This window comes from Microbulbifer sp. ARAS458-1 (genome assembly GCF_045348205.1).
Lineage (GTDB): Bacteria > Pseudomonadota > Gammaproteobacteria > Pseudomonadales > Cellvibrionaceae > Microbulbifer.
This window is the reverse complement of record NZ_CP155838.1, coordinates 2130401-2245743: the sequence shown is the minus strand read 5'-3', so window position 1 is coordinate 2245743 and position 115343 is coordinate 2130401. Positions and strand designations below refer to the sequence as shown.

Annotated in this window: 97 protein-coding genes and 9 tRNA genes (2 of these 106 running past the window's edge); 27 read left to right on the top strand and 79 right to left on the bottom strand. The window is 57.2% G+C overall.

Going from position 1 to position 115343, the window contains the following annotated elements; genetic code table 11:
- From AAFH99_RS09195 to AAFH99_RS09165, 7 genes are all read right to left on the bottom strand, one after another.
- A protein-coding gene (locus AAFH99_RS09195; RefSeq protein WP_406827561.1) for a class II fumarate hydratase crosses the window boundary here: on the bottom strand, positions 1–116 show its 5' end (the start). It extends 1306 nt beyond the left edge of the window; 116 of the gene's 1422 nt are visible here — the first part of the coding sequence; the start codon lies at positions 114–116; its stop codon lies beyond the left edge, outside the window.
- Positions 117–249: 133 nt separating this feature from the next.
- Complete coding sequence (locus tag AAFH99_RS09190) at positions 250–684, bottom strand: hypothetical protein (RefSeq protein ID WP_043316823.1); 435 nt, start codon at positions 682–684, stop codon at positions 250–252.
- A 150-nt stretch (positions 685–834) separates the two neighbouring features.
- Positions 835–2871: an NAD-dependent DNA ligase LigA gene (gene ligA, locus AAFH99_RS09185; protein WP_406827560.1), complete on the bottom strand. Its 2037-nt coding sequence runs from the start codon at positions 2869–2871 to the stop codon at positions 835–837.
- Between the two features lie 138 nt (positions 2872–3009).
- Positions 3010–4389 (bottom strand): cell division protein ZipA, encoded by a 1380-nt coding sequence (zipA, locus tag AAFH99_RS09180; RefSeq protein ID WP_051686952.1) that lies wholly within the window; start codon positions 4387–4389, stop codon positions 3010–3012.
- Positions 4390–4414: 25 nt separating this feature from the next.
- The gene (gene smc / locus AAFH99_RS09175; RefSeq protein ID WP_406827558.1) at positions 4415–7918 is read right to left on the bottom strand and encodes a chromosome segregation protein SMC; all 3504 of its coding nucleotides are present in this window, start codon (positions 7916–7918) and stop codon (positions 4415–4417) included.
- A 297-nt stretch (positions 7919–8215) separates the two neighbouring features.
- Positions 8216–9466, bottom strand: a complete 1251-nt coding sequence (gene ccmI, locus AAFH99_RS09170) for a c-type cytochrome biogenesis protein CcmI (protein ID WP_043316826.1) — start codon at positions 9464–9466, stop codon at positions 8216–8218.
- Entirely contained in the window at positions 9459–10022 is a 564-nt protein-coding gene (locus AAFH99_RS09165) for a cytochrome c-type biogenesis protein (protein ID WP_051687067.1), read from the bottom strand. Before AAFH99_RS09165 ends, ccmI begins: the two co-directional genes overlap by 8 nt.
- 197 nt (positions 10023–10219) lie before the next feature.
- Between AAFH99_RS09165 and AAFH99_RS09160 the strand changes: the two genes are divergently transcribed.
- Positions 10220–10295 (top strand) — tRNA-Val (locus tag AAFH99_RS09160).
- A gap of 50 nt (positions 10296–10345) precedes the next feature.
- Positions 10346–10422 (top strand) — tRNA-Asp (locus tag AAFH99_RS09155).
- Positions 10423–10635: 213 nt separating this feature from the next.
- Here the strand turns inward: AAFH99_RS09155 and AAFH99_RS09150 are convergent.
- From AAFH99_RS09150 to AAFH99_RS09090, 13 genes are all read right to left on the bottom strand, one after another.
- Entirely contained in the window at positions 10636–12273 is a 1638-nt protein-coding gene (locus tag AAFH99_RS09150) for a chitinase (RefSeq protein WP_156035133.1), read from the bottom strand.
- A gap of 86 nt (positions 12274–12359) precedes the next feature.
- Entirely contained in the window at positions 12360–14846 is a 2487-nt protein-coding gene (locus tag AAFH99_RS09145; RefSeq protein WP_406827557.1) for a glycosyl hydrolase family 18 protein, read from the bottom strand.
- A gap of 312 nt (positions 14847–15158) precedes the next feature.
- The gene (locus AAFH99_RS09140) at positions 15159–15761 is read right to left on the bottom strand and encodes a YigZ family protein (RefSeq protein ID WP_043316827.1); all 603 of its coding nucleotides are present in this window, start codon (positions 15759–15761) and stop codon (positions 15159–15161) included.
- Positions 15724–16305, bottom strand: a complete 582-nt coding sequence (locus tag AAFH99_RS09135; RefSeq protein ID WP_043316829.1) for a DsbE family thiol:disulfide interchange protein — start codon at positions 16303–16305, stop codon at positions 15724–15726. The genes AAFH99_RS09140 and AAFH99_RS09135 overlap by 38 nt, the downstream gene beginning before the upstream one ends.
- A 42-nt stretch (positions 16306–16347) precedes the next feature.
- Positions 16348–18348, bottom strand: coding sequence for a heme lyase CcmF/NrfE family subunit (locus tag AAFH99_RS09130; protein ID WP_406827556.1), 2001 nt, complete (start codon positions 18346–18348; stop codon positions 16348–16350).
- Entirely contained in the window at positions 18345–18794 is a 450-nt protein-coding gene (locus AAFH99_RS09125) for a cytochrome c maturation protein CcmE (protein ID WP_043318170.1), read from the bottom strand. The genes AAFH99_RS09130 and AAFH99_RS09125 overlap by 4 nt, the downstream gene beginning before the upstream one ends.
- 74 nt (positions 18795–18868) lie before the next feature.
- Complete coding sequence (ccmD, locus tag AAFH99_RS09120; RefSeq protein WP_231491541.1) at positions 18869–19108, bottom strand: heme exporter protein CcmD; 240 nt, start codon at positions 19106–19108, stop codon at positions 18869–18871.
- Between the two features lie 19 nt (positions 19109–19127).
- Complete coding sequence (locus AAFH99_RS09115) at positions 19128–19883, bottom strand: heme ABC transporter permease (protein WP_043316832.1); 756 nt, start codon at positions 19881–19883, stop codon at positions 19128–19130.
- Between the two features lie 65 nt (positions 19884–19948).
- The gene (gene ccmB, locus AAFH99_RS09110; protein WP_081847932.1) at positions 19949–20728 is read right to left on the bottom strand and encodes a heme exporter protein CcmB; all 780 of its coding nucleotides are present in this window, start codon (positions 20726–20728) and stop codon (positions 19949–19951) included.
- Positions 20721–21449 carry a cytochrome c biogenesis heme-transporting ATPase CcmA gene (gene ccmA, locus AAFH99_RS09105; protein ID WP_081847933.1) on the bottom strand — a complete coding sequence of 243 codons (729 nt, stop codon included), beginning with the start codon at positions 21447–21449 and terminating at the stop codon, positions 20721–20723. The genes ccmB and ccmA overlap by 8 nt, the downstream gene beginning before the upstream one ends.
- A 32-nt stretch (positions 21450–21481) precedes the next feature.
- On the bottom strand, positions 21482–23284 hold the full coding sequence (locus AAFH99_RS09100; RefSeq protein ID WP_406827555.1) for a SpoIIE family protein phosphatase: 1803 nt from the start codon (positions 23282–23284) through the stop codon (positions 21482–21484).
- A 16-nt stretch (positions 23285–23300) separates the two neighbouring features.
- A complete protein-coding gene (locus tag AAFH99_RS09095) occupies positions 23301–23645 on the bottom strand; it encodes an STAS domain-containing protein (RefSeq protein ID WP_043316834.1) in 345 nt (114 codons plus the stop codon).
- A 233-nt stretch (positions 23646–23878) separates the two neighbouring features.
- Complete coding sequence (locus tag AAFH99_RS09090; protein WP_197023761.1) at positions 23879–24052, bottom strand: PA3496 family putative envelope integrity protein; 174 nt, start codon at positions 24050–24052, stop codon at positions 23879–23881.
- A gap of 496 nt (positions 24053–24548) precedes the next feature.
- On the opposite strand from AAFH99_RS09090, the gene AAFH99_RS09085 reads away from it, so the two are divergent.
- A tRNA-Arg gene (locus AAFH99_RS09085) sits at positions 24549–24624 on the top strand.
- Positions 24625–24634: 10 nt separating this feature from the next.
- On the opposite strand, the gene AAFH99_RS09080 is transcribed toward AAFH99_RS09085, so the two are convergent.
- The 6 genes from AAFH99_RS09080 to AAFH99_RS09055 all read right to left on the bottom strand — a co-directional run bounded on the left by AAFH99_RS09080 (position 24635) and on the right by AAFH99_RS09055 (position 30294).
- A complete protein-coding gene (locus AAFH99_RS09080) occupies positions 24635–25675 on the bottom strand; it encodes an isoaspartyl peptidase/L-asparaginase family protein (RefSeq protein ID WP_043316839.1) in 1041 nt (346 codons plus the stop codon).
- Between the two features lie 8 nt (positions 25676–25683).
- Positions 25684–26595 (bottom strand): dienelactone hydrolase family protein, encoded by a 912-nt coding sequence (locus tag AAFH99_RS09075; protein ID WP_043316841.1) that lies wholly within the window; start codon positions 26593–26595, stop codon positions 25684–25686.
- A 49-nt stretch (positions 26596–26644) separates the two neighbouring features.
- The gene (locus tag AAFH99_RS09070; RefSeq protein ID WP_051686957.1) at positions 26645–28210 is read right to left on the bottom strand and encodes an NADPH cytochrome P450 oxidoreductase family protein; all 1566 of its coding nucleotides are present in this window, start codon (positions 28208–28210) and stop codon (positions 26645–26647) included.
- Between the two features lie 23 nt (positions 28211–28233).
- The gene (locus AAFH99_RS09065; RefSeq protein WP_406827554.1) at positions 28234–29064 is read right to left on the bottom strand and encodes a DUF4198 domain-containing protein; all 831 of its coding nucleotides are present in this window, start codon (positions 29062–29064) and stop codon (positions 28234–28236) included.
- Between the two features lie 68 nt (positions 29065–29132).
- A complete protein-coding gene (locus AAFH99_RS09060) occupies positions 29133–29666 on the bottom strand; it encodes a DUF2271 domain-containing protein (RefSeq protein ID WP_406827553.1) in 534 nt (177 codons plus the stop codon).
- A gap of 19 nt (positions 29667–29685) precedes the next feature.
- A complete protein-coding gene (locus AAFH99_RS09055; RefSeq protein ID WP_043316842.1) occupies positions 29686–30294 on the bottom strand; it encodes a PepSY-associated TM helix domain-containing protein in 609 nt (202 codons plus the stop codon).
- Between the two features lie 346 nt (positions 30295–30640).
- Between AAFH99_RS09055 and AAFH99_RS09050 the strand changes: the two genes are divergently transcribed.
- A complete protein-coding gene (locus AAFH99_RS09050; RefSeq protein ID WP_081847935.1) occupies positions 30641–32026 on the top strand; it encodes a Na+/H+ antiporter NhaC family protein in 1386 nt (461 codons plus the stop codon).
- 4 nt (positions 32027–32030) lie between these two features.
- On the opposite strand, the gene AAFH99_RS09045 is transcribed toward AAFH99_RS09050, so the two are convergent.
- From AAFH99_RS09045 to AAFH99_RS09005, 9 genes are all read right to left on the bottom strand, one after another.
- The gene (locus AAFH99_RS09045; protein ID WP_197023762.1) at positions 32031–32726 is read right to left on the bottom strand and encodes an alpha/beta fold hydrolase; all 696 of its coding nucleotides are present in this window, start codon (positions 32724–32726) and stop codon (positions 32031–32033) included.
- 112 nt (positions 32727–32838) lie between these two features.
- Positions 32839–34071, bottom strand: a complete 1233-nt coding sequence (locus tag AAFH99_RS09040; protein ID WP_406827552.1) for an MFS transporter — start codon at positions 34069–34071, stop codon at positions 32839–32841.
- Between the two features lie 66 nt (positions 34072–34137).
- Entirely contained in the window at positions 34138–37269 is a 3132-nt protein-coding gene (locus AAFH99_RS09035) for an efflux RND transporter permease subunit (protein WP_043316850.1), read from the bottom strand.
- A 4-nt stretch (positions 37270–37273) separates the two neighbouring features.
- On the bottom strand, positions 37274–38248 hold the full coding sequence (locus AAFH99_RS09030; RefSeq protein WP_043316852.1) for an efflux RND transporter periplasmic adaptor subunit: 975 nt from the start codon (positions 38246–38248) through the stop codon (positions 37274–37276).
- Positions 38249–38526: 278 nt separating this feature from the next.
- Entirely contained in the window at positions 38527–39747 is a 1221-nt protein-coding gene (locus AAFH99_RS09025) for an ABC transporter permease (RefSeq protein ID WP_406827551.1), read from the bottom strand.
- On the bottom strand, positions 39734–40465 hold the full coding sequence (locus AAFH99_RS09020) for an ABC transporter ATP-binding protein (protein ID WP_043316861.1): 732 nt from the start codon (positions 40463–40465) through the stop codon (positions 39734–39736). Before AAFH99_RS09020 ends, AAFH99_RS09025 begins: the two co-directional genes overlap by 14 nt.
- Entirely contained in the window at positions 40462–41931 is a 1470-nt protein-coding gene (locus tag AAFH99_RS09015) for an efflux RND transporter periplasmic adaptor subunit (protein WP_406827550.1), read from the bottom strand. The genes AAFH99_RS09020 and AAFH99_RS09015 overlap by 4 nt, the downstream gene beginning before the upstream one ends.
- Positions 41932–41961: 30 nt before the next feature.
- Positions 41962–43284: an efflux transporter outer membrane subunit gene (locus AAFH99_RS09010; protein WP_406827549.1), complete on the bottom strand. Its 1323-nt coding sequence runs from the start codon at positions 43282–43284 to the stop codon at positions 41962–41964.
- A gap of 285 nt (positions 43285–43569) precedes the next feature.
- Complete coding sequence (locus AAFH99_RS09005) at positions 43570–45978, bottom strand: TonB-dependent receptor domain-containing protein (protein ID WP_406827548.1); 2409 nt, start codon at positions 45976–45978, stop codon at positions 43570–43572.
- Positions 45979–46243: 265 nt separating this feature from the next.
- Between AAFH99_RS09005 and AAFH99_RS09000 the strand changes: the two genes are divergently transcribed.
- Both AAFH99_RS09000 and AAFH99_RS08995 read left to right on the top strand, forming a co-directional pair.
- Positions 46244–47419, top strand: coding sequence for an efflux RND transporter periplasmic adaptor subunit (locus AAFH99_RS09000; RefSeq protein WP_043316872.1), 1176 nt, complete (start codon positions 46244–46246; stop codon positions 47417–47419).
- A 10-nt stretch (positions 47420–47429) separates the two neighbouring features.
- Positions 47430–50594, top strand: coding sequence for an efflux RND transporter permease subunit (locus AAFH99_RS08995; RefSeq protein WP_406827547.1), 3165 nt, complete (start codon positions 47430–47432; stop codon positions 50592–50594).
- Between the two features lie 82 nt (positions 50595–50676).
- On the opposite strand, the gene AAFH99_RS08990 is transcribed toward AAFH99_RS08995, so the two are convergent.
- From AAFH99_RS08990 to AAFH99_RS08980, 3 genes are all read right to left on the bottom strand, one after another.
- On the bottom strand, positions 50677–51954 hold the full coding sequence (locus AAFH99_RS08990) for an amidohydrolase family protein (RefSeq protein WP_406827546.1): 1278 nt from the start codon (positions 51952–51954) through the stop codon (positions 50677–50679).
- A gap of 658 nt (positions 51955–52612) precedes the next feature.
- Positions 52613–52700, bottom strand: a tRNA-Ser gene (locus AAFH99_RS08985).
- A 245-nt stretch (positions 52701–52945) separates the two neighbouring features.
- Entirely contained in the window at positions 52946–53506 is a 561-nt protein-coding gene (locus tag AAFH99_RS08980; RefSeq protein ID WP_043316879.1) for a nitroreductase family protein, read from the bottom strand.
- A 375-nt stretch (positions 53507–53881) separates the two neighbouring features.
- Between AAFH99_RS08980 and AAFH99_RS08975 the strand changes: the two genes are divergently transcribed.
- Positions 53882–55276, top strand: coding sequence for an adenylate/guanylate cyclase domain-containing protein (locus AAFH99_RS08975; RefSeq protein WP_406827545.1), 1395 nt, complete (start codon positions 53882–53884; stop codon positions 55274–55276).
- Positions 55277–55305: 29 nt separating this feature from the next.
- Here the strand turns inward: AAFH99_RS08975 and queF are convergent, their stop codons facing one another.
- The 9 genes from queF to msrB form a co-directional block, all read right to left on the bottom strand.
- Positions 55306–56136, bottom strand: coding sequence for an NADPH-dependent 7-cyano-7-deazaguanine reductase QueF (gene queF, locus AAFH99_RS08970; RefSeq protein WP_406827544.1), 831 nt, complete (start codon positions 56134–56136; stop codon positions 55306–55308).
- 21 nt (positions 56137–56157) lie between these two features.
- Positions 56158–56931 carry an ABC transporter permease gene (locus AAFH99_RS08965; protein WP_406827543.1) on the bottom strand — a complete coding sequence of 258 codons (774 nt, stop codon included), beginning with the start codon at positions 56929–56931 and terminating at the stop codon, positions 56158–56160.
- A complete protein-coding gene (locus AAFH99_RS08960; RefSeq protein WP_043316890.1) occupies positions 56931–57875 on the bottom strand; it encodes an ABC transporter ATP-binding protein in 945 nt (314 codons plus the stop codon). Before AAFH99_RS08960 ends, AAFH99_RS08965 begins: the two co-directional genes overlap by 1 nt.
- Before the next feature lie 148 nt (positions 57876–58023).
- Positions 58024–58099: transfer RNA gene (locus AAFH99_RS08955), tRNA-Gly, on the bottom strand.
- Positions 58100–58137: 38 nt separating this feature from the next.
- Positions 58138–58213, bottom strand: a tRNA-Glu gene (locus tag AAFH99_RS08950).
- Positions 58214–58319: 106 nt separating this feature from the next.
- Positions 58320–58395 (bottom strand) — tRNA-Gly (locus tag AAFH99_RS08945).
- A 1-nt stretch (position 58396) separates the two neighbouring features.
- Positions 58397–58472, bottom strand: a tRNA-Glu gene (locus AAFH99_RS08940).
- A gap of 198 nt (positions 58473–58670) precedes the next feature.
- Positions 58671–59516, bottom strand: coding sequence for a DUF1499 domain-containing protein (locus AAFH99_RS08935; protein ID WP_043316893.1), 846 nt, complete (start codon positions 59514–59516; stop codon positions 58671–58673).
- A 33-nt stretch (positions 59517–59549) separates the two neighbouring features.
- On the bottom strand, positions 59550–59951 hold the full coding sequence (gene msrB / locus AAFH99_RS08930) for a peptide-methionine (R)-S-oxide reductase MsrB (protein ID WP_043316895.1): 402 nt from the start codon (positions 59949–59951) through the stop codon (positions 59550–59552).
- 262 nt (positions 59952–60213) lie between these two features.
- Here msrB and AAFH99_RS08925 point away from each other — a divergent pair, with 262 nt between their 5' ends.
- Positions 60214–61428, top strand: coding sequence for a pyridoxal phosphate-dependent aminotransferase (locus tag AAFH99_RS08925; RefSeq protein ID WP_043316898.1), 1215 nt, complete (start codon positions 60214–60216; stop codon positions 61426–61428).
- 19 nt (positions 61429–61447) lie between these two features.
- Positions 61448–61837, top strand: a complete 390-nt coding sequence (locus AAFH99_RS08920) for a hypothetical protein (RefSeq protein WP_043316899.1) — start codon at positions 61448–61450, stop codon at positions 61835–61837.
- A 106-nt stretch (positions 61838–61943) separates the two neighbouring features.
- Here AAFH99_RS08920 and AAFH99_RS08915 read toward each other — a convergent pair whose 3' ends face one another.
- Genes AAFH99_RS08915 through AAFH99_RS08895 form a run of 5 tightly spaced genes read right to left on the bottom strand, consistent with a single transcriptional unit; the run spans position 61944 to position 66701 of the window.
- Positions 61944–62900, bottom strand: a complete 957-nt coding sequence (locus tag AAFH99_RS08915; protein ID WP_406827542.1) for a class I SAM-dependent methyltransferase — start codon at positions 62898–62900, stop codon at positions 61944–61946.
- Positions 62893–64086 carry an ATP-NAD kinase family protein gene (locus AAFH99_RS08910; RefSeq protein WP_406827541.1) on the bottom strand — a complete coding sequence of 398 codons (1194 nt, stop codon included), beginning with the start codon at positions 64084–64086 and terminating at the stop codon, positions 62893–62895. The genes AAFH99_RS08915 and AAFH99_RS08910 overlap by 8 nt, the downstream gene beginning before the upstream one ends.
- Entirely contained in the window at positions 64083–65225 is a 1143-nt protein-coding gene (locus AAFH99_RS08905; RefSeq protein ID WP_406827540.1) for a 4-phosphoerythronate dehydrogenase, read from the bottom strand. Before AAFH99_RS08905 ends, AAFH99_RS08910 begins: the two co-directional genes overlap by 4 nt.
- 37 nt (positions 65226–65262) lie before the next feature.
- Positions 65263–66168 carry a 5'-3' exonuclease H3TH domain-containing protein gene (locus tag AAFH99_RS08900; protein WP_043316901.1) on the bottom strand — a complete coding sequence of 302 codons (906 nt, stop codon included), beginning with the start codon at positions 66166–66168 and terminating at the stop codon, positions 65263–65265.
- The gene (locus tag AAFH99_RS08895; protein WP_043316904.1) at positions 66165–66701 is read right to left on the bottom strand and encodes an elongation factor P hydroxylase; all 537 of its coding nucleotides are present in this window, start codon (positions 66699–66701) and stop codon (positions 66165–66167) included. Before AAFH99_RS08895 ends, AAFH99_RS08900 begins: the two co-directional genes overlap by 4 nt.
- A 552-nt stretch (positions 66702–67253) precedes the next feature.
- Between AAFH99_RS08895 and AAFH99_RS08890 the strand changes: the two genes are divergently transcribed.
- Entirely contained in the window at positions 67254–67940 is a 687-nt protein-coding gene (locus AAFH99_RS08890; protein ID WP_043316907.1) for a hypothetical protein, read from the top strand.
- Positions 67941–68216: 276 nt separating this feature from the next.
- On the opposite strand, the gene tusA is transcribed toward AAFH99_RS08890, so the two are convergent.
- Positions 68217–68447 (bottom strand): sulfurtransferase TusA, encoded by a 231-nt coding sequence (gene tusA, locus AAFH99_RS08885; protein ID WP_043316909.1) that lies wholly within the window; start codon positions 68445–68447, stop codon positions 68217–68219.
- 161 nt (positions 68448–68608) lie between these two features.
- Between tusA and AAFH99_RS08880 the strand changes: the two genes are divergently transcribed.
- Positions 68609–68941, top strand: a complete 333-nt coding sequence (locus AAFH99_RS08880; protein ID WP_043316911.1) for an antibiotic biosynthesis monooxygenase — start codon at positions 68609–68611, stop codon at positions 68939–68941.
- Here the strand turns inward: AAFH99_RS08880 and AAFH99_RS08875 are convergent.
- The 3 genes from AAFH99_RS08875 to AAFH99_RS08865 all read right to left on the bottom strand — a co-directional run bounded on the left by AAFH99_RS08875 (position 68871) and on the right by AAFH99_RS08865 (position 70714).
- Positions 68871–69527 (bottom strand): alpha/beta fold hydrolase, encoded by a 657-nt coding sequence (locus AAFH99_RS08875; protein WP_406827539.1) that lies wholly within the window; start codon positions 69525–69527, stop codon positions 68871–68873. The two genes, AAFH99_RS08880 and AAFH99_RS08875, sit on opposite strands and share 71 nt — an antisense overlap.
- On the bottom strand, positions 69527–69757 hold the full coding sequence (locus AAFH99_RS08870) for a YheU family protein (protein WP_043316915.1): 231 nt from the start codon (positions 69755–69757) through the stop codon (positions 69527–69529). The genes AAFH99_RS08875 and AAFH99_RS08870 overlap by 1 nt, the downstream gene beginning before the upstream one ends.
- Before the next feature lie 150 nt (positions 69758–69907).
- The gene (locus AAFH99_RS08865) at positions 69908–70714 is read right to left on the bottom strand and encodes a class I SAM-dependent methyltransferase (RefSeq protein ID WP_406827538.1); all 807 of its coding nucleotides are present in this window, start codon (positions 70712–70714) and stop codon (positions 69908–69910) included.
- A gap of 194 nt (positions 70715–70908) precedes the next feature.
- Between AAFH99_RS08865 and AAFH99_RS08860 the strand changes: the two genes are divergently transcribed.
- The 4 genes from AAFH99_RS08860 (at position 70909) to mnmC (ending at position 74785) form a co-directional block, all read left to right on the top strand.
- Complete coding sequence (locus tag AAFH99_RS08860) at positions 70909–71439, top strand: glycine cleavage system protein R (protein ID WP_043316917.1); 531 nt, start codon at positions 70909–70911, stop codon at positions 71437–71439.
- Between the two features lie 244 nt (positions 71440–71683).
- Positions 71684–72148: a tRNA (uridine(34)/cytosine(34)/5-carboxymethylaminomethyluridine(34)-2'-O)-methyltransferase TrmL gene (trmL, locus tag AAFH99_RS08855; protein ID WP_043316919.1), complete on the top strand. Its 465-nt coding sequence runs from the start codon at positions 71684–71686 to the stop codon at positions 72146–72148.
- A gap of 3 nt (positions 72149–72151) precedes the next feature.
- Positions 72152–72730: a flavodoxin FldB gene (gene fldB, locus AAFH99_RS08850; protein ID WP_406827537.1), complete on the top strand. Its 579-nt coding sequence runs from the start codon at positions 72152–72154 to the stop codon at positions 72728–72730.
- A gap of 15 nt (positions 72731–72745) precedes the next feature.
- Entirely contained in the window at positions 72746–74785 is a 2040-nt protein-coding gene (mnmC, locus tag AAFH99_RS08845) for a bifunctional tRNA (5-methylaminomethyl-2-thiouridine)(34)-methyltransferase MnmD/FAD-dependent 5-carboxymethylaminomethyl-2-thiouridine(34) oxidoreductase MnmC (RefSeq protein WP_406827535.1), read from the top strand.
- Between the two features lie 6 nt (positions 74786–74791).
- Here the strand turns inward: mnmC and AAFH99_RS08840 are convergent, their stop codons facing one another.
- Positions 74792–75421 carry a DUF502 domain-containing protein gene (locus AAFH99_RS08840; RefSeq protein ID WP_043316925.1) on the bottom strand — a complete coding sequence of 210 codons (630 nt, stop codon included), beginning with the start codon at positions 75419–75421 and terminating at the stop codon, positions 74792–74794.
- Between the two features lie 78 nt (positions 75422–75499).
- Between AAFH99_RS08840 and AAFH99_RS08835 the strand changes: the two genes are divergently transcribed.
- Complete coding sequence (locus tag AAFH99_RS08835) at positions 75500–76303, top strand: glutaminyl-peptide cyclotransferase (protein WP_043316928.1); 804 nt, start codon at positions 75500–75502, stop codon at positions 76301–76303.
- A 27-nt stretch (positions 76304–76330) separates the two neighbouring features.
- Here AAFH99_RS08835 and AAFH99_RS08830 read toward each other — a convergent pair whose 3' ends face one another.
- Positions 76331–76795: a hypothetical protein gene (locus AAFH99_RS08830; protein ID WP_156035137.1), complete on the bottom strand. Its 465-nt coding sequence runs from the start codon at positions 76793–76795 to the stop codon at positions 76331–76333.
- A gap of 164 nt (positions 76796–76959) precedes the next feature.
- On the opposite strand from AAFH99_RS08830, the gene recQ reads away from it, so the two are divergent.
- The 3 genes from recQ (at position 76960) to AAFH99_RS08815 (ending at position 81493) form a co-directional block, all read left to right on the top strand.
- Complete coding sequence (recQ, locus tag AAFH99_RS08825) at positions 76960–78813, top strand: DNA helicase RecQ (protein WP_406827534.1); 1854 nt, start codon at positions 76960–76962, stop codon at positions 78811–78813.
- 101 nt (positions 78814–78914) lie between these two features.
- Complete coding sequence (locus AAFH99_RS08820; RefSeq protein WP_406827533.1) at positions 78915–80267, top strand: serine hydrolase domain-containing protein; 1353 nt, start codon at positions 78915–78917, stop codon at positions 80265–80267.
- A gap of 236 nt (positions 80268–80503) precedes the next feature.
- Positions 80504–81493: a calcium/sodium antiporter gene (locus AAFH99_RS08815; RefSeq protein WP_406827532.1), complete on the top strand. Its 990-nt coding sequence runs from the start codon at positions 80504–80506 to the stop codon at positions 81491–81493.
- 15 nt (positions 81494–81508) lie between these two features.
- Here AAFH99_RS08815 and AAFH99_RS08810 read toward each other — a convergent pair whose 3' ends face one another.
- From AAFH99_RS08810 to AAFH99_RS08800, 3 genes are all read right to left on the bottom strand, one after another.
- Entirely contained in the window at positions 81509–81826 is a 318-nt protein-coding gene (locus AAFH99_RS08810; protein WP_406827531.1) for a chaperone modulator CbpM, read from the bottom strand.
- A 2-nt stretch (positions 81827–81828) separates the two neighbouring features.
- On the bottom strand, positions 81829–82806 hold the full coding sequence (locus AAFH99_RS08805; RefSeq protein WP_406827530.1) for a DnaJ C-terminal domain-containing protein: 978 nt from the start codon (positions 82804–82806) through the stop codon (positions 81829–81831).
- Positions 82807–82911: 105 nt separating this feature from the next.
- Positions 82912–83673 (bottom strand): OmpW family protein, encoded by a 762-nt coding sequence (locus AAFH99_RS08800; protein ID WP_043316940.1) that lies wholly within the window; start codon positions 83671–83673, stop codon positions 82912–82914.
- A 73-nt stretch (positions 83674–83746) separates the two neighbouring features.
- Here AAFH99_RS08800 and AAFH99_RS08795 point away from each other — a divergent pair, with 73 nt between their 5' ends.
- Positions 83747–83986, top strand: a complete 240-nt coding sequence (locus AAFH99_RS08795; RefSeq protein WP_156035139.1) for a hypothetical protein — start codon at positions 83747–83749, stop codon at positions 83984–83986.
- A 101-nt stretch (positions 83987–84087) separates the two neighbouring features.
- Here AAFH99_RS08795 and AAFH99_RS08790 read toward each other — a convergent pair whose 3' ends face one another.
- The 5 genes from AAFH99_RS08790 to AAFH99_RS08770 form a co-directional block, all read right to left on the bottom strand.
- Positions 84088–84393: a BolA family transcriptional regulator gene (locus AAFH99_RS08790; protein ID WP_043316942.1), complete on the bottom strand. Its 306-nt coding sequence runs from the start codon at positions 84391–84393 to the stop codon at positions 84088–84090.
- 43 nt (positions 84394–84436) lie between these two features.
- Entirely contained in the window at positions 84437–85228 is a 792-nt protein-coding gene (gene djlA / locus AAFH99_RS08785) for a co-chaperone DjlA (RefSeq protein WP_043316944.1), read from the bottom strand.
- A 170-nt stretch (positions 85229–85398) separates the two neighbouring features.
- Complete coding sequence (locus AAFH99_RS08780; RefSeq protein WP_043316947.1) at positions 85399–86712, bottom strand: sodium ion-translocating decarboxylase subunit beta; 1314 nt, start codon at positions 86710–86712, stop codon at positions 85399–85401.
- Between the two features lie 11 nt (positions 86713–86723).
- Entirely contained in the window at positions 86724–88544 is a 1821-nt protein-coding gene (oadA, locus tag AAFH99_RS08775; protein WP_406827528.1) for a sodium-extruding oxaloacetate decarboxylase subunit alpha, read from the bottom strand.
- A gap of 125 nt (positions 88545–88669) precedes the next feature.
- Complete coding sequence (locus AAFH99_RS08770) at positions 88670–88918, bottom strand: OadG family protein (protein WP_043316951.1); 249 nt, start codon at positions 88916–88918, stop codon at positions 88670–88672.
- Between the two features lie 410 nt (positions 88919–89328).
- On the opposite strand from AAFH99_RS08770, the gene AAFH99_RS08765 reads away from it, so the two are divergent.
- From AAFH99_RS08765 to ppnN, 3 genes are all read left to right on the top strand, one after another.
- Positions 89329–90345, top strand: a complete 1017-nt coding sequence (locus AAFH99_RS08765; RefSeq protein WP_406827527.1) for a tRNA dihydrouridine synthase — start codon at positions 89329–89331, stop codon at positions 90343–90345.
- A 194-nt stretch (positions 90346–90539) separates the two neighbouring features.
- Positions 90540–90616 (top strand) — tRNA-Arg (locus AAFH99_RS08760).
- Positions 90617–90818: 202 nt separating this feature from the next.
- Positions 90819–92201: a nucleotide 5'-monophosphate nucleosidase PpnN gene (gene ppnN, locus AAFH99_RS08755; protein WP_043316956.1), complete on the top strand. Its 1383-nt coding sequence runs from the start codon at positions 90819–90821 to the stop codon at positions 92199–92201.
- A 30-nt stretch (positions 92202–92231) separates the two neighbouring features.
- Here ppnN and AAFH99_RS08750 read toward each other — a convergent pair whose 3' ends face one another.
- Positions 92232–94082: a sodium:proton antiporter gene (locus AAFH99_RS08750; protein ID WP_043316958.1), complete on the bottom strand. Its 1851-nt coding sequence runs from the start codon at positions 94080–94082 to the stop codon at positions 92232–92234.
- A 75-nt stretch (positions 94083–94157) separates the two neighbouring features.
- A complete protein-coding gene (locus AAFH99_RS08745; protein ID WP_406827525.1) occupies positions 94158–95219 on the bottom strand; it encodes a zinc-binding alcohol dehydrogenase family protein in 1062 nt (353 codons plus the stop codon).
- Positions 95220–95345: 126 nt separating this feature from the next.
- Here AAFH99_RS08745 and AAFH99_RS08740 point away from each other — a divergent pair, with 126 nt between their 5' ends.
- Complete coding sequence (locus tag AAFH99_RS08740) at positions 95346–96254, top strand: LysR family transcriptional regulator (protein WP_406827524.1); 909 nt, start codon at positions 95346–95348, stop codon at positions 96252–96254.
- A gap of 39 nt (positions 96255–96293) precedes the next feature.
- On the opposite strand, the gene AAFH99_RS08735 is transcribed toward AAFH99_RS08740, so the two are convergent.
- Complete coding sequence (locus AAFH99_RS08735) at positions 96294–97193, bottom strand: 2-dehydro-3-deoxygalactonokinase (protein WP_081847940.1); 900 nt, start codon at positions 97191–97193, stop codon at positions 96294–96296.
- 403 nt (positions 97194–97596) lie between these two features.
- On the opposite strand from AAFH99_RS08735, the gene AAFH99_RS08730 reads away from it, so the two are divergent.
- Positions 97597–98205: a GntR family transcriptional regulator gene (locus AAFH99_RS08730; RefSeq protein ID WP_043316962.1), complete on the top strand. Its 609-nt coding sequence runs from the start codon at positions 97597–97599 to the stop codon at positions 98203–98205.
- Positions 98206–98547: 342 nt separating this feature from the next.
- On the opposite strand, the gene aldA is transcribed toward AAFH99_RS08730, so the two are convergent.
- From aldA to AAFH99_RS08685, 9 genes are all read right to left on the bottom strand, one after another.
- Positions 98548–100002 carry an aldehyde dehydrogenase gene (aldA, locus tag AAFH99_RS08725; RefSeq protein WP_406827523.1) on the bottom strand — a complete coding sequence of 485 codons (1455 nt, stop codon included), beginning with the start codon at positions 100000–100002 and terminating at the stop codon, positions 98548–98550.
- 3 nt (positions 100003–100005) lie between these two features.
- A complete protein-coding gene (locus tag AAFH99_RS08720) occupies positions 100006–100770 on the bottom strand; it encodes an SDR family NAD(P)-dependent oxidoreductase (RefSeq protein ID WP_043316967.1) in 765 nt (254 codons plus the stop codon).
- A 39-nt stretch (positions 100771–100809) separates the two neighbouring features.
- The gene (locus AAFH99_RS08715; protein WP_197023765.1) at positions 100810–101841 is read right to left on the bottom strand and encodes a zinc-binding dehydrogenase; all 1032 of its coding nucleotides are present in this window, start codon (positions 101839–101841) and stop codon (positions 100810–100812) included.
- Between the two features lie 12 nt (positions 101842–101853).
- Positions 101854–102993 (bottom strand): mandelate racemase/muconate lactonizing enzyme family protein, encoded by a 1140-nt coding sequence (locus tag AAFH99_RS08710; RefSeq protein ID WP_406827522.1) that lies wholly within the window; start codon positions 102991–102993, stop codon positions 101854–101856.
- 102 nt (positions 102994–103095) lie between these two features.
- A complete protein-coding gene (locus AAFH99_RS08705; RefSeq protein ID WP_406827520.1) occupies positions 103096–105372 on the bottom strand; it encodes an agarase in 2277 nt (758 codons plus the stop codon).
- A gap of 395 nt (positions 105373–105767) precedes the next feature.
- On the bottom strand, positions 105768–108191 hold the full coding sequence (locus tag AAFH99_RS08700) for a beta-galactosidase (RefSeq protein ID WP_406827519.1): 2424 nt from the start codon (positions 108189–108191) through the stop codon (positions 105768–105770).
- 54 nt (positions 108192–108245) lie between these two features.
- Complete coding sequence (locus AAFH99_RS08695) at positions 108246–109400, bottom strand: mandelate racemase/muconate lactonizing enzyme family protein (RefSeq protein WP_043316974.1); 1155 nt, start codon at positions 109398–109400, stop codon at positions 108246–108248.
- Between the two features lie 13 nt (positions 109401–109413).
- Positions 109414–110187 (bottom strand): SDR family oxidoreductase, encoded by a 774-nt coding sequence (locus AAFH99_RS08690; protein WP_043316976.1) that lies wholly within the window; start codon positions 110185–110187, stop codon positions 109414–109416.
- A 42-nt stretch (positions 110188–110229) separates the two neighbouring features.
- On the bottom strand, positions 110230–111780 hold the full coding sequence (locus AAFH99_RS08685) for an MFS transporter (RefSeq protein ID WP_231491551.1): 1551 nt from the start codon (positions 111778–111780) through the stop codon (positions 110230–110232).
- A 294-nt stretch (positions 111781–112074) separates the two neighbouring features.
- On the opposite strand from AAFH99_RS08685, the gene AAFH99_RS08680 reads away from it, so the two are divergent.
- Entirely contained in the window at positions 112075–112734 is a 660-nt protein-coding gene (locus tag AAFH99_RS08680; RefSeq protein ID WP_051686967.1) for a 2-dehydro-3-deoxy-6-phosphogalactonate aldolase, read from the top strand.
- Between the two features lie 434 nt (positions 112735–113168).
- On the opposite strand, the gene AAFH99_RS08675 is transcribed toward AAFH99_RS08680, so the two are convergent.
- Positions 113169–113993: an IclR family transcriptional regulator gene (locus AAFH99_RS08675; protein WP_231491553.1), complete on the bottom strand. Its 825-nt coding sequence runs from the start codon at positions 113991–113993 to the stop codon at positions 113169–113171.
- Positions 113994–114200: 207 nt separating this feature from the next.
- On the opposite strand from AAFH99_RS08675, the gene AAFH99_RS08670 reads away from it, so the two are divergent.
- Positions 114201–115343, top strand: partial view of an ABC transporter substrate-binding protein gene (locus AAFH99_RS08670; protein WP_406827518.1) — the 5' portion only. 63 nt of this gene lie beyond the right edge of the window; 1143 of the gene's 1206 nt are visible here — the first part of the coding sequence; it begins with the start codon at positions 114201–114203; its stop codon lies beyond the right edge, outside the window.

Below are 115343 nucleotides of genomic sequence, written 5' to 3'. Positions count from 1 at the left end.
TGAGTCTGCGCCCCGTACAAAGCATCTTCTGGAACGCGAATTTCACCGAGACTGTCTTTTTCGACCCGAAAAGCTCCGGCGCTCTCGGTTGGATTGTCGAGGGGCGGCTTGCGCACGGCGCAGGACCTCCTGGAAAACACAGGTAAAAAGAAAGAGGAACCGGTGCAGGCACCGGGAGAGATCAGTTACAGGGTAATGTGTGGTGGTGGGACTTGGCAATCAGCTGGAAGGTGGCACAGGCCCGTACGGTCACACGCTGACTCGCCCTTCCTGGGTCCATTCACAACGCACCTGCATATCGCCGCTGCCGGGCTCATGAAACAGACCTGCCGCCTCCCAGTTAAACGAGTGGGTGCCGGAGAGCTCTGTTTCCAGGTGGACCGTGGCAGAAACCCAGTACATGCTGCGCAACAGCTCTTCGAACTTCTGGATCCAGTGATTCCATTCATACTCGACGGCACGATAGGAGGCACCGAAATGGATGACGTCTGTCTGATACTGGGATTGTTTGACCTTGATCGTAGGGATCGAAAACATATCGCGGCACAGGAACGGCCACTCGTCCGCGCTGGGCAGCGCCAGCACGGCTTCGCGGTTGACCCGGCGGCGATCGCTGCTGCCTGCCAGGCTGTTGCTGTCTTTGATACAGCCGTAAACGATTGATTCCTGATCGCCCTGAATCACGCTGCGCTAACCCCTACGCTTCCCCCGCAGCACAGATGTGTTGTCGGGCCAATTCAATTAATGCTCCGCCAACTGTAACGGCGTGACCGGGATAATTCTACTGCCAGATGCGGGCAAATTTTCGACCCGATCGCATTTCACGCAGTTCGTTTAAATTTCGATACCCTGCGTTCGCAACATCGACATCAACCCCTCCTCGTCCAGCACCGGCAACCCCAGATCCCGCGCCTTGTTCAGCTTGGAACCCGCGCCCGGTCCGGCAACAACCGTGTGGGTATTGGCGGATACACTACCAGCCACCTTGGCCCCCAGCCGCTGCAGGTAATCCTTCGCCTCACTGCGAGACAGGGTCTCCAGCTTGCCGGTCAGCACCCAGGTCTGCCCGGCGAGCGGCTCGCTGCCGGACTCCCGAATCTCGGCCGCCCAGTGCACTCCCGCCTGCTGCAACGCAGCTATCTCCTCAAGATTGTGGGGCTGCTCAAAAAACTCAGCGACATAGTGAGCCACAATCGGGCCAACATCTTCCACCTGCTGCAGCGCTTCCGTATCCGCCTGCATTATTTGATCCAGATCACCAAAGTGCCGCGCCAGGTTGCGCGCAGTGGCCTCCCCCACCTCGCGAATACCGAGGGCATAAAGGAATTTCGGTAGCGTGGTATCTTTGCTGCGCTCCAGCGCATCCAGAAGGTTCTGTGCGGACTTTTCCCCCATCCTCTCCAGCGCCACGAGGGGCTCTAGTGAAAGATGGTACAGACCGGACACTGAGTTCAGCAGCCCCTCATCCACCATCTGCTCCACAAGCTTGTCACCAAGGCCATCAATGTCCATGGCTTTGCGCGATGCGAAATGCTTGATTGCCTGTTTGCGCTGGGCACTGCAGATAAGCCCCCCGCTACAGCGGGCGACAGCTTCACCGGGAGTGGCTTCCACCGGCGAATCACATACCGGGCAATGACTGGGGAACTCGATGTCCCGTGCGCCTTTGGGGCGACGACTTTCCACCACCGACACCACCTGTGGAATTACGTCGCCGGCACGGCGAACGATTACCGTATCGCCGATTTTCACTCCCAGACGCTCAATTTCATCGCGGTTATGCAGGGTTGCGTTGGATACGGTAACACCGCCAACAAACACCGGCTCAAGACGTGCCACTGGGGTGACCGCGCCCGTGCGTCCCACCTGAAACTCCACATCCAACAACCTTGTCATCTCTTCCTGTGCGGGGAACTTGTAAGCCGTAGCCCAGCGCGGGGCGCGGGCCACAAAACCCAGTCGTCTCTGCAGGGGAATGCTGTTGACCTTGAACACGATACCGTCGATGTCGTATGGCAGTTGCGCGCGCTTCTCACCAAGCCTGCGGTGGTACTCGATACATTCCTGGATATTCTTCGCCACCGTCATTTCACCATTGATGCGAAACCCCCAGCGATTCAACTGCTGGAGGATTTCCGAGTGCGCCTCGGGTAATTCGCCGCCCTCCACCACGCCCACGCTATAGGCACACAGCTCCAGCGGGCGCTGGGCGGTAATCCGGGGGTCCAACTGGCGCAGGCTGCCGGCAGCGGCATTGCGCGGGTTTACAAAGGTTTTGTCACCGGTGGCGAGGGCCTTTTCATTGAGAGCCTCGAAACCGGCCTTGGGCATGTAAATTTCACCGCGAACTTCCAGTACGTCCGGCACGTCTTCGGCCAACAGTTTCAGCGGCACAGAATAAATGGTGCGTACATTCTGGGTAATGTCTTCACCCACTGTGCCATCACCACGGGTCGCAGCGCGCTCCAGTAATCCGTTGCGGTACAGCAGGCTCACCGCGATCCCATCCAGTTTCGGTTCGCAGGCATATTCCACCGGCGCACTATAATTCAGCCGCTCGCGAATTCTGCGGTCGAAGTCCTCCATTTCCTCATCACTGAACGCATTATCCAGTGACAGCATGGGCATTTCGTGGCGGATCTGTGTGAAAGCCGCCAGTGGTTCCGCCCCTACTCGCTGGGTGGGAGAGTCACTGGTAACCAGCTGCGGATACTGTTCTTCCAACCCCTGCAGTTCGCGCAGACACCGGTCGTACTCAACATCGGGTAATTCCGGTGCATCCAGGACGTAGTACTGGTAATTGGCGCGGTTGAGGATTTCGTGCAGTTCAATGGCACGGGACTGGGATTCCGGGGGGATTTTTTTTGTCATTGTTGTTCCGCAAAAATGGGGGATTCTTGCCGATGAAGTTGAAAGTGATTTTTGCAGGAGCCCGGCCTGCAGACGAACACTCAACTCTCATCACGAGGTTTGTTCGCCAGCAGGGCAGACTCCTACAACAAAAAAAGATCAGGCTTGGGCGCGGGCCAGGGCTTTGCGGCGCTGAAATTCCATTACCCGCTGCCGGTAGTGTTCGGCAGTCTGCGCGGTAAAAACGCTGCGGTTTTCATCTTTGAGCTCGCCGCCCAACTGCTCGGCAATATAGCGTGCGGTGGACAGTAGCGTATCAAAGGCTTTCAACGCCTCCACTTCTGCGGGCAGCGCCAGGAACAGGCTTACACCAGGGGTGGTGAAGTCTTCCATCTCAGACATATCAAAGGTACCGGGCACCACGATATTCGCAAGACTAAACAGAGCCGGTCCTTCCCCCGCCTCCCCGCAATGGTAATGGAAAATGTTCATCTCACCGAAGCGAAGACCACTGGAGAGCAGCACGCGCAGCAGGTCGTTGCCTTCAAAGCAGTCACCGGCGGGCGCCATGATATTCAGGATCAACACTTCCTGCACATCCCGCTCTTTCAGCGCACTTTGCCCGCGCTTGCCACGCTTTTTGTTGTTCTCAACCGGCGCCACACTACGTTCATCGTGGGAAGGCGCTTTTTTCAGGTCCTGCCCTTTTTTAAGGTCCGGAAAACGGATTTCTGGCAATTTGAGATCCGCCGGAGACCAACCGGGTTTTCTCACCGGTTCGCCCGGCTCTTCCATCGGTGCCTCGTCAGGTACCGACTGCAGAGATTCGAGGCTGACAGACTCATCCAGCGAGGGCTCACGGCGGTCGCTTGCCGGCTCTTCAGACTCGGCAGACAAACCGGCCATGGGCGCCAGCTCGCCCTGGTATTGCAGATCGTCTTCGATCGTGGACACGGACTCCCCCGGTGCAGGGCTGGGGGCGATTTCCGGCTCAACCGAATCCATCAGCATTGGCACCTGCTCTTCCAGGTTCAGCGAGGCCTGCTCCGGCACCTTGGCCGCGCGCGTGGTCGTTGAAGGCTCCGCGGGGATTTCATGACGGTCTTCGCCGCGCTCTGCCACACGCTCGGGCTTGCTTCCGGCCAGCGGCTTGCGGGAAGACTGGAAATTCTGCTGCACCTGGCGATTCACCTGGCTGGCATCTTCCGGCTTGCGGCGCTGTACAACGCGCACCGTTCCCGGTAACTCGGCCGAAATCTGGCGGCGCTTCTCCGCCTCTTCCGGGTCAATGTACTCGAGCTCGGACTCGCTGATCGGATTGGATCTTTCCGGCACAACCACCGGATCCACGGCGTCCTTGAGCGTGCGCGGCGTAGAAAGGATGTCTTCGTTAACGTCATCCATCTCCTGGCGCAGGCTGCGGGACAGGTTGCGGGAGACTTTCACCGAGTCTTTATGCTTGAGATAGGCACGGCGGGCACCATCGAGCACTACGCCCAGCAGCACCAGCGCCAGCAAATTGATCAGCCAGTTGTCCATAATTACATCCCTCTCCCTGTAGCCATCACGCCGATGCCAACTCCGCGGCTTCTTCCACGTCCACCGATACCAGACGGGAAACACCCGGTTCGTGCATGGTAACCCCCAGCAGCTGATCGGCCATCTCCATGGCAATCTTATTATGGGTAATGTAGATGAACTGAACGTGCTCTGACATTTCTTTTACCATCCGTGCGTAACGACCCACGTTGGCATCATCCAGCGGTGCGTCCACTTCGTCCAACATACAGAAGGGCGCCGGGTTGAGGCGGAAGATGGAAAATACCAGGGCGATTGCCGTCAGCGCTTTCTCACCACCGGACAGCAGGTGGATTGTACTGTTTCGCTTGCCTGGCGGCCGCGCCATGATCGCGATACCGGTATCCAGCAGATCTTCGCCGGTCAGTTCCAGATACGCATGACCACCACCGAATACCTTCGGGAACAGTTCCTGCAGACCGCTATTGACCTGATCGAAGGTCTCCTTGAAGCGGGTGCGGGTTTCCTTATCGATACGGCGAATGGCGTTCTCCAGGGTTTCCAGAGCGTCGGTGAGATCACCGTACTGGGTATCCAGGTAATTTTTGCGCTCTGACTCCTGCTTGTACTCGTCGATGGCCGCTAGGTTAATCGGACCAAGACGGGAGATACGTGCGGCCACCAATTCGATATCCTGCTGTACAGCTTCGATGGTCAACTCTTCCGGGAGTTCCTCCAGCAGGCCTTTCAACTCATGACCAGCCTCCGCCAGCTGCTCTACCAGGCCGTTGCGCTGGGTTTCCAGGGTCTGTGCAGCCAGACGTTGCTGCTCCAGCTGAGCGCGCACGCCCTGCAGGGCGGACTCTACCTTGTGGCGCTCCTGCTCGTGGTTGCGGAGGGTAGACTCCACCTCTTCCATTTTCTTGCGCGCTTCGGACAGCTCGGTTTCCACATCGATGCGCTGAGCGAGCTTTTCTTCCAGTTCCGCCTGGAAATCCTGGGACGGATCCTGTGCATCTTCCATCTGACGCAATAGTTGCTCGCGGCGCTCCTGCAGGCGCTCCACCTGCTCGCGCAGCACTTGTAGGGTGCGCTCAAGGGATACCTTCTGCGTGCGCACGGACTGCTCGCGCATAGCCAGTTCGTGAGCGCGATCTTTGTCTTCGCGAGCCCGCTGGCGAGCGGCGTCCAGCGCTTCGCGCAGTTCTTCGCGGCGCGCCAACAGAGTTTCGCGGCGATCAGTATCGTCGCTCATCGCCTCCAGAGCCTCCTGCAGCACGATGCGCGCCTCGGAAATGGACTCGGCTTCCAGTTCCTGCTGCTCTTTGACTTCAGCGATTTCCGCCTCGATACGACGGCGGCGCTCGTCCATCTGCTCCTGGCGTGCGCGCTGGGCAGACAGCTGGCTGCGCAGATCACCTGCGCGACGGTTCAGCTGCTCTGCATTGTTGCGAGCCTGCTCAATACCGGATTCCAGCTCCCCGGCGCGGCTGCGCAGCTGTTCGCGTTGTTCAGCCAGATCTTCAATACGCGCTTCGCAGGCCTCCAGCTCCGCATCGAGATTTTCCAGCTCCTGCTTGCGCGCAAGCACGCCGGACTCAGCGTCGCCACCACGGCTGACTTTCAGCCAGTTGGGGCCTACCCACAGACCGTCGCGAGTAACAATAGATTCGTTGGCTTTCAGCTGATCGCGCTGGGACAGCGCAGCATTCAGATCTTCGGCGGTGTAGATACCATCCACCAGGCCACTCAGGGACGCCGGGCCTTCGACCACATCCGCCAGTTTCGGCAGATTGCCGGCAGAAGCTGTGGGCGCGTGACGACCATCGACAAACACAGCCTGACCACCGTCAAAACTGGTGAGACTGCTCTGCAAGGCTTCTATCTGATCGACACATACCGCCTGCAGCTGGGCGCCGAGGACAGTTTCCACGGCGGTTTCCCAACCCCCGCGGGCGCTGATCTGCTCGGCCAGACGCGGACGGTCCTGAAGGTTGTTCTGTTCGAGCCAGCTGGCGACACTCTTGCCCTGCCCCATGGCCGCCTGCTGCAGTGCCTCCAGGGAGGCCTGGCGGCCGCGGCTGGTCTGTAATTGCAGACGCTCCTGATCCAGCTCCGCACCCAGCTCGGTTTCCCGGCGGCGCAGATCCGAGAGCTGTTCTACCTGTTCGGCAATGGATTCGCGCAGTTCTGCCAGCTGTAGCTCCAACTCCGCCAGCTCTTCGTTTTGCTGCTCCAGTTCCGCATCGTCACCGGATCCGGACAGGGATTCGCGCTCGGTCTGCAGCTTGGTAATGCGGTCCTGCAGGCGCTGGCTGGAGGTTTCCAGGTGCTGGATTCGGGACTGCTGTACTTCCGCCCGCTGGCGGGACCCGGAGGCTCCCTGGTTGAATTGATCCCATTCATTCTGCCAGTCACGCATCTGATCTTCGGCGGTCAGCAGGGCCTGGGCAGACTCTTCTTCCGCCGCCTGTACCATTTCCAGATCGGGAATGATGATTTCCAGTTCGGCGTCAAACTCAACCGCCTTCTCCTGGTCTGCCGCCAACAGTGACTGGGACTCGTTGTATTCCTGCTCGGTGCGGGCGAAGTCCGCCTGCAACTGCGTATTGCGCTCACGGGCGTGGGAAATACTCTGCTCCAGGCGCGCAATATCCGCACCGACCGCATAGAAACGCCCCTGAACTTCGTTGAACGCATCGGACAGATCGTGATAAGCCACGCGCTGCTCTTCAATACCCGTATCAAAGCCCACCTGACGGGTCACCAGCTCTTCCACGGTGAGCTCCAGCTCGCCGATCTGCTGTTGTTTGGCATGGGCCTGATCGTCCAGGTCCTTGTACTTGAGGGCCTGCAGGTGCGCCTTGTGAGTACGCTCCTCCTCTTTGAAGCGGCTGTATTTCTCGGCAGCCGCGGACTGGCGCTCCAGGCGCGACAGCTGACGGTCCAGCTCGTCACGGATATCGGTGAGGCGCTCCAGGTTTTCCTTGGTGCGGCGCATGCGGTTTTCAGTATCCCGGCGGCGCTCCTTGTATTTGGAGATACCGGCGGCCTCCTCGATAAACACCCGCAGCTCTTCGGGCTTGGCCTCAATCAATTTCGAGATCATGCCCTGCTCGATGATCGCGTAGCTGCGCGGGCCAAGACCGGTGCCCAGAAACAGGTCCGTCACGTCGCGGCGGCGGCACTTCTCGCCGTTAAGGTAATAAATGTTCTGCCCGTCGCGGGTCACCTTGCGCTTGATGGAAATCTCGCTGAAGGCGGCGTATTCACCGGTAAGCTTGCCCGCGGAATTATCGAAAACCAGCTCGATGGAAGCCTGCCCCACGGGCTTACGACCACTGGAACCGTTAAAGATAACGTCGGTCATGGAATCGCCGCGCAGGTTTTTCGCGGAGGACTCACCCATTACCCAGCGCACGGCGTCGATGGTGTTGGACTTGCCACAGCCGTTGGGGCCGACCACGGCGCTGAGATTGGAGGGGAAGTAAACGGTGGTCGGGTCAACGAACGACTTGAATCCGGCCAGCTTGATGCACTTCAAACGCATGGTCTTAAAACTCGGTAATGCCCGGCGCCCGTGCGGTCACTATTCCGCCGCCGAACGCTCTTCGTTGTACTTTCTGGGGGATTTGCGAAGGGGGTCTGACTGGCCAGTACCCGCAAATCGCCGTTTTGTCTTTGCAAACCGCCGATTGTACATGGCTGCGGGCCGGGTTTCAGCGCTATTTTCACAGCAACACGGCTACCACGGCCACGCCTTACAGCGAAGCCGGACAATATGTTTCGCGGGGTGCCTGAATGAATTGACCCGGTAAATCAGACCGACTCATCGGGCACTTTACCGTCAGATCTGCTCGTCGATCAGAATGCTCACCGGCTTGGACCAGTCGGCCCGAGGCAATTTCTTGATCTCGCCCTGCCAGTCTCCGGGCGCCGGGCGGGCATTGCCGCCGACGGCTAGGCGGGCAACAACCTGCACCTGGTCTACCGTTTTCAGACTGCGCCCGGGCATCATCGCACGGGACTCATCCAGCACCACCCGTGCGGGCAGATCCGCCGCAGTGAGGCGAACAATCGCCAGCGGCATCGGACTTTCCGCAGTACGCGCATAAATAAACACCGGCGTGTCCGGGGTGTACGTTACAGATTCTGACAATGACACTGACACCGCAATGGCGTTTTCGGCAGAGGCCCCCGAGTCACTGATGGCCGACGGCTTCTCTACCGTACTGCCAGACCCACTGCTGCCAGCCTGTGCCATTGCTGCTTCTGCTCGCTGCACACCAGCGGCCAGAGCCTGAGCCGCGCCAGACCCCGGGGCCATCTGCGCCAACGCCTGCTGCCAATGGGTTTTCGCTGCGGCATAGTTCTTTTGCTCGAAGGCCGCAATCCCTGCCAGACCGAGCGCGGTTGTATTGTTCGGCTGGGTGGACAGAACCTGATCCACTTCGCGAATCACCTCCGCACTCATCTGTGACCCGTTGGCAAAAAACAGCGCCTGAGCAAGCTCAGCACGGATGTTGGCCGCTTGGGGTTCGTGGGCCACGATATAACGGTACTGTGACACCGCGCCCTGGACATCATTACTTACCAGCAACCGCTGCGCCAAAACGTACCGGCTGTTGAGGTCCTCAGGATGGCTGAGCGCACGCTCACGCAACTGCTGAGTAATCCGCGCTTCCGCTACCATATCCGTATCACCGGACTGACTGGCGGCCATATCCCGGTACAGAGAAAGGTCGTCGTGTGCCCCCCAGTAGACATACAGGCCGACGGCTGCAACGGGCACTACAAGCGCCAGCCCCAACAGCAGGCCGCGACCACCAGACTGGTGCTGCGACAGACGATAGGCCGCGCCCGACTCCTCAGCCAGCAACTTGCGGCCAAGCTCCGCTTTCAGGGATTCATATTGCGAAGTATCGATAGACCCACTGTCGTGCGCACTTTCGATCTCCGCCAGATGTTCCCGGTAGAGCACTGCTTGCGAATCCAGACTCTGGGCTACCGGTCTTGGCTGCTTGCGCAACAGTGGCCAGGCAATCACTGCCGCGAGGGGGAAAAGCAGCAGCGCCAGCACTATCCAAAGATCAATCATCGTTTTTACTACCGCTTTTCTGCCGGGTTACCGGGTTGGGTTCACCGGGTTGTTCTCTGCTGTCGAGCAACTGTGCCAGCCGCTGGGCTTCCTCCGCGCTCAGGGTCCCGTCGCCATCCCCTTGATCGCCACCGCGCCCGCTACGAGAGCGCGCCACAATCACAATCAGGGACAACATTCCGAGTGCGGCAAATACACCCGGCGCCACCCACAGCAACATCGTGTTGCGCTGCAGCGGGGGGCGATACAGAACGAAGTCGCCATAGCGGGCCACCATATACTCATTGATCTCTTTGTCGCTGAACCCCTCTTCCAACAGCCGGCGAACCTCGCGCCGCAGATCTGTCGCCACCATGGAGTCCGACCCGGCCAGATTCTGGTTCTGACACTTGGGGCAGCGCATCTCTTCGATTAAAACCTGGTAGCGCGCCTGCAGTTCGGGCGTGGACAGGGGCTCCACTTCTACCGACGCAAAGCTGGTAGACAAAGGTGCGACCATGGCGGTTAGCAGGGTCAGGATGGCAGCAAGTGGAGCTGCGAAGATTTTTTTCTGCACTGGCATTCTCCGGCGGAAATTCTGCCGATTATATCAGCGCCAGCGCCTACGAACACGCCCGGAAAGAAACCGTGCCGATACCGTGCGCACAAAACAGAATCCCGCTAGCGTTCCGTTAACCCATTGAATTGAAAAAAAATTTTCAAAAACCGTTGACGCCCCAAAAAATATCATTACTATACGCAGCTCCTGACGCGGGGTGGTTAGCTCAGTTGGTAGAGCGGCGCCCTTACAAGGCGTAGGTCACAGGTTCGACCCCTGTACCACCCACCACTTTCCTTTACATCTGCACGGCAGATCGCGCAAAGGAATGTCAGGAATGCGGACCGGTAGTTCAGTTGGTTAGAATGCCGGCCTGTCACGCCGGAGGTCGCGGGTTCGAGTCCCGTCCGGTCCGCCACATACAGAAAAGGCTCTCACGAAAGTGAGGGCCTTTTTTGTATGTGGTTGATCGGCGTGCGAGAACCCTCGTTCGATCAAATTGTGCAGCAATTTAAGACGCCGAAGGCGCCCGAAGGGTGAGCGGCGCAGCCGCGAATCAGTCCCGGCCGCACCGCACGCTACCTACACATCTCTCTATTTCAATTTTCCCTTTCGTTTCCACGAACCGAATTTACAGCGCATCCAAAAATTCCCGATGCTCGGTAGAAAACTCGAAGTTATTAAACTTGTCCCAGTTAATTGACCAGGTCATCAAACCACCGAGCCCGGTCCACCCTGTACTAGTATGTGGCGTGTAAGTAGTACACCCCTCGAGCTTCACCAGGCAATTCAGTGCGGCATGCACTTCACTGACGGAAGTAAACCCGCCACCGGCATTTACATTTGCCGGCAAGCCGATTAACACCTGATCCTGACGCAGCGGAGGGAAGAAATAATCGGGATTACCACCGACATTAAAGCCCGTTAATACCATGTCAGCCATGGCGATATGAAAATCCGCAACGCCCATGCTGTGATACTGATCGTCCAGCCCGATAATGGAACCGGAGTTGTAATGCTGCACTTGCAACCAGTTCAGCTGGTCGCGCATTGCATGAATGACTGGAAGGTAAGCGCCAGCACGGCGATCACAGCCGGAGCAGGAACCACCGTAAAAGCTGTAACCCAACTGCACGAAGAACGTCTCAGGTGCCATAGTAAGCATGAAGTCGTCACCATAATGGGACGTCAGAGCCTGCAGCGCCTCAATCAGATAAACGATCACCGGCGTTGTCGGATTGCGGAAATCCACATCCCCCGCATTCAACTCCAGCGAGTGCCCCTCGAAGTCCACATCCAATCCATCAAATCCGTAGCGATCGATAATCTCGATCATCGATGCGATAAAATTATCGCGGGCGGCAGCGCTTTCAAGACGAACCTGGCCATTGGCCCCACCGATACTGATAATAATTTTTTTACCGGCTGCCTGCTTGGCCTGAATACCGGTAATAAAATCCTGCTCATCAAACAGCGGGTCCAATACAAATCCAATTTCACCCGGCGCCGCCCCCGTGGGCTCCGCAAAGGAAACATTGATCGCATCAAATGCATCGGAGACTTCGGCAATGGGAATCACCCCAGAACCATTGTCGAAATTGTGCCAGTAACCGGAAATCAGCCGGGCACTATTGCCACCACTGGAACCACCCGACGAACTGCTGGACGAGCTGGAAGTCGATCCGCCGGACGAGGAGCTGGAGGACGAACTGGAAGATGTGCCACAACTGGCGACATAGGTCCATGCGTGATCCCAATAGGTCCCCTCCCCTGGCGCATACGCCCAGGCAGATTCAGATGAACACCAACCGGCAATATCGCATATGTATTCATCACCCAGGTTCTGCACCCGCTGACCTACCGCATAGCTGGTTCCCGCAACATACTGCACAGAGCTACAGCTACCACCGCCAGAGGAAGAACCCGAAGACGAACTGGATGATGAGCTGGACGAGGAGGAGCTGGATGAAGATGAACTCGATGATGACGAGCTCGACGAAGAACTCGAGGAGTTCCCGCCGTCACACTGGCCGATGATCGACCACTCCTGCCACTGGCCCGAGTTCTGTGCGGGATCTGCGCCCTGGCTCCACCAATTGGCCTGATACGCCGTCTCGATATGCTGCACCTGTGCTCCGCCGCTGTATGCATCACTGCTATTCCAGACTGCAAGACCAGAACAATCCACGGCATAAGTGGAGCCAGTGCCAACCAATCCGATGATACACAACAGCCAGCGTGTTGCGGTCGAAACCAATTTCGTTTTCATAAGTTCACCTTTATTTTTATTGAGTAATTTGTGGCCCGCCCATGCCGCAACCAGTAACACGGGGGACCACCATTCACGACGCGCCTCTAGCGCAGGGGGACAATCAGTGACTCACATTCCGCAACAGTAATATTGCGCCCACAGACAGGGATCTGGTCTGCGGGATCACCGTCGGACTGATCGACCGTCAGGCTATTCCCTAAAACATGGTTCACCGTATTGAGGTTGTAACCATTGTCCTGCTCCGCCATCCAGAAAAAGATTCCGGCCAGCCCATTGTCTTTGGCGTACTGCGCCTTCAAGGCCACCGTTCGCGGAGTTTCTACCGAGATAAATGCTCCGATTCCGTCGTTGTACAGGTAATCTGCATTGGACTCCTTGTCGGTGTACAGCCAGAACCCGTTACGTGGCTGCATGTTGCTGTCGAGGTAATTCTGGTAAAGGTCGTAACCCTCTATGACACCAGCCTCCCAAGAGCCGAGCCCGGCAATACCGAGAATCAAATCCGCCCCACTCCAGCTGGCATCACCGTAGCCCGTGTTTCCGGTAACCCCGTAAGTAAACTCGGAAATGTCGCCAGGGTTGGTCGCTTTCGACCGATGATAGTTGGCGCCGCCGATCATCAATTTATTTGCCGGTACACCAAGACTCTGAAGATAGGCAAGCGTCCAGTTAGCGGACGTCCCCGCCGAAGATCCCGTCGCCATCGGATTAATATAGAGAGGTGTGTGATGCGAGAGCTCCCGCTCCCAGGCACCGGTGAGGTCGTAGGTCATCGCGTACAGGCGATCCATATAGGGATGAACCTGAGACCAGTCGATTTTTTCAAGACGACCCAGCCCCGCAGGAATCGCGGAGGATAACCGGTATGGCTTACCGGTTTTTTCACTCAGCCAATCCATCCCTGCTCGCAGTTCGCGAATCAGTGTGGCGTAGTTTTCGCCATCGTCTTCCCGCGCCATTCCAACCACAGCACCATCACTTCCGGGATACTCCCAGTCGATGTCCACACCATCAAAGTCATAGCGTTCGAGAAAATGCACAACGGAATCAACGAAAACTTTGCGCCTTTCCGGATCATGCGCCATCCACGGGAACCCTTCCGACAAGGTCCAGCCCCCAATGGAAAGGTCGAGCTTTAATTGCGGATTTTGTTCACGGAGCTGGTACAGAACACCGAACACACCCCCGACATTATCTTTATCGAGTGCGTACATACTCTCAGTACCCACCACGCCTTTCGGCGCGACACCCACGTCACGTACGAAGGCAGCTTCAAAATCCGCCACCGCCATGGCACCATCGGGAAGCGCACTCTGACTACAGGTTCGCATCACCGCGGCCGGAGCGGATGTGGGAAAACCCCCGTCCTGTTCATTCTTTGCATCGGGGTAACAGACTCCGGCAAAGCCATAGACAATGCGGTGCAAGTTGGCCGCCGGCAACTGCGTGAAATTGTACTGGCGGCCGTAAATTGCCCAGTCGCCAATATACGTAACGATTTCCGTTCCCGAGCTCAGGCTATAGGTGTTGTGCTGCAATGGAAGGTTTCCGGGTACCAGCTTGGTACCGCGGGCTCCGTTGTCCACATCCAGTCCGCCGTGATCACCACCATTATCTGACGCCGGATTGGCACCCCCCTGATAACCGGTAATCGGCGACTGGGTATCGGCAATCCGTGCGGGCGCAATTGCACCGGTGGGGTTGACCACCCCTGCACTCAGGTTTCCATCAACAGGCTGCGGCTCTCCGTAATCAATGTTATTGGGAATGGGTACTGGACAGAGGGCATCGTCGGGGTAGCCGGCCGCCTCCCACTGCCCCGGATATGCAGTGTTGTCCGGTGCGATGGAGTGGGTATCCACCAACGCGCGATAGGCAACTCCCTGATAGGCTACCACCGTACCTTGCGTGTACAGAGTGCCGGTTTGCCACTCGACCGCACAAAAAAATTCATCCGGCACGCTGCCACCACCGCCACCACTGCTACTGCCACCACCGGAACAGGCCGCTTCGCTGCTACCGGTCCAGGCATTTTCCCAGGCCCAGCCGATGCCCGGCTCGTAAGCAGAATTACCGGAAGAACACCAACCGGCTACGGAACAGGCGTAGAAACCGCCCGCATTTGTCACAACATCTCCGGCTGTGTAGCTGCTGCCGGAAACATAGGCGGGGCAGCCACCGCCATTGCCCGAAGATCCTCCTGAGCCAGAACTGGAGCTACTGCTCCCACCGCCGGAGCTACTGCTGGAGCTGGAACTACTACTGGAGCTGGAGCTACCTGAGCCCGAACTGCTGGAACCGGGGGCATCACAGATACCGAGCACGGTCCAGGCGTGCTCCCAGGCCCAGCCACTGCCCGGAGCGTACGCCCCTCCCTGGCTACACCAACCGCCAACATCGCAACGGTACGCATCGCCCGCGCTTTGCACAGTGGCACCGGTGGTATAACTGCCACCGTCGATAAATTCCGGCGCACTAGAACAATCGTACGCCGCCGCACTTGTCACAGCCCAAAGGCCGATCAATGCAGCGCCGGTTTTCAACATCCTTTTTATTGTTGTTGTTTTCATGTTTTCTTCTTCTCCTGATCGAAGAGTCGGTAATTGTCTGGCAGAAGATTCCGCCCGCTTGAATGGATCTGTACCGCAAGGAAAGAAAACGCTAGAGGAAAGAACCCCCCTCTTGTGAACGGGGGTTTAGAAAGGAAGCCACCACCGGCCTTTAGCCGACAGCGCTGTCAACTAGCGGGGATCAAGCTAGGGGGTAGTGACAACGGTGTCAAACAATTGGAAGGGTAAGGCGCCACTTAATACAAAGATTGCCAAGTAACCCCGCAAGCGGCATCTCACAGGACAGGATCAGGTCGCGCTAGACAGAAGCGCTCAGGGCGCTGATAAAGAGAACGAAAAGCCTTCTGGCACAAGGGTTTGTTTCAAGGAGGACCACTGGTCTCGCGGCAGCTGTACGGCAATCTGCACACGGTCACTGTACTCTACGACACCGCACAGGCCACGGTGCTGTGCGACCAGAAAGCGCACACGGGACTCTCCGGCAAAGTCACATGTAATCCGCACATCAATCAGCGGCACGTGGATTTCGAGTTCCGCCAACTGCAACGCCGCACCCACCGCACCCCGGTACGCTCGCATCAAACCACCGACACCCAGCTTGGTGCCGCCAAAGTAGCGCGTGACGATAGCCCCGACATTTCCCACTTCCTGCTTCAACAGCAGTTCCAGCATGGGTCTGCCGGCACTGCCTCCGGGCTCGCCGTCATCGTCACTTTGCATAACCTCAGGGTTCGCCGGGTTGCCAATCACCAGCGCAGTGCAGTGATGGGAAGCATCTGGATAGCGCCCCCGCATGGCTTCCAGCGCATGGGAAAAAGCCGCTTTATCGGTCACCGGTCCCAACCAGCAGATAAAGCGGCTCTTTTTTTCTTCTGTCTCAGCGACAACGGGCGAGCAGGGAATCTGATAACTCACCAGAAAATTCGTCCCAATCCTGATTCTGTAACCGCTGATACAGGGGCTGCAATTTGGTTTGCCAGACCTTGTCGTCTACCACACCGACATGCTTGCAACGTATGGTGCCACCCGCGTCTACCAGAAAGGTTTCCGGTGCACCAAACACACCCAGATCCAGAGACAGGCGACCCTCAACATCGGATACGGAGAAAACATAGGGGTTCTGGAATTTTTCCAGCCATTTCTGCGCCGCTTCGTTGTCGTCTTTCAGGTTGATGCCGACAATCGGCACCCCCTGCTCTGCCAGCTCATTCAGATAGGGGTGCTCCACCCGGCACGAGATACACCAGGTCGCCCAGACATTCAGCAATAATGGACGGCGGGGCAAGTCGGCTTTTTTCAGCTCGCGATTGGACTCCACATCCAGCAGCGCAAATTCCGGGACCGGCTTATTCACCAGAGCCGAAGGCATCTCTTGCGGGTCCAGTGACAGACCCCGCCAGAAAAGTGCGGCCAGCGCCGCAAAAACAATCAATGGAAGGAAGAGCTTGAGTCTCGCCATGTAATCCGCAAATCCATATATCGTTTATTGTTCGAAGACCAATCAGGCCCCGGCTAGGGAACCACCCGCAGCTTCTGTGCGGGTCTCACCGGCCCGCGCTGCGCGCACCTTGCGGTAACGCTTATCGGCAACAGCGATTGCTCCACCCAGCGCCATCAGTGCCGACCCCAACCAGATCCAGACAACAAATGCCTTGTATTGCAGGCGTACTGCCCAGTCGCCACCGAGATTGTCTTTGTCCATGGGGTCGCCCAACGCGACGTAGAGATCCCGGAACAGACTGGTGTCGATGGCAGCCTCGGTCATGATATTGCCACCGGAGAAATAGCTGCGTTTCTGCGGCAATAACTCAGCGACCTGACGACCATTCTCACGCACCAGCACCACACCTTCCGATGCCCGATAATTTGGTCCGCGAACCTGTCGCACGCCCTCAAAGATAAACTCGTAACCCGACATCACAGCGCTTTGCCCCGGCGACATGCGCAAGTCTTTTTCCACACTGTACACAGTGGTCAAGGCCACCCCCAGCACAGACACCGCCAGGCCGATGTGGCCGAGATGCATCCCGTAATAGCTCGCACGCTGGCGCTTAAGCCCTGCGACCAGGCTATCCGCATTGCGCGATTTGGACAGAATATCCGCGACACTCGCAGCGATCACCCAGAGGCCGGCAAATAACCCCAGTGCCGCCCCCCAGTGGAAATCACCCGCCAACAGCGTCAGTAGCGGCGCGCCTATCGCCGCCGCGAGTGCCGGCACACTCCAGGACTGCAGTAATCTTCTGGTCTTGCTGTCTTTCCAGTTGGCGTGAATGCCCATACCCAGAAGCACGCACAGTACCAACATCAAGGGCACAAAAAACATATTGAAGAACGGAGGTCCCACACTGATCTTGCCCCAATTCAAGGCGTCCGCCAGTAGTGGATACAAGGTGCCCGTCAACACCACCGCCATGATCAGAATCAATAGAATGTTGTTACCCAACAAGAAAGTCTCGCGGGAGCGGAAAGAAAATACACTGCCCGCACTCACCGTAGGGGCGCGCAAAGCGAACAACAACAGGGAAGCTCCGACGACCACCGCCAGAAAAGCGAGAATAAACCCACCCCGCAGCGGATCCGTGGCGAACGCATGTACTGAGGTCAACACACCGGAGCGCACCAGAAAGGTTCCCAACAGGCTAAGGCTGAACGCGAAAATGGAAAGCAAAATGGTCCAGCTACGAAAGAGGCCGCGTTTTTCGGTTACCGCCAGTGAATGCAGCAGCGCAGTGCCGACAAGCCATGGCATAAACGATGCGTTTTCCACCGGATCCCAGAACCACCAACCACCCCAGCCGAGTTCGTAGTAGGCCCACCAGCTACCCAGAGCGATCCCCAGGGTCAGAAACGCCCAGGCCACAGCGGTCCACGGCCGCGCCCAACGCGCCCAGGCGCTGTCCAGCCGCCCCTCCAGCAGAGCGGCAATAGCGAAGGCAAATGCCACCGCAAAGCCCACGTACCCCATATACAACAGTGGTGGGTGGATAATCATCCCCGGGTCCTGCAGCAGAGGGTTCAGGTCGCTGCCATCACTCGGCGGGAACGGCAGGAGGCGATCGAAAGGGTTTGAAGTCAGCAGAATAAACAGAAAAAAGCCGATCAACAGCATGCCCATAACGGACAGCACCCGCGCCACAAGCACTTCTGGCAGTTGCTTGCTGAAGACGGCAACTGCCGCTGTCCAGCCGGCCAACATCAACAGCCACAAGAGGATAGACCCCTCGTGCCCACCCCACACAGCCGTTACCTTGTACATCATGGGCAGAATACTGTTTGAGTTCTGCGCCACGTAGGCCACGGAAAAATCGCTGTTCACAAAGGCGACAGTGAGGCACACATAGGACAACGCGGTAAACGCGAGCACTCCCAGCGAAAGTGGGCGTGCGGTATTTACCCACAGAACACGCCCGGTATAGGTACCCAGCATTGGTACCAGTGACAGAGCGACAGACAGCAGCAGGCCGACAATCAGGGCAAAATGGCCCAGTTCAGGACTCATATCTTCGCATCTCCCTGGCAGCTCGCCTGGTTTACCATGGTCTCCGCCACTTCCGGCGGTGTATAGGATTCATCGTGTTTGGCAAGTACCTGGTCAGCACGGACATATCCACCCTGCTGAAGCTTACCGGTAACGACCGCAGCCTCCCCTTCGGCAAACAGGTCCGGCAAAATCTTATCAAACACGACTTCCAGCTCTGCCTCGCCATCGGTGATCGCAAAGCGCACATCAAGAGACGCCTCGTCTCGCACAATACTACCAGGCACGACGCAACCGCCGGCGCGGATACGTTTTTCAAAAGGCACTTCGCCTGCGGCAAAAGCACTGGGCGCATAGAAAAAGTCCATGTTTTCACGCATGGCGTAGGTGACAAACCCCACCGCGACACTCGAGAGCGCCACCAGTAGAACCACCAGTATCAGTCGCTGTTTACGGGCTGGGTGCATGGTAATCCTGTTCTCATTCGCAATTCGTTGTACATTTTGCCTGCCGCCACCAGCGGTCGGCGACGCGGACATAATCAGTCAGCCAGTTCCGGCGCGGTGTGTGTTGCGCGCGCCCCTTGCGCGGCTCGACGACGCGCCTCTTCCTGTCGCACCCGGCGGGCGATCTCGGCCCGCAACGCCTTTTGCCGCAGCGTCGGCACTAGCACCAGCGCCGCCATAGCCAGGAGCGCCACTCCGTAAGCAGCCCACACGTATGGTCCGTGGCCATTCATGGCCAAAAAGCCGGCCAGGCTGTCAAATTGGAATTCCATCATTCAGATCCTCGCTGGCCGCTCAACCTCTGGCTGCGGATGAAGTGCCCATCAATTCCCGCACCCATTGGGTGCGCCACTCCCGCTGCAAAATCAGTGCGCGGGTATGCAGGGTCAGTACCCAAGCATAAAACAGGTAGAAACCCGCAATCATGGTGATCAGCGGGTAGAACATACTCGGGTCGATGGTACTCGCCTCGGTCAACTTGAGGGTGGCGGGCTGATGCAGGGTGAACCACCAGTCCACCGACTTATAGATGATCGGGATATTGACGGTGCCCACCAGGGCCAACAGGGCGCTGGCCTTATCGCCGGACTGTTCGCGACTGAACGCACCGGACAGCGCCATTACGCCCAGGTACAAAAAAAACAGAATCAGCATGGAGGTGATACGGGCATCCCATACCCAGTAGGTACCCCAGGTAGGCTTGCCCCACACGGCACCGGTAAACAGGGCAACAAAGGTGAGCACAGCGCCGATAGGAGCCGCAGCACGCATTACCACAAAGGACAGTTTCATCTTCCAGATCAGGCCGATGGCACCGGAAATGGCCATGATGTAATAACCCGCCAGGGCGAGAAAGGCCGCGGGCACATGGATATAAATGATGCGGTAACTGTTACCCTGCTTGGCATCTTCCGGAGCAAAACCCAGGCCCCAGACAATACCGACAGTAAGCAACAACAGTGCTGCCGCTCCGAGCCAGGGCAGCCAGGCGCTGGACTTTTGATAGAACCAGCGGGGCGAGCCCAATCGATGAAACCATTGCCAGGACAAATTACATACTCCTATGCCCTTTTCTCAGCCCATGCCCGTGCCGCTTATGGGAATGCAGGAAAAGGTCAGTTTTCGAGACTGATACGGATGGCACCCGCAGACGCCAGGGGTGCAAGCGCGGCCGCCGTGGCCAGAATGGCACCGAGGATCGCCAACTGGGGTCCAAAGCTGTAGCCGTCCAGTGCCGCCTGCACTGTTCCGGTGCCGAAGATTAACACGGGCACATACAGCGGCATAATAATCAACGCCAACAGCAGGCCCGGGCGCCGCAGGGCCACGGTCAAAGCCGCTCCCACCCCACCAATCAGGCTGAGACTGGCGGTGCCCAGTACAAGGGATACAAACAAAGGCCAATAGCCCGCCGCTCCCAAATTGAGCATCATTCCCAATAGCGGTGATAGCAGCGCCAGCGGTAGCCCGGTTACCAGCCAGTGCACTAGTACCTTCGCCAGAACCGGGAAGTACAGTGGCTGCGACTGCAGCGCCAGTTGCTCCAGGGAGCCATCCTCGTAGTCATTGCGAAACAGCGATTCCTGTGACAACAAGGTCGCCAGCAGCGCCATCACCCAGATCAGGCCGGGCGCCATACGGGCCAGCATCTCCGGTTCAGGCCCGATGCCCAGTGGCATCATGGCCAGCACGGTGACAAAAAACAGCAGCGGATTGACAATGTCGGCCCGTCGCCGAGCCGCGAGGATGAATTCTGTGCGAAGCAGAGTAAGGAAGCCCGGCAGCCTGGAAAAGCGGACCGCACGCCGGGCACCGCCCTGGCCTGGCACTGCCTGAGGATCCTGAGGGATTGGCGCAGAGGGCTCCCGTGCTGATGACACTGAGGGATCAACCATGCCGAACCTCGCGATCCACCGAGGAGGCAGCCAGCGGAAAGTCCCTGGCATCGTCCAATGTGCCACCCCACGGAGGTTGGAAATCCGCAAGATCGACCTGGGCCAGCGGCTGAATATGGACAGGTTGGTGAGAGGTCACCAGCAGACTCCCCCCACTACTCAGGTGCGCCTCCATGCGGGCTTCCAGGCTTTGCACGCCCGCCACATCCAGCGCAGCCAGAGGCTCATCCAGCACCCACAGCGGTGCGGGATCAGGCAGGTACAGGCGCGCAAGTGCCACGCGGCGGTTCTGGCCAGCGGAAAGCTGCTGGCACAGCAGGTCTTCAAACCCAAACAGCCCGACCGCCTCCAGCGCTTCGCAGGCCTCCCGCTCGGAAGCACCGTACCAGGCCAGGTTTTCCAACGGTGTGAGACCACGTCGTACACCGGCGTTGTGCCCGATATACAGCAACTCTGCACGCATCGACCGCACCCCCCGGGGAAATGCCCTGCCGCGCCAGGAAATATCACCATGGAAATCTGAGACGCTACCGATAAGCGTGCGGATCAGAGTACTCTTGCCCGCGCCATTGGCACCCACCACCTGAATCGCAGTCCCAGGATTCAAGCAAAACGTCAGCCCAGCGAACAGCTGCCGCCCATCGCGCTCGCAGCACAACCCCTGTACCGACAGGAGCGGACTGCCTGCGGCAGTATTGGATTCTGGGGTGAAGGAGGACATTGAGCACCGGACTGATGAAAAACTGAGCGCGATTATACCGGTACTGGCGGGGTTTGCATGGTACCGTGTTGTGATTCGGGACCATTTTCCGGTCTCGGATCCCGATTCTCCCCCCAGACCAGCGTCGCCTCAACGCGGCTGCTTCCCGTGCTAAAACACACCTCAGTGCACACAGTGTCCAGCAACGCCAGACCTCGGCCTGCGTAGATTGAGCCAGTTTCACGCACTGCGGGAAAGCCCTGACCACTGTCTTCCACCACCAGAGTCAGACGGCCACCATTCTCCCCCTCACGGCAGCACAGGGAGATACTGACCCAACCATCAGACAGACGGTTTCGTCGCTCTGCCATCAGGTCGTAATAGCGGACAAAACCATCATCGGTGCCCTTTATCGAGGAATCCAGTTCCAGCACACCGTGTTCCAGGGCATTGCGAAACAGCTCTCCCAGCGCAATGGCGAGATCCTCCTGAAAACGCGCCGCGCCGGGCATTTGTCCGAGCACACTCAAAAGATGGGGCAGTGGGTCTGACTCGCGCAGTTCAATCTCTGTCAGACGGAAATTGATTGACCAGTCACCAATTCGACCACCCTTGCGATCCCCGGTCGTTTCCAGTTCAGGACATCCACTGCGGCGCAGACCAGGGTCTGACAGGTCCAGCTCCACCAGCGACAGATCATCGTGCTGTTCCGCCGCATGCGCACTGACGGCCAGCAGTATCCGGTCGAACACCAGAGTGTCCGGGTCCAGTGCTGCCGACGTATCAGCTGTCTGCCGCAACAGGGCCAACAGCCGCGACTCTCCGAAATGTTCGCCCTTGCTGTTGCGCGCTTCATGAATCCCATCACTCCAAAGGAACAGTCGGTCGCCGGGCAACACCCGAATATTCACGATGGCGGAGCTTATCTGGTCGGATGACAGCACCCCGAGCGGTAAATGTCTGGACTCCAGCAACTTCAGTGCACCATCGGCCCGCTTGAGGCAAGGGCTCGGCATTCCCGCGTTCAGCAGGCGCAAATGTCGGCGTCGGGGGTCGTACTCCAGCATTGCCAGACAGCAAAACATTTGACGCGGCAATATGTCGTACAGTTTGCGATTGATCTCCCGGGCCACACGGGCAAAGGAAAAACCGCGCGGAATCATCGAATAGAAAATGGAAGTGAGGGGTACCGCTCCTACCGCGGCGGCGAGACCATGTCCCGCGAAGTCACCCAACATCAGCACCAGCTTGCCGTCCGGCGTATAGGTAGCGGCCAGTAAATCCCCGTTCAACACTGCACGGGGAGACAGGTGATAGCGAATGGCCGGAGTATCATCGAGACAACTTTCGTTTCCGAGGTTGCCAAAAATTTCCCGGGCGTTGGCCTGCTCCTGCAGGAAGTCCGCGTGATGGCGCCGAAGCCGGTCACGTTGCGCCATCAGGGATCGGCTGAACTCGCAAAAGCGCCGAATCGATGCCAGTTTTAGCTGTACCAGGCGTGGACTGTACGGCTTGGTAAGGATGTCATCGCACGCCGCGAGACTCAGCGTGTCGGCACCCATACCCCGCAGCTCTTGCACCGCAAGAATCGGCACCGGCTCCACCCCCATACACTGGCGCAATTGCCCTACCGCTTCACCGGACGTCGCCAGTGCCGCATTTGGGCCAAAGATCAGAAGATTGGGAATAAACTCATCATAGGCGCGCAGCGCCGCCTCGGCATCTGCGACGCACAACATCGACGCCGGTAGCACACAGCCGGCAGAACTCCGGTACTCCCATTTGGCGATTAGTTGGCGCAATGCCTCCGTTTCCTGCTGGTCACTTTCAATGATGAGAATACGGAAGGCGGGCATGACAATAATGCGCTACTCAGCGAATGCTGAATATACGGTCAAAATTTGACACGGTGAGGATGTGGGCAACGTGCGCGTTTGCATTCATTAATTCCACGGTAGGCTGTTGGCGCTCGCGGCCAATTTCGACGCAATAGTCACGCAGAAGCAGCAGCATGCCCAGCGCCGCGCTATCCAGGTGATCCGTGGCTGCAAGGTCTACCAGAAATACCTTGGGGACCGGATTCGCATTGCGGTAGGCCCGCTGAAAGTCCCGGTGAATGTTGAAGTCGAAGTTACCGGTGACATGTATCACCAGCTCCTCGCCATCCTCGGAAACTTCCGAGCGCACGCGGCTCTCGAACCTTTCGGAAATCACCATTAGAACATCCTATATCCTGCTGCATCCTGACTGTTGCAGAACCTGAGCCTCCAATATACACCCCACTGCAAGGTGTGGAAACTGGCTGGGCTTGTCCCCCAGAAATGCGAAAGGGTGCCGATGGCACCCTTTGGCGATCACTGCTCACTTAATGCACAATACATTGAGGCAGGAAAAATTTATATTCCGGGCTGATCCCGGTGCGAGGTTTTGGCCTGAGATTCCAATCCCGGTCAGAAGTCGTACTGGTAATCCATCAACTCCCGCCGCAAGCGCATCTCTTCCAACCGGTCTTCAACCAGCCGACGTGCGTCGCGAGGGCTCTCTGGGGTATAGAGCAGACTCTCTTCAAGAGAGGAATCAGTTCCATCAAAATCCATGTCATTTTCGATAACGTTGCCGCTCATAGAAAACTCCACAATCTCGATCTGCCAGGGCAGAAACTCTTTGTCTGTTTTTGTTGTGCAATCGCAGATTAGCCAGCTCCGGCTTTTCCGGTCAAGCAACTTTTTCGCTACGCAGTAAGGTTTTTCCTGGGGTTACACCTGTCACCTGGATAGCACCTTCAGCACCGGGGAGACTGATCCTCACCCCCCACCTGCTGGCGCCAAAATAACGACAAATTGTTACCAATTTGCGAAATTTTTCCGCAGTTTTCCCGGTGTCTGAAAACGCCCCGAAAGAGAGCAAACCGGTAACCGATTTGAGCCGAAGCGTTACCCTAGGTGACAGTGTGAAAGCGGAGTGAAATTTGATCCGAGATTTGCAGAAACGCCCAACGCGGCAGCGTATTCAGAAAGGTCGATAGGGTCGGGCGCCATGACAGATACGACATCAGCCGCTAGAATGGCCCCCGCCCGGCCGACCACTCCCTGTGGCGCACAGGCTGGCGACCTACAAAACGCCCCCGTCGGTTAACAGGATAAACCACGGACCTCCTAAGTCCGCACTGCAGGTTCGAGTCCTGCCGGGGGCGCCAAATCTTGTGGTCAGTCTTTTTCGAATATTCCGATGACTGGCTTCTGACCTGCCACCCGACTCGCCCGATACATACCCTTGGTATTGAAGGTCAGCGCGATGTTGCCTTCCCCGTCCAGAACAATCACCCCGCCGGTACCGCCTACCGGTAACAGGATATCGTTGATCACCTCGCCCGCAGCCTGGGCCACGGACTTGCTTTGGTACTCTACCCGGCTACAGATATCTGCGGCGACGTTGTAGCGGATGAAGTATTCCCCGTGGCCGGTGGCGGAGACTGCGCAGGATTTGTTGTCGGCAAAGGTGCCGGCACCGATCACCGGGGAGTCGCCAATGCGGCCGTAGCGTTTGGCGGTCATACCACCGGTAGAGGTGCCTGCTGCGAGGTTGCCCTCATTATCCAGGGCGACTGCGCCTACGGTGCCCATGCGGAAAGGTTCCGGCAGAGCTTCGACCGCGGCCCGGTAATCCTTGTCCTGCTTGTTTTCCTTATCCAGCTTTTCTTTGACCCTTTCCAGCTGCTGGCGGCGCTGTTCGGTGTCGAAGGTTTTATTGTCGACCATGGGCACGCCGCGGCTCTTGGCAAAGTCCTCCGCACCCTGCCCGGCCAACATCACAAAGGGAGAATCTTCCATCACCATCCGCGCCAGGTTGATCGGGTTGGCAATATGCTTCACCCCGGCTACGGCGCCGGCCTGACGATCGCGGCCATCCATGATGGAGGCGTCCAGTTCGTGGGTGCCGTCGTAGGTGTAGACAGCACCCTTACCAGCGTTAAAGAGGGGAGAATCCTCAAGAATATTGATGGCGGCGACCACCGCATCCAGGCTGGACCCGCCCTGCTCCAACACCCCGTAACCGGCATTCACGGCTTCTTCGAGCTTGGTGCGGTAAGCACGCTCTTTTTCCGGAGTCATGGACGCCTTCTCGATGGTGCCGGCACCCCCGTGAATGGCGATAGCAAATGGGGGAGCATCAGACGTTTCCGCCGTGGCCACAGTCCCCATCAGGCAGGAGCTGACCAAAAAACACTTAGCGAGCTGCAGCATCATTCTGACCTCTAGCGGTTTTCCAAGCGGGCAAATAGGTTCAGCATTTCCTGCCAGGCACGCTCTGCCTGAGCCGGGTTATACGCCATGGAATCCGGCGGGCACCAGCCGTGCATGGCGCCATCGTAGACTTCCACGGTGGCATCCACGCCCGCGGCCTTGAAGGCGTTACGCAGTTCGTCTTTCGCTTCGGGCTGACGCTCGTCGTCGTTTTCAGCAATGGCTACCAGGAAATTGGCTTTGATTTCCGGGATCAGGCGATGCGGACTGTCGGCAGCATCCGTCACCAGGCCGCCACCGTGGAAGGAGGCCCCAGCGCCAAAGCGGTCCGGCATGGCGGCGGCCAGGCGGAAGGTGTAGGAGCCGGTCATGCAGTAACCGGCGGTGCCGGCTTTTTTCTGGGGATCCACCGACGGCTGCTGATCCAGCCAGGCAATGAACGCCTTGCCGTCAGTAACACAGGTCGCAGGAGAAAGCGTGCCGGCGAGCTCGCGGCCTTTGGGGAATACCTCTTTGCGCAACTCCGGACCGATGATTTTTGCATCATCCGGTACTAATTGGCCTTTCATGGTGCGGTAGTAGGGGTTTACCACCAGGACCGAATAACCGGACTGCGCCAGGCGCTTGCCCATTTCACGGAATGCCGGGCGCATACCGAAAATATCCGGCCACAGTATTACCGCCGGGTGACGGCCTTCTGTCGGGTGTACGAAATAGCAGTCAGCCTCACCATCCGGTGTGGGTACCATGACCTTGCGCTCGACAACCTTGGCTCCATTCTGTGCGGATACGGACCAAGGCAGCAAGGCCAACAGTCCGGCACCAATCCCAAGGCGCCCAAACCCTCGGCGGCTTACCCCTTTACCAGACCCATGCTGCAAAAAATAGGATTCGGCATCTTTGCTATTCAGCTCGTCACACATAACCCACTCCTTTTATTGAATGAGCATGACCCTACTGGAAAAGCCGAATTCAGTACAGATCCCTTCGGTAATGGCCATGATCAAGAAGTGAATCCACTTCCGCGTCCCCCAGCACTTGCCGCAGAGTGCGGTCCACGCCCGCGCCCATTCCCTCCCGATTCCCACATACATAAATGTCTGCACCGCGGGAAACGAAACCGTAAAGGTCCTGGGAATGGCGGGCGAGAAAATCCTGCACATATCCGGGTTCGCCGGACTCGCTCCGGGAGAAAACACGATCACAGCGGGAGAGCGTGCCCTGTGTCATCCAGGTATCAACTTCCTCCATCAGTGGGCGATCCGTTTTGGCACAACGCTCACCAAACACCATCCAGACGGGCCCGGCACTGCCCGGAGAAGCGGCCTGAGCGCTCCGCTCCGCTATTTGCGCGCGCAGGCCGGCGAGGCCGCTGCCGGCACCAATCAACAATAAGGGACGACTGTGGTCCGGGGTGTGGCAACGGCTGTTTTCCCGCAAGCGACCGGCAAACAGCTCTCCGACCTCACAGAATTCAGTCAGCCAACCGGACCCCAGCCCCAGATTTCCCTGGCCATCGGACTGCTGTCGCACGATCAGCTTGAGCACTTTTTCAGAGTGGCTGGAAGCCACCGAGTACTCGCGCACCGGTAACCGTGGAAACTCGGAGAAATCACCGCTCAGCAATTTTTCCCGATTGAAGCCACCACGCGGAAGCCAGCGCTCGCGCAACCATGCCTGCAAGGTCTGGCCGCGCTTACCAACAACTATCCACTCGTTGGCATCCAGCTGATGTTGTGCCAGCCACTCCGCAACCAATGCGCGGGGTTGGCGAGGCTGTAACTCAAAAATATCGCCGGCACGCCACTTTGGCCAGTCGCTGACCGCTCGCAGGGTAAGCTCGAAAAGTGGTTCGCCTGGGCTTCCGGAGTTCAACAGGGTACGCGCGGCCAGGCGCCACCAGACGCGCCGCTGCAGAGCCTCTTCCTTACCGGGGGAAACCGCCGCTGGCACCGGACGGAACCATTGGGGCATTGCACGGACAACACTGCTGGGATCCCCCAGCGCACTATCGACTTTATGCAAGGGCTCCAGAGCCTTGGCACCCAGCTGTGCCATACCATCAAACATACGTTGTCCGAAGGCACAAAAGCGCTCGTAAGTACTGTCCCCCAGAGCAATTACGGAATAGGAAAGATGTGAGAGGTCCAGTGCCCCCACGCCAGCGCCGCTACGACTGGGATTCGCCAAGAATTTCCTGGCAAATCGCTGACCGTTATCTGGCGCTTCACCCTCACCATAAGTCGCCACGACAAACAACGCCTTGCGCGCGACCCGCAGCGTCTCCGAAGAAACCTGGCTGAGAGGCAATAGGGTAACCGCTCGTGATGCCCCGAGGTGATCTGCACTCTGACGCGCCAGTGTTGCGGCAGTTCCACTCTGGCTCGCATAGGCGATAAGAACATGCCCCTCTACCGGGTCTTGCTGACGGTGGGCGCGGGGTATTGCCCGGCGGTGGCGCAGGTACAGGTACGCCACCCATAGAAGCCAGAGCAGCGTGCAGCCCAAGGCAAGAGCAATGCGCTGATTCTCGGTCACTGGTTGGCTCCGTGGCTTTGGCTTTACAGGGGCAGCACTTCAAAAGTTGCAGAGTAGGAACCACTGCGCACAGTCGCCGGCGCCCTGGCTTTATCATCCTCGTATTCCGCTTCCATAAAGTACTGGCCAGCGCTCGGCCAGGTCACATTGAAACGACCTTCCGCGTCAGCCTTGACCTTGATTTCGTTTTGCGAATCGCGGTACCGGGAACCGCCGGGAATCAATACGATTTCGGCGCCTTTTGCCGGTTCGCCATCGATCAGCATCTCAAAGCTGGCTTCCTCACCGGCGTAGAGATCGTTGGGGTGAGTAACCGGCACCAGTTCCAGGCCAACCCCTTCAGGCTTCAAGACATCGTTGGTCGGCGCGCCCGCGGTCACAAAAGTTTCAACCCGACGGGAGCTTTGGGTCACACGGAGATCCTTGGCATCCTTTGGCACCGCGGTCTCAAACTCGGCATCGTTGGCTTGCTGGCCACGCCCTGGCCACATCTTGCGTTTGCCCTCTGCATCTTTCCAGAAAGCGCGCAAACCGGAAGATGCAAGGCCAATTTTATAAGTACCTTCTTCTTTCAGCTGCACGTCGAAGGTAGAGCGATATTTACCACGGGACGCATTTTCCAGGGCTACGGTTTTGCCGTTGGGTGCCGTTGCGGTGACGGCGTCAACGCCCATCGCCACGTGATCCGGAAAGAAAATGGTATTGGAAACGGCTGCATCGAAGGTGACATAGGGGTCATCGCCAGACAGCACGGTGCTGCTCGGTAGAATCCATACGCGGTGCGCCTCGGCCTGCATGGCAACACCAGCCGCCAACAGTCCAGCAACCAGTACACTTGCGAAATTCGATTTCATGGGTGTGTCCTTATCAGTATCGGTCATTTCAGATTCAGGTCAGATTTCGTCAGTCAGGGATGCCAGGATCAGGGCTGCAGTGCGATGCGCACCTGGCCCAGCTCTTCACTCCCTTTGACCGACAGCGGCAAGCTGGATTTTTCCAGTGGCCATGTCAGTGGAATTTCCACCAGCTCGCGACCACCAACTTCCCGAGCTGCCTCGACCCGCAGCCGGTATTTTCCCGGTGCCAGATCAGCCAGGTCACTGCCGTTGATGGATACTTCGAATGTATGCTCACCCGGACCGTAGGTAGCGGAAGTAATGCCATCTACCGGAACATCCAGAGAACGACCACCCCGACGCCACCACTGGCGCAGGTCTTTCAGCCATTTCTCGCCTTCGTTATTGCGCATTTCCACGTCGTACCACACGGCAATCTGGGTGGCACTGCGGGACTCGTCTTCCAGCCATACCGCCACATATGGCTTGTGGTATTCGGCCACGTTCAATCGTGGGATTTCGATACTTACCTGCAGGTTCTCCGCCTGGGCGCCCATTGTCAGAAAAAGAGCACCCATGGCGGCCATGCCCGGGAGACTTTTGAACAGCTTTCTTTCCATGCTTATTCCAGTTTAATAATCAGTGAATAAAAACAAGCGCGATGACCAGGGGAATCAGAACCCCCAGGGCAGTAATTGGCCAGGTAGAGACCCGCCGGGAGGACTGCTGCCATAACAGCCAAAACCCGGTAAGGCAAAACACGATGCAGGCGACTGCAAAGAGATCCAGATACCAACGCCAGGCCGTACCGGTGTCTCGCCCCTTATGTAAGTCGTTAAAGTACGCGATCCAGCCGCGGTCGGTACTTTCGTAGATAAACTCCCCACTCTCAGTGTCCAGAGAAAACCAGGCGTCGCCGCCAGGGCGCGGCAGGGCCAGATAGAATTCTCCACCGTCCCACTCCCCGCGGCGCGCGCGCGGGATATGTATCTGATACTCCGCGGCAAGCCACTTCTTCAACACACCCGGGAGAATCCGCTGCTCCCTTCCATCGCTGGCAAGGTTGCGTACCGCCTCGATCAGAGCATCTGGCACCTGCCCTTCATGGCTGACAATTTCTGGCGTCGACGGAATTTCAGCGGCGTGATTCAACGTGACCCCGGTGACGGCAAACAACAACATCCCCACAAGACAGACAGCAGAACTAATCCAGTGCCACTGTCGCACCGACCCAAGAGAAAAAGCCACGTTGGTTCCGCCCCCGAAACTACTTATTCTGTACCTGAAAGTTTTGCGCCACGCCAGAGGTTCTTCTGAGAAGCGCTGGTTATAGCGTTTGCGGCAATCTAGCCGAAACACGGGTGAGCAAACCAGGAATGATAATGTATCTCATTAACAACATCAAAGACTTCCACGGCTGCGAAAGGTAAAAATCTGTAAAGAAACGGGCGCACAACGTCCCACCGTCATGCGATATAACGAGACTGAACCGCGAAACGCCCGCAAGTTCTTAGCCGGAGCTGCGATTACTGTTTAAAATTCGCGCCCTTTGATTCCTACACCAACGTCAAACCCAACGGTCAAAGCGGTATCAATGACTCAAAATTCAGTGCAACAGGCACATCCCACCTCCTCGCCCACACCCAAACCAACGGTACTTGCACTACTACCCCTATTACTATTCCTTGCATTGTTCGTTGGTGCTGGCCTCTGGTATCAGTGCCAGGGCGTTGAGATGGCCTTCTATCAGGTATCCGCACCAGTGGCGATTCTGCCGGCCATTGCCCTGGCGATCCTGCTCGCCCAGGGTTCCCTAAGCCGACGTATCGATACCTTTATCCAGGGTGTTGGTGACCCGACCATTATCACCATGGTGCTGATCTACCTGCTCGCCGGCGCCTTTGCCAGTGTGGCCAAGGCCGTTGGCGGTGTGGATGCCACGGTGAATTTTGGCTTGAGCGTTATTCCACCCACGCTGGTGCTGCCTGGGCTGTTTCTGATCACTGCCTTCGTGGCGACTGCCATGGGCACCTCCATGGGCACCATCGCCGCCATCGCGCCCATCGCGGTAGGCCTCAGCGATGCGACGGAGTTGCCGATGCTGCTCGCCATCGGCACCGTGGTGGGCGGGGCCATGTTCGGTGACAACCTGTCGATTATTTCCGACACCACCATCGCCGCCACCCGCACTCAAGGGGTAAAGATGCGGGATAAATTCCGCATGAACCTGCTGATCGCCCTGCCCGCCGCGGTGGTCGCATTGATCTGGCTGTACTTCTCCGGCACAACCGCGCAGGTAACGGCGCCGGGGGACTACGAACTGATTCGGGTGCTGCCCTATATCGTGGTGCTGGTACTGGCGGTCAGTGGCGTGAACGTACTGCTGGTACTGTTTATCGGGATTCTGCTGGCGGGCGCCATTGGAGCGGGATTGCAGCCGGACTATTCCATTGCGGCTCTGTCCAAGGATATTTACGCGGGCTATACCGGTATGCAGGAGATTCTGATTCTGTCGCTGATGATCGGCGGACTCGGCGCCCTGATGCACGCCGGTGGTGGACTGGCCTGGCTGGGCCGAGAGATCGACAGAATCAGCCAGCTTTGCAGCCGCGGTAAGCCCGGGCGCAAAACCGGCGAGCTGGGTATCAGCACCGCGGTGGCGCTGACCAATGTCTGTACCGCCAATAATACCGTGGCTATCTTGCTGACTGGGCAGCTCGCCAAAGATATGGCCAACCGCTACGGCGTGGATCCCCGTCGCAGCGCCAGCCTGCTGGATATTTATTCCTGCACCGTGCAGGGATTGCTACCGTACGGTGCACAGATACTGCTGGCATCGTCTTTGGCAAAAGTCTCGCCGCTGGCATTGGCGGGCAGTATTCACTACTGCTGGCTGCTGGGGATCAGTGCGTTGATTTCCATTTTGACCGGGCTGTTCAGCAGCCGGTCTACAAAAAAGTCGGCCGCAGACAAAAACTAATTCGTTATCTTTGCTGACCAAACCAGCGCTGAATGGATTCAGCAAGCGCCTGCGGCTGCTCCAGCGGAATCATATGGCCGCATCCTTCGATCAGCTGAAGCTCGGCATTGGGAATTGCCACCGCCAGTTCTTCTGCTTCTTCCAGTGAGCGCAGGGCATCGTTTGCGCTGGCGATCACCAGTGTCGGGCAATCAATTGCTGGCGCCGGAACCTGAGAGCGATCCAGCGCCGATTGCGTTGCCAGTGCCCGGTAGCCCAAGCGGCGACTCATTTCCTTGATCCTCGCAACCAGAGCCTTGTCTGCGACATTATCCGGGTGCAGCGAATGGGCAATGGTGCTGTTGCTCAGTCCCCGGAATCGCTCCGGGGTTAGCGCCTGCACCGCCTGCATTTTCGTTTTCCTCTGCTGTGTGGTGTCGTCACGCAGCGAGCTGGCAACAAGCACCAACGCTTCCACCCGCTCCGGATAATCCGCAGCCAGCTGCCTGGCGATATAGCCACCGAGAGAGAATCCGATCAGGACAAATCGTTGCGGCAGGCGGTCGGCAATGTCGGTCGCCATATCGCGAATGGTTGGACCGTCGCCGAGAGAAGCGGTATGAACACTCCAATCTCGGGGCAGATAATCCCGAAAGTCATCCCACAGTGTTTCATCCAGCATAAAACCGGGAATAAGGGCAATTGAGGCGGCGGTACTCACGGGATTCTCCATTCAAAAAATTCAGTGTTTAGCAGGCTGCCGAAACACCCCTGGCGTGGTCTGAAGCGTGCAGCTGTTGTGTCTTGTCTCGACGGGCAGGTGGCCCCTAGAGTCAAGGCGCATCAGATGTGTGTTTCAGGCCGCGCCCTCCCAGTGGGAAAAAGCGGCTGCGCCACATTACGCCAATACAGATCAACGTACACAACACGCCACTGATTATCGCCACCGCCGGGAGTCCGGTTACCTGCGCCAGAGCACCGAGGATCGACGCTCCCAGTGCCGGGCCGGCCACGGTGATCATCCCCCAGATACTGACCACACGACCGCGAAATGCGCTGTCGAGATCCGCCTGAAGTGCCGCCTGCATGCCAATACTGGCAAGGGTCGACATGGCGGCGATGCCAAAGATACTGAGTGCGGCCAGTAAAAACAGGCTGGAGAAACCAAGCAGCGCCACAAACAGTCCCTGCAGTGCACAGCCCACCGAAATGAAAGTCACCAGGGTGCTGCGCCTGGTCGTTCCGGACAGCAGTACCCCCGCCACAATGCCGCCGGCACCGGCTACCGCCATCAGGGTGGCGAGCCCGCTGCTGCCGCGCTCGAAGACGCCACCGGCAAACGCCGGTAACAATTCCAGCACACCGCGGCCGAAGGCGGCAATGGCCACCGAGAGCACAAACAGCTCAAGAAATTTCGGCACGCTGTTGATATAACGCAGCCCTTCCAATAGCTGGAAGAAGACACCGCCGCCCTTGCTGCTGCGGGCCGTCGGGCGGATATACACCACCAGAAGGGAAAACAGCGTACCGAGAAAAGTTAGGGTATTGATCAGAGAGGTGCCGCCAACGCCGATGGTACTGATGGAAATACCACCCATTGCCGGCCCCACCACACGGGTGACATTGAACACCACGGCATTGAGGCTAATAGCCTGGGTCAGGTATTCCCGCGGGGCAATATCGTGAATCAGTGTCAGCCGGATCGGCTGATAGGCGGCGTTGCCAATACCCAGCAATACGCAACAGGCGAGCAGCGCGTGAATATTGAGGAAACCCATCGCGTGGGTAACAAAGAGTCCGGTATTAAGCAGGATCTGCACCAGCAGGCAGACGATGGCATAGCGCCGGCGATCCATGCGATCGATCAGCACGCCGAACAGCGGCGCGATAAATACCAGAGGCAGGTACTGGGCGAGCACGATAAGGCCCACCCAGCTTGAGGATTCCGTCAGCTCCCACGACAGCCAGCCGATGGCCGTGCGCTGCATCCAGGTACCAATCCAGGAGACGGTATTCCCGCCCAGGTACAGCGCGTAGTTGCGGTCTTTCAGTACCTCAAAGGCCATGATGCGACTTCAGTTTCTGATAGAAATTGAAGCATAACGAATTTTCGCACTCGACAAGACCGAACTTCACCCCTTCAGCGCATCTTCCAACTCTGTATCCAACAAACTGCTTTCCACCGAGCGCGGCTTGTGGAATCGACCGAGGCCGAGGTACACCACCGGTGTGAGATACAGGGTAAACAGCGCGGCAAGCCCCAGGCCACCAAACATTACCCAGCCAATGGCGGAGCGCGCTTCCGCGCCGGGGCCGCTACTTAAAATCAACGGCAAACCACCCAGCACGGTGGACAGCATGGTCATGGCGATGGGACGCAGGCGCACCCGCGCCGCTTCAGTCACGGCGTCATAGACACTGTGGCCTTTGTCCCGCAACTGATCGGCAAATTCCACCAGCAGAATCCCGTTCTTGGCCATCAACCCGATCAACATCACCAGTCCGATCTGCGAGAAAATATTGATGGTGGTGCCGGTAAAAAACAGTGCGTACACCGCCGCAGCCAAACCGAAGGGTACGGTAACCATCACAATCACCGCACTGCTGACACCTTCAAACTGCGCGCACAGCACCAGGAATACCACCAGTGCGGCAATGGCGTAGGTCATGGCCACTTCACGGGAGCTTTCTTCCAGGGAATCTGCCTCACCGAGAAACGCGAGGCCGATATCTTCCGGCAAAATTTCGTCTGCCAGTTTCTGAATATCTTCCACCGCACTTGCCAGGGGATAACCCGGCTCCAGGCCCGCGTCGATCTCGATAGCGCGGCGCTGACCCTGGCGGTCCAGTTCGGCGGCGACACTTTCTTCGCGCAGTTTCACCATACTGGACAGTGGCAGCAGGTCACCGCGCTCACTTTTCACATAGAGATTCACTAGGTCTTCCGGCGAGGAGACGGTGGTGTTGGACGTTTCCAGCATGATGGGCACCGCCTGGTCACCCACATTCAGGTCCACTACATCGAGGCCATCCACGACGGTGCGCAAAGTCGTCGCGATACTGTCCAGGGGCACACCGAGATCCGCTGCGCGGCGGCGATCAATTTCGATAGAGAGTTGTGGCTGCGTGGGCCTGTAGCTGATTTCCGGGCGACCGAAGTGCGGCAGCCGATCTTCCATGGCACGGGCCAGATCTCTGGAGGCCTGATAAATACGTCCGTAATCGTTCCCCAGCAGTGCCACCTCAATACCACCACCGCCGCCACGTAACGACAGGCTATTGGGGCTGCCTACGCGGATACGGGCACCGGGGATTGCCTCCAGTGGGCCCTGGATTTCCCGCTTGATATCCTGCTGCGAAACCGTGCGATCATCCCAGTCCGCCAGTGGCAAGGTAATCTGTGCGCGGTTGGGATCCCACTGACCAATCTTGGTCATGATATCGGTGATATCACCGCGCTCTACCAGTGGCCGCACTACATCCTCGATATGTTCCGCCTGACGGGCGATATAGTTCTGCCCTACCCCGTCGGGTCCGGTGGCATTCACGTAGAGAATGCCGCGGTCTTCCGATGGCAACAGCTCTTTGCCGATCACCGTGTACAGGGCACCGGCGCCCACCGCGAGCAACATGGCCACCGCAAAACTGATCCAGCCGCGGCGCAGGCAGGCTTCCAGACTGCGCTGATAAATGTTCGCGAGACGTTCGCCCAGTGCCGCAATCCGCTGGTAGATTTTATTGCCGCCTTGGGACTGCTCGTTGCGGGTGACCCGCGCGGTGAGCATCGGCACCAGCGTCAGCGCCACAATGGAAGACAGTGCCACGGCGGTCGCCAGTACCATGCCGAATTCACGGAACATACGCCCGGCGGTACTGGGCAACAAAGCGATGGGAATAAATACGCTCACCAGCACCGCAGTGGTAGCCAGCACCGCAAAAATGACCTGGCGCGTACCGAGCACTGCTGCCGCCCGCGCGCCCATGCCCATTCCACGCAGGCGCTGAATATTTTCCAGCACCACGATCGCATCATCCACCACCAGGCCGGTGGCCAGCACAATGGCCAGCAGGGTCAGGATGTTGATGGAGAAACCCATCATCCAGATGCCCGCCAGCGTGCCGATCAGTGCGATCGGAATAGCGGTACTGGGAACCAGGGTGGTGCGGATATTGCCGAAAAACAGCCAGATGGCGGCGATCACAATCAGCACCGTGTAGAACAGGCTGGTGACCACTTCCTTCACCGACCCCTTGATAAACACGGCGCGGTCTTCGGTGACGGTGATAGAAAGATTGTTGAAGCGCTTGTTCAGGGACGCAACTTTGCGATGCACCGCATCGCTGATTTCGATGGTATTACTCTGTGCCTGGCGCACCACCCCCAGACCAATCACCGGGCGATCATTCAAGTACACCAGGGACTGCACATCTTCCGGTCCGAAGGACACGTGGGCCACATCGCCGATACGGATATCGCCGCGGACAGTGGTTTCACGCACCTGCTCTTCGGTCACCGTGGACGCGTCGGTGCGCACCAGTAACTGCTGATCCACGGAATTGAAACTGCCGGAGGGCACATCCAGCGGCGCGTTGCGCAGTACGTCGGCCACGTCGCTCACCGAAAGGCCAAAGCTTGTCAGGCGCAATGGATCCAGCACTACCCGCAGTACTCGCTGGCGCTGCCCGGAGATGGGCACGTCCGCCACGCCGTTGATGGAAATCAGCTCGGGGACTATGTCTTTTTCGATGATGTAGGTAAGCGCTTCATCACGCAGGGTGTCGCTGGTGACCGCCAGTTGCACCACCGGCTCCGGCTGATCCGCGGCCTTGACGACCGTCAGCTGCTCCACATCACTGGGCAGGTTGCGCTCCGCCTGGCTGACCGCTTCGCGCACGTCGGCGGCGGCGGTATCCAGATCCACATTGGAATTGAATTCGATATGGATGCGGAAGCTGTTTTCCTCACTGGAAGATTCAATCTGGCGAATGCCGGAAACCCGCGCCACCGCGCCTTCCACAATACTGGTGACTTCGGAATCCAGGGTTTCCGGCGAGGCGCCGGGCAAGGTGCCGCGTACAGAAACGATGGGCACATCCACATCCGGCAACTCACGCACTTCCACCGCGCTGAACGCAGCGATACCGGCAATGGCAATCAGCAGGTTCAGCACCAGTACCAGCACCGGACGCCGGATGGCCAGAGAGGCGAGATCCTGTTTCGCGCTATTCGCGCTTACCTCAGCGGGTTTATTCTGATCGCGCATGGTATTAAAGCCCCGCGATATTGGTAACACGCAGGCCTTCGCGCATGCGTTGGGTACCTTCGGTAACCACCTGCATACCTTCAGGCAGATCGGACTCCACCAGAATGGCCCCGGGTACCCGCTGCACGATGGTGGCGGGAATCCGCGTGACTTTTTCGTCGTTCACACCCCACACAAACGCACCATCATTACCCCACTGCAGGGCCACTTCCGGAATCAGCGGATAGCGCCCGGCTTCCAGATTCAGCGTCACGCGGAAACTCATCCCCGGGCGCAGCAGATCGCGGTCATTTACCACCAGGGCGCGGGCCGCAAAGGTACGAGTCTCTGGATTGACGCGGCTGTCGATCTCTACCAGTTGACCGGTGTGATCCGCGCTGCCATTGGACCAGGTGGCGACGGCGATCTCCTGCCCCTGCTGAATCTGCCCAAGAAACAGTTCCGGCACCTGAAAGGTCACCAGTAATTTGCTTCGGTCATCGATGGTGGTAATCGCGGTGGTGGTATCTACGCGGGAACCGGGGTCGATATTGCTGATGCCCAGGTAACCGTCAAAAGGCGCCTCGATACTGCGATAGTCCAGCGCAACTTTCGCCCGATCGAGATTGAGTCGCGCGCGCTCGACCGCGCTCTGCGCATCGTCCAGCACGCTTTCGGTCACGGTGCCGGAACCGCGGGTACGCTGGTAGCGGTTGTGCAGGCGCTTGGCATCTTCCAGTTCCACACTGGCGATTTGTACCGCGAGACGCTGGTCGCGATCATCCAGGCGCACAATGGTCTGCCCGGCCTTTACCCTGTCTCCCGCCGCAAAGGTCACTTCCACAACCTCGCCGCTGACTTCCGGATGTACGGTGACGCTTTTCAGTGCTCTGGACGTGCCTACGGCTTCAATCCGCACATTGCGCGGCTGCCACTCCACTACCTCGGTCACTACCGGTTGAGCGGCCGGTGCCCGCTCGCCGTCAGCGGGCGCCTCCACATCTCGACTGCAACCCGAGAGAGTCAGGCAGATCGCAACCCCAGCAGTTAAAGCCCGGTAAGTTGAGAAGAAGTGAGCGGACAAGGGTGAGCTTGGCATTGAGAAATCACCAGGTTGGAAATCAGCTTTAATAACAGGTTAATAGCGGCCATTTATTCCGCTGATTAAAAATATTTATTCGATTGGCACTCCGGTACCGGCTGCCAAGACTACCTGCTCTCTATGACCGTTTCCATTTTCTGGGCGGTTTTCAAGTACGACCTATATGACCAATTTCATTACTCGTGCCGCAAAGCATCAATCGGGTCCAGCTGTGCCGCCCGACGGGCGGGCATATAGCCGAACAACACGCCAATTCCCGCAGAGAACACAAAAGAAATCAGGTTGATCGCCACGTCAAACCGGTATGGAAGCCCCATTAATAGTGACAACCCCACCGATGCGACGGTCGCAAGAATAATACCCATCAATCCACCCAGCGCGGCCAACACTACCGCTTCAATCAGAAACTGAAGAAGTACCTCCCGCTCCAGCGCACCAATGGCAAGACGAATGCCGATCTCCCGGGTCCGCTCGGTCACGGACACCAACATGATGTTCATGATCCCGATACCACCCACCAGCAGACTTACAGAAGCCACCGCAGCCAGCAGCCCGGTAAGTACCTGCGTAGTACCGGAGAGTGCGTCAGCGATCTGTCGGGTGTCGAGCACATTGAAATCGTCCTCTTCATTTTCCGACAGCCGGCGGCGTTCACGCATCAACTGGGTAACTTCCGCCTTCACCTGGTCAATCTGTTCCGCACTGACAACGGATACAAGAATGGTGTCGATATTGCGCCGGCTGCCCGCCAGGCGCCGTTGTACGGCACCGAGGGGCATAATTACCTTATCGTCCTGATCACCCATGGGCGCTTGCCCTTTGGATTTCAGCACGCCGATAATTTCACAGGAAAAATTTTTCACCCGCAGGATATCGCCCACAGGTGTAGCAGACTCGCCGAATAATTCGTCGCGAATGGTAGACCCGATCACACACACGGTAGACCCCATCTGCGCCTCTTCCTCACTGAAAAAGCGCCCGGCCTCCAGTTCCCAATTGGCGGCGGTGAAGTATTCCGTATTGCTGCCGACAACTTCCGTAGACCAGTTGTTGGAATAGGCCACGACAGTGGTACTCACTTCCAGCTCTGGCGCCACCGCGGCCACGCCAGGAATGTAGGAGCGAATCGCATCGGCGTCATCCAGCTTGAACGGCGGCGGACCAGAAGAGCCGGCACTGCCCGGCGGCCCGCGGCGGAATCGGCTCTGGCGGAGCATCAGCAGATTACTACCGAGTTTTTCCACCTGTTCGCGTACGGATTCCGTAGCGCCGTTGCCCAGGGTCACCATGGTGATAACCGCCGAAACTCCGATCACAATACCGAGCACGGTGAGGAAAGAGCGCAGGATATTGCGGCGCACTTCGCGCACCGCCAGCAGCAGACTACTCCACAACATTGGCGTACTCCCCCGTTTCTCGCACGCGCGATTCTTGCGTTTCGTCCCGGGCAACACGGCCATCGACAAAGTGCACCATGCGGCGTGCGTAGGCTGCCATTTCCTCTTCGTGAGTCACCATCAATACGGTGATGCCAATATCGCGGTTCAGAGAGACCAGCAGCTCCATGATTTCGTGACTACGAGATGTATCGAGGTTACCGGTGGGTTCGTCTGCGAGCAGCAGAGTGGGGCTGGTGACGATGGCCCGGGCGATGGCCACACGCTGTTGCTGGCCACCGGAAAGTTCCGCCGGGGTGTGGTGCTCCCACCCCGCAAGCCCGACCTGAGCCAGCGCACGCTTTGCGGCCGCGGCGCGTACATCGGCCGGTTCGCCGCGATACAGTAACGGCAATTCGACATTTTCCTGAGCCGAGGTGCGGGCCAGCAGGTTGAACCCCTGAAAAACAAAGCCGAGAAAATGCCGGCGCAACAGAGCGCGCTCATTGCGGGACAGCGATTCCACCTGTACATCGCGAAAGCGATAGCCACCGGTGGTGGGAATATCCAGGCAGCCGATAATGTTCATCACGGTGGATTTACCGGACCCACTGGGGCCCATCACCGCGACAAAATCGCCCTCTTCCACTATGAGATCGACACCGCGCAGCGCCTGAAATGCGGCACTGCCCTGGCCATAACTTTTGGTGACTCCGGAAAATTCCAGCAGTGCACTCATCCGCGCGCTCCTGTCATTCCGGTAATCACCTCAGCACCCTCTTCCAGGCGGCCGCCGATGATTTCTGTATAACGTCCATCGCTGATGCCGGTACGCACACGCACGGGTTTCAATTCGCCGTTTTCCATCACCCACACACGTTGTGGCCCGCGGTTGGACATAACCGAAGAAGTGCGCCTCTGATTGCGGTCACGTGAGCCACGGAATCCACGAGGAGGACCGGAAATCAGCTGGGAGAACACGCCACCGGGTTGATTATTCCCACTGCGCTGCCGCTCACCGTCTCCCCTGGTTCTCGCCCCCATACCTTCACGGCGAGGACGCTCACCATTTTCTCCGCGACGGCCACCGGCACCTTCACCGCCTTGCTCTCCACGGGGGGACATATCCGGCATCAACTCCGCTGGCGGGGTGAAACGCAGCGCGACGTTAGGTACAAGCAGAACATTTTCACGAGATTCCGTGGTAATCGTGGCTGTTGCGGTCATCCCCGGGCGCAGGGTCTGATCCGGATTATCTACGGACAGCAGCGTGGAATAGGACACCACGTTATCGACAATACTGGAGCCAAGACTCACACGGGTGACCGTGGCGGGATACTCCCGGCCAGGCCAGGCATCAACGGAAAATGTCGCATTCAACCCTTTGGACATCTTGCCGATATCCGCCTCGTCCACGCTGACCTCCAACTCCATTTTCGACAGGTCTTCAGCAAGGGTGAACAACACCGGGGCGGAAAGTGACGCGGCCACGGTCTGGCCAGGCTCCACCACGCGCGAGAGCACCACGCCATCCACCGGTGAAACGATAATCGCCTTGGCAAGATTGGTTTCTGCCGACGCCAGATCCGCAGAGGCGGATTCCACGTTGGCTTCGGCGACGGCAACGTCGGCCCGGGCACGTCTGTCCGCCGCCTCTGCGGCCTCCAGTTCAGCGCGCGATGGCAAACGACCATCGGTGGCCTCTCTCAAATCCAGTAAACGCTTTACGTTTTGTGCGGCTTCAATCTGCGAGGCCTCGGCCTGCTGCAGACTTGCCTTGGAAGACGCCAATGCCGCGGAACTTTTGCGCACCTGATCCTGCCACTGCACAGTAACCAGGCGGGCCAGCTCCTGACCTTTTTTTACCTGATCGTTGTAGTCCACGGAAACCGTTTCCACCGTGCCGGATACTTCGGTACCGATATCCACCTGATTGACCGGCTGCAGATTGCCGGTCGCGGTTACCGAGACCTCGAGATTACCACGACCGATGGTTGCGGTGCTGAACTGTGGCGTGCCGCCCGCGCTAAAGAAACTGCTCCATCCCCAGTAGGCCACTGCGGCCGCACCGACGACACCCAGTCCGATTTTATTGCGACGGGTAATGCTCGCACTCTTCCATCTCGATTTCAGCCCGGTAAAAAAACCGTGTCTATTGCCAGACTGCGCCAGCATTTCCTGAACCGACTGGTGGCGATCACTCATCGATTGATTCTCCATGTCTTTATTCTCGAATTACCAGCTGCCGGCAAGCGCGCGGTACAGATTGATTGCGGCCAGGGAATTGGCTACCCGGGCATGCAGCAGCGCTTCCTCCGCGCTTAACACCTGACGCTGGCTGTCGAGCACCGTCTGAAAGTTCACCGCACCAGCCTGGTAACGGGTAAAGGCCAGATCCAGGGTATCCCGCGCCATCACCAGATTCTCTGTCAATTGGGGAATTCGCTGTTCGCTGCTGACCATATCCACCTGGGCGTCCGCCACTTCACCGAGCGCGGTAAGCAGTGTTTTCCGATATTGATTTACCGCCTGCTCATGCTGCGCATCGCGCACGTTTACCTGCTCTTTCAGACGACCGCCATTAAACAGAGGTACGCTAATGGAGCCGAGCAGTGATCGGACAAGATTTGCGGAATCAAACAGATCCGCGGCATCCAGGCTGCTGAAGTTCAACGCGCCACCGAGTCGAAAGCTCGGATAGCGATCTGCTTCTGCCGCATCCCGGCGGAAAGCGGCCGCGGCCACCGCGTGCTCCGCCGCACGGAGGTCCGGGCGGCGACGCACCAGCTCGGCGTCAATTGACGGATTCCCGTGCAGGTGCGCCATATAGGGTACGCCGGTAACGGTGCGCAATTGCGCGATCAATGCGTCCGGCTCTTCACCAACAAGGAGCGCGAGGCTATGCATGGATTGGCTGACCACTTTTTCCTGTTCCGGTAACTGCGCCAGCAATTGCCCGACACTTAACCTGGCCTGAGTGAATTCCAATTCACTGTCGAGCCCGACTCTGTAGCGGGCTTCTATCAACTCTGCGGTTTCCCGCTGCGCAGCGAGATTGCGGACGAGAATATCTGCCTGTGCCTGGCCCTGACGTAGAGTGATGTAATTGGTGGCCACTTCGGCGGCCAGAGAAATCTGTATGTCCTGCAGACCGGCAGTCGTTGCCGCCAGGTCAGCTTCGGCGGCGCGAAGGCTATCGCGGTTACCGCCGAATATATCCAGCTCCCACCCGGCATCCACGCCTGCACCGTAGCTGCTGCGACCATCACTCTGGGATGCGGAAGTACTGCCATCCAGCTCGGGCTTCAAGGTGGCACCGGTGATCGCCGCCTGAGATGTGGCTGCCCGCACCGCAGCCTGGGCACTGTGCAGATCAGGATTGGCAGCAATGGCACGGTCGATCAGGTCAACCATCAGGGGATCGTCGAACTGCTGCCACCAGTCGGCCGTTACAACAGCGGTCTGCTCCGCCGATTCAATACTCGCCAGCGTCTGGGCGTCAGAGAATTCAGGCTCGGTGGACTCCGGAGCGGCATACAGTGGCGCTGGAGCGGCCATTGCGAACAGCAGGATTAACGTCGTCCGTTGACGGTAGGATAGTTGGCGCACGGTGAATAACAGGTTCTTGAAAAAGGGATCTACATGATGGCCGAGTTATCCGTAAAGAAGGGTTAACCCGATGTAAATTACGTTAAAAATACCGGGAATAGACCTGTCGATTTACCAAAAAAAAACCGGCGGTTATCCATAACCACCGGTATTTTTTGGCCGATACCCACTGCCACTGAGGCAGGTATCGCAATTGGTCGAGCAATACACCAAATGGTGCTTCACCCGGCCCGATCAGAAGGACACGTTAACGCCCACCCAGAAGCTTCGTGCTTTGTCCTTCACGTTGTAATCATCGGTAAAGACCACTTCGCTGACTGCACCACGGCCCGACGCATAGGTGTAAACACCATCGCCGTTGAGATCGGTATAGGAGGTACTGTACGAAGTGAAATCCTCATCCAGCAGGTTATTGATGCGGCCGTTCACAGAGACGTACTCGTTGATCTGCAGCTGTGCACCCAGATTCAATACCTCGTAGTTTTCAAAGTACAGGGGCTTGTCGAGCACGTTATCCCAGCTGCGGTAGCGGTCGGAGCGCAATTCGGCCTGCAGATACACAGAGAGATCGCCCGTCGCCTGCCAGTCCAGCGTGGCATTGGCCATGTGCTCTGCGGTGTTGGTAAGCGGCTGCCCTTCTTCCGGACCACTTAATTGCTCACTGTCAGTCCAGGTATAGTTGGCGCGCAAAGACCAGTCTGCCGCCAGAGATACCTGCCCAGCCAGTTCCAGACCACGGATTTCCACCTCATCCACATTGATTTTCTGGCTATAGGACTCGTACCCCAGAGAGTCATATTCACCCAGGTTCACACAGGGGCGAACACCACCGGTGCGCTCACAGCTGAAGATTGTGTCGCCACTGGCAATCTTGTCTTCGAAATCTGTCTGGAACAGGGTAGCGTTGAAGTTGTGCGCCCCTGATGGCGCACTCCAGTAGACTGCAATTTCACTGTTTACGCTGGTTTCCGGCTTCAGTTCCGGGTTACCTGCGAACGGCGACGTGCCCTGGCCACCAAACCCGGTAATCCCGTCGTAGAGATCAGTGGTTTGCGGGGTCTTGTAACCGGTGCTGACGCCACCTTTTACGGTCCAGCTATCGGTCAGCGAATACACGCTGTAAAGGCGCGGCGAGACCTGGCTTCCGAAAGTGTCGTGGTTGTCGTAACGCACACCGGCGGTAAGGGTCATGTCGCCAACCGGCGTCCAGTTGTCCTCAACAAACAGCGAGTACATTTTCTGTTCCTGAACACCCCCGGCCGCGTTGTCTTCAATACCGAAAACATCGTCTTCCAGCTCACCATCAATCACCTGGCCACCAATCACCAGCATATGCTCTCCCAGCATATTGCTCAGGGGGACATCCAGGCGCGCATCCAGAGTGTACTGGTTGCTGGCCAGGGTACGCTGCGGGCGCGGCAGAAAAGTGGCTTCTGCCAATGCTTTGCGCGCGTCTTCATCCATGCCGGCGTATTCACCGGTGCCGTCATACATTTCCTGAAGTTCAAGACGTTCGGCTACGGTAAACGGAAGGGTACGGCCTTCATTGTTGGTATCAACAAAGCTCAGAGAGACGCTGCTGGTGGCGAAGCCCCAATCCCCTTCGTGGCTCAGGGACCACCAGTCGCGGGTAAACATCTGATCGGCCGCGTAACCAGTGCGCGGCTGAACCTGGCCGCCACTGTCGCGCCAGACAGACTCGATATTGTCTTTGGTACCCAGTGGATAAGTAATTTCACCGGTATTGATATCAAAGGTGGGAGTGTTGTCGTAAGACTGCTCAGAGGTGTCGTAGTTGAAGCGCACAAACTGGTTATCGCTGGCGCTCCAAGACAGGCTGAAGCCGAACTGTTCGGCAGTGCTGTCCACAGTGCGACCTCCACTGCCGAAACCCATTGAGCGCACGTGTATTCCGCCACTCGGATCAACCGCGGGCTGGAATTCCGGACTTGAGGCCATCTGCTCGTACACACTGCCATGCAGGCCGAGGGTCAGCACACCGGGAACAATCGGCCCGACCACATTGAAATCCGTGGTGATATCATCACCAAAATCGTCATTGGTCTGCAGACTGCGGCCGTACGTCATACCGCCGCCCCACTCTTCGGTGTGGCGCTTGGTGATCACGTTGATGACACCACCCAGTGCATCCGCGCCATAAAGGGTGGACGCGGGGCCGCGAATCACTTCGATACGCTCGATGGTGTCCTGGGGGGGAATATGGTTGAACTGATTTCCACCAAAGTTATTCGGATAAATATCGCCATGATTGTTCTGACGGATACCATCAATCAGAACCAGCGTGTATTCACCGGTGAGGCCGCGCATACTGATGGAGCCCTGACCGGTCTTATCCCGGGTACTGCCGATATCGACGCCTTCCTGGTATTTCACCGCATCCAATAAATTGGTGAACTGACGTGTCTTCAGATCATCGGCACTGATCACCGAGATACTGGCAGGCGCGTCGGTTATTTTCTGCTCAAAGCCGGTCGCGGTTACCACCACGGTTTCCATACTCGCGTCGGAGGCAGATTCCGTGGCAGCGGCGTCATCAGCCTGCGCTACTGCCGCCACCTGACTCGCCACAACAGCGGCCGCCAATAAATTCCATTTAAAACCCTGGCTCTTGATGCCCTTCATCCTTTCAAACCCCTTTTCTAATCATCCTTCGCGTCGCTGCCAGGTCAGCCTTTGGCCACCCTGTCATCGACCACCCCGTAAAACATGATGAACATGCTGTAAACTTGATGCGTAATGATAATGATTATCAGGTGCCCGTCAATAACTATCTGAGAAAGTTCCCCGCGCCTGCGAAATTTTTTTCCACCCTCCTGCATCCATCTAGGTGCACCACCCCGTCCATCAGGCAACCCCCTAAAAACTACGCAACAAAACTGCGAAAAAAATGAACAGAAAATCATTGAAAGTGATGGCACCGGTACTGGTACTCGCGGCAGCCTTTGGCGCCGTGCAGTGGATGTCAGCGGCAAAACCGCAACCGGAGAAAAAAGAAGAAGAACAGCGCCTGGTATCCCTGGTTACGTCACCGGCTCGCGCGCAGCCGGTTCAGCTACAGGTCACCACACAAGGAGAGGTGCGCGCGCACACCGCTATTAACCTCACACCACAGGTGTCAGGACGCATCACCGCCATCGCAAACAGCTTTGCCGAGGGCGCTGGATTCGAGGCCGGTGAAACTCTGATTCAATTGGATGATGCCGATTTCCAATTGAACGTCGCCCAGGCCAAGGCCCGGGTTGCCCAGGCAGAAGTTCTTTTGTTACAGGCAAAAGCCGCCGCGGATATCAAACGCCAGCAGTGGCTTGGCCTGAACCCCAATAAAGAACCCACCCCGCTCCAGGTAAACAAACCTCAGATGCTGGAGGCCGAAGCCAACCTGCGTGCCGCCAAGGCCGAACTGGCGGACGCGGAACTGAATCTGGCCCGCACTCAGATCCGCCTGCCTTACCGCGGCCGTGTGGTGAGCCGGGATGTGGGCGTCGGCCAGTACGTGACAGCCGGCACCTCCCTGGGACGCATATTTGCGACAGATCGCGTTGAGGTAAGACTTCCGCTGACCGACAGCCAATTACTGGAACTCGATCTTCCACTCGGCTTTGTTGCCAGCGAAGAGACACCGGGCCCAGCGGTGACCCTTTCTGCCCTGGTGGGAAACCACGAACAACGGTGGCAGGGCCATATCGTGCGCACCCAGGCCAGTATCGATCCTCAAACCCGCCTGATCTATGCAGTAGCAGAAGTGGAAGATCCCTACGGCAAAGGTGCCAGTGACGGAGTGCCGCTGGCGGTGGGACTGTTTGTTACCGCACAGGCGGAATCTACCGCCCAGCGGGACGCCATAGTAGTACCCCGGGAAGCCCTGCGCAGCGCCGATAAGGTCTATGTGGTAGACGACAATAACCGCCTGGATATCCGCACCGTTGAAGTGCTGTCCACTGCCGACAATCGCGTGGTGTTGGCCGCCGGTGTTGCCGATGGCGAACGCGTGGTGACCTCCACCGTCGCCAATCCCGTGGACGGTATGGAAGTGCAACCCATCACCCAACTGGCCCGCCGCTAAGGAAGCTCTCATGAACAGTTTGATCGCCTGGTGGGCCCGCAATCGGGTTGCCGCCAACCTCGCCATGATCGGCATTCTTGTCGCCGGCGTAATCGGCTTCTTCAGCATGGAGCGGGAAATGGACCCACAGGTGCGCTTCCCAGGACTGGAGATTCGCGTCTCCTGGCCAGGTGCCGCACCTCAGGAAGTGGAGGAGCAGATCGTCGCGCGTATCGAGGAAGCGGTGAGCGATCTGGACAATATCGACTGGGTGCGATCCACTTCTTCCGAAGGTTTTGGTGAGGTGTATATCCTTGCGGAAACCACCGTGGATTTTTCCCGTTTCATGAACGATGTAAAAATCCGCGTGGACGGTATCTCATCGTTCCCCCGGGACATTGAACCGCCTCAGGTACACCAGTGGGTAAATCGCAACGAGTTTATCCGCGTAGCCGTGCATGGTGACCTGGGCGAGCGTGAGCTCAAGCGCCTCGCGGAGCAGTTGCGCCGCGAAGTGGCCACGTTGCCGGCCATCTCGGTAGTGGAACTGTTTGGCACACGCATGGAAGAGGTTTCCATCGAGGTCAGTGAGCAGGCGCTGCGCCGCTATGGTTTGACCTTTCAGGAACTGGCGGATGCCATTCGCGCAAATTCCATCAATCAATCTGCAGGCACCGTACGCACCGAGGTGGGCAGCTATCAACTGAAAGTGCGCAATCAGGCAGACAGCGAACAGGAATTTGCCAACATTATTGTGCGCCAGACTGCCGACGGCGGCACCATCCGTGTAGGCGATGTGGCAAAAGTGGTGGACGGTTTTGAGGACAACGAGATCCTCGCCACCCTCAACGGTGAACCAGCGGTTCTGCTGCAGGTCATGAGCACCGAGACCATGGACATCGTCACCGCCTCGGACTCCATTCGCAAATGGATTGCCGAACGCCGTGAAACCCTGCCTGCCGGTGCAGAGCTCACTCTATGGACAGATAATGCAGAAGACTTCAAGGGCCGTATGGAAACCATCAGCAGCTCCGCTTTTATGGGTCTGCTACTGGTACTACTGGTACTGATTTTCAGCCTGCGCCCCAAGGTCGCCTTCTGGGTATCTGTAGGCATCGGCACCGCCTACGCCGGCGCCTTTGTGTTATTGCCCACAGTGGGTGTATCCCTGAATATGCTCTCGACCTTCGCATTCCTGCTGGTGCTCGGCATTGTCGTGGACGACGCGATTGTGGTGGGCGAAAGCATTCACAGCGAGTCTCACAATCCGGAACATCAGAAATCCGGTGGCAGTCTGAGCGCGGCGGTACTGGGCACACAACTGGTGGCCAAACCAGTAATTTTTGCAGTACTGACCACAATCCTCGCATTTCTGCCATGGATTTTTATCAGTGGCTCCACCAGTGAATTCACCCGACACATCACCTGGGTAGTGATTCTGGCGCTGCTGTTCTCCCTGATTGAATCTCTGTTTATTCTGCCCGCGCACCTGAACAACCTGAAGCCGCAGACCGAGCCCGGTCGGTTTGGGCGCGTTCAGCAACGTATCGCCAATGGCATCGTGCACTTTGCACAAAACCACTACCGTCGCGCCGGTCAATGGGCGGTGGATCGCCGCTACCTTACTGTGAGTATTTTTGTTGCGGTAATGATGATTGGTTTCGGCGCCTTCGGCAGTGGCTGGGTCAAGAAAAGCTTTATGCCGGATATCGAATCTGATCAGATTATCGTGAATGTGATCATGCCGGAGGGCGCCCCTTACAGTCGGGCACTGGAAGTCCTCGCGCAGCTTCAGGATGCCGAAAAACGTCTCGAGGAAGAGGTCAATCAGCGCGCTGCTGAACAGGGAAAATCTGGAGAAGGCGCACTGATCGAAAACTGGTACACCCGCTCCCGCCGTGACAGCGTCATCGCCATTGTGCAACTGGCACCGCCGGAGACCCGTGAAATGTCGGCAAAAGATGCGGCGTTACGCCTGCGTGAACTACTGGGCGATGTGCCGGATGCAAAAGAAGTTTCCGTACAATACACCGCCAACAACAACGGCCCCGGATTCGAGCTTTCCATCCGCCACCCAGATCTGGACATCTTGCGGGAAGCCACATCGGACCTGGAATCCCAATTGCGCACCTACGAAAGCCTGTACGACGTACGCAACAATCTGGAAGGCGCCTCGGAAGAAATCCGTATCGACCTCAAACCCGGCGCCACCAAACTCGGTCTGACTCTGGCGGAAGTGAACCGCCAGGTACGCCAGGCCTATTTCGGAGAAGAAGTACAGCGACTGCCCCGGGGCGGCCAGGATGTAAAAGTCATGGTGCGCTATCCACTGGAATTGCGCCGCTCCATCGACAGCCTCAAGGACTTTCGCGTGCGCACCAGCGATGGCCGTGAAGTTCCTTTACTCGCTATCGCCGATCTGGAATATGCGCCGGGTATCAAACGTATTCAACGCTGGAACGGCAACCGCGCGGCGCGAGTAATGGCGGACCTGAAAGACGACGTGCGCGGTGACATCATGAAAGACCTGGAAGAAAATTTCTTTCCGGAATGGGAAAAGCGCTATCCGGGTATTGTGCGCGGGGCCGTCGGTCAGGCGGAAGGTGAGAAGCGCTTTATTGCCGAGGTACTCGGGTTGTACACCATGGCCTTCTTCGCCATGTACAGCCTGCTGGCGGTGGCGTTCCGCAGCTACTTCCAGCCGATTCTGATCCTGATTGCCATTCCGTTTGCCTTCGTCGGCGCAATTCTGGGTCACGGCGTAATGGGCATGACCATGGCGATTTTCAGCTACTTCGGCATCGCCGCAGCCGCTGGCGTCGTAGTGAACGACAACCTGGTGCTAATGGACCACTGCAACCGCCTGCGGGAAAAAGGCATTGAGCCACTCAAGGCTGTTGTCGAAGCCGGTGTTGCGCGCTTCCGCCCTATTCTGCTCACCACAGTAACCACCATTGTGGGCCTGTTGCCGATGATGCTGGAACGAAGTATTCAGGCCGCCTTTCTGCAACCGATTGTGGTGGCGCTGGCGTTCGGGGTGTTTGTGGCGTTCTTTGTTACGCTGCTGCTGGTGCCGGCGCTGTATGGGGTGGGAGTGGATATCAGTAATTTTGCCGCGCGCAGTAAAGCCAAAGTAACCGGAAAGCTGAGAAACAACCCGCAAGCTGCTCCCCCGGAAAGCTCTCTGCCCAGTTAAATAGACTGTAAACCTCAAATAAAAAGGCCCGCAGATTTATATCCACGGGCCTTTTTTATTGAGCACAATTTTTTCGGGGAACTTAGAAGTTTTCGGAAGTATTCTTAAAAACTTCACCGTCTTTCATGACAAATAGTACCTGTTCCAGAACGGATATATCTTCCAGCGGGTTTCCAGGTACCGCTACGAGATCCGCCAATTTGCCCTCTTTAATACTGCCCAGGTCATCCTGCTTACCCAGAAGTTGCGCCGCATTGATCGTGGAAGCCTGCAATGCCTGCAGCGGAGTCATGCCGAAGGTCACCATACGGGAAAACTGTCGTGCATTCTGACCATGGGGGTAGACTGCGGCATCGGAGCCAAACACCATTTTCACACCGGCATCCACCGCAGCGCGGAAACTCTCCCGCTGCTGGCCACCGACACGGCGCTCTTTTTCCAGACTTTCCGGCAGGATACCGGCCTTTTCGCCTTCGGAAAGAATGTACTCGGTGACGTAAATATCCATGGAGAGCACGGTACCGTGCTTCTTTGCCAGGCGGATGGTTTCCTCATCCAGAAAGCTGGCGTGTTCCACCGAATCCACTCCCGCACGAATCGCCGCATTGATTCCCGCAGTGCCATGGGCGTGGGCCGCCACACTGGTACCGCGGTTGTGTGCCTCGATCACCGCTGCCTGCATTTCTTCCAATGCCAATTGCTGTGCACCCGGCTCAGTGCCTTTGGACATGACGCCGCCAGTGGCACACAGCTTAATCAGGTCAGCGCCGTATTTGAAATTTTCCCGCACCTTGGCGCGCACCGCCCAGGGACCGTCCGCCACGCCGCCGCCCTCGGCTTTGTATTCGACGGGCAGCAAGTTGTTATCACAATGCCCACCGGTGATACCGATTGCCGGACCGGACACAAACAGACGTGGACCGGGAATATCGCCAGCATTGATCGCATCCCGCAGGGCCACGTCGGCATATCCGGAAGCCCCCAGGTTGCGCATGGTGGTGAAGCCGGACTCCAGGGAAATGCGCGCATTCTTCACGCCAGTGAGCGCTGAGCGTACGGTGGAGACCGCCAGGCGGCGGTAGCCGTGGGTGTGGGCGTCCCCGGTCAGGTGTACATGCATGTCCATAAGGCCCGGGATCAGGGTCGCGCCCGGCAGGCGAATGGCATTTTCAGGGACTTCGCCATTGGCGGTTATCGAGGTGATGCGATTGCCGTCTACGGTGATGATCGGGGCTTCGATGACCTTGCCGGTTTCCACGTCGATCATGCGGTCGGCGGTGATGTGGGTTGTGGCCAGGGCTTGGGTGGTGATTAGGGTTAGGAAAATAGCGGCGCAGCGCAATTTATTGGGACGAGACATGGGATCCCCAAGGTTTCAGTTATAAACATTGTCAGAGGTGTTTTACTGGCTTTTTGCCAGACGTGTCACCTTCCGGACAAATACAGGCAAATTCTGGGCCGGAAGCCGCTGCCGATTGCCACTTGGCTATACTCCGAATTCTCAAACCCGACTTGGAGCCCTGCCATACAGAAATACCTGCTCACAGCCGTTCTTGCCGCTCTCCCCTCTTTTACGATTGGTGTCTGGTATGGATATGAGAAGGGGTTGTTAACTTCCTCGTATATGACGCACCGGGTCGGATTGCGCTTTATGACGCGACCATAAAGTCAGAGGATCCTGAGGAATTGTTGAGATCTCTTGCTATTGGGCAGGCGAAATTGATGAAGAGTCTTGAGGGTGCGGGGCTTACTGCACCGGCGTTGCTGCCCTTGAATACGACGAAGGGGTTGGAGGTTAGTTACGAGGAGTATTTGCCGTTGGCGGAGGGGTATTTGGAGTGATTTTGGGCTCCGGTCGGGATGGACTTGAAACACGCTAGGGCGTGTTTCAACCCTTCGGGCTCGGCTGTGCCTCGGTCTTAACTTGCTTCGCGAGTTAATCGAACCGGAGGGTTCTCACCCGACCTCAACGTCGTTTAACGAAAAAGCCCGGCTTATAGCCAGGCTTTTTCGTTAAATGGCGGTGAGGGAGGGATTCGAACCCTCGATGCCTTTCGACATACACACTTTCCAGGCGTGCTCCTTCGGCCACTCGGACACCTCACCAAAACTGATTGTTGCGTTTCTTTCTGGAATTTTTCGAGCTTCCAGTCCGCACGCCTGCGTGCTCGTGATGCCCTTCGGGCATGGTCTCCGCGCTGCTGCGGCTCAGCCACTCGGACACCTCTTCAAATTGTCTTGCTAATCAGTAACATAGCGCCCCGATCAGCGAGCGCGCACTTTACAGAATGGCGGCGGCGGGTGCAAGTGTATTTGGCAAAAAAAGCCGCCAAGCCATTGGGTCTGTCAGGTTACTCGCCGGTCCAGTGGCTGAAGAAGTCTTGTGTGGCAAGGTCTGGGGCAGGCTTGGCGGGTTTAGCCGGGGTTCCCATATAGATGAAGCCGCTGATCTCTTCGTTGTCTGCCAGCCCGAGCCCCTTGGCCACCTGCCGGTTTTCTGCGAGGGCCCCGGTACGCCAGTAGGCGCCTATATTTTGCGCAAAGGCCGCGGTAATCATGGCCTGTACCGCGCCGGCGGTGGACATGCGCTGCTCGTTGAACGGGACTTTGGGGTGCTCCTGCAGGCAAGTGATCGCCACAACCACCAATGGAGCCCGGAGCGGCATGGCGCGGATGCGGTCTTTCTGGGCTTCGCTCAGGTCTTCCTGCTCAGAACTGGCCGACAGGTAGATCTCACCCAACCGGTTCCGGGCGGTGCCCTCTACTACCAGAAAACGCCAGGGGCGGAGATTCCCGTGGTCGGCAGCGCGGAGGGCCGCACGGAAGATATTTTCACGCTGAACACCTTCTGGCGCGGGCTCGGTCAATAACCCAATTGAAACCCGGTTGTGCAGTGCGTCCAACGCATCCATAAATGCCTCCTGAAAATTACATAAAACGCCGTGCACACCAAGATCCAGGGCTGCTCGGGCGGATCGCAGATTCTATCCTATTGGCGGACAAAAAATTATCTGAGACGATCGTCCGCATTCTGGCCGGATGGTCAATTAGCATCGCTTTCACCTACGGATAAGGGTAAACTTTGCGCCTGTCAGTGATCTAAGCCACGCATTTCCAATAGCGCATATCTTTACTGCGTTATTGGTGATCAAAAAATAGACGGGCACACTGAGAGCCGGCATTGATGCGGACGAGAAGAAAACAACAAGCTCCCATTTAACTCTTGCAGGAACGGTTGCCAACTGCCCCGTTTATTGCAGCACAGCTTTAATTAAGACCCAGCGTTCATGCAGAACCAGCCTGAAGAAACCAACAGCACAATCTCCGATTCCCGGTACCCGCTGTATTTTCGCGCTCTGATCTGTTTCGCGGCCTCCGGCACGCTTCTGAACAGTATCTCCTGGTCCTCCCTGTTTACACAGAGCGCCCTCCTGCCTCTGGGCATGGCAATCATACTGCTCGCTTACATTCCCCTCGCCTACCACATCAGCCGCCGGGCAATTCCTGATAACCACGAGGAAGTCCATCGCTGGCTGTCGTTTACTGACGCACTACTGGTCGGCATGGCAATGGCGCTTTCCAATTTCAGCCTGCTGCCAAGCCTGCTGTTCCTGACCATGGTGCAATTCAATGCGTTGACACTGGGCGGTGGGCGCAGCTGGTTTGAGCACAATACCGCCATGTTGCTCGGCGTGGGGGTTGGCTACCTGATACACCGCCCCGCCCTGGTGGTCAACGCGGACCTGAATATCAGTGCCGCCAGCCTGATCGGTGTGTTCACCTATTTCTGCTGTCATGCCTTTTATATGTTCAAGCAGATCTCCACCCTAAAGCGCGATAACGAGCAGCTGCAGAAAGAACAGCGCATCGCCAATCTCGCCAGTTACAAGCTGTCCCGCTACCTTCCCAAACGCCTGTGGCGTGCGGTAACCACCGGCAGGGAGAAAGAAATTGTCACCGAGCGCAAATTACTCACCGTATTTTTCTCCGACATCAAGGACTTCAGTCAACTGACCGAGGAGATGGAAGCGGAAACGCTGACACGACTGCTGAACAGCTATTTGACCGAGATGTCGCGCATCGTGGCCCATTATGGCGGCACCATCGATAAATTTATTGGTGATGCGGTGATGGTGGTATTCGGGGATGACCAGAGCAAGGGCCCCAAATCAGACGCCCTGCGCTGTGTAGCCATGGCGCTGGCCATGCGCAAACGTGTGCGGGAAATGATGCAGGAATGGTACGACCAGGGCATCTCCCACCCGCTGCAGATTCGCATGGGCATCAATACCGGCTATTGCACCGTCGGGGTTTTCGGCACCGCCGATCATCAGACCTATACGGTGATGGGGACTCACGTGAATCTCGCCGCGCGCCTGGAAAGTGCCGCAGAGCCCGGCGAGATTCTGATCAGCCATGAAACCTGGGCCATGATCAAACAGACCGTGATGTGCCGGGATAAGGGGCACATTACGGTGAAAGGCTTCAGCACTCCGGTCAAGGTGTACTCGGTTTCGGATCTGCGCAAGAACCTGGGTGGCCAACAGAGCTATCTGGAAGAACATGCGCCAGGCTTTGCGATGCACCTGGACCTGGAAAAAATCCGCAATTACGATAAAGAAAAAGTATTGAAAGCGCTTCAGAAGGCGCAGGCACAACTGAAGAGCAAGACCATTATTTAACGTCCAGGCAGTTGCTCCGCCTCGTGAACTTACTGTCGGGCAAAGCGCCCGGGAAAACAAATCTCTCCGGCCGATGTTCTCAAAGGATTGATATCCAGCCCACCCCGTCGGGTATAACGCGCGCACACAGTGAGGTGCTGAAAGTCTGCCAGCGCCTGCAGGTCGCAATAGATCCGCTCTACACAATGCTCGTGAAAATCCTGGTGTTCCCGGAAGGAGATGATGTAGGCCAGCAGTGCCTGCTGATCTAGCGCCGGCCCGGTATATTCGATACTCACGGTCGCCCAGTCCGGCTGGCCGGTGACCGGGCAGTTACTGCGCAACAGGTGACTGTAAAGAGTTTCCGCCACCGTCTCGCCACCGGCCACCAGTTTTAACAACCCCGCATCCGGCTGATACTGCCGGGCTTCGATATCCTGCTGGTCCAAACAGGTCCCAGCCGGGCGCTGCACTGCGAGCTCGGCATTTTCCACGTCATATAGGGTCACCGATACATCACTGCCTGCCGCGGCGCTCAGGTCCTGCTCCAGCACCCGGCGCACAGAGTTTTCGGACTCGAACTCGGTCTGATTCAGCGAGTTCAGATACAGCTTGAACGACTTGGACTCAATCATGAACGGACTGGAAGCCGCAAACCGGAAACGAGCCACGGCAACCTGAGGCACGCCCTTGGGGTTTAGCCAGGATAACTCAAAGCCCCACCACTCATCGGCGCCACTAAACGGAAGCGCCTCCCCATCCAGCCCCAATTGCGCACGGGACACAGCGCGGGGAATGGGATGCAGTAGTGTCGGATTGTATTTCGCTTCGTAGGTGGTCTCCTGCCCTAGGGGCAGGTTTTGCCAGTCTTCTCGGTTCATGTAATTTATTTAACCTTTCCGTTAGTGGCGCAGACGCTTACCGTGGCTCATTAAGTGCAAGGCCCACGCCGACAGCGCCGCAATAAACGCCAGGACACCGGCAAACGCCCAACCCACGTTGATATCGGATACACCCAGCACGCCGTAGCGGAAGGCATTCACCATATAGAGTATGGGGTTCAGCTTCGACAGCGCCTGCCAGAACGGTGACAGCAGATCGATGGAGTAAAACACCCCGCCGAGATAAGTCAGCGGTGTCAATACAAACGTCGGGATGATGGAGATATCATCAAAGCTGTTGGCAAAGATCGCATTAATAAAACCGGCAAGAGCGAACAGCACGGAAGTCAGGAACACAATCAGGATGGTAATGCCGATATGCTGCACAGACAGCGACGTAAACACCAGTGCGATCAAGGTTACGATCAGCCCGACAATCAGGCCGCGCGCAACGCCGCCAAGCACGTAGCCCGCCATAATCACCCAGTTGGGCGTGGGCGACACCAACAGTTCTTCCACACTGCGCTGAAATTTGGCGCTGTAAAAGGACGAAACCACGTTGCCATAGGAGTTGGTGATTACCGCCATCATGATCAGGCCCGGCACCACGAACTCCATGTAGGAATAACCACCCATCTCACCGATACGCTGACCGATCAGCGAACCGAAGATCACGAAATACAGGGACATGGTGATCACCGGTGGCACCAGAGTCTGCGGCCAGATGCGGGTAAAGCGGCGCACTTCGCGACGGAAAATGGTGGAGAAGGCTGTCCAGATTAATTGCGGGCTCATTATTCGGCCTCCTTATCCGCCGACGACGGCTGATTTTCAGCCAGCAGGGAGACAAACAGCTCCTCCAGCCGATTGGCGCGATTGCGCATACTGGTGACAGCAATATTCTGTGCACTCAATTGCGTAAACAGATCACTCAGAGACTGCCCCTTCTCGATGGTCACCTCAAGGCTGTGCTCGTCCAGCAGGCGCCCGTCAAATCCGCCAAAGTCCGGCGCCTTTTCCAGAGTCTCGCGCGTATCGAGAATAAACACTTCCCGACTCAGGGTTTTCAGCAGTGACTTGATGGAAGTGTTTTCGACAATATCGCCCTTGTCGATAATGGCGATATTGCGGCACAGGCTTTCCGCCTCCTCCAGGTAATGAGTGGTGAGAATGATCGTGGTGCCCTGGGCGTTGATTTCCTGCAGGAATTCCCACATGGAGCGGCGCAGCTCGATATCCACCCCCGCGGTGGGCTCATCCAGAATAAGCAGCTTGGGTTCGTGCAACAGCGCGCGCGCAATCATCAGACGGCGCTTCATGCCGCCGGAGAGCATCCGCGCCTGGGTACTGCGCTTGTCCCACAGCCCCAGTTTGCGCAGGTATTTTTCCGTGCGCTCCTCTGCCAGCTTGCGCGGCATACCGTAGAAGCCGCCTTGGGTGCAGACGATATCGAATACTTTTTCAAACTGGCTGAAATTGAATTCCTGCGGCACCACACCGAGCATCTGCTTGGCCGCCGGGAAATTGTCGTCAATATCGATACCGAATATGGACACACTGCCGCCGGTCTTGCGCACCAGGGAGCAGAGGATGCCGATGGTGGTGGACTTGCCCGCGCCATTGGGGCCAAGCAGGGCAAAGAAATCCCCCGGCTGCACATCAAAGCTGATGCCCTTGAGGGCTTCAAAGCCGTTGTCGTAGGTTTTCTGCAAATCGCGAATAGAAAGTGCGGCAGTCATAAAAAGTACTGAATCTGTAAAAGGTAGGCGCTATTCAACGCCTGCAGCGAAAACATTTCAACCGCGGGGTGGAAAGCACGGGAATTCGAGAAGCAGATTCGCCAGAAAACAGGCAAAAAAAAGCCGCTCATAGAGCGGCTTTTTATTTTGGAGCGGGAAACCGGGTTCGAACCGGCGACCTCAACCTTGGCAAGGTTGCGCTCTACCAACTGAGCTATTCCCGCAATCCTGTGGTAAAGCTGCCAGAGCAGCTTCACAGCATTGGCATCCCCAAGGGGAGTCGAACCCCTGTTACCGCCGTGAAAGGGCGGTGTCCTAGGCCTCTAGACGATGGGGACATAGAACATTCTCAATCTCTTGGAGATTGAGTTTGGTAATCTGGAAACCATCTTGCGATCAATTTCCTTTTTACCTGCTCACTCGCAATTGCCAGTGAACAAAAATTGGAGCGGGAAACCGGGTTCGAACCGGCGACCTCAACCTTGGCAAGGTTGCGCTCTACCAACTGAGCTATTCCCGCGTGGCATCCCCAAGGGGAGTCGAACCCCTGTTACCGCCGTGAAAGGGCGGTGTCCTAGGCCTCTAGACGATGGGGACCCAGAAGCTTCTTTCGGTGCCGCTGTTTCGGTGAAGAAAGATCAGCAGTGCCTCAGAAGTGGTGCGCATTCTATGGACGGGCCGGGGGGCTGTCAACACCCGATTGAAAACTTTTTTACAAATTTTTCCTTTCCATACAGGCACTTACATAACCTGTGCACAAAACCCGCAGAAATACCCCGTCAAATTGACCCACTATTACTGCGCCACCTGCACACCTTCAGCCACCCGTCGCTTCAGCTGCCCCATAAAGGTCCGGATGGTCTCAGCATTGCTACCCAGGTCACGACTGCCGGTGCGGGATGCTGAGCGCATGTCAACCCGGGTTGAGATGGAAGCCGGGGACGCGTCCATGTTGTTGGTGCTGTTCTTGTCACTGCCCTTTGCGGCATCGCTCCGCTCACCCTCCGGCCGAATCCGCACCACTACATCCTGGGTGATACCGAGAACCGGCGTTCGCACCACGGCTTCCAGCGTTCCTTTCCCGGGCTGAACCGCAATGATGCGCCACCCCAAGTCCCGGGCGATCACTTCGGCCTGCGCAATGACCTCCGCGGGCTTCGCAGTCAAAACCAGTGGTTTGATATCCCCATACGCGGGTGTTTTCTGCTGAATCGCAGCGGCTACATTTCCCGGATAGTCAGGGCTGTGATCCCCCTCTTTGCGCAGAGACAACAGCAGGTCAAACTGGGGCGGGTCTTTGAGGTCGGTAGAGATATCGTACAACGCGGGGGTGCTGAGGTTCTGCTGGCCCACCAGCAGCAAAGGCAGGGCTACGGGTATCACCCCCATCAACATGGCCCAGAGCGCCGCCGATCTCGCCTCTGTGTGGCGCCGAACCATGCCCCAGAGGAATACCAGCATGGACAACAGCGCCAGCCCGACCATGCCAAGCCCGAGGGCAGCAAACACGGTAAATGACGAATCCAGATGCAGCAGGCCCACCCGCACGGCGACGACCGTAAGCGCTATGAGGGTCAATAGCAGCCACTGGCAGCGGTACAGCCAGCGGCTCCAGTGCCGCGGACGACCGGATCGCAGCATGTTGAAACTCCCCTTCAGGCCCCGGCAAGCCCGCTATTCGGGTTTCTCATCCGGGTTCAGTTTTACCGACAGTGAATTAACACAATAGCGCAAGCCGGTCTCGGTCGGGCCATCAGGGAAAACGTGCCCGAGATGACAGCCGCAATTGGCGCAGACGATTTCCGTGCGCTGCATGCCAAGACTGTTGTCCACCCGCTCTTCCACCACCCCCTGCTCCGCCTCAGCATCAAAACTGGGCCAGCCGCAACCGGCGTCAAACTTGGATTCCGCATTGAACAGCAGCTTGCCGCAACAACGGCACAGGTACTTACCATCCTCGAAGGTATCCCAATACTCACCGCTGAATGGACGCTCGGTCCCGGCTTCCCGGCAAACGTGAAATTCTTCCGGTGTCAGGCGTTCGCGCCAGTAGTTATCGTCTTTTTCTTTTGCCATACTGTGACTCCTTTTTTGCCTGATAAGTCAGTATCCAGCGGCATTACCCTGCCCGGCACAACGCTTTGCGGCAGCACCCCAATCCCGGTGCCAACCCTTCGTCCGGCCGGTTACCCGCCAAGATGTAGCACAGCCTACTAGGTCCGAGCGTTTGGTAGAAACGATTTTGCCAGCCCGATGCCCAGCCGGACTTTCCGGTACCCGTGCTGTCGGAATGACGGAAATAAACCCTTAGCAACAAGCTCATACAAAGAACGCAGCAATGAAGGATATTCACAAGTCGGAAAAACTCCACGGGGTCTGTTACGAAATTCGCGGACCGGTGATGGAGCAGGCAACGCGCCTGGAAGAAGAAGGCCACCGGATCATGAAGCTGAACATCGGCAACCCGGCGCCCTTCGGCTTTGACGCGCCTGATGAAATCCTTCAGGACGTGATCTACAACCTGTCTCAGGCACAGGGCTATGTGGAGTCCAAGGGCCTGTTCGCGGCGCGCAAGGCCATCATGCACGAGTGCCAGGTACTCGGGGTGCCCAATGTGGATATCGACGATATCTACCTGGGCAACGGAGTGTCCGAGCTGATTTCCATGTCCACTCAGGCGCTGTTGAACAACGGCGACGAAATGCTGTTACCGATGCCCAATTACCCTCTGTGGATGGCCGCCACCAATCTCACCGGTGCTAAGGCGGTATTGTATCGCTGCGACGAGCAGGCCGACTGGCTGCCGGATATCGACGATATCAAATCGAAGATTACCCCGCGCACCCGCGGAATTGTGGTCATTAATCCCAATAATCCCACTGGTGCCGTCTACCCCCGCGAACTGCTGGAGCAGATTGTGGAAGTCGCGCGTCAGCACAACCTGGTGATTTTTGCCGACGAGATTTACAGCAAGATACTGTACGACGACGCTGAGTTTATTCCCATGGGCTCACTGGCCGAAGACGTGCTCTGCCTCAGCTTTAACGGTCTGTCCAAGTCTTACCGCCTAGCCGGATTCCGCTCCGGCTGGATGATTGTGAGTGGCGCCAAGCACCGGGCCAAAGGCTTTATTGAGGGCATGGATATACTCTCGTCCATGCGCCTGTGTGGCAATGTGCCAGCCATGTTCGCGGTGCAGACGGCGCTCGGCGGCTATCAGAGCATCAACGACCTGGTGTTACCCGGCGGCCGCCTGCGCAAACAGCGCGACCTCGCCTGGCGCATGTTGAACGACATCCCCGGGGTGAGCTGTGTGAAACCCAGGGGTGCGATTTACATGTTCCCCAAGATCGACCTGGACCGCCACAAGATAGAAAATGATGAACGTTTCGTGCTCGACTTCCTGCGTCAGGAAAAAATCCTGCTGGTACAGGGTAGCGCCTTCCATTGGGACGCACCGGATCACCTGCGGATTGTATTCCTGCCCCGCGCGGACGACCTGACCCATGCGGTGAGTCGACTGGGGCATTTCCTCGAGCGCTACTCAAGCTAACAGACCGTACACGGGAAATATGCTGGACGATCTACACATCCACGACTTTTACCGCGACGCGGGGAGAATACTGCTGGCGCTATTCCAGCAGTTTCCCGCACCGGCCACCATCTATGTGGAAGATATCGCCGGGCCGGATACGCCGGACGAATTCGGCCTGCACTCACCCCGCCACCTGGCCTGCCTCGGCGCCATGACCTGGTTGAAGGAATGCGGTTATATCAGCTTCACCCAGCTGGTGCGCCAGGAAGCAATTGAGGACGCCACCCTGTCCCACCGCAGTTTTCTACTGCTGGTGAGCCGGGGGGATGATGGAATGAGTAACGCGGAGAAACTGGACCAGGTGGTGCGCAGTGGGTCTTCTCCCCAGCTGGAAGGGCTGATAGTGGAGCTGATGCGCTCGCTCTAACGCTCTGTACCTTTTCTAAACCTGTAGGGTGGATAACCGAAGGGCATCCACCAAAATCCCACCGCAGTTGGTGGATGCGCTGCGCTTATCCACCCTGCGGGGTCGATCAACTTCTTTTGAATTTCACGTGCAGCATTTTCAGCGCTGCATCAGGATCGCTATCGGGAAAATCCGGATTTTGCGGCAAGCGAGCCACCACGGAGTAACCCGGGTTCGCTGCCTCGATCAGCCCTCTAAAAAAGTGCTCGCTGTGGGCGGGTGAATTCAGCACCAGCAGTAAATCCGCTTCATCGGCGAGACAAGCCGGCAACTTCTCCAGCAGCTTCGCATAATTGATATCTACCTCAAATGCGCCCCGCTGTCGTGTCGGTGGATCTACCACCGCCAGCTGGAAAGGGCCACTGCGGTCGTAGCGTTTAAAATCTCGCACGGCATCCCGGGCAACAAAGCGAATCCCCTTCATCGGCAACTGGTTGAACTGATGGTTCGCCTGTCCGCGTTTCAATACGCCCTTGTTCAGGTCGATATTGAGAATCTCCAGGTCGCCGGCTGCGCGCGCCACGACCGAAAACGCACAGGTAAACGAGAACAAGTTCAGCAGCTTCAGGTTTTCTACCTTGCCGGCTTTTTCCTGCACCTGTTGCTCCAGCCACTGGCGCCCGGGTTCGATATCCAGAAAAAAGCCCACATTCTGGTGATCAAAAGTCAGCGGGAATTTCAGATCACCTCGATGCGCTACCGGTGCTTCCACGGGCTCCCCGCAGTGCCACTCAATCGGGGACCTGCGCAAGTAGCGCCGCTGCACTGCCACCCCGGAGTACCCGACTGGTTGCGCCAGCGACCACAAGGCCTCGACCAGCGCGTCCTCCCCTTCGTACTCCTCGAACAGGGTCACGAGCATCGCCGGGTGATAGCTGTCCACGCAGACCCGGTCCAGGCCGGGAAAACAGTGGCCGCGGCCATGAAAGAGTCGGCGGCTGTCTGGGGTATCCCCCACAGCGGGGTCAGTCAATTTACTGCGCACTTCCTGCAGCAGGGGTTCCCAATTCAAGGTGTCAATCACTCACGGTTGTATTTGCGGGCACTTCACCACTGCCGTCGCCAGACAGAGGGTAAAGAATTTCGTCGCGGTAGCCGGTCACTACCCGTACAAAGCCACTCCAGGCTTCGTCCAGTTGCGGATCGCCGCTGTCGATCAACAGCGGGCGGCCACCCAGTTCGGTAATTTTGGTTTTGGTGGCGATCACCATCAGATTGTCGCGTCCGACGGCCTGCAATACCGATGGATTCAGTTGCTGGTTGCCGCGGCCAATCAGGTGTCCCTGGCCGCCGATGGCGGTGAGAATAATTTTTACCGGACGTTCACGATCATTCTCACGGTGCCGGGCAATCGCGTCATTGATCTGCGGTGCGCTCACATCTTTTTCCAGCAGCGCCCCTTGGCACCAGAGATCCACCCCCAGCAAGGTTCCATCACCACCGAGCTCACTCAATACAGCAAGGGTGGTGGATCCGGGGCCGAAAACGTAAAGCGTATCAGGGTCCAGCGCGTCTATTTCTTCAACAATTTGTGCGGCGATATCCGCAACCGCCAGCTCTTCCACCTCGCGCCCGGCATTTTTTACTGCCTGCAGAAAGTGGCCCTCTTCTGGCACCAGCAGGTCTCCGTAGTAGCGGGTACTTACCCTGCCCTCACGAAAAGACTTCTCGTCGATATCCCGCACCTCGTGCTGGTGCAGATCCACCAGTTCTCCGGCCATCAACCGGCGCAACACCTCACCGCCGGCACGGGGCGAAATGGCAAAACAGGCGGAGTGCATTTTGACACCGGCGGGAATACCCAGCACCGGGAAGGCATCGCCGAGGGCGTTGACCAAATTGCGCGCGGTGCCGTCGCCACCGGCGAAGACGATCAGGTCGGCACCGGCCGCGCGAATGGCCTTCGCGGCCCGCTCGGTGTCCTCTGGCGTCGAGCGATCACCTTCTGCCGTACCCACCACATCAACATTGAACCCGAGGGAGATCGCAAGCTGCTCCCCCATATCACCGGCGAAGGTGACAATCTGCAAGGCGCTACTGAATGGCTGTAGCGCAGCGAGTGCAATAGCTGCGCGCTTGTGTGACTGCGGCACAATACCTGCCGCAAGCGCGCGCTCCACGGTGTCGGCTCCGTCGCTACCTTTCAGCCCTGCGGGGCCACCGACACCGGCCCAGGGGTTGATGATGAGTCCGAGTTTTTTCAGTTTCACTTGAGCCCCAGGATGGCCAGTTGATTGCGGGTGGCATCGTCCAGATTGGGCGCTTGCGCCAGCTGGTAGTGGGAGAACTCCAGACGCTTCGGGTATTGCTTACGCAGGTGATCAAATGCAACTTTCATCGGTTCACCATCTGCTTCAGATTCCTTTGCAGCAGCACGCAGGTGGGCATCGTCTTCCCGTGGGTCATACATGGCCAGCAGCAGCTCGCGGATGGCGGCAAATCCCGATTGTTCCGTAACCAACGCCACGGCATCCGCTTGCGACGACTCAGCGGCAACCTCACCCGGCAAACCCAGGGCGCGGTCGAGCGCCTCGCGCACCATACGTGTGCCGGCCAGTTTTCCGTCGTGACTGTAACCCGCGATATGTGGGCTACCGAGATCCACCAAGTGCAGCAGATTCAGGTCTATGTCCGGCTCGTTTTCCCATACATCCAGAACCGTCGTGAATTTTTGCTCACGCTCGCACAGGGCCAGCAAGGCTTCGTTGTCGACGACGGCGCCGCGCCCCGCACTCATCAGCACGGCGCCGGGACGGATACATTCCAGAGCGCGACCATCCAGCATATGCAGGCTGGGATGCGGCCCATTTTTCACCAGCGGTGCGTGCTGACAGATCACATCCTGTTGCAGCACGATATCGAGACTGACGCTATCCGGGTTGTCGGTTTTCCAAGGGTCGTAAATTTTGCAGGGAATACCCAGTGCACGCAGCTTGCGCTGCAGGGTACCGCCAACATTGCCGCAGCCGATAATACCGAAGCTACGCTCGCGCCAGTCGATATTCAACGCCGCCAAGGCGCAAAATACATATTCCACAACGGAGTTGGCGTTGCAGCCGGGCGCCGCGCTCCAGGCGATGCCCCGCGCCTCCAGCCACGGGATGTCCAAATGGTCGGTGCCGATGGTACAGCTACCCACAAAGCGCACAGGCGTATTCGCAAGCAGCGCTTCATTCACTTCCGTCACAGATCGCACCAGTAACACATCGGCACCCATCAGCTGCTCCCGGCTTACTGTTCGTCCGGGAACGCGGGTAATGGTACCCAGCCCTCCAAACCACTGATCCAGACCGGGAATATTTTCGTCAGCGACTATGTTGAGGCGCGGTGTTTTTTGTGAACTCATCATCTATTGGGTGAAATCCATTGTGCTGGTAGAGGAGAACTCAAGCGGTTATACCCGCCCGCTCGGCGGACAATGTGCGTATAATTTTTTTCGCCAGCCCGGCGATACCGAATTCTTCTGCGAGCGCGATAGCGAAGTCAGGGTCAACCCCACCGCCACTTAAATCAGGCACTGTTACGTCCAGTGGTACGTCGTACGCTAACTGGGCCAACGCCAAAGACATCACAATCTGCTCGCGGTATTCCGCGATTTTTTCAACAAGCCTGGTTGCACCGCGTATGTTCAGTGTCGCAATTCTGTCCGGGCAGTCGATCAACTCTGCGACGGAGTCCACACCTCCCAGTAATTGCGCCGCTGTTTTCGGGCCGATGCCGGGTACCCCGGGGATATCGTCGACACTGTCACCAACCAGGGCCAGGTAATCCGCAATCTGCGACGGGCGTACACCAAACTTGGCAACGATTTCCCCGTCTCCAATATACTGGCCTGCGGCAAAGTCCCACAAAGCAGCGGCCCCGCGATCCAGTAACTGACCAAGGTCTTTGTCGCGGGTAACGATCAACGGTGCCGCACCCTGCTCCACGCAGATCCGGGTCAGGGTGGCGAGAATATCATCCGCCTCATAGCGGTCACTGGCGAAACTGACAATCCCCAGCGCTTCGGCCATTTCCCGGCAGGCAGCCAGCTGGAAGGCCAGCGCCTCGTCCGGAAGTACCCGGCTGCATTTGTAATCTGGATAGATCTCGTTGCGAAAGCAGCTGCCCAGGGACTCATCAAACGCACAGGCAATACCATCCGGCCGACTGTCCAGCAGATCGAGGAGGAAGTTGGTAAACCCGTACACCGCTTCGGTGGTATAGCCTGAGCGGCTTTCCCAGTTTGGCGGCAACGCGAAGTAATAGCGGAAGATATAGACGGAGGCATCCACCAGGTAGATCTGCTTCACCGGAGGTCCTCCAGCCGGTAGGACCCTGGCTGCAAGGGGTCCGGCTGCCGGAAAGCCGCTGCCAGGGACTGCGCAAACAGGCGCGCGCGCGCATTCAAACCCACCAAACAGTTGCGCTGCACCTGTTGCCAGATGTCATGCCTGAAGGAATCACTGGGGCCCAGCCCCGCATCCAGATTATCGGCACTGACCCGGAAGCTCATGCCGCAGGCTCGCGAGAAAATCCACTCCAGGGCCTGGGGCTTGACCTCCACACGCTCGAATTCGATCTGCTGCGCTTCACTACGCCCGTCCGGAGCATACCAGTAGCCGTAATCAGGAAGCTGCCGGCGCTGCTCACCGGCCACACACCAGTGAGCGGCCTCGTGCAAAGCACTGGCGGGATAATCGTAGGAGAACTCGATCCGATGGCACTCCCCCGGGGCCGTCGCCGGACGGTAAAAGGGTTCGGTATGGCCTCCAACCAGGCACGTATTCAACGCTTGCGGCGCCGCGAAGCAGTCATTAAATACCCTGACTATCCGTTCAGTCACGGTTGACTCAGGCGTAGGGGGCTCGTCCCTCTGCACTGGGTCAGAGTGGTACGAAACTTGCCTTTTTGGTAAAGCTGAGGCTGTATCTGGCAAAACGTGTGGTCACTGTCGTGTTAAATCACAGGCGGCACGCCCGGTTGGCGCGGACTATAGCAGTGCCGACGGGGGGATCAAGGCCGGCGGCCGGGAGCCCCGGCCACCCGAGCTCAAGAGCGGACACCGGGTCCGCAACCACAACTTACCCGCTCAGCTAATTAGAGGAGGTACTTAGAGGCAAAGAACCCCATTCCGCTGGTTGTATTTATGCGGAACAGAATATACCTTTGAATATGGGGATACCGGAAACCTGCTGCTGCTCATTGCCATCCGTTGCGAGCGCTCTGGGTAGTTGTTTTCGGTTGCGGTACCGGCTTCCCAGGGAGGCAAAAAAGTTGCTCCCGGAGTCTGGATTTGGCGATGGCCGACAGGCCTTCGCACAGTATCTCTACGCCGGTTGCTTCTCAGAAGTACAAGACCTTCCGCCCTACTACCGGCCCTGCAAGGAGGTGCTCTATGACCGACCACAGTACTAACAACGTGGTTGACCTCTTCACCGGCAAGCCTATCGAGACTTCAGAGAACCTGCGGTTTATCCGTCTGTCTCCGGAGCTGGATGGCTTGGAAATGCTCTACTCCAACAGTTCCAGTGGAACAGATCTCTACAGTCTGAAAATCCTTTGCTGGGGGCTTCGTGCCAACGGTGAGGTAGTCGGGCTGGTTCCCTGGTTGAACTCCATCGTCGCCTGCCCGGATATTCAGGACCCTCTGGATGGACGGTTTGAAGGCTATTACGACTCTGGCATCGAGGAAATTTTCCACGAGCCACCCATCCATAAAATCGTCGAGCTGGAGACTGCGGCGGAATACTTCGAGTACGAAAGCAATCAGGCAGATGAAGTGGTTCAGGAGATCCCCGACACCATTGGTACCCATGCGGTGTTTATGGATGCGGATAAGGAGAATCTGACCCTTACGGAAGTCGTGAGCTGGCGCCTATTTGCCAGCGGAGAGATCCACGGCATGCTGATTGACCACAATAGTGTGGAGACTACACCGGTGCTCCCCGGGGACGATTGTCTGTACCCCGCTCAGGAGTCGGAGTGTTTCCGTTACTTCTTCCAACACCACATCGCCAACAAGATCAAATCCGAGGACCCTGAGGCCCTGGCTGCGATCGCGGCGCTTGTCACTTCGCCCTAACTTACTTCCCTCTCATACATGTAAAACAAGGGCGGCCAGTGGTCGCCCTTGTTATTTCAGGATTCTTTCGTTCCATTGTGGCGGCCAATCACCGGGTATAGGTTTTCAAAATCGCAGCGAAGTACCCACTGCGTGGGACCGGCTACCAATCATAGATTGGTGTCGTTCGGCTACGCGCGAAGCAGTGCTTCGCAAACGCTTGCCTCACCCATATATGCTCCGACGGTTTTGAAAACCCATACCCGATGCTCGGCCTTCGCTTCTGGCTACTGTGAGTCAGTCGGCTTTTTTGATCCAGTAGACAAACTCATCATTTTCCTCGGCGTGCTTCACAAGCTCATAACCCAGAAACTGGCAGAACTTGGGCACATCCCGCTGGGTGGAGGGGTCGGTGGCAAACATCTGCAGCACTTCGCCGGCGGCAACTTTGCGCACGGCGGTGTGGAGCATCATGACGGGTTCCGGGCACAGAAGGCCGCGGGCATCGAGGGTGTGGTGTGACTTCATAGAGCTATTGTCGGGGATTTGCACGGGCGCGTCATCTGGTATGGTAGAACTTATTGGTTTCGTCTTGGCAGTCTCGACGGGAAGAGCGACCATTAGCACCCAAGACTAAACTGCGTACACCGAGACAACCAATCCAGAGCCAGCAGGATTCAAACGCAGAAATGATTTATGTATTGATTGAGCGAGAAATCGCCGAAGACCTGGAAACCACCTACGAAGACGCGGCACGCAAGCTGCTGACTAATGCCTATCAGACCACCGGATTCGTGGATGGGCACACCTACACCGAGCTGGGTAACCCCCTGCGCCGATTTACCCTCTCCCGCTGGAAGTCGGTGCTGCACTGGCAGCAGTGGTACGACAGCGAGGAGCGGCGGGATCAGATGGCGCAACTGGCTCCAATGATGGCCAGCGAGGAGCGGATTACCATCCTTGAAGATGCAGCCATTGGCGCATCTGGTCAGCAGCCGTCTGCCAGTGTTGTGTCTGGGTAAAGCCGCTTGCCTTGCGTGGCTTGAAGTCGTGATCACCATCTTCGAGCCAATGCAGGTCGATACCGGAGCCCAACGGATACTCCGCCACTTCGTCCCGGCTGCCGAGCTTATCCCGGCTGCCCTGAATAATCACAAGCGGGCAGGTCATCGGGCGCAGGTGGTCGGTCCGCAATTTTTCCGGTTTCCCCGGGGGGTGAAATGGGTAACCCAGGCATACGGCGCCGGCAATCGCGCCCTTTTCGACATTTTTCTGCGCCAGCATGCTCGCCACGCGTCCACCCATGGATTTTCCACCAATAACCAGGGGCACCCCCGGAAACTCGGCATTCGCCCGGTCTATCTGCTCCTGAAAAAATGCCTGTAATACGTCCATTTTGTTGGGAGGCCGCCGTTTACCGGTGAGTCGACGTTCTGACATATACGGGAATTCGAAGCGAATAACACCCACTCCCCGCTGTACAAGCAATCCAGCCATAGCCTGCATAAAATCACTGTCCATCGGTGCCCCGGCACCGTGGGCGAACAGGAACCAGGTGCAGGGAGTGGACTCAGGTCGATCGACCAGCCAATCGGCAGGCGCGGCCATCAGTAGCCTCCGTCCTTTGGAAGGTCTTCCGCCAGAATCAGGTTAATGGACTCTTCCCCCGGCTCGAACCAGATCACCACGGTTTTGTTGTCCAGCTGGCGGCGCAGGTTCGCAACCTTGTCGGTCAGGCTCACCTCCCGCTCTCCGTAATCGGTGCCGTCGCGAGTTGCGTATTCCTCCAGCAGATTCTGCAGGGTGTCCGGGTCCAGTTGTTTGTAGGGAATAATCATGGTTTGCGATTCAATAAATACACGGATATTGATGGATGGCTCGACAACAAAAAAATGCCCCGAGCGTTCCGGCTCGGGGCATCTTATCGTAACGCCTGTATCAGGATCGAATCAGACTGTCGCAAGGAACCTATATCAACTATCCGATATTCACGACTTCGGCTTGCGGAACCGCAAGGTCATGCGATCACTCTCACCAATGGCCTGGTATTTATCCTTATCCTCGTCACCGAGGCGCAGTGACGGTGGCAAGGTCCAGACACCCTTGGGGTGGTCCGCAGAGTCTTTGAGGTTGGCATTCACTTCGCTCGCTTCTTCCAGTACAAAACCGGCCTTGGTCGCCAACTCAACCACGTAGTCCTGGGTCATATAACCGCTGGTTTTCATGGCGTCGCGCTCGGTACCCGGCTTGGCCCGATGCTCCACGACACCCAGTACACCACCCGGTTTCAGGGCTTTATAGAAGGATTTGAAAGCGGCGGCTTCGTTGTCACCACGCATCCAGTTATGCACATTGCGGAAGGTCAACACCGCGTCGGCGGAGCCCGCCGGGGCGATCTCGGTGTCTTTACCCGGCGCAAATTCGGTCAGCACGATATGACCGTGGGTATCTTTCTCCTCCGCCAGCCACTTTTCAAAGTTCTCACGGGAGCGCTTGAAGTAACCCACATCGGTATCTTTGGGGAAGTGAGCCGCGTAGAGCTTGCCCTCATCGCTCAGTAGCGGGGACAGAATCTCCGTGTACCAACCACCGCCCGGCCAGATTTCCACCACGGTCATATCGGGCTTGATCTGGAAAAACTCGAGGGTTTCCGCGGGATGGCGGTACTGGTCACGCTGGGTGTACTTTTCCGTGCGCTTTTCGTTGGCGACAGCGTCTTTGATGGGATCGGCCTGTACGGTACCTGCGATAGTCATGGCACAGGCCATACCGGCGAGCCAGTGAGTCAGTTTCATCAAGAATCTCCCAAGTGATTCAGGTGGTTGGAATTATTTTCTGCACTCACGGATTCAACACGTTGACCGACGCCATGTAAAGGCTACTGAGTGGCATTCTCGGCTAGTTGAGGCCTATTCACGTTTTTTGCCCACTGGGGCTCTCACTGGCTACAATTCACCAAATTGTTATCTGTGCCAGGAAGGATGTCCCTATGCAACAGCACCTCGTCATTTCGATCATCAGCGACGATAAACCCGGTGTGGTGGAGATGCTCTCCTCTGCGGTGGCGGAGAATGGTGGCAATTGGGAAGACAGCCGGATGGCGCACTTTGCCGGTAAGTTCGCGGGCATCCTGCGAGTGAGTGTGACGGCGGATGACTGCGCGCGCCTGCGGGAGGCCCTGCAGAATCTGGCGGGTGACGATTTCAAACTGCAGATTGAGGATGCTCTGGCGGTGGCGGCGGATACTCGTCAGACGTTGCAGTTGAAGTTGGTGGGTAGTGATCGACCGGGGATTGTGAAGGAGATTTCCCGTGCCCTGGCGGCACGCAAGATCAATATGGAGACACTGGATACCCGTTATGGCAGTACGCCGTGGAGTGGTGAGCCGCTGTTCTCTGCGGAGTGCACGATCAGTGTGGCGGAGGATGTGAGTATCGATGGCCTGCACGATGAACTCGATGAGATCGCCGATGAGCTGGGTGTCGAGATAGACTGCGAAGAGACTTCCTCCGCGTTATAATCCGCGCCTAATTGTTGGACCGTGGCCAATTCAGACCTCTAGCCTCTGGGTTCTTAAGCTGCTTCTGGGCGGTGCCGGTATCGGGTACTGCCTTTCGAGACACAAGCTAGGCGCCCCCCGGTAACCCATCCCTGGGGGCTCTGCACCGCCATCCTTGGCGGTGAAGGTCTCGCAAGGCAGTACCCGACACCTTCACGTTAACCGCCTGTAGTTCAGCCGCAGCTACTACTACCCCATTGCATACATGTTCAAAATCGTCCTCTACCAACCAGAAATTGCCCCAAACACCGGCAATATCATCCGCCTGTGCGCCAATACCGGCGCCGAGCTGCACCTGATCGAACCCCTGGGGTTTGCGATGGATGACAAGCGTCTGCGCCGTGCGGGGCTGGATTACGCCGAGTACAGCCGTGTGGTGCGCCACCGGGATTGGGCGGCATTTGTGGAGGCGGAGCAGCCGAAGCGGGTATTAGCGCTGTCCACCAAGGGCAGCAAGCCGCACTCGGAGGTTGCATTTGAGGTGGATGATGCGATTGTCTTTGGGCCGGAGACGCGCGGTCTACCGGCGGAGTTTCTGGCAATGACGGGGCCGGAGAATACGCTGCGTATTCCCATGTGCCCCAACAGCCGCAGTATTAATCTGTCCAACGCGGCAGCCATCGTTATTTATGAGGCCTGGCGTCAGCTGGGCTATGTGAACGCTCAGTAGATTATGCAAACAACAGACAGTTCCCACGATACGTCCCTGGCCCCAATCGGGCTGTTTTACGGTTCCAGCACCTGTTACACGGAGATGGCGGCGGAGAAGATTCGCGATCGCATCGGTGAGGAGTGGATCGATCTGCACAATGTGGCAACGGACGATGTGGCGCTGATGCAGGAGTACGATTTTCTGATTCTCGGTATTCCGACCTGGGACTACGGCGAGTTGCAGGAGGATTGGGAGAATTGCTGGGATCAACTGGCGACGCTCGATCTGAGCGGCAAAAAGGTGGCCTGTTACGGACTTGGCGATCAGGAGGGGTATCCGCAGTGGTATCAGGATGCACTCGGTTATCTGCACGCACAGGTCGTCGCTGTGGGGGCCAAGGCGGTAGGTTACTGGTCTGCAGATGGCTATGACTTTGAGGAGTCCAAGGGATTGACGCCGGATGGCAGTCAGTTTGTGGGGCTGGCACTGGATGAAGAGAACGAGTTTGATCGCACCGATGAGCGTCTGGACCAGTGGTGTGCTCAGGTTATGCGCGAGTTTGGCCTAGAGAGTGGTCTAGAGAGCGGGCTAGATGCTTGATGTGACATCTGCGATATGAGCAGCCAAGATCAGCGTTCTGTTTGCCACGCACAATTGACGTGGCGCGATAACGGCCAACCGGTTTCCAGTGCCTTCGAAGATATCTATTTTTCCACCGCCTCGGGACTGGAAGAAACCCGCCATGTTTTTCTCACGCAGAATTACTTGCGCGAGCGCTGGGCGGCACTATCGGATGATGCTGTATTTACCATCGGCGAAACCGGCTTCGGTACCGGACTGAATTTTCTCGCAGCCTGGCAGCTTTGGAGAGATACCGCCCCCGCCTCCGCGCATCTGCACTTTGTCAGCGTGGAGAAGTACCCCCTGCACCCCCGGGATCTGGCGCGGGCACTGGCCATGTGGCCGGAACTGACACCGCTCAGCGCTCATCTGATCGCCAATTACCCCGCCCAGCTCGCACCCGGTGCGCACCGCATTGTGTTCCCGGGCAATGTGCATTTGACCCTCGTCATTGGTGAGGCCAGCCGCGGGTTTGAGTCGCTGGCCCTGGAAGACGCTGACCGGGACCGACAGATGAACGCCTGGTTTCTGGATGGCTTTGCACCATCAAAGAATCCAGAGATGTGGAGCGAAGCGCTGTTCAAATCCATCGCGGTACTGAGTGCCGGGGGCGCGACATTTGCCACTTTCACCTGTGCCGGGATTGTGAAGCGCGGTTTAAAGTCCGTGGGCTTTGCGCTGGAAAAGGTGCCGGGGTTTGGACGCAAACGGGAAATGTTGCGGGGCCATTTTGCCACCGGAGACGAAGCCGGTGGCAAAGGTATCTATTCTGCCACTCCCTGGCACCTCCCCCCCTCTCTGGCAGGCAAGCCAGAACGCATTGCCGTGATCGGTGCCGGCATCGCCGGCGCCACCACAGCACGAGCGCTGGCGGCAAGGGGTTTTCAGGTTACGGTTTTCGAAGAGGGCAGCAACCCGGGCAGCGGCGCCTCGGGAAACGATCAGGGTATTCTGTACGCAAAGCTCTCCCCCAAGCCCGGCCCCAACGGCGATTTCAATCTCCAGGCCCTGCAGTTTGCCCAGCGCTTCTATCCGAATACCTGCCCTCAGGCGGCACACTTTGACGGCCTGTTACAACTGGCACAAACGGAAAAAGAGCAGCAGTTACAGCAGCAGATTTGCCAGCAACTGGATTTGGACGGCAGCAGCCTGCTGGCACAACCGGTGACCGCAGAGCAAGCCTCGGAACTCGCCGGCGTAGCGCTGGATTTCCCAGGGTTGTATTTTCCAAGGGCTGGATGGCTGCAACCCAAGCTGGTCTGCAGCAACCTGTTACAGCATGACCGCATTCACGTCCGCTTCAATACCCGTGTCATCAAGGCTCAATTCCAGGCAGATCAATGGCAATTGCAGCTGGACAGCGAAAATCAGCCGCAGTGTTTTGATGCCCTGATTCTCTGTATCGCCAACGCTAATCGCCAGTTTCCGCAAAGTGCTCCCCTGCCCCTACAACCGATCCGCGGCCAGGTCTCTTTTGCGAAGGCAACACCCGCCACAGAAAAGTTGAAGATCGCTCTGTGTGGCGAAGGGTATATTGCGCCGACGACAATTGCGGAGGGCACACAACGGGCCGAATACCACAGCTTCGGCGCCACCTTCAAACTCAAGCAGACGGAAACGGACGTTCGCGAAGTGGAACACCGAGAAAATATGGAAACCCTCGGCACACTACTTCCGGAATTTGAGAAAGCGTTTGACGGGCAGCCCCTGGAGGGTCGCGCAGCTCTGCGCGCTGCCACGCTGGATTACCTGCCGATGGCAGGGCCGGTGGCACAGTGGGATGCACTGGAAAGTACCTACTCTGCCCTCAGAAAAAATCGCAAGCAGCTGATTCCTGAGCGCACACCGTACCAACGCAACCTGTACGTGCTTACCGGGCTGGGTTCCCGGGGCTTTACCTATGCGCCGCTGGCGGCAGAGATACTGGCCGCATGGATCAATAATGAAGTGATGCCGGTATCGGTAGACCTGGTGAAGGCGCTGCACCCGATGCGTTTCGCGATTCGCGCTCTGGGTAAAAACAAGCCGATCTGAGGTTCCCTAGGCTTTCTCTTCCAGGGCCGGGGCAGCGAGCAGCTGGCCGCTTCCTGAACCACAGGCGACGATCGATTTCATGGCTGCTTCCACCGTCACATGGGGGAGGATGTCAACACACTCGGGGGGCAGGTGATACACAAATCCCGATGTCGGCACCGGCGCGGTGGGTACATAGACGGTGAAGTGGCCATCGGCGTGGGTGGATGTCACGATTGCGGTTACCGACAAAGGGTTGTCCGCACCGTGAATCCGGGCCCGCGCCACCGGCCCCGACAGCACGCCCTCGGTACCTCCGCCACCAATAAACTGCAGCACCAGTTCCTTGATAGTGTTGTAACCGGGTGCCAATTTACCCAGCCAGTGATCCAGGTGACGGTGCACCCAGCGCCCCACACTGGTTTTCACTAACAGTCCAATGAGAAAGCAGAGCCCCAGAATCACCGCTATCACGATCAGGCGGGCAAAGTTATCCTTGAACTCTGTATGTGCCTGCATCCACTCCGTGGCCGGTGCCACCAATGCACTGATCTGCCCAAACAGCCACTGGAACAGCAGGAAAAAAATGGCGATTGGCAATACAACAGCCAGGCCACCTAACAGGGTCAGCGTAATAAATGTTTTAATTCTGGTCATCTTGGTTCTAATAGCTGCACGAATTGTTATGGAACGCCGGTACTCCACCGGCAATTACCGGGAAGTCCGAATCAGACCATGAAAGCCGCCCTCACCGCTCTGCTCTTGCTCACACTGTGTGCTTCCGCTGCAGCCACCCCCTATCCTCGGCTGGTGGAGCATCAGCTACTCGAGAGCAAGTCACGCCCCGCGGACCACTTCACCCAGGGCCTGTATTTTGACGGCGAACGCTGGTTGGAAAGCAGCGGCCTCTACGGCCGATCCTGGCTCGCGGAGTATACCGATCCCGGCGGCAATCCCGTAAGGCGCAAATGGCTGGCAAGCGATCGTTTTGCCGAAGGCCTCGCGGTTTTCAATAATTACCTGTATTTGCTCACCTACCGTGCCGGTGAACTGCAGATCTACGACCGCGCCAATTTTCAACTGGTACACCTGCTGCATTATTCTGGGGAAGGTTGGGGACTCACCAGCGACGGCGAGTCACTGATCATGAGCAACGGCAGCGACACACTCAGTTTCCGTACGCCCGATGGCTTCCGGGTGACCCGCCGGTTGAAAGTGACCGGCGGCGGGGAAGATTGGTCGCGACTCAACGAACTGGAGTACGCAAACGGATTGATCTGGGCGAATATCTGGCAGGACACCCGGATTATCGCTATCGACCCGGGCTCCGGGGAAGTTCAGGGATGGGTGGACCTGAAAGCGTTGCAGGATGACAGCGTGCCCGGGCGGCGGCATGTGGACGCCGTAGCCAATGGTATCGCATGGGATAGAGCGCGCAACGGGCTGTGGGTAACGGGAAAGTTGTGGCCCAAGCTTTATCTTATTCGCCCCGACGGGCTTGGATTTGACCGGGAAAGCCAGGACGCCCCCGAAAATTGAAGGTAGATTATCCGCCCTCGGAATCCGTCAGTTCCGGTAGTAATCAATCACCGTCAGAAGTCCTCCGGGACGAAGCATCTCAAGGGCCGGGCCACGGACCTGCAGGCGGTATCCGCGCTGCCGGCGCTCCAGGGTCACACCATCCGCACCGCGACCGCCGTCGAACAGCATTGCGTGGTCACCATTGGCGGCACGCCACTGAACCCCTTCCACATTTCGCATCCCCGGCAATTCGATAGTCACCGCCTGCAGATCGCCGGGTAGCTCGCGCATTTCCATACGCGCAATGCCCGAAGACGTCGCGAGAGAGTAATTGAGCTGGTGTGCGGGGGCCGGCTTCCAGCCGAGATGGGTATCTGCCACTGCGGATTGGGCAAGACTGCGCGGATTGATCGGCTCCGGGGCCGAGCTTACGCAGCCGGCCAGGCCAATCAGTAAGGCAGTAACGCAAGTACAGGAAACTGTTTTAGACGTCGTTGTCGATGCGCGCATAGCATTATCCCTGTCTATGTCAGCGGTGCACGGATTATAGTTCAAGTTCGCATTAATTGAAGGATTCGTGCGCCAGGCTGGTGGCAGGGCGCGCCATTTTTTAGGGATGCCCGGTGGCCGAAGCTGTTCGCCTCTGACAAGATTCAGGCGGTATACTGCCGCCCATGAATGACACTGCCCCCCCTGCACCTCCCTCGCCTCGTTACATCCTGGAGCACACCTTCGGCTACACCGAGTTCCGCGGTGACCAACAAGCCATTATCGAAACCCTGGTGGATGGGCAGGATGCTCTGGTCCTGATGCCAACCGGCGGCGGAAAATCACTGTGTTACCAGATCCCCGCCCTGGCGCGCCCTGGCTGCGGGGTAGTGATCTCCCCCCTGATCGCCCTGATGCAAGACCAGGTCGAGGCACTTACTGCGGTGGGGGTAGCAGCGGCCTTCCTGAATTCATCCCTGGACTATCAGCAGGCGCAGGCTCTGGAAGCGCAACTGTTACGCGGCGAGCTGGACCTGCTCTATCTGGCGCCAGAACGCCTGCTGCAGCCGCGAACCCTGGATCTGCTGGGCCAGGCCCGCATTTCGTTATTCGCCATCGACGAAGCGCACTGCGTCAGCCAGTGGGGGCACGACTTTCGTGCCGACTACTTGCAGCTTTCCTGTCTGCATGAGCGTTTTCCCACCGTACCGCGGGTGGCGCTGACGGCCACTGCGGACCAGCGCACACAAAAAGAGATTGCCCGGCGCCTGGACCTGGAAAACGCCCGCCATTTTGTCAGCAGTTTTGACCGACCAAATATCCAGTATCGAATCGCGGCCAAGAACAACCCCAAGCGTCAACTGCTGCAGTTTCTCAATGAAGAGCATCAGGGCAACGCCGGGGTGATCTACTGCCTGTCTCGCAACAAGGTAGAAGCCACTGCGAGCTGGCTGCAACAACAGGGTTTTAACGCGCTGCCCTATCATGCGGGCCTCTCCGCCGAGGTGCGGGCGGATCACCAGCGCCGCTTTCTGCGTGAGGAGGGCGTCATCGTGGTCGCCACGATCGCCTTTGGAATGGGTATCGACAAGCCGGATGTCCGCTTTGTCGCTCACCTGGATCTTCCCAAAAGTATCGAGGCTTACTATCAGGAAACCGGCCGAGCTGGCCGCGATGGGGAGCCGGCATCGGCACTGCTGCTTTACGGTCTCGAAGACGTGGTAAAACTGAGCCAGATGGCGAGCACCTCGGAAGGCAGTGAAGAACACAAGCGCCAGGAGCATCAGCGACTGGATGCCATGCTGGGTCTGTGCGAAATCACCAGCTGCCGGCGCCGCGCCCTGTTGCGGTACTTCAATGAGGCACTATCGGAGGATTGCGGCAATTGCGATACCTGCCTGACGCCGCCCGTCACCTGGGATGCCAGCGAAGCGACCCGCAAGCTGATGTCATGTATTTACCGCACTGGTCAACGTTTCGGCGCGGCCCATGTGATTGATGTACTACGGGGTGCCGATACAGAAAAAATTCGACAGTTTCATCACAATCAGGTTTCCACTTACGGTATCGGCGCCGACCTCAGTGCCAATGAGTGGCGCGCAGTGGCGCGACAACTGGTTGTACGCGGCTACCTTCGGGTCAATCCAGAGGCGTTCAATGCCCTGCAACTCACCGAGCTATGCCGCCCGGTACTGCGCGGAGAAGAATCTGTGCAACTTCGCACCCTGCCCAAAGCCGCCAAGCACTCCGGTGCTCCGGAGCGCGGCCGCGCGCGCGCGGCGGTGGAAATCTCGCAAGAGGATCAACCTCTGTGGGATGCCCTGCGCGACCTGCGTAAATCCATCGCCGAGGAGCTGGGTGTACCACCTTACGTGGTATTCCACGATGCCACCCTGCGGGAGATGCTTAGCGCCCGGCCGCGCAATGCGCAGGAAATGCTCGCGGTTTCCGGCATTGGCGACAGCAAACTGGCGCGATTCGGTGACCCCTTTCTCAAGCTGTTGTCAGAATTTGATACGGTCACCGAAGCTGACACTTAATAACCTGTCCGTGTGCGGGCATATCGGGAATGATTTGCGGCCAAGCTGAATAACAACCAATAAAGGGTCCCGAGGGATCGCTGTTGAGGTGTCGACTCGAAATGAAAAAAATAATTCTGAGCCTCCTTGTCGTCATCGCGGCTTTAATTCTTGCACTCGCGCTTCTAGCGCCCCGGCTACTGGGGTTTTCCATAGCCGAGCTGGGTAATGCCGTGCGGGTTTCTACCGGCATGGGGGCAAAGCTCGCCTGTTCCGGGCGCTATCTCTCCGGCTTTGACCACACGCGCAACCTCAATGACCTGGCATCCTATTCTCCAGCAAACCGGTTACTGGACCTGCATTACGACGATCAGGCTGGGCGGGTTACCGCGACCCTGATGGGAATGGGCGAAACCAGTGCGACCTTTCGCCCCGGTCTCGGCTGCACACTGGATATCGGCGATACGAGCGCACTGGACGGGGTGACGGTAGCTTCGGTAGTTGCGTCCCAGGCACCCTGGCCCCACGGAAACTCCGCCCCCGATATCATCCCTTCACTGCAGGAGACGCTGGACGACATTCTCCGGCAGGACAACAGCGCAGGGCTCAATACCCGCGCCCTGGTTGTGATACAGGATGGAAAGCTGGTTGCAGAATCCTACGGTGAAAAGATTGCCCCGCAGACACCACTGCTCGGTTGGTCCATGGGTAAGAGCCTTACAGCGATACTGGTTGCCCGGTTGCAGGCCGTGCAGCCGGAGATAGACATATCCTCGCCGTTGTTCCCACATTGGCAGGACGAACGCCGCCGGATAAGCCTGGAAAACCTGCTACAGATGACTTCCGGGCTGGCTTTCGATGAAACCTACGCTCCCGGCAGCGATGCCACTAAAATGCTGTTCGGCGCCCACAGTGCATCGGATATTGCCATGCAAAGCCCGCTGGCACACCCACCGGGGGAGTATTTTTCCTATTCATCCGGCACTACCAATCTTCTTGCTCGCTGGGTATATGACCAGCTGGGCGCGCGTCCCCAGACAAATGTGGATTTCTTTCAGCAACAGATTCTCACCCCCCTGGCCATGAGCAACACCACCTTTGAGGTGGATGCCAGTGGCGTATTTGTGGGGAGTTCCTACATTTATGCCTCCGCCCGAGACTGGGCGCGCCTTGGTTTACTGATGCTGAATGATGGAGACTGGAACGGCGCTCCTCTGCTGCCCGAGGGCTGGGTCTCTGCGGCCAGCCAGCCCAATACCAGCACAAACGAACCACGCTATGGGTACCAGTTCTGGTTGAATGGCGGAGGTGAAACCCTGCGATTCCCAGAACTGCCCGAAGACAGCTACTTCATGCTGGGCAACCGCGAGCAGGCGGTAATGATTTCACCGTCCACCAGAACCGTGGTGGTTCGCCTCGGCTGGACCCGTGGCGACTACCCTACCGGCAAGAACTTCGCGCGACTGCTGCCCTGAGTAAATACCCGTCGCGCAATATCCCATGAATACCACGGCACCGCCGGCGCCAGCCCCTGCCAGCCCCAGAAAGAACCCCGGTGTCCGCGCTGCTCATCCCCCAACCACACGCAGACCCGGTTTAGCGCTGCAAGCGACGGCCAATGTCGTTACAATCGGCCCCCAAATTTCAGCGCCGCAAATGCCCCCGGTCGCGCAGCCGGGTGAACGGCCATTCAGTAACATCAAGGAAACCCATGATTCTTGCCTCGCTCGCCATTATTGCCGGATTTCTGCTGCTGATGTGGAGTGCCGATCGATTCGTCGATGGTGCTGCCGCCACTGCCAAGCACGCGGGAATGCCGCCACTGCTGATCGGCATGGTGATTGTGGGCTTTGGTACCTCAGCACCAGAAATGGTGGTATCTGCAATGGCGGCGCTGGACGGCAGCCCGGGCCTGGCACTGGGCAATGCCTACGGCTCCAATATTGCCAATACCGGTTTGATCCTCGGTGCCACAGCGCTGTTTATTCCGCTTACCGTCAACAGCAAAATCATCCACAAGGAACTGCCCCTGCTGTTGATCATTACCTGTCTTACCGCGGCATTTTTCTGGAATGGGACCCTGAGCCGAGCCGAGGGGCTGATACTGCTGGCAGGTTTTTTCGGCGTGATTGGCTGGTCGATTTATTCCGCAATCAAGGGAAAAGGCGACCTGATCGAAAGTGGCATGCAAGACAATCTGGAAGAGCACGACATGCCGCTGGGCAAGGCGATCTTCTGGGTGATAGCGGGCCTGATCCTGCTGATCATCAGCTCCCGCATGCTGGTATGGGGGGCCGTGACAATCGCACATCAGCTGGGCGTCAGTGACCTGATCATCGGACTGACGATTGTTGCACTGGGGACCTCATTGCCGGAACTGGCGGCAACGCTGGTTGCGGCAAAAAAGGGGCAACACGATATTGCCATTGGCAACGTGGTGGGCTCCAACATGTTTAACCTGTTGGCAGTGGTGGGCATTGCCGGAACCATTGCCCCCATGCCCGATGTGCCCCATGAACTTATCACCCGCGACTGGCCGATGGTGATGGGGCTGACCATCGCACTGTTTGTGTTTGGCTACGGGTTCGGCAAACGACAGGGGCGTATCAATCGGTTCGAGGGCGGCGCCCTGCTGACGGCCTATGTTGCCTACACCGCCTACCTGATCTATGAAATCACCAGTACCGCAGTGGCAACCTGACGTGATTGAATCACGCTAGCGGCGTTCAAGGCGCCGCACCCGTGCGCGGAGCTGTTCAATCTCATCCAACAGCTCCAATGCCAATGCCGCGCCCGCGTGATTTACCCCAAGATCCCGCTCCAGCCGGTACACTCGGCGCACCCGGCGGACACAGATACCACTAAATCGCAAGCCTGTACCTTCCTCCTGCGCATCAATAACCCCCTGCTCGACCATCGCCAGAACCTGCTCTGCACTCAGGTTGCAGGCGCGACACAGCTCTCGCAGAGTAAGTATGCTGTGCTCATCCAGCACTTCCGCAAGAATGTCTTCTGACTGATTACCCGATGGCATGGTCAAGCACCTCCTCGGCTATCTGAACGGCGGGGATCAAACTGGAAATGATCGCGAAACTGACGATAGGCCTCGCACTCTTCCTCACTGTGGGCGGGCGGCGTGACGATATCCAGAACCACGAATAAATCTCCCGGTTCTTTCGCCGGGAGGCCCTTGCCCTTCAGGCGCAATTTACTGCCACTTTTACTATTTGGCGGCACGGTAAGATTGAGCGCGCCGTCCGGTGTCGTTACAGGCACTTTTGCGCCTAACGCTGCTTCCCAGGGGGCCACGGGCAGCTCCATATACACTGTTTTACCCTCCACACTAAATCGGGAGTGGGGGTTGAAAACAATTTCGAGATACAGGTCGCCGGCTTTACCGTTGCCAATACCCGCCTGTCCCTGACCCGCAAGGCGTATTTGCTGACCTTCGGTCACCCCCTTGGGGATGGTGACATTGAGCGTGCGCTCTTTTACCGCCGGGCGGCCGTCCGCACCCAACTCAGAGTGCTTGAGCGTAATCTGCCGCTTGCTGCCCCGATAGCTATCTTCGATATCAATGGCGATACGCGCGTGAGTATTTTCTCCCTGGGCATGGAATGCCTGACCTCCCCGGCTGAATCCGCCCCCCTGAAAACCACGTTGCTGAAAGCCGCCCCGCCCAAACAGGCTCTCAAAAAAGTCACTGAAGGCCTCCGGGTCCGCTTCGGTATAGCCTCCACCGCGAAACTCAAATCCCTGATCCCAGTCAGGCGGCGGATTAAAATCTTCACCGCTATTCCAGTTTTTGCCGAGTTGGTCGTATGCGGCACGCTTTTCCGGGTCTTTCAATACTTCGTAGGCTTCATTCACTTCCTTGAAGCGATCTTCCGCATCATCCTCTTTACTCACATCCGGATGGAATTTACGCGCCAGCTTGCGATAGGACTTTTTGATTTCATCCTGTGATGCTGTGCGCTCTACACCCAGAATTTGATAGTAGTCGCGATACTCCATGGACGATTGCCATTTCTCGATGATGATCGATGAATGAAAAAAGGCACCCGAAGGTGCCCTTTTCCGTTCTTCCTTGAACGCTACTCGCTAAATCACAATAAGTGATCAGAAGGAGTAACCAACACCCAGGTTGAATACCCAGGGGCTGTAATCTACGTCGTCGGATACGCTCAGGCGCGGATTACGCGGCAGAGTGGTATCGGTGTAGTAGGTGGTCAGATCGGTGTCGGCGTCGATGTACAGTACCGCGGCATTTACCAGGAAGGCGCTGTCACGGCCAAAGCGGAAGTCCACACCCAGCTGACCAGCAATACCCCAGGAGTGACCCAGGCCGTAATCCACATCGCGGATGCCCAGATCCGGTTCCCAGTTGTTGATATCGTCGCGGAATTCACCGCGCAGATGCTCATCACTGAAATCGGTGTAGTTCACACCAATGCCGATGTAGGGCTGGCCCATGCAGTCGCGGCTCAGCGGATACCAGTTCAGGAACGCATTCGCATAGCTGGCATCGAAGCTGCCTACGCGGTAGCGGTCAGTGTGGTAAGTGATATCGCCGTAGCGAATATCTTCAATGTCCAGATCGTGCTGGGTTGAACCGATATACATCAGTTCTACACCCCAATGCTCGACCGGCAGCCACGCACCGGAAATATTCCAGGTGGTGTCGGAATCGACATCAAACTTTGCAGTGCTGTAGCGATCGCTCAGACGGAACTGATCGTCATCGTCGTTAGGATCTACCCAGCTGGCACCAACACGTACAATAAAATCTCCATCGCTCAACCAATCAGCAGAAGCCTGCTGGGCATTAACCAAAGCAGCTACAGCGATTGCAAGCGGTGTCAGAACGCGTGTCATTTTCATTGAGAACTCCATCGTATTCGGCAAATTAAACAGCAATTAACCCAATCACTTGTCAGTCTAGACACGCCTGTGAGTGGCTGTAGAAAAAACAACCGAAAAAAATCTTCACTTGTGGAACTTTTGCGCGATTCCGTCGCCACCTTCATCAATAAACCAAAGTGATACGCCAGGCGGAAGACGTAACCCGAAAGAAGACACAAATGCGCAGGAGGGAAATGGCGACAAAAAAGAAATTTTCGCCGCCAGACGGGAGGAAAAAGAGGCGGTATGCGCCAACTGTTTCAGAAAAGCAATGGGCGCTGCAGGGAAATAGGAAATTTTCCGTCAGTCATTCAGGCGACATTCAGGTCCCACAAACAGAAAAATCGCAAGCGTAAAGAAGTGTTGAGAAAGCAAAAATTGGCGGGGAAATCTTTATTTTTTTCCGCCACCAAGACACTGAGGGCTGTCCGGAGCCTGTCCTTGCCACTCCTCTCCGGTGTAAAGATGCAGGGCCAGCGCGTGAATGGGGCCCGCCATTTCTTCGGCCAGTACGCCGTATACTTTCTGGTGCCGCTGCACTTTTCGCAGCCCCTTCAGCGCCTCACTGACCAGCACAACACGGAAGTGCATTTCCGAACCTTCCGGCACATTGTGCATATGGCTTTCACACTGCACTTCGATATGGGATGGTTCAAAGGCTGCCGTCAGCTTTTCCTGAATCTGCTGCGCAAGAGACATACCTGCTCCTCTATCCAACACTCACTAACTCTCAAGATATGAATCAGGCCTGATTTACTTCGGCCTGGCGCTTGCGTGCTGCAACAATCGTATCGTAAGCCACTGTCACGCTTTTCATCTGATCTTCCGCATGGCGCATGAATTCTTCCGGCAGCCCTTTGGAGGCAATCTTGTCCGGGTGAAATTCCGCCGCCTTCCGACGGTAAGCCAGCTTCAGCTCGCGATCACTCGCGTCCGGGCTGCATTCCAGTATGTCGTAATGTGCCTTGAGGCTGTCACCGCTGGCCGCAGGCCCAGCACCATGCCCGAACTCATTGAACATGGCCGTAAATATGGAGGCGTGTAAGCCAAGCTCTTCAGGAATCCGTCGCAGGATCTGCTCTTCCGCCGGATGTAGCTCTCCGTCGGCAAACGCTACGGCAAAAAGCAGGCGGTAAACCATTTCCCGCATGGCCTGATTGCGGATCAGCTGACGGTACTGGCGTGCGTAGTCGTAGATCGAATACTGATCCGATTTGGCATTCTGAAATATCTTGATCGCCTGTTGGCGGTCCTCCGCATTCAGGCGCAGATTGTTGTTGATGAAGTCGTCGATCAATTGAACTTCGGCTTTGGAAACCTGGCCGTCCGCCTTGGCCATTTTCGCCAGCATCGAAAACAGAGCAACGATAAATACCGTCTGAGCGCCTTCGCGGTTAAGCGGGATACCGGCTTCACTGAGCTTTTTCAGGCCGGAGCCAAAAGAACTCCCCACCCAGGCCCCCAGGGCCGCACCGATAGGACCGCCAAACATCATGCCAATACCGGCACCGATACCCGCTCCCAACCAGGACATAACTTCTCCTTCCCGACACCTGCACTGGCGCCACTGACCGTAAAAACGGCGGCCATCTTACCACGGGGGGCGCTGCGCCCCTATTTTGCGCCAGCAAACAGGAACTGATCGGTCACGGAAGTTCATTCAGCCATAAAAAAACCGCTCTGGACACACTCGGTCCGACCACATCAGCCGGTCATGGCGCGCACCATGGTGATCATCACACCTGCCGCCACTGCGGAACCGATTACACCGGCCACATTTGGCCCCATGGCGTGCATCAACAGGAAATTGTGCGGATTTGCCTCCAGGCCCAGTTTATTGGATACACGCGCCGCCATAGGCACCGCTGAAACACCGGCAGAACCGATCAGAGGATTGACCTTGTTCTTACTCACGGTATTCATGAGCTTCGCCATCAGAACACCCGCCGCGGTGCCAATGGCAAAAGCAACGATACCCAGCGCAAGGATACCGAGGGTTTTCGGGTCAAGGAATTTGTCCGCCGCCAGTTTGGAACCCACAGAGAGCCCCAGAAAAATGGTGGTGATATTGATGAGCGCATTCTGTGCCGTATCCGACAATCGGGAAACCACTCCGCACTCACGCATCAGATTACCAAAGCAGAACATACCCAACAGCGGTGCTGCATCCGGCAGGAAAAGCGCTACCAGGATCAGTAGCACCAGCGGGAAAACGATTTTCTCGCGCTTGCTCACATGCCGCAGTTGCACCATTTCAATTCGACGCTCCTGCTCCGTGGTCAGGGCACGCATAATGGGAGGCTGAATCAGGGGTACCAGCGCCATATAGGAATAGGCGGCTACCGCAATCGCACCCAGCAGGTCAGGTGCCAGCAGACTGGAAACGTAAATTGCCGTCGGGCCGTCCGCACCACCGATGATGCCGATAGCGGCCGCGTCAGCGATAGAGAAATCCATAATGCCAGCGGCGGACATGGCCACCGCGCCCAGTACCGTTGCGAAGATACCAAACTGCGCCGCGGCACCCAGAAACAAGGTGCGAGGATTGGCCAACAGAGGACCGAAATCGGTCATGGCACCAACGCCCATAAAGATCACCAGTGGCGCTACACCGGAGGCAATGGCAACGTTATAGAAGTTGTACAACATGCCATTGGAGAAACCCGCATCCGCAGCGATCTGGGAGGCTCGCTCTGCGGCAGCGGCCGGTGCGCTTTCCAGAGCGGCCTTGAGGCTTTCGATGGATTCCGAGGCACCAAGGCCGAGCGCCTGTGACAGCTGCGCCAGAACACCCGCATCACCGGAGGCAATCGCAGCTTCTACCGCAGGTAGTGCCAGGTTTGCCCCAGGGATATTTGCCAGAATACCGCCGAAACCGATCGGTACCAGCAACAGCGGCTCAAAGTTTTTGCGAATGGCCAGGAACAGCAGACCAAGGCACACCACAATCATGGAGAACTGGCCGATGGTCATCTGGTTGGCGCCGGATGAAAGCCAGAGGTTCGTTAAATTTTCCACAGTGGCCCCCGTTACGCGATGGTTAGCAGGCTATCGCCCACCGCCACAGAGTCACCTTCTTTAATGGTGACACCGGTTACGCTACCGGCGCGGGGGGCACTGACGGCCGTTTCCATTTTCATGGCTTCCAGAATCACGATGTTCTGGCCTTCCGCGACCTGGTCACCGGGTTTTACCAGCACCTTGAAGATATTACCTGCCAACGGCGCTTTTACCGGCTCGCCTGAGCCCTCAGCGGGTGAAGAGCCCTCAGCGGATGATGAACCCGCAGAGCCGACCGGGGCTGCGCCACCCACTTTCACCATACCGGTGACATCGCCGCCGTCAGCCACGGTGACGGTATAACTTTCGCCTTCCACGGAAACCGTGTACACCGATTCGCCTTGGTCATTTTTGACTTCGCTGGACTCATTGCCAGTGGGTACCGGTTCGAAGGCAGAGGCATCGCCGCGGTTCTTGAGGAATTTCAGACCGATCTGCGGGAAAAGTGCGTAAGTCAGCACATCGTCGATCTCACCATCGCCATCGGTCAGTGCAATATTGTCTTCTGCAGATTTCTGCTTTAACTCTGCAGCCAGCTTGTCCAGCTCCGGGGCAATCAGATCCGCCGGGCGACAGGTTACCGGTTCACCACCGTCGAGCACTTTGTCCTGCAGCTCTTTATTCACTTCCGCCGGGGTCGCGCCATACTCACCTTTCAATACTGCGGCGGTTTCTTTGGAAATGGACTTGTACCGCTCGCCCGTCAATACGTTAAGCACGGACTGAGTACCCACGATCTGCGAAGTCGGCGTGACCAGCGGGATGTAACCGAGATCTTTGCGCACGCGGGGAATCTCTTCCAGTACCTCGTCCAGACGATCGCCGGCGCCCTGCTCGCGCAGCTGATTTTCCATGTTGGTCAACATACCACCGGGCACCTGCGCTACCAGAATACGGGAGTCCACGCCGCGCAGGGAGCCTTCGAATTTCGCGTACTTTTTGCGGACCTCACGGAAGTAAGCCGCGATTTCTTCCAACAGATTGATGTCCAGACCGGTATCACGATCGGTGCCTTCGAGGATCGCCACAACTGCCTCGGTAGGGCTGTGTCCATAGGTCATGGACATGGAAGATATTGCGGTATCGATATTATCGATACCGGCTTCCACACACTTCAGTGCGGTGGCCGTCGAAAGGCCCGTAGTGGCGTGGCACTGCATATGGATGGGAATATCCACGGCCGCTTTCAGCTTGGAGACCAGCTCGTAGCCTTCGTAGGGGCGCAGCAGGCCGGCCATATCTTTAATGGCAATGGAGTCCGCCCCCATATCTTCAATCTGGCGTCCCAGATCAACCCACATGTCCATGTTGTGCACAGGGCTCACGGTATAAGAGATGGTGCCCTGTGCATGCTTACCCTGCTTCTTCACCGCCGCCAGTGCAGTCTTCAGGTTTCGCATATCGTTCATGGCATCGAACACGCGGAAAACATCCACGCCGTTGGTGGCCGCTCGCTCGACAAATTTTTCCACCACGTCATCCGCATAGTGGCGGTAGCCCAAAATATTCTGACCGCGGAACAACATCTGCTGCGGAGTATTGGGCATGGCCTTTTTCAGTTCACGAATGCGCTCCCAGGGGTCCTCACCCAAATAACGGATACAGGCATCAAAGGTGGCGCCACCCCAGGATTCGAGAGACCAGAAACCGACCTTATCCAGCTTTTCCGCAATGGGTAGCATGTCGTCCAACCGCAAGCGGGTGGCGAACAGGGACTGGTGGGCGTCACGCAGAACTACGTCGGTAATTCCGAGCGGGGATTTTTTAACTAAAGAGTTAACCTCAGTCATAGGTGGTCTCTCTTCAAAATTGATCTTGGCAAATGAAAATTGGTGTTGCTTTTATCCGCGAGTCCACGCGAGCAGTGATTCCGCGCGGCAAGCCGGCACACAGCTCCGGCGCAACGTTTCGCAAATTATTTGCGACGGTTACGGTGCTGCTCGATAGCAGCCTGGATAATTTTGCGCAGGCGTTGATCGCCGGCGGGGGATTGGGGGGCGGACGCCGGAGAAGGCGCGGCAACGGGTTCGGGCTCGGGGAAGAAGCGCGTCATGACACGGGACATGACCGTGGTACAGATCACCAACAGCAGCAGAAATGTAAATACGATTCCCATGCCGAACAGTGTGATGTCCAGTCCTTGCTGCAGTAGTGCGTCTTGCACGGTAACCCCCTCGCTTCGTTGCTTTTATTACTCTGGTTATTGCTCTGGTTGTATACCGGACTCAGGTAGTGTCCTGGCCTAGCGATACCAGTCTTATTGTGCAGATCTCCGCAACCTGCATTCGAGCGGGCGATATTATCAGTAAAAGAACCTTTCAAAATCAAACACTTATTAGTTACAGAAGCAACCAAGAACCGCGACAAAACCCTCTATTTCGACCAATTTGCCTGCCAGATTCGACCAGTTAGCCCCGCAGGTCCGCCCCGGCGTCGCCTGTTGGGCCCGCCACCTGTGACTCTCCAGCTAGCGCCTGCGGCACTGCGCAATATCTAACCAGGCAGAAGGTTTTCTCGTACAATGCGTGCGCTTAGCCAATTCCAAGTTGTACGCACGGACCATTTTTGCCACCCATGAACACAGAATCAGCTCAAACCAAGACGCCCTTGATCTATCAGGCCCCTATGGAAGGCGTGATCGACCACCATGTCCGTGCCCTGCTGTCAAAGATTGGGGGCGTGGATGTGTGTGTCACAGAGTTTGTGCGCGTAACCCATACCAAACTGCCACGGCGCGTATTTACCCGCCTGTGCCCGGAGCTGGACCAGGGGGCAGTAACTCCAACGGGCACACCAGTGAAATTGCAGCTGCTGGGGGGCAATCCCACCGCGATGGCATTCAACGCGATCCGTGCGGTAGAAGCGGGCGCAACCGCGATCGATCTCAACTTCGGGTGCCCGGCCAAACAGGTGAACAACAGTGATGGCGGTGCCTGCCTGTTGAAATCACCATCGCGGGTGGAAGCGGTTGTGGCCGCAGTGCGCCAGGCGGTGCCCCCAGAGATCCCGGTATCGGCGAAAATCCGCCTGGGGTTCGAAGACCGCAGTGCCTATATGGACAACGCCCGCGCGGCGGAAGCCGGAGGTGCGTCGGAACTGGCGGTACACGCCCGCTCGAAAGTCGATGGCTATCGGCCACCGGCCTATTGGGAGTACATCGGTGAAATTCGCCAGGCCCTGGACATTCCCGTGATAGCGAATGGCGATTTGTGGACGCTGGCAGACTTCCAGCGCTGCCGCGAGGTTACCGGCTGTGACGCTTATATGTTTGGCCGCAGCCTGTTGGCGCGCCCGGACATCGGCCTGCAGATTCGGGCGCTCTGCGCCGGAGACAAGGTGACGCCCCTCACCTGGCCCGAGGTCGCCAGTATCCTCTATGAGTACTACACCACCACCAAGGATATCTATCCCGCCAAATACCTGGGTAATCGGGTCAAGCAGTGGCTGGCCTATCTGAAGCTGAGCTTTCCGCAGGCGCAGGTGTTCTTTGAGCAGATCAAACGCCACCGGGATCCGGAGATTCTGGAGTGGGCATTTGCTCAGCATCTAGACCAATCCGGGACGGAATTACAGGATCAACTGGCTTCGTAAGAAAAATCCCAAAAAACTGCTTGCATTGGTACAGAAGGCGCGGCAGAATGCGCGCCCTATCGAGCTGAAGCAAAGGTTTCGGCCAGCAGCAAAAGCTCGGTAACTTGCGGATTTTTAAAGAGTTTTTAAAAAATCTTTTTAAAAAAATGTTGACGAAGCCAAGGCAAGTCACTATAGTTCGCAACCACAACGACGCGCTCGTAGCTCAGCTGGATAGAGTACCTGGCTACGAACCAGGCGGTCGGAGGTTCGAATCCTCCCGAGCGCGCCATACAAGAGGCCCTGAACTCGCAAGAGTTCGGGGCTTTTTCTTTTCCGCGCTCTGCTCCCCGGCTCAACTTTTCCAAATTTGACGCACCCGTCAGCTATCCTTAGTCAGGTACCGGAAAATAAAACCTTTTCCGCCAGACGTAATCTGATAATGAAATGCCCCTGCGTGGCGGCATCACACAACAAGTATTACTGGGGGTTGTATGACCACAGAACTTATCGAACTCGTCGATGCACGAGTTTCCCCTACCGGACAGTTCGATATTCTTTCCAAATATGAGATCCACAAGCTCACCGACACCAGCCGCGGCCCGCAAAACACCATTTTCCGCAACTGTGCCCTGGCCGTTCTGAACTGCGGCAATTACATGGACGACGGCAAGGAGCTGCTGGAAAAGTTTTCCGACTTCGATATCTCCGTCATCCCCACCGAGCGCTCGGTCAAACTCAAGGTCTGCAATGCACCGGCCACCGCTTTTGTGGACGGGCGTATGATCCAAGGTATTGCTGAACATCTGTTCGCGGTGTTGCGGGACATCATTTACGTCAGAAGTGAGATTACCGGCGACCCTCGCTACGATCTGGTCTCAGCTCAGGGTGTGACAGACGCGGTATTTCATATCCTGAGAAACGCCGGCACCTTTGATCGTACCCGTGCCCCCCGCCTTGTGGTCTGCTGGGGCGGCCACTCAATTTCCAGAGAGGAGTACGACTACACCAAAAAGGTGGGCTATGAACTGGCACTACGCAGCCTGGATATCTGCACTGGCTGCGGCCCGGGCGCCATGAAAGGCCCCATGAAAGGCGCCACCATCGGCCACGCAAAGCAGCGCGATGCGCACGGTCAGTACCTGGGCATCACCGAGCCTGGAATTATTGCCGCAGAGGCACCCAACCCGATCGTCAATCAGCTGGTGATCATGCCGGACATTGAGAAGCGCCTGGAAGCATTTGTGCGTACCGGTCACGGGATCGTTGTATTCCCCGGTGGCGCCGGAACTGCGGAAGAGATTCTGTACCTGCTTGGCATCCTGCTGCATCAGGACAATAAGGAGCAGCCCTTCCCGGTTATTTTCACTGGGCCCGCCAGCGCTGCGGAATACTTTGAACAGATTGACCGGTTCATTGGCGAGACACTTGGAGACGAAGCGCAGTCACGTTACCAGATCATTATCGACGACCCGCAGGAGGTAGGCCGCCAGATGTCTGCGGGTATCCTGAAGGTGCGCCAGTACCGCAAGGACACCGGAGACGCGTACTACTACAACTGGAAGCTGAAGGTCTCCACCGAGTTTCAACGTCCGTTTGTTCCCAGCCATGAAAACATGCGCGCGCTCGCACTGCACAACAACCAGGAGCCTTACCTACTGGCGGCAAATTTACGCCGGGCCTTTTCCGGTATTGTTTCCGGAAATGTGAAGGATGAAGGTATTCGCAATGTGGAGAAAAACGGCCCCTACGAACTGCGTGGAGATCCGGCATTAATGCGCAGTATGGATACGCTGCTGAACTCCTTTGTGAAACAGCAGCGGATGAAATTACCAGGAAAAGCGTATACGCCCTGCTACACCATCGCCACAAACTAACGACGGATTTTATCAAGCTCCGCCACCGCTTCAGGTGGCGGCCTCTACGCCGCGCTCCGTGGTCGGCGACACCGCTTCCGCCTCCTCCTCGGGTGCGATCAGACTGACAATCTGCCAGTCCTCCTTAATCTCAAATTCATGCCCAATTGTGCAGATGTGGATCTTCCCCTGGGGATCTACCGCATACAGCGGGGTAGCGCGATTGCCGTAAGTTTTCCCATAGTCTTCCAGGGTAAACTCTTCGCTGAGCCGCGTTGTGCGTATGGTCGCGCCCCTTGCGGTGAGGCTCGCCAGGCGCCCGTAAGTGGCGTTTTCGGAAAACAGGATCAGCTTCCGTGCGTACTCTTCCGATACCTGATGGCTGGCCCTTCCGGCCTGAGAGCCTGGGTTCAGACCAAACACCGCGTCATCTCCCAGCATGTGCTCAAAGTGATAAGTCACCAGCGGATTGAGCTGTTTGTATGGCGACAGGACCAGCACCTTGCCAACCGTGGATATATCCATGGTCAGACTGGCGTGTTCGGAAATGGGATTACCATAATAGGTGGGGATATTGTCCATACGCGCCTCACTGATGCTATCCCAGTTGGTATCCGCGATCCGCACCGGTACCTCTTTCTGCATCAAGTCTTTCGCCAGCATCCGGGCGAATTTGCCTCCACCGAAAATCAGGAACCCATTGGGGTATGGCGCACGTACCCCCAGAAGCCTGGCAATAGGTTTAGACGTCAGACTCTGAACAACCACGGTGGTGATAATCAGGAGGAACACCATGGGTACCAGCAACTCGGATTTCGGCAGCCCGAAGGACTCCATTTTCAGTGCGAAGAGCGCAGACACTGCGGCGGCAACAATGCCGCGGGGAGCAATCCAGCTCAAAAGCGTCAGCTCCCGCCAGTTCAGACCCGAGCCCGGCGCCGACAGAAAAACCGAGAGGGGGCGGGCAACGTACATAATTGCGGCAAGTACCAACACAGCCCCCCATCCAAGTTGCGCCAGAGTGAACAATTCCACCCTGGCTGCCAACAGAATAAACAGTGCCGAAATCAGCAGCACGCTGAGGGTTTCCTTGAATTCCAGGATGTCGTCGACGTCGAGGCCCTTCATGTTTGCCATCCAGATCCCCATTACCGTCACTGTCAGCAGCCCGGACTCATGAGCCATAAGGTCGGATGCAGCATAGGCGCCGAGCATCAGGGTCAGCACGGCGGTATTGCGCAGATAATGTGGTACCCAGTTGTTGCGCAGCAAAGTACCGAGAAAATGGCCCATCAGGGAACCGAGGCCAAACCCGATCACCACCACTTTCAACAGCAGAATCAGTGAGTGCTCAAACGGATTCTGGGTGGCAACAATATATTCGTAAACAAGTACCGCAAGGAGCGCGCCGATGGGATCAATCACGATGCCTTCCCAGCGCAGGATATTGGAGATTCGGGTGTTGGGTCGCACGGTGCGCAACATAGGTACGATTACCGTCGGCCCGGTAACCGTGACGATGGCACCAAACAGCGCCGCCAGCTGCATGGGCATGCCGAGCACATAGTAAGCAACCGGAGTGGCCACCAGCCAAGTGACCAGTGCCCCCAGAGTACACAGGTTGCGCACCATGGTACCGTGGCCGGCAAGGTCTGAAAGTTTCAGGGTAAGCGCACCCTCAAACAGAATGATCGCTACCGCCAGAGATACCAGTGGAAATAAAAGATCTCCGAACAAGGCGTCCGGGTCCAAGGCTCCGGTGACCGGCCCCAACGCCAGTCCCGCCAGTAGAAGCGGAAGAATCGCCGGCAGCTTCAACATATACGCCAGGTACTGACAGGCGATCGAAACGATGCCCACCAGCACCAGCATGGCCATAGGGTTTGAAAGAATCTGTTCCATAGAAAAGCATTTGCCAAAATCCGATTACTGGCCGTTACCCTACCATATGGAACCACTCACCCATCACGGCAATTTTTACGCAGAGAACCCCTCCAGCACAATCTTGCCTACAGAGCTGTTACTTTCAACCTGCTTGTGCGCGCGGATCAGATTTTCTGCGTTAATGGCTCCGTAGTGCTCGCCCTGCGTTGACCGAATTATCCCTTTGTCGATCAGCTGTGACAGCGCGGCTAACAGGTCGTGTTGCTTCTGCATATCCGCAGTACTGAACATGGAGCGGGTATACATGAACTCCCAGTGAAGCGAGATCGACTTGGTCTTCAGCTTGAGAACATCCAGTCCCTCCTGCGGGTCATCAATCAGCGCCAGCTTGCCCTGTGGTGCCAGCACCTCTACCAGCTGATCAAAGTGCTCGCCGGTATGGGTGAGACTGACCACGTGGGTCACGCCGTCGAGCCCCAGTGCCTGTAACTGCGGCAGCATGGGTTGGTGATGATTGATCACATGGTCCGCCCCCAGATCCATCACCCAGCTTCGGCTTTTTTCCCGCGAAGCGGTGCCAATGACAGTTGCCCCCGTCAGCTTCTTGGCCAGCTGGATCAGGATTGAGCCAACGCCACCTGCCGCGCCAACGATCAGTATCCGGGCAGCCTCACCGGTGTCGGTAAAACCCTGTGCATACGGTTTCACGTCGGCGGGCAGTTGCGCGACAAACCCCAGGCGGTCAAACAGCAATTCCCAGGCGGTGATCGCAGTAAGCGGCATGGCTGCAGCCTGAGTATCGGAGAGCGACGCCGGCTTTATCCCGACAATCCGCTCATCCACCAGCTGGTACTCTGCGTTAGATCCCTGGCGCGTCAGGTCCCCCGCGTACCAGACCGAGTCACCGACCTCAAACAGAGAGACCTCGTCTCCCGCAGCCACCACCTCTCCCACAGCGTCCCACCCCAAGACCTTGTGTTCAGCTTTATCAGGGGCGACAGACACGCGGATTTTCGTATCTACCGGATTTACCGAGATGGCGCGTACCTTCACTAAGAGATCCCGCCCGGTGGCGTGTGGCATCGGCAGGTTCACATCGGCAAGGGCACCAGGCGCGTTGATATCAAGGGGCTGGGTATAGGCAACGGCTTTCATAAAGTTGATCCTCGGTTGTATCCCCATGGTATGGAGACGAATATAGGTTGACCCGGGTATTGTCGCCATGGGATTACATGCTATAAACAGATCAATACAACAAACATATTCAAAATATTTTTGATAATGAATACCGACGATCTACAACTGTTTGTGCATACGGCTGATATCGGCAGCATTACCCGCGCGGCCCAGCAAATGGACCTAACTCCTGCCGCTGCCAGCGCCGCACTCAAGAGGCTGGAAAAGCAGCTCCAGGCGCAGCTGTTCATCCGCTCTACCCGCCAGCTGCGGATTACCGAGGAAGGCGAACGGTTTCTGATGTACTGCCGAAAAGCGTTGACGGTGCTGGAAGAAGGACGCGCGTCCCTGGGGAACAGTGGTGGGAAGATCGCCGGTGAGCTGCGTCTGTCCGCCCCATCGGATCTGGGGCGTAATATCCTGCTGGGCTGGCTGGATGAGGTCATGAGCCTGCATCCGGAGCTCAGCATCAGCCTGACGCTGGGAGACTCTTTATCCGACTTTTATCTGGACCGGGTGGACCTGGCGATCCGCTATGGCAATCTCGCCGACTCCTCGCGTATCGCCTTTAAACTGGCAACAACAGAGCGCGTACTCTGTGCCTCCCCGGACTATATTGCTCGATTTGGCGCCCCGGAGAACGCCCAGGCACTGCTGCAACACAACTGCCTGTTATTCCAGCTAAGCGGTCGCGTCAATGATATCTGGGAGCTGGTTCCCGCCAAAGGCTCCGAACATAAAGCGGAAAAAATTCGAGTCACCAGCAATCGCACCACCAATGACGCTGATGTAGTTCGCCGCTGGACCATCGCCGGCAAGGGTATTTCATTCAAAGCCAGACTGGATATGTCCAATGAACTGCGCAACGGTACACTGGTGCGCGTCCTGCCAGAGCTTCAGTCGCACCCGATCGAGCTCAACCTGGTGTGCCCTTCACGCAGACAGGTCACCCCGGCGGTGCTGCTGTTGCGGGATTTTCTGCGGCAAAAATTCGCACAACAGCTGGCGCAGTAACTACGACCCTTGGCCGCTACCTCAGCCGCCCCTCTGTACTCAAAGCCCGTGCTCCCGGGCAATGGCATGCAAACCAAGTGCGGCGAAGGTATCACCGGAATAATGCCTGTACGGAAGCCTGAAATACTCCATAGCCTTGCCATAAGGTACAGCCAGAGAATCACCACAGATCAGATGGATGCGCTCTCCCCGTCGCAGTTTCCCACTCACGGCCGCAACCTCGCTGCCGATCAGAAGCCCAGAGAGATAAGAAGCACTGGCGCTTACTGGCTGCAACCCCAGCACGGATCGACTGCGGGCATTAAACAGTTGATGGATCAGCCCGGACTCTTGAGCACTGGCGGCCAGCCCGGCAACGAAAGCCGCGGAGGAAAACTGCTGCTTGTCTTGTACCAGTACACTGTGCTCGGTCAGTAGCGCGTACAATTCGCCAGTAAAGGCGGTACTGAAGCTACAGATCTCACCACCTTCCACCTGCACCCACTTGCTATGGGTACCGGGCAGGCAAAGCGTGCTTTGTGCCTGCTCCTGCTCACTCGCCTGAGTCAGCCAGCCGATTACCTGCGTTTCTTCGCCGCGCATCACCTCCGCGGTACCAAGGTCGGTAACGCACTTCACGCCCGGGACACACCAGGCGGTGAGGTGAGTATCCGGGACCTTTACCAAATCCCGGCCGAGTGACCTGCGGGACGCAGGGCAGGCCACGTAAGGCGCCTCATACCAACCAATACCGGAGCCCACCATTCCGCACAGCAACAGCGGCAGGTCATCGCTGCCCATCGCCAGTATCTGAGCCTTCAGATAGGCTTCCATCTCCGGCTGCGGTACGCTTTTCACCCCGCGGTTCGAACTGATCTGGCCGACAATTTTTCCGGCCCCATCCACACGCATCAGCCGGAAACTACTGGTCCCCCAGTCACACACCAGCACCTCATTCATTAGCGTACCCTCGGCTATCCATTTGATATATCTATTGGTTGACTGTTGACCATTGACGGATAATCCACATGGAACTGCCCTAGCACCACGGATTCTGGTTCTGTCCCGCCATTCTGGTTTGGGATTTAACCAGCATTATTGTCCATTGTTAACAATTTGATGGCGATTTTTTTACCGGCCTGCGGTACTATCCGTGTAACGGGAACCTGTTGTAGATTTGTTACAAGTTCCAGCGGCATCCACCCATGTCCCGGTGCCGCCGGCTGCCGCCGCCGGGAGCGCAACATGAGATGTGATTTGCGCGAAAGGCGGCGTACAGGGTAGGCAGCTGTATCCGAGAACCTAAGTCACGGTAGGAGGGGCGACTCCCCTGCCTCAAGATAAATGGTGAGCAGAATCCATCATGCGTGAAGCCACAAAGATTATTCCGGTACGCGAGCAGATTGCGGACCAATTACGCTCCGACATTATTTCCGGAGAACTCGCCCCCACAACCAAGCTGAACGAGCAGCAACTCGCCAATCGCTTTGGGGTGTCCCGCGGTCCGGTGCGCGACGTACTCTTGCAGCTCACCAAAGAAGGCCTGCTGGTTGCCAAGAACAACTGCGGGGTATCGGTAAACAGCGTGCTGGATCCGTCCATGCAGGAGCTGATGATTGACATTCGCCGCCGCATCGAGGTGTTCGCCATTTCCCAGCTGAAAGGCAAGCTGACCGAGATGGACTTTGCCGAACTGGAAGACATTCTGGTGCGCCTGCAGGACGCCTTCGACGCGCAGGAATTTAACGAGGTCACCAAGGCGGATATCGATTTCCACCGTTACCTGGTACACGCTGCCGGCGGCGACGAACTGACCAACCTCTGGTACCCCATCGTGCTGCGCATGCGTATGAACTACAAGCGTATCTCCAAGCCGAAAGACTGTGTGGACGAGCACCGCGCGATACTGGATGCCCTCAAGGCCAACAAGATCAACGTGGCCACGACTGCACTGCGTGCGAACATCAAGTAATCCGTATACCGAATTCTTTAAGCCCGACCAAGTGCCGTAATGCTGTTCACTTAAGTAATTCTGTGGCGGCGCCGCTACCGGGTGCGGTCTTGTGAGACACGCCGTAAACCCATCCCTGGGGGCTCTGCACCGCCATCCCTGGCGGTGAAGGTCTCACAAGACCGCACCCGGTATCTTCGCCTTCAGCTACGTTAAGTGAACAGCATTAGGCCAAGTGCCGGGCTTTTTTGCGCCTGAAACCTCGCAATAGACAGAAAAACTCGACAGGTAAAAAAAGCGGGGACATTAGTCCCCGCAAAGATGTTCATCCTGATGAGATGAAAGGAAGCCTCCGGAAGTCGCTCACACTTCCGATAAGTAAACGGTTTTCTTGTCCACGTACTGCTCAAGTCCGTAGCGACCATCCTCGCCACCAATGCCGGATAGTTTCCAACCGTTGTGGAAACCCTGATGCTGCTCGCCAATACCGCGGTTCACATACACCTCTCCCACTTCCATTTCCGCAATGGACTGGTGGATATAGCGCAGGTTTTCGGTAAACAGGTAGGCAGAGAGGCCGTACTCGCTGTCGTTGGTGTAGGCGATAGCCTGATCGATACTGGAGATCTTCACGATCGGTAGAATCGGACCGAAGGTTTCCTCGTGCACCAGAATGTTGTCCTGCTGAACATTGGTGAGCACGGTCGGCTCGTACCAGTTGCCCCCTTCGAAGCCAGCAACTTGCGCGGGCTTGCCGCCAGTTAGTAGCTCCGCCCCCTGGGCGATACTTTTCTGCACCAGCTCGTGGATATGCTCGATTTCACGGGCATTTACTTTGGGCCCCATCTGCGAGGATTCATCCAGCGGGTTACCCACTTTCAACGCCTTCACCTTGGGCAGGAACCTGGCCATAAATGCGTCGTATACCTTCTCGTGTACGTACAGGCGCTCCGCACAGGTACACACCTGGCCGCAGTTGGCATAGCGGGTCCACAGTGCGGCTTCCGCAGCCTTATCCAGATCTGCATCTTCCATCACGATAAATGGCGCCTTACCACCCAGTTCCAGCATGACCGGAATCATGTGTTTGCCACTGGCCTGGTGAATAATCTGGCCGGCGCGAGTGCTGCCGGTCATGGTGATCATCGCGGTCAGCGGGCTTTCGCACAGGGCCTGGCCAACAATGGAGCCTTCACCGTTGACGATATTCAGCACGCCTGCGGGAATACCCACTTCGTTGGCAATGCGACCCAACTCCATGGTGGTGAGCGGTGTTTCCTGAGTTGGCTTGATGACAATGCTATTGCCGGTCACCAACGCCGGGCCGATCTTGCGCCCAGCCAGAGCCAGCGGGAAGTTCCACGCGGTAATCGCCACAACAACGCCGCGAGGTACCTTGTGGATGTAGATTTTTTCGTCTGTATTATCAGAGGGCAGGATATCGCCCTCCAGCGTCAGCGCGTTGTCGCAGGCGTACTCAATAAACGTTGCGGTCGCGTTGACTTCATCGCGGGCCACACCAATCAGCTTGCCCTGCTCTTTTACCAGCAGCTCTGCCAGACCTTCGGTCTCGGCACGAATCGCCGCGGCAAACTTGCGCAACAGCGCCGCGCGATCACGAGCGGTGCGCTTCGCCCAGGCCTTCTGTGCCTGCTTGGCATTGGCCAGCGCCGCTTCCGCATCTTCCGCACAGCCTTTGGGAATATTCCCCAGCACCTCACCGGTGCTCGGGTTCAGCACTTCAATAACGCCGTCGGCCCTGGAGGCAATGTATTCGCCGTTAACGAAGTTCACGTTGTTTTTAATTGCAATTGCCATGGGTTATCTCCCCATCCAGCCACCGTCCACCAGTAGGACGCTGCCGTTCATATAGTTAGAAGCTTCGGAAGCCAGGAATACCACCGGGCCTTTAAAGTCTTCCGGCTCTCCCCAGCGGCCCTGGGGAATACGCGCGAGAATACTCGCCGCACGCTCGCTGTCTTCGCGCAGCGCCTGGGTGTTATCGGTCGCGATATAACCCGGTGCGATGGCATTCACGTTCACACCTTTGGACGCCCACTCATTGGACAGCGCCATGGTGATCTGGCCGATAGCCCCTTTACTGGCGGCGTATCCCGGTACGGTAATGCCGCCCTGGAACGTGAGCAGGGACGCGGTGAAGATAATCTTTCCGGAACCCTGCGCCACCATTTCCTTGCCGATTTCGCGGCTCAGAATAAACTGGGCATTCAGATTGACTTCGATCACCTTGTCCCACAGGTCATCCCCGTGTTCCGCCGCCGGTGCACGCAGAATCGTACCGGCGTTGTTCACCAGAATATCGATCCGGGCGTGCTCACTTTTTACCTTGTCGATAAAACCGTACAGAGAACTGCGATCGGAAAAATCGCACTGGTAAGGGAAAAATTGCTGACCTGCCGCGGATACTTCCCGGCCTACGTCAGATTCATTCAGATCCAGATTGGCCGATACACCGATGACGTCGGCGCCTGCTTCCGCCAGGGCCACCGCCATGGCTTTGCCGATGCCTCGGTTACAGCCGGTAACCAGGGCTTTTTTGCCGGCGAGGCTGAATTGTTGCAACATCGTTTTACTCTCTAAATTCTTTAATTGGCGAATCGCGGCTCAGTCTTCCGCGCCGCAGGCGACCAGCGCTTTCATGCCGGATGGGTTGCCATCCATGGACGCAAAGGCACTGCCGATATCGTTCAGCTGCGCCACCTTGCTGATGAAAGGCACCAGATCGATTTTTCCACTGGCAACCATAGCGATGGCCTGCTCAAAATCCTGCGCTTCATAAACGCGGGCACCAACCAGCTCCAGCTCGCGCCAAAAAAACTTGAACAAATCCAGTTGCGGCTTCTGGGAATGAATCGCCACCATACAGATGCGACCGCGCACCGCCGCGATCTCGGTCATGGCATCCACCGCCGGCTGCACCCCGGAAACCTCAAACACCACATCGGCACCTTTGCCGCGGGTCCAGTCTTCTACAGCCGCCTTCAAGTCCTGCTCAATTGGGTTCACCGCCAGGGCACCGGTTTTTTCCGCAAAGGCGCGACGCTCGGGGCTCGGCTCCGAGATCATTACCTCGGCGCCAATACCGAGCGCGACCTGGGCAACCAGCTGACCGATTGGGCCACCGCCGAGAATCACGGCTTTCTCGCCAGCCTTAAGACGCGCGCGGGCAATATCGTGACAGGCCACGGCCAAGGGTTCGATCAATGCGCCCTGCTTCAGGGACACATTTTCCGGCAGCTTGTGCAGAGTGCGGGCTTTCACATTCCAGTAGCTCTGAAATGCCCCCACAGAATCGATGCCCATAAATTTCAGGTTGTGGCAGATATGGCTGTGGCCGTTATCGCAGGCCGGGCAATCGCCGCAGTAATCCAGCGGGCGCACCACGACACGCTCGCCCACGGTATAGCCTTTTACATTTTCACCAACTGCATCCACCACACCCGACATTTCGTGGCCTACAACCTGCGGCGGCTGCACACGCTGATCCATCACACCATGGTAGATATGCATATCGGTGCCGCAGATCCCTACGTAACCCACCTTCAGGCGCACCTCATCCGCAGCGGGTGCCTCACAGCGCCCCTCGACAACTTCAAAGGATTTGTTACCAACATACTGAGCAGCTTGAGCTTGCATGAACATCACCTGTTAAGAGTGCTTGACCAGATGCGGTCGCAGCAGAGTTTCATCAAAGGTCACCCCGGTGCCCGGCTCGTTGGAGGCAACGGCGCGGCCGTTTTCCAGCACGATCGGACGGGTGGTGTATTCGTCGATAGGGAAGGAATGGACTTCCAGATAGCCCGCATGGGGCTGGCTCGCCATCAGGGAGACATGCAGCTCGTGCATACCGTGGCTGCACACCGGCAGGTTGTGTGCGTAAGCCAGCTCCGCCACTTTCAGCCAGCCGGTAATGCCGCCGATATTGGAAGCGTCCGGCTGCAAGAAACCGAGTTTCGCTTGCCCAATGGCATAGGTGAACTCGTGCACTGTGTGCAGGTTTTCGCCCATGGCCAGTGGAATATTGATGGCATCAGCAATACGGCCGTAACCCAGATAATCGTCGGGAATGGTGGGCTCTTCGAACCAGGTAATATCGCAGTGATCAATGGCGCGACCAAAGCGCACCGCCTGTTCGATGGTCATGGAGTAGTTGGCGTCCACCATAAAGGTGACATCGTCACCGATCAGCTTTCGCACCGCTTCCACGCGCGCCACGTCTTCCCGATAGTCTTCCTTACCCACCTTGATCTTCACGGCATTAAAGCCGCGGGCCAGGTAGCTGGAAATGTTGTCCAGCAATTTGGGCTCGGAGAAATTCAGGTCGATACCGCCGGCATAACACTTGCTGGAATTGCCGGCACCACCAGCCACCTTCCACAGGGGCAGGCCCAGACGTTTGCACCGGAGATCCCACAGAGCAATATCCACCGCAGACAGCGCAAAGCTCAGCAGGCCACCGCGGCCCACATAATGCAGATGGGTTTGAATTCCCTCCCAGATGGCAAAGATATCCGACGCATCGCGACCTTCCAGCAGCGGCTGAATATCGTCCTGTAACAGGGAGTAGATGGCGCGACCACCGCGACCACCGGTGTAGGTATAGCCAACGCCTTCCAGTCCATCCTGACAGCGCACGCGGAACACCAGCACCTCAAAATGAGTGTGGTCACCGTGGCGCGCATCGGTGAGCACTTCCGCCAGAGGAACCTGGTAATACTCAACCTTGGTGGCGGCGATAGTGCTCGAAGACAGCAGCTCTGTAGCCTGCTCTTGTACTTCCATCAACATGGAGGAACCCCAAAATCCGTGATTTTTTATAAGCACAACGTTTATTCACTGATTAGACTTCAATCAATGGAACCATTGTATATTGTTAACAATTAACATCAATCATTTTTTTTGCCCGTAGCGGCGCGAATACAGCTCCCGGTTCAGAGCCTGGGCCGCAGCTACCAGCGGCCCATAGGGCTCGTCCGCTACGGTGACAAAGCCGACGTTGTAGTTTTCCCCATCCCAGGCGCGGCCGGAGGCTGGTGAATCGATGTACTGGAACCACTGGGCACCCACAAACCAGGGGTTGTCGATGATGGTGTGCATATAGCCGCGGAACATTTCGCCGCGCTCTTGCTGGCTCTCTGCGGATACCAGGCCCGCGTGGAAGCTGCCGGAGTCCGTCGCACCCATATGGAATTCACCGATGATGGAGGGCTTGTCGATTTCCGCGAGGAATTCCCAGTTATCTGCCGCCAGCCCCTCGGTGTAGAGGTTGTAGCTCACCACATCCACATGGGCAGCAGCCCCGCGCACCACCTCTGGTGTCATTCCCCAATCCGCAAAGCGGGCGCCGAGAAAAAGGTGGTCAGGCATAACATCGGCCAGCTCGCGCTGCACCACGGAGAAGAATCGGGCAGAAAGGGATTCCAGCAGCAGAGAGAAGTCCTCCCGCAACTGTCCCTCAATTTTGGGTTCACCGCCAGCTCCTTGAGAGAGCGAAAAGCCTGCGGCAAACGCTTCCCAGGAAGGAATAGACCGGGAAGGAATAGAGGAGAACCAGGCGCGAGACAGCCCCTCCACACTGGAGTATTTGTTTTTCAGGATTTCGACAAACGCGGCCTTGGCGGGGCTCTCTGCGGCGTCACGCGTCAGAGTATGAATAATCAGGCCGTAGTGACCGGCGTCGGTTTTGGTGTTGCCCCAGCTCAGTTCGTTTTCAATGTACACGCCCATACACCAGGGATCGCCCCGCACTTCGGCAGCGACCTGTGTCACGGTGCGTTTTACGGAATTGACAAACTCCGGATCGAACGGATCATGCAGTGGCCCCCAGTAATCGTTGCCACTGCTGACGCGCTTGTGCTCGCCGCGAATCCAACCATTGGCCACATAAGCAACCTTACGGTTGTCGTATAGCGATGGATCGGCCCAGTTACCCAGGGTAGTAAATCCCCAGTTCAACTGGCGGTCAACGGTTACCTCACGCCAGCGCTGCAGATAATCCGGTCCATATTTCCGCTGCAGATTTGCCCGATAAAAACTGTATCCCTGCCCTTTCTCTACCGGCCCCATATGCACCACGGGACGATAAAAATAGTGGGCAGCGAGCGGATCGTCTTTTTCCGGCAACCACTGAAACAGGTCCCGGCGCAGCTCTGATGCTATTGTCTCTCCCCGCCCTGTGTCCGAATCCGCAAAATCCACACCGGTCATGGTGACGGTGTTGTCCATACGCATATTGTCGACGCCAGTGGCGAAAAACAGGTAACCCTCCGGGTCAATCAGCGCCCACTGCCCATCGATTTTTTGGGTCCGAAAATAGCCGGTGGATTCATAGCGCGGCCCCTCCGCCCAGCCACCAAAACGGGAACGATCCGGAAAGTTCGAAGACTCAGAAAATGCTTCTGCCTCACGCTGCGCACTTGCACGTAGCTCGTCATCGCTATGAATCTTTTCCGGGTAGTCCTGAGGTGCATACTGCCCGTACCGATCGAAGATTTTCTGCAGCTTTTGCGGCTGGAAATCGCCGTTGGATGTCAGCGCGATATCCTCAAACACCAGGGCCCGGTCACTGAGGATGCTCTTCATATTGAGCTCGATGCGGCAAATATTCGCCAGATCCAGCGACTTGCTGCCCCACATCAAGGTCATTGCCGTCGCCGCGTTGTCGTAGAGTGCCGGCGCATCCCGCATACCGGTATCCAGGGCAAGTGCCGGGCCATTCAGATCGAAATAATAAGTACCGGTCCCGCCTGCGGGCACATTGAACGAGCGCGTACCATAAGTCTCGTCATCGTAGACCGACACAAACAACTGCGCCGAGTGGTCCCCGGGATTGGTTACCTTCAGGGACAGACCGATATTCTCCCCGGCACCACTCCAGTCCCAGCCAGAATCCGGGGCAAGGTCCAGTCGCGGCTCATAGGTGTTTTTGTAGAAAACCGCGTGCAACGGGGAGATTCCGGTGTCCACCGGCAGTCGGGAAAGCGACACTCCGTGCCCTTCCACACCTGCGGGAATCCCACGGCCACCAGTCAATAAAGCCGGCGGGTATTCGTGCTCGTTGCCCGGACCCGCAACTACTGCGCCTTCATCGCCTGGCTGACCGCAGGCAGACAGCAGCACAGGAGCCACGGAAAGCCACAGTATTCCGAAACGAAGTTGCTTCAACACACATTGAACTGAGGACAAAGAGATCGACATTGAGCTAACCGGGACCAAAAGATCGTTATTCTATTTTATTAACAATATTTTGTTAACAATCTACAGTCATCCAGGCTCAATGTAAACGTTTCTATGTCCCTTGAGGGACTTAAACCCTTGTTTTACCGATAAAAAAAGCGCGATGCCCTCTCGGACACCGCGCTTTTCTCCGTCGCCCTGTTTTTGGCGCAGGTACGTTTGAACTACCTATCTATTCGAGCAGGCGTCGATGCCGGGTAGGGCTTTCCAGGACCTTCCGCGAGAGGGACCCGTGGAAAAGCCCCCATGGATGGGTTCACGGCGTGTCCTGGGAAGCCCTACCCGGCAGCGTCGCCGCCACCGAACTTTCTACAGCGCTCGAAAAATCACTCGACAGGCTTCACATCGCCAAAGCGGCGCTCGTACAGATCCTCATGGACTTCCTTGGCCGCCTTGACCAGCTCCACGTAGGGAACATCCGCTACCGACACAAACCCATTCGCGTAGTTCTCGCCGTCATAGGCGCGGCCAGTAATTGGGGAGTCCATGTACTGGAACATATGCACACCCACAAACCAGGGGTTGTCGATAAACGAGTGCATATAGTTCTTGAACATACGGCCGCGGTCTTTCTGGTCCGCAGAGATTACGATCCCCGGGTGGAAGTGGCCCTGATCGTCCGAGCCGAAGCTGAACTCACCAATCAGGCTCGGCTTGTCGATCTCTGCCAGGAACTCCCACTTGGATGGCACCAGCCCCTCCTCGTAGAGGTTATAGCTGATGATATCCACGTTCTTGCCCGCCGCCTTCACAATCTCCGGAGGCATACCCCAGCTTGGCAGACGGGAGCCGAGATACAGGTGATTCGGCATCACCGACTTCATCGCCTTGCGAATAGTGCCGAAGTACTGATTGCCGTATTCAAACAGCAGAGTCGCGTAATCTTCGCGCTGCGCATCGGTCGTGAGGCTCGAGTCCATGCCCTTCTCAAAGGCTTCCCAGGACTTCACCTCTTTGTTCCAGGCCTTATTCAAGGCTTCTATGGTGCCGTACTTCTCTCGCAATACCTTGGTGAAGGCACCCTTGGCTGGGGTGTCTGCTGCATCCCGTGTCAGCGTATTGATCACGATACCGTAGTGAAGTTCGTCGCTTTCCAGTCGACCAAAACTCTGCTCGTTGTCAAAAAACACCCCCATACACCAGGGACTGTTTTCAACCTGCTCGCTGACCGACTTTGCCGCCACTACCGAGCGCTGATAGAAACGAGGGTCGTAGGGATCAGGTACCGGATGCCAGAAATCGAAACCGCTACTGAGAGTACCGAACTCACCAATAATGTCCGCGAAAGCGACATACGGAATCCGCTCCTGCTCATAAAAGGGTTCCGCGGCCCAGTTGCCCAACGAAGTGAACCCCCAGTCCAGCATGCGGTCGACAGTGACCTTCTGCCAGGTATCCAGATAGGATTCCGGATATGTCTCGCCATAGCGACGCTCCAGGTTGGCACTGTAGAAACTGAACGTCTCACCGTGCTTGAGCGGCCCCGATTGTGTCTCACGCCGGTAGCCGTAGTGATTCCCCAGTTCATCATCATAACCGGGCAGCCAGTTAAACATTTTCGCGCGGGTTTCCGATACCAGCGTACGGGTCGCCCAGGCTGCCTTATCTACTCGGTTCAGGGGCTGATCGTCTTCCGCAATCACCTCGTCGGCGCTGCGCTTCGGGATCAATTTCTGGTCGTAATCGTAACCGGTGATGGTGGAAGAATTGGACAGACGGATGATGTCGATACCGGTGGAGAAATACAGATATCCTTCCGGGTCGACGATAGCCCACTTACCGTTGAATTTCTCGGTGCGGAAATAGCCGGTGGCTTCCAATTGGGGGCCACTCTTCCAGCCACTGAATTTGGAGCGGTCGGCGTTGGGTTTACCAGACAGGCTGGCCAGCTCTTCCTCAACCACTTTTTTCAGTTCTTCATCGGAGTGGATCTTGCCTTCATAATCCACCTTGGCGTTCTGACCATATTTGTCCAGCAGCCCGGTAAGGAAGTTTTCATCCATCGGAGGATTGGCCCGCAGGCGCAGGTTATCAATGGTGTACTGGCGATCGCTCAGACTGCCATCGGTGCCGAAGGAAATCTGGGTAATGCCAGACAGATCCAGCAGTTTTTTACCCCAGAAGGAGTGCAGCATAATGTCGTCAGACTGCCAGGTGGGCGGGTTGGAACGCAGGCCAGAGGCGAAGTTGAATTCATTCTGGGCGGCAGCCTCAGGGTCTTCCTGATCGTGTCCGTGCAATTTCGCGTAGTAAGTACGCGACAGACCATCCGCCGGCACTACCAGGCCGCGAGTATAGAAATCACCATTTTTATCGCCCATGGTGACATCGATCTGCACCGACTCTTCACCGTGGTTGGCCACATCAAAGGCAAGGTTAAAATCGGAATATTCGCTCCAATCCCAAGCCTCCGCCGGCTGAATGACCAAGCCGGCACTATTGTTATTTGCAAGATTGAGTTTGACCTGCAGCGCTTTACCGCCAGCACCGTCATCCACCAGATTGGCGGTGCCGTTATTGACCTGAACAGACGCAGGAATACCGCCCTGATCGAAGCCTTCCAGCAAGAAATCCTGAGCCAGCAGATTGGAATCGGACGCGGCGGCAACACTCGCCGCAGTCTCGTCGGCTTTCGGCTTAATACCCTTCTGCTCGCCGGAGCAGGCCGCCAGACCACCCAGGGTGGTGGCAGTGATCGCGAGGCTCAGCGCAGAGCGCATTAGGAGTTTGGAAAATCGCTTGGTGTCCATCGTAGTACTCGTTTTAATTATTGGTTGCCTGACGCAAATACTTGAAAGAATTTATTACCAGTTGGTGTAACTGCCGTCTGGCTTGTACAGCCGCGGGGCTTCCCAGAATTTGAACGACTGCTCGGCAATCATTTCCTCATGCACATCAATACCGATGCCCGGCGCATCGCCCACCGGATATACCCGATTCACTTCTTTCGGGCGGTTGATGAAATATTTATCGTGATCGGTTTTGTTGCTGTCGTAGGGCGCTATCTCACACCAGGAAAGATTCGGCACCGCCGCACACATCTGAATGGTCGCAGCGGTACACACCGGACCCAGCGGGTCGTGGGGCATAATGTCGATGTAGTGGCTTTCCGCCATGGCCGCCACTTTCATCGCCTCGGTCAAACCACCCACGTTACACACGTCGATGCGGGCAAAGTTGGTGAGGTCGTTTTCGATATAGGGCATAAAGTCCCACTTGCTGGCGAACTCCTCACCGATGGCAAAGGGCACATTCACCAGTTTGCGCAGCCCCTGGTACGCGGTAACCGATTGATCGCGGATTGGCTCTTCGAGAAAATCGAGCACACCCTCACCCAGTTTCTGGCAAAAGCTGGCCGCTTCCGCGACAGTAAAACGGTGGTGATAGTCGATACCCAGCACCAACTCATCCCCCAGCTCCTGACGGATTTCCTTCAGACTGCCGGCTGCGGCAGCAATGGATTTGCGCACGTCAAAAGTGGTGGGTTTGGTGGGCGAACCGTGTTCGCCGGTGGTTGCCCGGATCACTTCCCAGCCCTGCTCGCGCAGCGCGCGAAAGTCGTCCAGCAGCGCCTGCCCCATGGGTTTGGTGGAGGTAACGAACAGCGGAATCTCATTGCGCTGCTTGCCGCCAAGTAATTGATAGGTCGGCACGTTCAGCGCCTTACCGGCGATATCCCACAGGGCGATGTCGATAGCAGAAATGGCTGCGGTAAGCACCCGACCACCCTCGAAATACTGGCTGCGATACATCTCTTGCCACAGGGCACCAATGTTGCGTGCATCGCGGCCAATCAAAAATTCTCGGAAATGTTTTACCGCACCGGCCACCGCCAGCTCGCGACTGGATAAGCCGGACTCCCCCCAGCCATAGATTCCCTCATCGGTTTCCACCTTTACCAAACACAGATTGCGGTGCCCAACCCAGGCCGGATATACCTTGATGTCGCTAATCTTCATACTCGCATTCCGCTCATTTCAGATCGTCGGTGGGGCAGAGGCTAGCACTGAGGCCGTGGTCTGCGGTGATATTGGAGCCGGTCATGGCACCGGAACAGGGCGACAGCAGGAAGGCGGCGATATGGCCAACCTCCTCAACGGTGTTGTATTTGTTGTCCGCATGCATCTGGTCAAAAGACGCTGCCAGTGCCGGGTTTTCATCGGCGACTTTCGCCACCGCTTCGGTCTTGGTCAGCCCCGGACACAGGCTATTCACGCGAACGCCCTTTTTGCCCAGGCTCCAGGCCATGGCGCGGGTCATGGCAACAATCGCACCCTTGGTAGCAGCATACATTTCGTAGCCCGCCACGCTGGCACCGGCGTGATTGGAAGCGATATTCACAATCGTCGCACCGGGCTGCATACGGCGCGCCGCCGCCTGACACAACAGGAATACCGAGCGCTGGTTCACTTCCCAAAGGCAGTCCAGCTTGTCCAGATCAAAGTCAAGAAAGTCCCCCTCGATGGTGACACCCGCGTTATTCACCAGGCCATCGATGCGCCCGAACCTTTCGAAGACCTCGTCGATAAAGGGCGTGATGGCGGAAGCATCCCCCACATTCAGCGGAAAATAGGCGCTGTCAAAACCGCGGTCGCGCAAGGTTTCCACCCGGTTACTCGCATCATTGATATCCGCCAGCACCACCCTGGCACCCGCCTCGGCACACACCTGTGCAATTCCCCAACCGATGCCCGCAGCGGCACCGGTGACGATAACAACCTTCTGATCCAGCAAGGCTTTAGACATGAAGACTTCTCACTTTCTTGAACGGTCCACCGGTGCGCGCGCTCAGGCGCGCACCATGGCCGCTTCGATTTCTTCGATGGATTTGTTTTTGGTTTCCGGCAGCAGGCGGAACAGCAAAGCAAGGCTCACGCTGATACAGGCGGCGTAGAACAGGAAGATTTCCGTCGCGCCCATATTGTTCAATTGCCAGGGGAAAAACTGCTGCACGAAGTAGCTGACGGTACTCACAATCAGTGCAAAGAATGGAATCGCCACACCGCGAACATGAGTGGGGAAAATTTCCGAGAAGAGCACCCACATCACCGGCCCGATGGACAGGTTAAACGCGGCGATAAAACACATGATGCCCATTAATACCAACTTGGCGTCGATCTGAATAGCCTGCTGGATCAGCGCACCCTCATTGGCCCGCGCGGTCGCTTCGCCGAGCGTCTGATACATGGCCTGTTTGAAGGCCACATCGCTCTCAAAAGCAGTACCCACCAGGGCCTGCAAGCCTGACACATCAATATTCGCATCCGCCAGCGCCTGCAGCGAAGCCGCGCTCAACTCATAGCTGGCCTGACTGAACGCCCAGCTGCACAGAAACAGACTGACACCGCCCCACGCAAGGCCGAACAGCACCAGCGGGCGGCGCCCAAGACGATCAATCAGCAGCAGCGCCAGAATCGTAAACATCACGCTCACTACGCCGACGATCACCGCCTGCATAAAGGCGGCATTGGTGCCGATACCCACCTGCTCAAAAACGGTGGGTGCGTAGAACATGATGGCGTTGATACCAGTAATCGGCTGAGCGATGGCGATCACCAGGCCAACCCAGAAGGCGGTGCGCAGGCGCGGCTTGAAAATCTCCGCCACCTGCTGGCGGAAGCTGCCGGTGGGTGCGGCCGCAGCACTCTCCTGAATTTCCTGAATCTGCGGTTCGATATGTCCAGCGGGGATCAATTTGCCCATCACGGCGCGAGCCTCATCCAGGCGCCCTTTCAGCACCAGCCAGCGCGGGCTCTCGGGAATAGCCAGCAACATCAACAGCCAGATCAGCGCTGGGATCACCTCCACTCCAAGCATCCAACGCCAGGTGTACTGATCGATCCCAAGCGCGCTTACCCAGGCGGCATCCGCGTTGGACGCCTGCAGAATCAGGTAGTTGGCAAAGTACGCCGCCGACAGCCCCACTACGGTCGTGATCTGGTTCATGGAGACCAGCTTGCCGCGCATATTGGCCGGGGCGATCTCGCCGATATACATGGAGGCGAGAGACAGAGAGGTAAACGCAAGGCCACCGAGGAAGCGTGCCGCCACCAGCATTTCAAAATTGGGGGCGAGCACCGAGCCAATGGCAGAAAGAAGATAAAGAGCGGCGATAATCAGCAGCGCCGATTTACGGCCCCAGGCGTCACAAATGCGCCCGGTGACCATCAAGGCAAAAATCACCCCGAAACCGGGCGCACTGACCACGGTCCCAACCTGCAAGTCGGACAGGGTAAATTCGGCCGTAATAAAGCGTACGGTGCCGGAGATCAGCGCCGCATCCAGTCCAAAGATGAAACCGCCAAATGCCACGATCGCGGCAAATTTGAAGGCGGTCAATTGGAATCCTCTCATCGGATAACCCTCTTTATTGTTATGGGTACTCCGACCGCTGATACCTGCCACCCTCTTCAGGGCGTTAGCGTCAAGTATCTTCTGGTTGCACGGTCGGCCACCACTTGATGTTGGCCCATCATACAACCCCAATCCATTTTTGTTAACAATTAACTATATACAAATATTCCTGAATCCCTTTATACTGCATCCATCCTGTCCCGTCACTGGGAATAGATCGTAAAAAAGACCAGCAAGAAAAATCACAGGAACCTAATAGGAAACCAACAGGAAACTACGATGCTGAGCCAGCAGTTCCACCAGGCTCTGGAAGCCTGCCCTCTTATCGCCATTATCCGCGGCGTTACCCCGGACGAAATCGATATGGTTGCCAATACCCTGCTGGAAGCCGGTGTACGCGCTATCGAGATCCCACTGAATTCACCGGTAGAGCCCCTTAAGAGCATCGAGCGGCTGGCCCAGATCATGGACGAATTCGGCGAATCCACCATCTGTGGCGCCGGCACCGTACTCACATCGGAACAGGTCCAAAGTGTACAAAATGCAGGCGGAAAGATCATTGTTTCGCCAAATTGCGACCCGGAAATCATTCGGGCCACTATCGACCGGGATCTGATCTCTGTTCCTGGCTGCCTCACCCCGACCGAAGCCTTCAGCGCACTCAAGGCCGGTGCCCGGGTGTTGAAAATGTTCCCGGTGGCGGACTTCCCGGCCCAGTACCTGCAATCCCTGGGTGCGGTGGTCCCGAAAGATATCCTCACCCTGGCGGTGGGCGGCATCACCGATACCAATATGGAAGAGTACTGGAAAGCCGGTGCCCGCGGATTCGGCCTCGGCTCCAATATTTACGCCGCCGGCGACAATGCCAGCCAGATCGCGGACAAAGCGCGGATCATGGTGGACGCGGCCAACCGCGCCAAAGCACTAGGGAACCTCTGATCAAGTCCGTGATGCCTCAGGCTTTCAGAGCGGTTCACAATCAAGGCGTGGCTTCGCAGGAATGTCTAGACCTTTCAAGAAGTCACAACGCAGAGTGTGGATCGCTCTGAAAGCCCCGCAGGGCGCGACCTGAAGACAGCATCTGCTGCGTTGCAGCTCTTGTAAAGGGCCAGCCATTCACTGCAAGCTGCGCCTAACAGCTACTGCCTTCAGGTCACGCTGAGGCATTACGGACTTGATCAGAGGTTCCCTAGGCGCCTGAACAATTTCTCTCTTACACCGGAGACTCTCCCTGTGATGGAATCCGGTGCACCTTGTCAGTTGCGATTGACTCTTCGTGACCTTTGTTCGTGCCGCAACACGAACATTTCTCTCGCTTCAACGCCCCTTTTCAGGGGCGTTTTTTTATCTCTTGTATTTACTCACCACCCCGCTCAGAGACCAAGCGACGCACTGACCCGCGCTGCAGATTCCCGCACTGCCCGCACCAGTTCTTCCCGCTCCAGCTTTTTACCTACTACCGACGTCAGGCTGGATACCGCCAGTGCGGCAATGGTCGCCCCATCCGGCTGCCCCACCAATGCAGCGCAATCGGTCACGCCATCGGTCAATTCACTGGTCCGGAGTTCAAACCCCTGATCGCGCACCGACAGCAAAGACCGCTCCACCTCCGCAGCGCCATCCATATCGGGCCCTCTTTTCTGGAGCTCTTTGTCGAGAAGGCCCGCGCGGCGCCCGGCCTCGCAGTTTGCCAGCAGCACCCGTCCGGAAACGGTCTGCAGCAACGGGAAAAGCGTACCCTCATTGAACGACAGGGAAACCGGCCCGGGGCTCTGCACCTGCAGCACCACCATCAGCTGCCCCTGGTGGATCACACTCAGGTGACAGGATTGGCCCAGACGCGCCGCCAGCGCCTCCATCTCCGGCTGCGCCGCAAAGCGCAATTGCGATACTGGCGACAGGGTACGGGTCAGCTCCAGCAGCTTGAGAGACACCCGATATTTGCCAGACACTTCATCCCGCAGCAAGTAACCCCGGGACTCCAGGCCAACCAGCACCCGGAAGATCTCACTATTGGTGCGCCCGATACCCTGGGCAATATCCGACTGGGACAGCGGCAGCGATTCGGCGGCGAGAAATTCCAGTATCTCCAGCGCCTTGTCCAGCGCGGGCACCGCGTATTTATTCGCGCCATTGCCATTCTTCTGGCCGCCAACCTTTTCGCTCACTTTCTCGGGCACCACTTCCCCCTGACCCATCGAGTTTATCGGTTTGTTATACCCGCGCATTTAAGCACAGGTTGACACCACCAAAAAACGATTTTTATACTTGAACAACAATTTTAAATATAAAAACCCAATCCTGATGAGCCGCCAACCTGCGGGTGCCCCCAATCCCGGACCAGCACCCGCGCCTCGCACAGCGAGACACTCCAGAGACACTATGGAGAAAATCGAGAGAAAACTATGAGCAGCTCCGACAACGACCAACAGAAGCAAGGCGCCCCAATGCAGCAGACGGCGGAACCCATCGTCCTGCGTGGCATGACCTGGAACCATACCCGTGGCTTTACCCCCATGGTGGCGGCAGCCCAGCGCTTTGAAGAACTGAACCCCAATGTCACCATCCAGTGGGACAAGCGTTCACTGCAGGCCTTTGCCGACCACCCCATCGACGACCTCGCCAGCCGCTACGACCTGCTGGTGATCGATCACCCCTGGACCGGTTTTGCCGCACGGGAAAAGGTCATCCTGCCCCTGGACGAGCACCTGCCCGCCGCCTTCCTCAAAGACCAGGAAGATAACGCCGTGGGACACTCCCACACCTCCTATCACTACGATGGCCAGCAGTGGGCCCTGGCCCTGGACGCCGCCACCCCGGTAGCGTCATTGCGCGCGGATCTGCTAGAAAAAAAGGGACTGGAAGAACCCCAAACCTGGGAAGATCTGATGGCACTGGCGGAAAAAGGCCTGGTGGCGGTGCCCAGTATTCCCCAAGACACCCTGATGAACTTCTACATGCTGTGCTCCGCCATGGGTGAAGATCCCTGTGTGGGCGAAGAAGAAGTGGTGAGCAAAGCGGTGGGGATCGAAGCCCTGGGCATGCTGAAGGCGCTGTCCGACAACCTGGATCGCCGCTGCTTCGACTGGAACCCCATCAAGGTGTACGAGGCCATGACCCGCAGTGACGACTTCGCCTACTGCCCCTTCGCCTACGGCTACGCCAATTACGCGCAGCCCGGCTATGCCCGCAAACTGCTGGAATTCCGCGATACCGTGACTGCAGGCCCCAAAGGTGAACACCTGAAAACCACCCTGGGTGGCACCGGCCTCGCCATCTCCGCGCACACCAAGCACGCGGAAGTGGCCGCACAATTTGTAGAGTTTGCCGGCAACCCGGAACTGCAGGCCTCCTTCTATATCCAGTACGGTGGACAGCCGGGGCACCGCAAAGCCTGGACCAGTGAGTCAGCCAATCATCTGACCAACAACTACTTCACCAACACCCTGCCCACCCTGGACCGCGCCTTCCTGCGTCCACGCTACCATGGGCATATGTTTTTCCAGGACAACTCCGGCGCGCCTATTCGCAACTACCTGATGCACGGT

Bases quoted from the DNA above. Each gene is read 5' to 3' on its own strand.
- ligA (WP_406827560.1), bottom strand. From the start codon at position 2,871: ATGACAAAAAAAATCCCCCCGGAATCCCAGTCCCGTGCCATTGAACTG.
- zipA (WP_051686952.1), bottom strand. From the start codon at position 4,389: ATGGACAACTGGCTGATCAATTTGCTGGCGCTGGTGCTGCTGGGCGTA.
- smc (WP_406827558.1), bottom strand. From the start codon at position 7,918: ATGCGTTTGAAGTGCATCAAGCTGGCCGGATTCAAGTCGTTCGTTGAC.
- ccmI (WP_043316826.1), bottom strand. From the start codon at position 9,466: ATGATTGATCTTTGGATAGTGCTGGCGCTGCTGCTTTTCCCCCTCGCG.
- AAFH99_RS09150 (WP_156035133.1), bottom strand. From the start codon at position 12,273: ATGAAAACGAAATTGGTTTCGACCGCAACACGCTGGCTGTTGTGTATC.
- AAFH99_RS09145 (WP_406827557.1), bottom strand. From the start codon at position 14,846: ATGAAAACAACAACAATAAAAAGGATGTTGAAAACCGGCGCTGCATTG.
- AAFH99_RS09135 (WP_043316829.1), bottom strand. From the start codon at position 16,305: ATGGCGAGACTCAAGCTCTTCCTTCCATTGATTGTTTTTGCGGCGCTG.
- AAFH99_RS09130 (WP_406827556.1), bottom strand. From the start codon at position 18,348: ATGAGTCCTGAACTGGGCCATTTTGCCCTGATTGTCGGCCTGCTGCTG.
- AAFH99_RS09125 (WP_043318170.1), bottom strand. From the start codon at position 18,794: ATGCACCCAGCCCGTAAACAGCGACTGATACTGGTGGTTCTACTGGTG.
- ccmD (WP_231491541.1), bottom strand. From the start codon at position 19,108: ATGATGGAATTCCAATTTGACAGCCTGGCCGGCTTTTTGGCCATGAAT.
- ccmB (WP_081847932.1), bottom strand. From the start codon at position 20,728: ATGGTTGATCCCTCAGTGTCATCAGCACGGGAGCCCTCTGCGCCAATC.
- ccmA (WP_081847933.1), bottom strand. From the start codon at position 21,449: ATGTCCTCCTTCACCCCAGAATCCAATACTGCCGCAGGCAGTCCGCTC.
- AAFH99_RS09100 (WP_406827555.1), bottom strand. From the start codon at position 23,284: ATGCCCGCCTTCCGTATTCTCATCATTGAAAGTGACCAGCAGGAAACG.
- AAFH99_RS09095 (WP_043316834.1), bottom strand. From the start codon at position 23,645: ATGGTGATTTCCGAAAGGTTCGAGAGCCGCGTGCGCTCGGAAGTTTCC.
- AAFH99_RS09090 (WP_197023761.1), bottom strand. From the start codon at position 24,052: ATGAGCGGCAACGTTATCGAAAATGACATGGATTTTGATGGAACTGAT.
- AAFH99_RS09080 (WP_043316839.1), bottom strand. From the start codon at position 25,675: ATGATGCTGCAGCTCGCTAAGTGTTTTTTGGTCAGCTCCTGCCTGATG.
- AAFH99_RS09075 (WP_043316841.1), bottom strand. From the start codon at position 26,595: ATGTGTGACGAGCTGAATAGCAAAGATGCCGAATCCTATTTTTTGCAG.
- AAFH99_RS09065 (WP_406827554.1), bottom strand. From the start codon at position 29,064: ATGAAATCGAATTTCGCAAGTGTACTGGTTGCTGGACTGTTGGCGGCT.
- AAFH99_RS09060 (WP_406827553.1), bottom strand. From the start codon at position 29,666: ATGGAAAGAAAGCTGTTCAAAAGTCTCCCGGGCATGGCCGCCATGGGT.
- AAFH99_RS09050 (WP_081847935.1), top strand. From the start codon at position 30,641: ATGACTCAAAATTCAGTGCAACAGGCACATCCCACCTCCTCGCCCACA.
- AAFH99_RS09040 (WP_406827552.1), bottom strand. From the start codon at position 34,071: ATGGCCTTTGAGGTACTGAAAGACCGCAACTACGCGCTGTACCTGGGC.
- AAFH99_RS09035 (WP_043316850.1), bottom strand. From the start codon at position 37,269: ATGCGCGATCAGAATAAACCCGCTGAGGTAAGCGCGAATAGCGCGAAA.
- AAFH99_RS09025 (WP_406827551.1), bottom strand. From the start codon at position 39,747: ATGTTGTGGAGTAGTCTGCTGCTGGCGGTGCGCGAAGTGCGCCGCAAT.
- AAFH99_RS09020 (WP_043316861.1), bottom strand. From the start codon at position 40,465: ATGAGTGCACTGCTGGAATTTTCCGGAGTCACCAAAAGTTATGGCCAG.
- AAFH99_RS09015 (WP_406827550.1), bottom strand. From the start codon at position 41,931: ATGAGTGATCGCCACCAGTCGGTTCAGGAAATGCTGGCGCAGTCTGGC.
- AAFH99_RS09010 (WP_406827549.1), bottom strand. From the start codon at position 43,284: ATGGCCGCTCCAGCGCCACTGTATGCCGCTCCGGAGTCCACCGAGCCT.
- AAFH99_RS09005 (WP_406827548.1), bottom strand. From the start codon at position 45,978: ATGAAGGGCATCAAGAGCCAGGGTTTTAAATGGAATTTATTGGCGGCC.
- AAFH99_RS09000 (WP_043316872.1), top strand. From the start codon at position 46,244: ATGAACAGAAAATCATTGAAAGTGATGGCACCGGTACTGGTACTCGCG.
- AAFH99_RS08995 (WP_406827547.1), top strand. From the start codon at position 47,430: ATGAACAGTTTGATCGCCTGGTGGGCCCGCAATCGGGTTGCCGCCAAC.
- AAFH99_RS08990 (WP_406827546.1), bottom strand. From the start codon at position 51,954: ATGTCTCGTCCCAATAAATTGCGCTGCGCCGCTATTTTCCTAACCCTA.
- AAFH99_RS08980 (WP_043316879.1), bottom strand. From the start codon at position 53,506: ATGGATGCGTTGGACGCACTGCACAACCGGGTTTCAATTGGGTTATTG.
- AAFH99_RS08975 (WP_406827545.1), top strand. From the start codon at position 53,882: ATGCAGAACCAGCCTGAAGAAACCAACAGCACAATCTCCGATTCCCGG.
- queF (WP_406827544.1), bottom strand. From the start codon at position 56,136: ATGAACCGAGAAGACTGGCAAAACCTGCCCCTAGGGCAGGAGACCACC.
- AAFH99_RS08965 (WP_406827543.1), bottom strand. From the start codon at position 56,931: ATGAGCCCGCAATTAATCTGGACAGCCTTCTCCACCATTTTCCGTCGC.
- AAFH99_RS08960 (WP_043316890.1), bottom strand. From the start codon at position 57,875: ATGACTGCCGCACTTTCTATTCGCGATTTGCAGAAAACCTACGACAAC.
- AAFH99_RS08935 (WP_043316893.1), bottom strand. From the start codon at position 59,516: ATGCTGCGATCCGGTCGTCCGCGGCACTGGAGCCGCTGGCTGTACCGC.
- msrB (WP_043316895.1), bottom strand. From the start codon at position 59,951: ATGGCAAAAGAAAAAGACGATAACTACTGGCGCGAACGCCTGACACCG.
- AAFH99_RS08925 (WP_043316898.1), top strand. From the start codon at position 60,214: ATGAAGGATATTCACAAGTCGGAAAAACTCCACGGGGTCTGTTACGAA.
- AAFH99_RS08920 (WP_043316899.1), top strand. From the start codon at position 61,448: ATGCTGGACGATCTACACATCCACGACTTTTACCGCGACGCGGGGAGA.
- AAFH99_RS08905 (WP_406827540.1), bottom strand. From the start codon at position 65,225: ATGATGAGTTCACAAAAAACACCGCGCCTCAACATAGTCGCTGACGAA.
- AAFH99_RS08890 (WP_043316907.1), top strand. From the start codon at position 67,254: ATGACCGACCACAGTACTAACAACGTGGTTGACCTCTTCACCGGCAAG.
- tusA (WP_043316909.1), bottom strand. From the start codon at position 68,447: ATGAAGTCACACCACACCCTCGATGCCCGCGGCCTTCTGTGCCCGGAA.
- AAFH99_RS08880 (WP_043316911.1), top strand. From the start codon at position 68,609: ATGATTTATGTATTGATTGAGCGAGAAATCGCCGAAGACCTGGAAACC.
- AAFH99_RS08875 (WP_406827539.1), bottom strand. From the start codon at position 69,527: ATGGCCGCGCCTGCCGATTGGCTGGTCGATCGACCTGAGTCCACTCCC.
- AAFH99_RS08870 (WP_043316915.1), bottom strand. From the start codon at position 69,757: ATGATTATTCCCTACAAACAACTGGACCCGGACACCCTGCAGAATCTG.
- AAFH99_RS08865 (WP_406827538.1), bottom strand. From the start codon at position 70,714: ATGAAACTGACTCACTGGCTCGCCGGTATGGCCTGTGCCATGACTATC.
- AAFH99_RS08860 (WP_043316917.1), top strand. From the start codon at position 70,909: ATGCAACAGCACCTCGTCATTTCGATCATCAGCGACGATAAACCCGGT.
- trmL (WP_043316919.1), top strand. From the start codon at position 71,684: ATGTTCAAAATCGTCCTCTACCAACCAGAAATTGCCCCAAACACCGGC.
- fldB (WP_406827537.1), top strand. From the start codon at position 72,152: ATGCAAACAACAGACAGTTCCCACGATACGTCCCTGGCCCCAATCGGG.
- mnmC (WP_406827535.1), top strand. From the start codon at position 72,746: ATGAGCAGCCAAGATCAGCGTTCTGTTTGCCACGCACAATTGACGTGG.
- AAFH99_RS08840 (WP_043316925.1), bottom strand. From the start codon at position 75,421: ATGACCAGAATTAAAACATTTATTACGCTGACCCTGTTAGGTGGCCTG.
- AAFH99_RS08835 (WP_043316928.1), top strand. From the start codon at position 75,500: ATGAAAGCCGCCCTCACCGCTCTGCTCTTGCTCACACTGTGTGCTTCC.
- AAFH99_RS08830 (WP_156035137.1), bottom strand. From the start codon at position 76,795: ATGCGCGCATCGACAACGACGTCTAAAACAGTTTCCTGTACTTGCGTT.
- recQ (WP_406827534.1), top strand. From the start codon at position 76,960: ATGAATGACACTGCCCCCCCTGCACCTCCCTCGCCTCGTTACATCCTG.
- AAFH99_RS08820 (WP_406827533.1), top strand. From the start codon at position 78,915: ATGAAAAAAATAATTCTGAGCCTCCTTGTCGTCATCGCGGCTTTAATT.
- AAFH99_RS08815 (WP_406827532.1), top strand. From the start codon at position 80,504: ATGATTCTTGCCTCGCTCGCCATTATTGCCGGATTTCTGCTGCTGATG.
- AAFH99_RS08810 (WP_406827531.1), bottom strand. From the start codon at position 81,826: ATGCCATCGGGTAATCAGTCAGAAGACATTCTTGCGGAAGTGCTGGAT.
- AAFH99_RS08805 (WP_406827530.1), bottom strand. From the start codon at position 82,806: ATGGAGTATCGCGACTACTATCAAATTCTGGGTGTAGAGCGCACAGCA.
- AAFH99_RS08800 (WP_043316940.1), bottom strand. From the start codon at position 83,673: ATGAAAATGACACGCGTTCTGACACCGCTTGCAATCGCTGTAGCTGCT.
- AAFH99_RS08790 (WP_043316942.1), bottom strand. From the start codon at position 84,393: ATGTCTCTTGCGCAGCAGATTCAGGAAAAGCTGACGGCAGCCTTTGAA.
- djlA (WP_043316944.1), bottom strand. From the start codon at position 85,228: ATGTCCTGGTTGGGAGCGGGTATCGGTGCCGGTATTGGCATGATGTTT.
- oadA (WP_406827528.1), bottom strand. From the start codon at position 88,544: ATGACTGAGGTTAACTCTTTAGTTAAAAAATCCCCGCTCGGAATTACC.
- AAFH99_RS08765 (WP_406827527.1), top strand. From the start codon at position 89,329: ATGAACACAGAATCAGCTCAAACCAAGACGCCCTTGATCTATCAGGCC.
- ppnN (WP_043316956.1), top strand. From the start codon at position 90,819: ATGACCACAGAACTTATCGAACTCGTCGATGCACGAGTTTCCCCTACC.
- AAFH99_RS08750 (WP_043316958.1), bottom strand. From the start codon at position 94,082: ATGGAACAGATTCTTTCAAACCCTATGGCCATGCTGGTGCTGGTGGGC.
- AAFH99_RS08745 (WP_406827525.1), bottom strand. From the start codon at position 95,219: ATGAAAGCCGTTGCCTATACCCAGCCCCTTGATATCAACGCGCCTGGT.
- AAFH99_RS08740 (WP_406827524.1), top strand. From the start codon at position 95,346: ATGAATACCGACGATCTACAACTGTTTGTGCATACGGCTGATATCGGC.
- AAFH99_RS08735 (WP_081847940.1), bottom strand. From the start codon at position 97,193: ATGAATGAGGTGCTGGTGTGTGACTGGGGGACCAGTAGTTTCCGGCTG.
- AAFH99_RS08730 (WP_043316962.1), top strand. From the start codon at position 97,597: ATGCGTGAAGCCACAAAGATTATTCCGGTACGCGAGCAGATTGCGGAC.
- aldA (WP_406827523.1), bottom strand. From the start codon at position 100,002: ATGGCAATTGCAATTAAAAACAACGTGAACTTCGTTAACGGCGAATAC.
- AAFH99_RS08720 (WP_043316967.1), bottom strand. From the start codon at position 100,770: ATGTTGCAACAATTCAGCCTCGCCGGCAAAAAAGCCCTGGTTACCGGC.
- AAFH99_RS08715 (WP_197023765.1), bottom strand. From the start codon at position 101,841: ATGCAAGCTCAAGCTGCTCAGTATGTTGGTAACAAATCCTTTGAAGTT.
- AAFH99_RS08710 (WP_406827522.1), bottom strand. From the start codon at position 102,993: ATGTTGATGGAAGTACAAGAGCAGGCTACAGAGCTGCTGTCTTCGAGC.
- AAFH99_RS08700 (WP_406827519.1), bottom strand. From the start codon at position 108,191: ATGGACACCAAGCGATTTTCCAAACTCCTAATGCGCTCTGCGCTGAGC.
- AAFH99_RS08695 (WP_043316974.1), bottom strand. From the start codon at position 109,400: ATGAAGATTAGCGACATCAAGGTATATCCGGCCTGGGTTGGGCACCGC.
- AAFH99_RS08690 (WP_043316976.1), bottom strand. From the start codon at position 110,187: ATGTCTAAAGCCTTGCTGGATCAGAAGGTTGTTATCGTCACCGGTGCC.
- AAFH99_RS08680 (WP_051686967.1), top strand. From the start codon at position 112,075: ATGCTGAGCCAGCAGTTCCACCAGGCTCTGGAAGCCTGCCCTCTTATC.
- AAFH99_RS08675 (WP_231491553.1), bottom strand. From the start codon at position 113,993: ATGGGTCAGGGGGAAGTGGTGCCCGAGAAAGTGAGCGAAAAGGTTGGC.